Source organism: Desulfurobacterium atlanticum (assembly GCF_900188395.1).
Classification (GTDB): domain Bacteria; phylum Aquificota; class Aquificia; order Desulfurobacteriales; family Desulfurobacteriaceae; genus Desulfurobacterium_A; species Desulfurobacterium_A atlanticum.
Genome location: NZ_FZOB01000001.1, coordinates 113,872 through 227,944 on the forward strand (window position 1 = coordinate 113,872; position 114,073 = coordinate 227,944).

Below are 114,073 nucleotides of genomic sequence, written 5' to 3' on the forward strand. Positions count from 1 at the left end.
GAGCAGAGTTTAAGCACCTTTAGCGCCCATGTAAAAAATATTTCCGAAATACTTCTTGAAGCTGATAGAAACACTCTTGTTCTGCTTGATGAGCTTGGAGCAGGGACTGACCCTGTTGAAGGGGCGAGTCTTGGTGTTGCAATTCTTGACTATCTTAAAGAGAAACAGGTGTTTTCGGTTGTTACGACCCACTTTACACCTATTAAGCTTTATGCGTATAAAGACCCTTTTTACGATGTTGCTTCTGTCCTTTTTGATGAGAAGAGCCTGAAACCTCTTTATCGGCTTGCCTACGGAGTTATAGGAAAAAGTTATGCTTTTGTTATAGCAAGGCGTTACGGAATGCCCGATAAGGTGATAGAAAAAGCTGAAAAGCTTATTTCCTCTGATGATAAGCTTGCTTCAGATATAATTTCAGCCCTTGAATCTGAGTATGTTGCCCTTCAGGATGAAAGGAAGAATTTATTAAAGTTGAAAGAAGAACTTGAGAGAGAAAAGAAAGCACTTGAAGGAGAGAAGAAAATACTTAAGGAAAAAGGGGTTAAGGAACTTCAGGAATACATAACCCATTTTAAAGAAAAAAGTGAAAAGCTTCTTTCAGAGATAAATGATGAGAAGTTAAGACGCAGGGTTAAAGAGCTTTTAAAGGAAGCAAAAGGTAAAGTTGAGAAACTTGAAGAAGAAAGCAGTAAGGATGTTAAAAATAAAATAGAGCCCGGTATGGTTGTAAAACTTAAGGGAAGCGGAAGAAAAGGAACTGTTATTGAGGTTGACTTAAACAGGAAGATTGTAAAAATTGCTGTAGGTTCTCTTAAAATGGATGTTAAATTTGCTCAAATAGAGTCGGTTGAGAAACCGCCTGAGAAGGTTGAGCCAAAAATAAAAGTTAACGCCAGAATGCCTGAGAGATTTTTCCCGGAACTTAAAATTCTTGGCATGAGAGGGGATGAAGCCCTTGATGCTGTTGAGAAGTTTCTTGATGATGCCCGTATTGCAGGATTTTCCCGTGTAAAAATAGTGCACGGACACGGAACGGGAATTCTTAAAAGGCTTATAAGAACGTATCTTAAAGATTCTCCCTACGTTAAATCTTTCCGTCCCGGTAAGATAGAGGAAGGGGGGGACGGAGTTACGGTGGTTGAGCTTAAGTAGTGTTTTACAGTGTCACGCTTTTAATCCATTCAAGATACTCCTTACTTCCGCTGTTTACAGGAATTGAGATAATTTCAGGCACTTCGTATGAATGGTTTTCTTTGATAGCTTTTTCCACTTTTTCAAAGAGACTCTCTTTTGTTTTTATAAAAAGTAGATGTTCTTCGCTTTTCTCTACCTTCCCCTGCCATCTATATACGCTTTTTATTGAAGGTATAATTTGAACACATGCTGCTAACTTTTCCGATACAAGTGTTTCAGCAATTTTTTCAGCTTCTTTTTCCGTTTCTGTGGTTGTTATTACCGTTATAAATTTTTCCACTTTTCTCCTCCTTTAATTCAAATATAAATTCACAGTATTTTTTCCCGTGGTAGATAGTGTTTTCTCCGTTTCCTCTGTGAAATTTAAACTCTGGAAACGCTTTCTGGAAAAATAGATTATCAACCCTGCAGAACATCTGTGTAAGATGGGGAAAATTTATTTCTTTGAAAAATTGGTAGATAATGCATTCTTTTATTCTGAAATGGCAGATGGTTTCTGTGCATTTTACGTCCTCCACTGTGTTGAATCTAGAGATACCTTCTTTTTCCATTTTTTCTCTGAATTTTAAAAGTCTTTTCATCGGGGTTAAATGTTTCTCTTTTGGAAGAAACTTTTCCATTTCCTTTATGCTGGTTGCCATCACTACTTTTTCTGTAATTTCCTCTCCTTTTTCTTTTCCATACTTTTGAGAGAGTTCAATGTAAATAGCGGGAATAAACGCAAGCCGTTTTATCAATTGGGCAGCTTCTCCCTTTCTCCTGGACCATGATGATTTTTTGTATATTTTACCGGAAAGGATGGTAGCAGAAATCAGAAGTTTGGGCCAGTGCCATCCTGTTTCCTTGTGTAAAACCTTTATTGTGATGAGAATTTCTCCCGGTTCCATTTGCAATACCTCAATGTTCAGAGAAATTGTAATATAATAATTGCTAAAGAGGTTAAAATGGTAGCTGAAATAAAAAGTTATACCGTTTTAGGGGTTGATGCTGTTGAAGTTACTGTTCAGGTTGATGCAGGCAGAGGACTTCCTTCAGTTGCCATTGTTGGTCTTCCTGATTCTGCAGTAAAGGAGAGCAGGGAGAGAGTAAGGTCTGCACTTATAAATTCCGGTTTCCCTTTTCCAGCCAGAAAGGTTGTTATAAATCTTGCTCCTGCTGACCTTAAAAAAGAGGGGACAATATACGACCTTCCCATTTCCATAGGGATTCTGTTTTCTCAAAACATCGTTTCTGGTAGAAAACTTAAAGATTATCTTATAGCCGGTGAGCTTGGTTTAAACGGTGAAGTTCGCAGGGTGAAAGGAGCTCTTGCCTGCGCTATTCTTGCAAGAGAGAAGGGATATAAAGGGGTTATTCTTCCAGTTAACAATGCAGAAGAAGCTTCGCTTATAAGTGGTATTGAAATTGTTCCGGTTAAAACTCTTACCGAAACGGTTGCGTTTTTAAATGGAGATTTAACTATAGAGCCGTTTAAAAGAGAGGGGGATTTTAGAGAGTCAAAGTTTGATATTGATATGGCTGATGTTTCTGGACAGTTTCACGCAAAAAGGGCTGTTGAGATAGCTGCGGCAGGTGGGCATAATCTTCTTTTCTTTGGTCCTCCCGGGTCTGGCAAGACGATGATAGCAAGGAGAATTCCAACGATACTTCCTCTGATGACAGAACAGGAGATTATTGAGACAACGAAAGTTTACAGTGCAGCAGGCTTGCTTTCTGAGGGTGTTATTGATAAAAGGCCATTCAGGTCACCACATCACCTTGTTTCTGATGTTGCAATGGTTGGTGGCGGTAGCAGTCTTAAACCTGGAGAAGTAAGTCTTGCTCATAATGGTGTTTTGTTTCTTGATGAGTTTCCGGAGTTTAAAAGGTCTGTTATAGAAGCTTTGAGACAGCCTCTTGAAGATGGGATGGTAACGGTTTCCCGTATTTCAGGAACCGTTTCTTTTCCTGCAAGGTTTATGTTTGTTGCGGCTATGAATCCATGTCCCTGCGGATTTTACGGGTTTGAAGATGATGTTCACCAGTGTAGCTGTTCTCCTGTTCAGGTAAAAAGGTATCTTTCAAAAGTTTCCGGCCCAATTCTTGATAGAATAGATATTCACGTTTCCCTTCCGGCTGTTAAACCTGATGAACTTTCAAAGATGGAATGTGGAGAGACTTCAGCATCTATCAGGGAAAGGATTGAAAAGGCTCATGCTGTTCAGAGGGAGCGGTTTAAAGGATTAAAAATCTCTTTCAATTCCCATATGGGAAGCACTGAGATTCGTAAGTTCTGTTCTCTTTCTTCTGATGCTAAAGCTATTCTTGAAAAAGCTGTTTCAACGTTCAGGCTTTCTGCAAGAGGGTATAACAGAATACTGAAATTAGCAAGAACCATTGCAGACCTTGAGGGAGAAGAGATTATTAAATCCCATCATGTGGCTGAAGCTGTGAGTTTTAGAGAGGTTATAAAAATCAATTGATTTAGATAGAATATGGTTGTATATTGTTAGTGCCTGGATTACAAAATTTTTGCCAATGCAATTTAAAATCCCACTCTTCTATTTGTGATTTCGTTTTTCTTTGAAACATTTTTATCTTTTAAATGGTCTGTGTATTTGATTCTTGAAAGGAAATCACATATCCTGGCAACTTCAACTTCCTTTTCCTTTTCATATAAAAGTTTGGCAGCAGAAAGTTCAGGATACTTTTTTCTCAATTTAAAGAAGAACTCTTTTGGTAGTGGTTTGATTTCCAGAATATCAAACAATCTGCTTGGTCTTGTAAGAGCAGAATCTATCTCCTTAAAGTGAATATTGGTGCTTATTATGATTTTTGGTTTTCTTGGAATGAAACCATCGGTGGCAGAAAGAATAGTTGAAATTATGTTGGAGATTTCATCGTCTTCACCGCGTTTAAATGAAGGGCAGTCAAAGCCATCCGTTTCGTTTTTTCAAAAGCTTATACCATTTTATTATGGTAGAGTGTCTAAGGAAAATTAATCCATCATGTTTTTCATGGCATTTCAATTTGCTTGAAATCTTTTAGCTTTCAAAGGTGTTGAGATTCTTCGGTTGCAAAGCAACCTCAGAATGACAGAGAAAGTCATCCTGAGGGCAAAGCCCGAAGGATCTCTTAAAGTTTATAGCCACTTTTCAAGCATCCTTCCCTTCCTGTCTGTTAAAAAAACGAAAAGCATATCCCTCGCATTTTTCAGGGCATTTCAACATTTGTAGAAACTAAAAGATTTGTACTAATTGAGTTCCGTCGTAATCCCTCGCATTTTTCAGGGCATTTCAACTATTGAAGACATAGAAAGTGTAGTAAGAAGATTTCCAGGTCGTAATCCCTCGCATTTTTCAGGGCATTTCAACTATTCTTCAAATCTTCCTGAGCCTTTAAAGGAAGAAGTGGAAATTGTCGTAATCCCTCGCATTTTTCAGGGCATTTCAACAGCAATATATCAATATTAAATGTCTACAACTCTTTTGATGTCGTAATCCCTCGCATTTTTCAGGGCATTTCAACAGTTACCTTTAACATCCACCTTTCCATTAAGAATAAAAAGTCGTAATCCCTCGCATTTTTCAGGGCATTTCAACTTGGCCTCAGAAGTAGATGAGGCCGAATAAAAAAATATAAAGTCGTAATCCCTCGCATTTTTCAGGGCATTTCAACAAGAAAAGAGGGGAAGTAGAACATGCGGGGATAAGGTTACCTGTGTCGTAATCCCTCGCATTTTTCAGGGCATTTCAACGCAAAAAAACAAACAGATAACAAACCAAGTCGTAATGTCGTAATCCCTCGCATTTTTCAGGGCATTTCAACTCGTAAGAATCAAATGGAATATTGTCTATCATATTTTTAAGTCGTAATCCCTCGCATTTTTCAGGGCATTTCAACATGGAGCAAGACTGAACTTGTGGTGGATTGGTATGTTACTTAGAGTCGTAATCCCTCGCATTTTTCAGGGCATTTCAACTGTGATGAAAATTAGAGAAACCAATAAGTACATTCTGATTGAAGTCGTAATCCCTCGCATTTTTCAGGGCATTTCAACAGTGGCAAAATCCAGACATTGAAACTCAATAGTTTCAAAACTTAAAATTTTGATAAATATCTAATATGCATTGCAATACAAAACCTCTGACCCTGTAAAAATTTGCCTTATTCACTTTACAAAGAGCAGTTATCTTTAAGAATTATACCAAAAATTTAAAAGAAAAAGTCGTATATGAGAGAATTTTGGAAGTTTCCAAATCTTGAGATGGCTTTAGAGCTTCTTTCATCAAGAGGATACAGGTAAAACCTGTCTGTTTCTTTTCTTAAGTATTTACTTACATCCATAATTAACTGCATTTTTTCAGATGATGAAAGTTCAATTTCAAACACGCTTAATTGGGTTCTAATTCCGTATTTAAATAACAGTTTCATTATTCTGTTTCTTCTCTTCGCTGAAAGTTTCCTTTCAAGTTTGCTTCCGTCTCTAACGCATATATCGTAAACAGCAAGATATTTATAAATTCTGGTTCTTTTCATAGTATGTAACTCTCATTTTGTTTTTCTTTTATTCCCAGTTTGACTATGTCGTTTATCACATAATTTGAAACGGGAAAGATATAAACTTTGTCTGTGGAACTATCTATCAGCGATTCTATTTTCTCTTTCAGAGTTTCAAGTTCTTTTTCTGTCAGGTCAACCTCAAAACAGCTGAATTGAACTCTTCTGCCATAGTTTTTGAGAAGTTTCATAAGTTTGTTTCGTATCTTATCATCGCTTATATCGTAGGTTATAACGTAGAACATCTTTTAAGTTCCTGTTTAATAGTTTTTATGAATTCTCCAATTTTTGAAAAGTATGTATCTTCTTTGTTGTGAATAACAATATCTGTAAAATACTTGAGGTAGATTTTCAGAGCATCTCCTTTAAGGTAAACTTTCCCCGATTCTTTTAGAAAATCGTTTTCATCAAAAAAACCATCGTTAAGCGTGTTAAAGACAAGAAGGGACAGCTCTGGCCTTACAAGTTCTAAAAGGTCGGAGCAAAGTGCAGCGTGTTTTCCTCTTTTGACGTGAAAGAAGCCGTAATAAGGGTCAAGTCCAGCAGATATAACAACAGGGTGTAAAACAGAATAGAAAAGTGTGTAGGTTAGACTTAAAAGGGCGTTTACCGGGTCTTTGGGTGGATAGTATTCTCTCTTTTCAAAGTAGAAAGGGCTTTCGTTAAAAGAAGCAAGTTTTGAGAAGAGGAAGCGAGAGATTGTTCCATCAACTCCAAGAAGAGAGTCTGTATTCTCTGCACTTTTGAGAGAAGCAGAAACAGAGTCTTTCCACTCAAGGACTGGAGAAAAGCTCATTCCAGATTCTTTATATAAACCGGCAAGAACTTTCACAACACTTTCAAGTTTCTGGTTTAAAAGTTTTTTTGTTAGATTGATGCAGAGTTCTGGGTTTTTGAAGAACAGATATTGATAACCTCTATAACGGTTATCACTTCCAATAAACTCCGGGTAAACAACGCTTATAAGCCTTCCAAATTTGTTAAGAATAAAAAGGTATCTACCTCTTGTTGATAGAAATTTAATTGCTGAAACGGTTATATTAACGTTACCCATCAAAAATACATGACTTATTGCTCCTATCGGGATTCTGTGTTTTTTTCCATCAGTTTCTACTATAAGTTCATTTCCATCTTTTGAAACTTTTGTTCCATTTGTTGTTATGAAGAGAAATCCTTTCATCGTTTCCCTTTAAATCTGGTTTCCTATTATCTCTTCAATGGTTAAAACGGTTATGTCAAGGAGATTGGCTCTTCTTTTTAAGAAGGTAAAGGAGCTGGAATTTCGGTGTATGTTTCTGTATCGTTTTCCTTCTGGAGTTTTAAAGTAGTCCTTCCATTCAGGCAGGTTTGGGTTGTAGGGTTGTCTGGGAGCATTGGGAAACTTCTCAAGCTCAGGTGGTTTGTCGTATATAGATGGGGAAGCCACACACAGATAACCTTTGCCAAAATCCCCTCCAACTCTTTTTGTAAGTTCATGTAATTCGTAAATATGCTTGAAAGTCAGGTTGTTGATTTTTCCTGTTTTGCAGGAGAAAAGATATAAACGATTGTTTTTTACAGCTATAACGTCAATTTCATTGGTTATAGAAGAGTTATACCATGAAAGTTTTACTCCGATATGTATATCAAAAAAGTCTTTTTCTGTGAGTTTCAGGAATAAAAACTCTTCAAACCATTTTCCACCTATGTAGTTTCTATCAATAACAGGAAATGTTTTTCCAGAACGTTTAATGATGTTGTGTTTTAGGGCAAGGGATATAAATTCATGAGGGGTATCTTTCGTAAAGTAGCCTGTTTCAAACGCTTTTTTCATAAATGTGGAAAGTTTTTTAAAATTTATTCCTATGTAGTTTGTCATTTTTTTTCTGTAAAAAATTGTGTTTATCTCTGAAATCTCTTCTTCTATTTTGAAGCCATACATTGCCGAGTGTAGTTCCACATCAACAATATCCGGTTTTACTTTTAGAACCGTTTTTCCTTCAAAATTTATTATCTTTCCATCGGGGGTGTAGTAAAGGAGAGCGTCTTTACCAAAACGGTCAAACAGGATAAAAGAGGTATATTTTGTTCCACAGTTTAAGAGAAGTTTTGTTGAGTTTATGTCTTCTACAGCTTTTAGTATGCTTTCCCGGGAATAAGGGTTTATGTATCTTACTTCTACATCTATGCCTTTGTATGTGAGAACATTTTTTATAAAAGATTCAAATTTTTTCATTTGTGAAGTTGATAAAAGGATTACTTTTTCAGGTAAAAGGGAAAGTGCTGATACTACAATCGGAAAAGTTTGAGTTGAAACTGGAGAGATTAAAAATTCTTTCATTACAGGTTCTCCGTATCCCCCATTTCTATTATTTTACCAAATTGAAAAGTTGCTTATCTAACTTTTGAAAGGAGATAGAAAATTAACGATATGATAATGCTTATTAAAATACTTGTTGTGATTGGAAAGTAGAACACAAAGTTATCTCTTTTTATGTAGATATCACCGGGCAATCTGCCCAGAGGGAATCCGCCAGGTAGTTTTGAAATGAGAATCAGCAAAAAGCCGAAGAAAGCTATCATAAGTCCAAAATACAGAAGCATTTTTCCTATCTCTTCCATAAACCCTCCTTACTGGTTCTGGGCTTTTTCAGAAGAGTTGTCAGGATATTCAACTCTGTTGTGATAGATACCTGATAAAACTTTCTTAAACACTTTTTCTATAAGTGCTATCTCTTTAAGACTTAAACCGCTCTGATTCAGCTGACCGTCTTCAACATCTTCCATTATCAGTTTATGAACAAGTTTATCTATATCAACATCTTTTTTATCTCTTACTGATTTAACTGCCGCTTCTATAGTGTCTGCAAGCATAACTATCCCTGCTTCCTTAAATTGCGGTTTCGGTCCCGGGTAGCGGAAAACTTTCTCATCAATCTCTTTTTTCTGTTCTTTAGCTTTTGCGTAAAAATACTTCATAAGCTTTGTTCCGTGGTGCTGTTTTATGATGTCTATTATGGGCTGCGGTAGGTTGTATTTTTTTCCCAGTTCCACTCCGTATTCAACATGGGATTTCAGGATTGCTGCACTTTTTTCAGGTGGTATGGTTTCGTGAATGTTTATTCCGTTCTGCTGATTTTCCACAAAAGCCTGAGGATTTTTAAGCTTTCCTATATCGTGGAAGAGGCCTCCTGCTTTGGCAAGGAGAGAGTTTGCTCCTATTGTTTCAGCCGCTGCTTCTGCAAGGGTGCTTACCATTACAGAGTGGCTGTAAGTTCCAGGAGCTTTTAGAACAAGTTTTCTTAAAAGTGGATGGTTTAAGTTGATAAGTTCCATGTAAACCATATCTGTTGTAAATTTGAAGATGGAGCCAAAAAGCGGGAGAAGTCCTATAACTATGACAGAAGCTATTAACGAACCAAGAATTGCAAGAATCGGATAGAAGATAAATTCTCTTTTAAATACAAGCCCGTTTGAGTATATAAGCAGAAGAATCTGGAAAACAGCTATTCCAAGGCCTGCAAGGAAACTGCTTTTGTAGATAACGTTTCTATCCTGATAACTTCTTGAGTCAAGACAGGAAAACACAGAGCCTGCAACAACAGGAATTATAAAAAAGTGCGGTTTTGACAAAATAAATGATGGAAGAATGGATACCGGGATTGAGTGGATAAAAGCAACTTTTTTGTTCAGGAAAAGAGAAACAAAAATCACAGAAGTTATTACGGGAATATATATCAATCCTTCCTTAACAGGTATGTTCATAGCTTCAGCCATAAGCTTTGCAAGAAATGTGAAAAATCTTATAAGGAAAACATCAAGAGTTATCACAACGTATGAAAACGTTATGTTTTTAACATCTTTGGCTGCGGTAGGGCTTACGATGAAATAGAGACGGTAAACTATGTAAAACATTATTAAAGATATGAGAAAAATGGAAATGTATCTGTTTGCCGTTTTGTTGCTGTCTTTTAGTTTTCTTATAGCGTTTATTTTCTGGACATCTTCTTCAGTAAGTCGGCTTCCTTTTTTTACTATCAGTTCTCCCTTCTTTATTTCATACAAAACAGGTTTTACCTGCTTTAAAATTCTCTCCCTTGCTTTGAAAGTAGCTTTTTCACTGTATTTAATGTTTGGAACGATAAGCGGTTCTATAAATGTGTATATCTCTTTACCCTTTTTCCTTCCGTAAAAGTTTCTCAGTTCTGCGGATATTCTTTTTTTAACTTTTGAAACGGTGTAAAAAGATGAGATATTTTTTTCTGTTGAGGTTGAAGTAAGCGGGTTTACAACTTTAACGGTTTTCCCTTTAAACTTTTCAAAAGTTTTATCATCAATTACGCCGACTGAGTAGTATCTTTCAAGAAGGTCTATTATAAATTCTGGTTTTACGCTGCTGCCGGTTTTATCTGTTGAGTTTTCTGCTTGGGATGTGTAAAACTTTTTAAGAACGGTTTCTTTGATTGAAGAAAACGCCTGAGGGTCAACTTTAAATACAGGTTTCAGCTGTTTTAAAGCGGTTTCAATCTTCTTTTCTGTAGCTTTTTTATCTTCAACAATAAGATTTGCCGGGGAGCGGATATCAACAGGAGATATCTCTTTAACTTTTAATTTTGGAATGCTGCCAAATCCTACGGGAAGCATGATAAAAGTGATAAAAGCTGAAAGCACCACCGCCAGTATAGGTAAACTGACTTTTTCTGTTAATTCTATTAGAAATTCTTTGATTCCCTTACTCTTCATTTTCCTCATAAGCCTTTATGATTTCCTGAACAAGTTTATGTCTTACAACATCATCTCTTTTAAATTCAATAATCTCTATGCCGTCTATTTCTCTTAAAATCTTTGTTGCTTCAACAAGCCCAGAATCTCTCTTTTTCGGAAGATCAATCTGAGTTATATCTCCTGTTATCACAACTTTTGAGTTAAATCCAAGACGTGTTAAAAACATTTTCATCTGTTCTCTTGTTGTGTTTTGAGCTTCATCAAGGATTATAAAAGCATCGTTTAAGGTTCTTCCCCGCATATAGGCAAGAGGGGCTATTTCAATAATGTTTCTTTCAATCAGAAGATTGACTTTGTCAGGTTCTATCATCTCAAAAAGGGCATCGTAAAGCGGTTTCAGATAAGGGTCTATCTTTTCCTGAAGAGTTCCCGGTAAAAAGCCGAGTTTTTCCCCGGCTTCAACGGCTGGTCTTGTAAGTATAAGTTTGTTCACCTGCCCTTTCTTGAAAGCTGCGACTGCTGCTGCAACTGCAAGGTAAGTTTTTCCGGTTCCAGCAGGCCCAATTCCGAAAACAATTGTGTTCTTTCTAATTGCGTTTATGTATTTTCTCTGAGTGGGTGTTTTTGCCGTTATCTTTTTTCCTCTGTATGTTGTAACTATCGTATCATCTTTAACAACAACAGAATCGGCATCTCTTTCAAGCTGGTTGATATACATCTGAACATCGCTTTTTGAAAGGGAGTAGCCGGAGTGAAAGAGATCTTCAATATCTTTAAAGAATTTCTGCAGTTTAACTTCTTTATCTTTAGTTCCTTTAACTATTATGTCCGTTCCTCGTGAGCCGATATCAACGTTTAGAATTTTCGCTATCTTTTTAAGGTTTTCTTCACCGTGTCCTACAAGGGTGTAAAACTCTTCCGGTGTTAATTCAAGAGATATCTTTATCAAGCCTTTCTGTACCTCCGTAATTTTCTTTTGAGTAATGAAGATAGGAAATATAATTCTATTTGCAATAATACCACTTTCAGGATAGTTTTTACTTTTCATTCTATTAATTTTAAACGGATTAAACGGAGGCAGAAATGGGTTTTAACTGTGGAATAGTGGGACTTCCAAATGTTGGAAAATCAACTCTTTTTAACGCACTGACAAACTCTGCGAAGGCAGCTGCTGCCAATTTTCCCTTTTGCACCATTGAACCGAACGTAGGAGTGGTTGAAGTTCCAGATGAAAGATTGCAGAAAATAGCCGAAATAGTAAATCCTAAAAGAATAGTTCCCACAACTATAGAGTTTGTGGATATTGCAGGCCTTGTAAAAGGGGCAAGTAAAGGAGAAGGGCTTGGTAATCAGTTTTTGGGGAATATAAGAAGTGTTGATGCGATAGCTCATGTTGTTAGATGTTTTGAAGATCCGAATGTTGTTCATGTTGACGGTGGTGTTAATCCAATTAGGGATATTGAAACCATAAATATGGAGCTGATTTTTAAAGACCTTGAAACTGTTGAGAAGAGGCTTCAAAAGGTCTCAAAGCAGGCTAAGTCGGGAGATAAGGCTGCAAGAAAAGAAGTTGAAATTTTGACGAAGCTTAAAGAGATACTTGAAAACGGAGAAAGAATTTATCCGCATATGGAAGAGTTTGGAGAGGATGAGATAAAACTTGTGAAAGAGCTTGGGCTTCTCACGGCAAAGCCGGTTCTTTACATAACAAACGTTGATGAGGAAGGTCTGCTTGAAGATAACGATTATGTTAAGCAGGTAAAAGAGTTTGCGGCAAAAGAGAAAGCTCCTGTTGTGAAGATATGTGCAAAAATTGAGTCTGAGCTTTCTGAGCTTGATGCTGAAGAAAAGGAGGAGTTTCTAAAGGAACTTGGCCTTAAAGAACCGGGGCTTAACAGTGTAATAAGAGAAGGATACAAACTTCTTGATCTTATAACCTACTTTACAGCTGGAGAGCAGGAAGTAAGGGCATGGACAATAAAAAAGGGAACAAAAGCTCCGCAAGCTGCAGGTAAGATTCACTCTGACATAGAGAGAGGTTTTATAAGGGCTGAAGTGGTGAGCTATGAAGACCTTATTAGAGAAGGTTCTATGCAGAAATGCAAGGAGAAGGGACTTGTAAGACTTGAAGGTAAGGATTATGTGGTTCAGGACGGTGATATTATCTACTTTAGATTTAATGTGTAGCGGAGTTTTGATTTGAAAGAGTTTGAACTTATAGAAAAGATTACAGCTATCTTCCCGCAGAAGGCAGATATAGGGATAGGGGATGATACGGCGGCTGTTAAAACGGATAACGGTTATTTGCTCTTTACCGTTGATACAATTACAGCCAATACTCACTACAGGAAAAGCTGGGAAAAAAAATTTAAAAAGCTTTACTTTTCTCTTGGGTGGAAGCTTTTAGCAATTTCTGTAAGTGATGTTGCTTCAATGGGAGGTGTTCCTGAATTTGCTCTTCTGTCTTTCTGTCTGGAAAAGAATTTTTCACAGGAGAAGGTTCTGGAGCTTTCAAAAGGTCTTTCAAAAGCTGCCAGCCGTTACGGAGTGAGTATAATCGGCGGAGATACTGTAAAGGGGGATTCGGAAGTGTTTTCCCTTACGTTGACAGGAAAAGCTTATGCTTTAATGACAAGAGATTGTGCTGTGCCTGGAGACCTTGTGGGTGTGATAGGCACCCCTGGTGATGCCGCTGGTGGACTTTATCTTATTGAAAACAGAAATCCTCCATTTTCAGAAGAGGAGGAAAGACTCCTGAAAAAATTTTTCTTTCCGGAACCTTCACCTGAAACTGGAAAACTCCTTGTTAAAATTGGAGTAAAATGCTGCATTGACAACAGTGATGGCCTTTTGTTTTCTCTTTACTTAATATCAGAAAAGAGCAAAGTGGCTTTGAATGTTGATAAAGACAAAATTCCCGTTTCCAGAGAGCTTAAAAGATTATTTGGTGAAAAAGCAGAAGTGCTTGCACTTACAGGTGGAGAGGATTACAACCTTATATTCACGTTTCCTGAAAATCTTAAAGAGAAAGTTGAAAAAATTCCGTCAGTGAGTATAATCGGCAGGGTGGAAAGCGGAGAAGGTGTTTATCTTAACGGTGAGAAAGTTGAACCGACAGGATTTGACCATTTTGGAGGAGCTTAATGACAATATTTGAAGCAATAATTCTTGGAATAATTGAAGGAATTACTGAGTTTCTTCCAATATCTTCAACAGGGCACATGATAATAGCTTCCACCTTTATGGGGCTTGAGCAGAATCAGTTTCAGCAGACTTTTGAGGTGGTGATACAGCTTGGAGCGATTCTTGCAGTTGTTCTTATCTATTTTGAGAAACTAAAAACAGATTTTGAGCTCTGGAAAAAGTTGATAGTTGCATTTATACCAACAGGCATTCTGGGTCTTCTGTTTCATAAAATCATAGAAGAGAAACTGTTTAATCCTGTTGTTGTAAGTATCTCTCTCATTGTATGGGGTATCATTTTTATCGTTATAGAGAAAATGTATAAAGAGAAGGAGCACTCTATCCATAAGCCGGAGGATATCAGTTATATAAAATCTATATTTATGGGGCTTTTTCAATCCCTTGCAATGGTTCCGGGAACTTCCCGTTCAGGAGCCACCATAACAGGCGGTTTAATCCTTGGGATGGACAGGGTGACAGCTACGGAATTTTCCTTTCTTCTTGCAATTCCTACGATGGGAGCGGCTACAGGGCTTCAGCTTGTGAAAAACTATCATACTCTGAATTTTGAAAATTTAACCGTTCTTATTGTTGGATTTATCACGGCGTTTATCTTTGCGTATATCTCTGTAAAGTGGCTTTTAAGGTTTGTTAAAACTCACACCTTTGTGCCTTTTGGAATTTACAGAATAATTTTAGGCTGCATTGTGCTTGCTTTACTTGCGCTGAAGTGATTATGGTAAAATTTTCCCTCTAAATTTTTAATCCTATTCAGGAGGGACGATGAGGCGATTTTTAATCGGCTTTATGGTATTTATGGCAGCTTTCTTTTCATTCTCATCTGCCAAGGCTGAGTTTAGATTTGGGCTTTTGCTTGTCGGTCCTTACAACGACCACGGATGGAGTCAGGCTCACTATGAAGCTGGAAAAGAGCTTGAGAGAGAGCTTAAAGGCGTAAAGATGATTTACATTGATAAGGTTAATCCTGCTGACAGACCGGGAATTACAATTCCTGAACTTGTTGATGACCTTGCGGATAAGGGAGTTAAGCTGATAATAGCAAACTCTGATGATATGAAAGATGGAATTAGGGAAGCTGCTCTTGAGCATCCTGAAATCTACTTTATCCATATCTCCGGAGATGATGCTCTTACTGGGAAAGCTCCTAAAAACCTTTCAAATCTCATGGGTAAGATGATTTACGGCAAAATGATGGCGGGATTTGTTGCTGGAATGACAACAAAAACCGGAAAAATAGGGTATCTCGGTCCACTTATTAACGATGAAACAAGAAGACTTGCAGTTGCTGCGTATCTTGGTGCAAGGTATGCGTGGGTTAATGTTCTCCATAAAGACCCTAAAAAGTTGAAGTTTAAAGTAAACTGGATAGGGTTCTGGTTTAACATTCCTGGTGTTACTGCTGACCCTACACAGGTAAGTAAAAACTTCTTTAATGAAGGATACGATGTTGTGATTTCCGGAATTGATACAACAGAAGCTCTTGTTGTAGCCGGTCAGATGAGAAAGAAGGGAAAAGAGGTATGGGCGATTCCTTATGATTACAAAGGTGCCTGCAAAATAGCTCCAGATGCGTGTCTTGGAGTCCCCTATTTTAACTGGAAACCGGGATACAAGCATTTTATAGAGATGGCAAAAAGTGGCAAATGGAAGCAGGAGTGGCTCTGGCTTGGCCCTGACTGGAAAGACATAAACAATCCTGAAACAAGTTCTGTTGGTTTTGTTACAGGCCCTGCTTTAAAACCTTCAGTGAAGAAGAAACTAGATAAGTTTATTAAAGGTCTTGCTGATGGAAAAATCCAGCTTTTCAAAGGTCCTTTATACTATCAGGATGGAACTGTTTTTCTTAAGCCTGGTGAAGTGGCAACGGATAAACAGATTTGGTATATGAAAAAACTTCTCAAAGGTATGGAAGGGCAGAGCGCTGCAAAATAAAGGATAAAAATGGAAATAAGATTTGAGAACGTTCATAAATACTTTGGTAAGGTTCACGCAAATAAAGGGATAACTTTCACTGTAAAAGCTGGAACGATTCACGGATTGATAGGAGAAAACGGAGCCGGCAAGAGCACATTGATGAAGATTCTTGCCGGCTTTATTTCTAAAAGCTCAGGGAAAATATATCTTGACGGTAAAGAGGTAAACTTCTCTTCCCCAGCAGAAGCTACCGGGTTTGGTATAGGAATGCTTTATCAGGAACCCTGCGATTTTCCTACCATGACAGTTATTGAAAACTTTATGGTAGGAGTTTCAAAAGAGTGGAAAGTTGATGAGGGAAAGTATAGAAAAATTCTTAAAGAGAAAAGTGAAAAACTTGGATTTTCCATAGACCCTGATAAGCCGGTAGGGCTTTTAACAGTTGGAGAAAGACAGCAGCTTGAGATCATCAGGCTTTTAACTCTCGGTGTAAAGACTTTGATTCTTGACGAACCCACTACAGGAATATCAAAAAAGCAGAAAGAGACCCTGTTTAACGCTTTAAGGCAACTTGCAAAAGAAGGGAAATCTATAATCCTTATTTCTCATAAGCTTCAAGATGTGGAAGTGATATGTGATAGAGTTACCGTTTTAAGAGAGGGTAAAGTTGCAGGTGAAATGGAAAGACCCTTTAACAGGGAAAAACTTCTTGAAATGATGTTTGGTAAAAAGCCACCAGAGATTAAAGATGAAACGGTAGTTCCTGGAGAAACAATATTAAAATTTGAGAATGTTTACGCCCACGGAGGCAGAGCTGGATTAAAAAATTTAAATCTTGAAATAAAAGAGAAGGAAATTATAGGTCTTGCCGGTCTTGAAGGGAGCGGTCAGGAGGTTTTTTTAAGGGTAGCTGCAGGTCTTATACGACCTTATAAGGGAAAAGTAAGGAAAAATAGGAAAATTTTCAGAAATAAATTAAGTGAGAAAGTTTTTCTTCCAGCTTCAAGGCTTGAAGAGGGGCTTTTCCCATCACTAACCCTTCTTGAGCATTACGCCCTTGGATTTTTTAAAAACTACTTTATAATCCCGTGGGCAAAAGCGAGAGAGAAAGGAAAGAAACTTATAGAAAAATTTAAAATTAAAGGAAGTCTTGAGGATAAAGCTGCTTCTTTATCAGGCGGAAATCAGCAGAGGCTTCTTATTTCCCTTATAAAAAAAGACACAAAACTTTTATTACTTGAACAGCCGACAAGAGGGCTTGATACTGAATCATCAGTATGGATGTGGGAACATTTTAAAGAGTTTGCAAAAAAAGGTTCTGCAATAGTTTTCACATCTCCCGAGCTTGATGAGATTTTCTCTGTGGCAACGAAAATAGTGGTTTTCTTTAACGGCAGGGTTGTTCTTTCAAAGCCTAAAGAGGAAACTTCTCAGGAAGAAGTTGCGGCGGCAATTGCAGGAAATGTTGAAGGAGCTGAAGTTGAACACTAAAATCGTTACTTCTGATGGGATAAAGCTTTATAGAAAGTTGAAAAGAAAGGAGCGGATAAAGGAACTCTTAAAGCCTATTGTAAGAATAGGTGTTGTGATTCTGTCCGTTTTTCTGATTACAACTTTGCTCCTTCTTGCTATTGGAGTTAATCCTTTTGAGGTTTACACCCTACTTTTAAAGGGGGCACTTGGCTCAAAATATAGAATTGCAAGGGTTTTAAATGTATGGATTCCTTTAACCCTGTGTGCATGCGGTCTTTTATATACCTTTTCACTTGGTTTGTGGAATATAGGCATTGAAGGGCAGATAATGCTCGGTGCTGTGGGAGCAACTGCAGCTTTTAAGTGGCTCTATCCTCAATTTCCAGCAAAATATGTTCTTATGGCTGGGTTTTTAGCCGCTGTTCTTTTTGCAGGAATTTGGGCGCTGCTTGCCGGTATTTTAAAGACGAAAGGTGGTGTTAACGAGATTTTTGCAGGTCTTGGATTGAACTTTGTGGCTCAGGGTCTTATACTCTGGCTTATTTTTGGACCGTGGAAAAGGCCGGGTATTGCTTCTATGAGTGGAACAGAACCTTTCAGTAGAGAGCTCTGGCTCAGTGTAATAAGAGGGTTTAAAGTTGCTCCGGCTGGCTTAATTATGGCAGTGGTATTCTTTCTTTTTACTGTTTTCGTTTTTAAATATACAAGGCTCGGACTGTTTTTTAAAGCTATAGGGGATAATCCGACTGCTGGAACACTTTTTGGAATATCTGTTAACCGTTACAGTTTACTTGCAATGTTTTTTGCCGGTTCTGCTGCCGGTATGGCAGGTTTTTTTCAAACGGCAGGAGTTTACCACAGACTTATTCCTGCCATATCAAGTAATTACGGTTATCTTGCTCTGCTTGTTGTTATGCTTGCAAACTTTAAGTATTGGCCGGTTCCGTTTATTGCTTTCTTTTTTGCGTGTCTTAACGTAGGCAGTATTCAGCTTCCTATGGTTTTGAAGATAGATTCCTCTTTAAGTGGTATTATTCAGGGTTTGTCTGTTCTTGTGTTCCTTATAGTTTATAACTTCCAGAAATTAGGAGAAAGGAAAAAGTAATGGCTGTGGATTATTCAACCGTTATGGCAACAATTGTAAGTGGAGCGGCTCCTTTAATATTTGCATCTCTTGGAGAGACAGTTACAGAAAGAGGAGGAGTTATTAACCTTTCTCTTGACGGGACGATACTGCTTTCGGCAATGACAGGATTTGCTGTTGCCTTTAAAACCGGAAATGTATTTTACGGTTTTTTAGCTGCTGGAATTGTTGGTGCAGTTGTTGCAGGAGTGGTTGCCGGGTCAACTCTGTTTTTAAGGGTATCTCAGGTTGCCGTGGGTTTTGTTCTTGCCCTTATGTGTAAGGATCTTGCATACTTTCTTGGAAATCCTTTCAGCAGGATTCAGGGTCCCCAGCTTTCTTATATGCCGATTCCTTTGCTTGAAAAGATTCCTGTAATAGGAAAAATATTTTTTCAGCAGAACGTGATGGTTTACTTAAGTTATATTCTGATTTTTCTTGTCTGGTTTTTCCTTTATAAAACCAGATTTGGCTTAATGTTAAGATGTAGCGGTGAAAACCCTGAAGCTGCCTTCACAAGGGGAATACCGGCAGAGAAATTAAAGTTTATATTTACTCTGGTAGGCGGTTTTTTGGTGGGGCTTGCTGGAGCTCTTTATTCTTTGAGTGTTAAACCGGGATGGGGAAGACCGCAGGGCGCTGAAGGAATAGGCTGGATTGCCCTTGCTATTGTTATTTTCGGCGGTTGGGAACCTTTCAAGGTTGCTCTTGGATGTTATCTTTTCAGTTTCCTTCAAATTGCAGGCATACTTCTTCAGGACAGATTTCCGTCTGTTCCGGCGCAGGTTTTTCAGGTGGCTCCTTTTCCGCTGATGATTTTTATGCTTCTGGTAATAAACTTTTTCAATAAAAAAGAGGTTCAAGAAAAGGCTCAGACAAATAGATTTTTGAGGATTCTTTCAAAGATATTTAAAGCCACTCCTCCAGCATCTCTTGGAAAAGTGTTTTACAGAAGCTGATTTTTAGTTAGTGGCTTTTTTAGTTGTTGCTTTTTTGTCACTCTGAGGGAGCGCAGCGACCGAAGAGTCTAAAAGGATGAGATTCTTCGGGCTTTGCCCTCAGAATGACATTTTCCCGTCACTCTGAGGCTACGTAGTAGCCGAAGAGTCTCAAATGAGAACCTTCGGGCTTTGCCCTCAGGACGGTGGATTCTTCGCTGGTGCTTAGAATGACTTCTCTCTCCTGTCACTCTGAGGGAGCGTAGCGACTGAAGAGTCTGAAAGGATGAGATTCTTCGGGCTTCGCCCTCAGAATGGCATTTTCCCGTCACTCTGAGGCTACGTAGTAGCCGAAGAGTCTCAAATGAGAACCTTCGGGCTTTGCCCTCAGGACGGTGGATTCTTCGCTGGTGCTTAGAATGACTTCTCTCTCCTGTCACTCTGAGGGAGCGTAGCGACTGAAGAGTCTAAAAGGATGAGATTCTTCGGGCTTTGCCCTCAGAATGACATTTTCCCGTCACTCTGAGGGAGCGCAGCGACCGAAGAGTCTAAAGTCCTGGCAAAAAAATAGACCCTTCGCCTTGCTCAGGGTGACGGGAAAAAACTCAGGATGAGGGGGAGTGAAAAGTGTTCAGGATGACAAAAAGAAAGTGTTCAGGGTTACATAAAAGCTTGAAGTTCATTTGAGTTATTTTTAATATTTTAGTAGTAGAAACCTAATTAAACAGGTGATAAGTGTGAAAGAAGAGATTTTGATGAAGCTCAAGGGTTTAAAAAAGAAACTCAGGGAAGTTTATGGAATAGAAGAGATAGCAGTTTTTGGTTCTGTAGCAAGGGGTGAATGCACTGAAAATAGTGATGTTGATATAGTTATTCTAAAAATGAAGAAAAAAATGGTTTTAAAATTGCTGGTGCCAGAAATTTCCTGAAAAGTGAACTAAACAGAAACGTTGATCTGGGACTTTACGATTCGCTTAATCCTTTTATAAAGGAAATTGTTAAAAAGGAAATGATCAGTGTCTAAAAGAAAATTTCCGGAAATTTTCTTATTTGATGCTTAAAAAGTCACTGTGAAATTCAAAAGTCCAGAGTCTTTATTGCGCAATTTCGTATGTTGGAATAGTGTTATAAGGGAATTTGAAATTTTAGGAGAGGCAGCAAAACATCTTATCAGTTCAGGATTGATAAATGAAGATTATAGAGTTGTTTTTGACTTCAGAAATCTGTTGATTCATCATTGTTTTGGGATAGATGCAGAAGTGGTCTGGAATGTTGTGAAAAACGACCTTCCGGAATTTAAAAAAGTAATCATAGATGCAATAAATAGAATTAAGCCATCATTGAAGATGCAACTGATAGATTCTTATACAAGGATGAACAGCCATTTAAATTTTATTCTAAAAGAGTTAGAGAAATTTAAAGTGTAATATGCTTTTTTTCTTCTCTCATTTTGGGGCTGCGCCCTCAGAATAACATTTTTCCTGTCACTCTGAGGGAACGAAGTGACCGAAGAGTCTCAGATGAGATCCTTCAGGCTTCACCTTCAGGATGACAGGAAATACGTTTAGGGTGTCAGCTCAAAACAACAGGAAAAATTGAAAAAGGATCATTTTGATATAAATTTCAAGTAAAAGTAGATGGAAAAATAGCAAATGGCAATAGACAGATTGCAATTTTACTTAAAAGAAGCTCAAAACCATGTAGAAAGGTTAAATGATGTCCTTGAAAGATTAAAACCTTTATATCCTCTTAACACAAACAAATTTAATGTTTTGACATCTTCCCAGAAAGATATGCTTGATACTCTTGCTTTTAGATTTTCAAAGTTACAGGATCTTCTTGGTTCCAGAATATTTAGAGAATTTTTAAATCATACAGGATATATAACGGAAGGGAAAACATTCCTGGAGCTTCTAAGAGAAATAGAAAAGGAAGGTATAATTGATATTGATACATGGAGTCAATTCAGGAAAATCAGAAATCTGATTGCACATGATTATCCAGATGAACTATCAGAAAAAATTGAAGCCATAAATTTTTTAATAGAAAATGCGCCAGTATTAATAAAGGTGGTGGAGAAAATTGAAGATAAGGCTTACAGATGAAGAAATTCACACAATAAAAAAATTAGCACAGGATATTTTTGGTGAGTGTAAAATCTATATCTTTGGAAGCAGGTTAAAAGACAAAAAGGGGGGAGATATAGATATATATGTTGTTCCAGAAGAAAAAACGAACTTGTTTAAAAAAAAGTTGAAATTTTCATCCAAGCTTGAAAATTTACTGGGAAAGCCCGTTGATGTTGTTGTAAGCAGGGATATAAATAGGAAAATTGAAAGAGAAGCTTTAAGAGGAGTAAGATTATAGCAACTTGGCAAGATTTTTATCTGGCAACAGGAAAGAAGAGATTCTTCGCTGGCGCTCAGAATGACTTCCCTCTCCTGTCACTCTGAGGGAGCGCAGCGACCGAAGAGTCTCATATCCTGGTAAAGGATGAGATCCTTCACTTCGCTCAGGATGACATTTTCCCGTCACTCTGAGGGAACGAAGTAGCCGAAGAGTCTCAAATGAGATCCTTCGGGCTGCGCCCTCAGGGCGGTGGATTCTTCGCTGGCGCTCAGAATGACTTCCCTCTCCTGTCACTCTGAGGGAGCGCAGCGACCGAAGAGTCTCATATCCTGGTAAAGGATGAGATCCTTCACTTCGCTCAGGATGACATTTTCCCGTCACTCTGAGGGAACGAAGTAGCCGAAGAGTCTCAAATGAGATCCTTCGGGCTGCGCCCTCAGGGCGGTGGATTCTTCGCTGGCGCTCAGAATGACTTCCCTCTCCTGTCACTCTGAGGGAGCGCAGCGACCGAAGAGTCTCAAATTTCATGGCAAAATCCTCCACAGAGCATAAATTACTTTTCCATGGATATGATGATACCCCTTGGTGGTGGCAATGAGATAGGTGCAAGTGCCTATCTCTATTTTATAGGCGGAAGAAAGATACTTATTGACTATGGGATAAGGTTTAATAATAAAGAGTCTTTTCCTGATCTTGAATTTTTAAAGTCTTTAGCTCCTGAAATTGATGCGATAATTATCACTCATGCACACATAGACCACTGTGGTGCGTTTCATATAGCATCTTCCCTTTATCCGGACACACCTGTTATAACAACTTTTGAAACAGCAGAACTTTTATCTTTAATGGTTGAAGATGCAATTAAGGTCAGATATATAGGAAGGGAAGAGGAAAGCTTTACAGAGTATAAGCTGTTTGATGAAGCTTTTTTAAGAATAGAAAGAAAGGATTTCTTTGAGCCGTTTACTTTTGGGGATATTGAGATAACACTTTTCCCTGCAGGACATATTCTTGGTGCTGCATCTGTTCTTTTTAAATGGGATGGAAAATCTCTCTACCACACGGGAGATATATCCTTAAAAGATCAATTCACTGTAAAGGGAGCGGTGTTGCCTGATGAAAAGGTGAATTTTCTCGTTATGGAAAGCACCTACTACTACACAGACAGAGACGGCGGAGATGAAACCTCTCTTGTTGAAGGTGTAAAGGAAATAGTGGAAAGAAAAGGGAAAATTCTCATTCCTGTTTTTGCCCTTGGAAGGGCTCAGGAGATTATATCTATCTTAAAAGAAGGTATGATGAAAGGGGAGATTCCGCCGATAAATGTTTATGTTGATGGCCTTGCGAGAGAGGTTTGTAACATTTATGAACATAACATAGATAAAGAGTTTTTTAACTTCTACATCCAGCCTGCTCCTTTTTACGAAGGGCTTTCTTACGAGGAGGCTTGTGAGGAGAATTTAAGGGAAGCGGACTGTATAATTGCAACATCCGGGATGCTTATGGAAAATACTCCCTCCTACATTTACGGGAAATTGATAGGTAAGAGAGCTAATAACGGGATAATATTCAGCGGTTATCTTTCTGAGGAAAGTTTTGGATACAGACTGCTTAAAGAGAAGAAAAAGCTGAAGAATTTTAAGTGCCAGATACTTAAACATCACCTTTCAGCTCACGGTAGCGGGAAAGATTTAAGAATGATAGAAAGTGTGCTTTCTCCTGATAAAGTTATTCTTGTACACGGTTATCCGTCAAAGGAAAAGAGAATCCGTCATGCAGCCAACAGGGAGGTTGTTTATCTTTGAAAATCTACCTTGGTTATCCTGAGTCTTATATCGGAAGAGAGCATTTTAATATAAAAGATCTTTTTCTGAACGAAGTAAGAGTTGATTATAAAACTGTTCCTGTAGAGGTGAAAAAGAAACTTCTTGGAGTTTTAAGTTTTTTGAAAGAATCGGATTACATATTTATGGATGAGATAAAGTATGATGCATCGGACATCCTTGAGTTTGCCCTTTTTAAGTTTAAAAATGAAAGTGTAGATACCGTTATTCTACCTGGATACACTTACGGAAAATCAACTTTTATAGTAAGGGAGCTTTTAAAAACTGTATTTGGCAGAAATGCAAACATATACCACGATTTTAATTTTTTCCCAAAAGATACAGTTGTTGTTAACATAGGATACCGGGAAACATCAATCTCTGTGTGCGGAGACCTTTTAACGGTTATCAATATTGGGGAGTATGATTTTGTTGATAATTTTGGAAATTATCTTTTTAATAGACTTCTTGCGGAGAAGAAAATCTCAAATGTGGAGCTTAGAAAGAGCGGAAAAAGGGGAGTTTATCTTGATAAGTTGAGAGGAAATGGTGCAAGAATTCTTTTTGGTAGAACTGATAAAGTTGATTTTCAGGAGGAAAGTTATAAGAGGACAATCTCTCAAAGTGAACTTGATCTTGCCCTTTCACCCCTTACAGGGAGAGTAAACTTTGGAGATATCGTCACAGAGATAACAGATATTTCATCTGCTGTTGTCAGTGCACTTTACCTTTTTGAGGAGAAAGAGAAGGTAAAACCTCAGATAAGGAAAGTTGTATTGATCGGCAGGATAGCTCATCTTTATAAGCCTGTTTTTGAGAGAATATTTGGAATTTCTCCTGAAATCATTAATCCTTCTGATCTTTTGGAAAGAGAACCTGTTTTCTCTAAAAATAGAGTGTCTTTTGAGAGATTTATAAAGGGATACAAAGGATACGACTATTTTGAAGTTAAAGAAGAGAGGGAAATTTGTGAAGATAAAGAGTTCAGAGAGTTTATTGTTGATTTAAGGAAAGCTTTTAAAGATAGAAGTTTAAAAGGACTTTACCTTATTGAACTGTTGTCGGAGAAGGAGCTTGGCGGGGAGGATAGATTTAAATTTGTAAATGAACTTGTTAATATTTCAAGACTTTTAACTTTTAAGAATAGGAAAGATCTTCTCTATATGGATTACATTATAGCGGCGCTTTCAAAAGTGGAAATTCCAGAAGCTCTTTTTTTAAAGGTGGAGAATTTCATTAAAAAGATAGCTTTCCGCTGGAATATCCCTTTAAAGACAAGGATGAACATAGTTTATTTCTGTTATAGATACCGTGAGAAGCTGAAAAGTAAAGATTGGTTCAAAGTTCTCCTGCCTTTAACTGTCACATGGATAAGAGATAAAAAACTTTCAGAAGGGGAAAGACTGTTTATAAGGAACATCCTTTCATCCTGACTGCCTGGTTTGTCATTCCCTGTCATCCTGCGTATTCCTCTTTTCGTCATTCTGAGGGCGTAGCCCGAAGGATCTCCAAAAACGTCATCCTGAGCGCTTTTCCATTTCGTCATCCTGAGCGCCAGCGAAGGTTCTCATCTTCCAGACTCTTCGGTCACTACGCTCCCTCAGAGTGACGAAGAAGTGAACATTCTGAGTATTCCCCTTCCGTCATTCTGAGCGATAGCGAAGAATCTCACTATCTAAAATACTCTCATAGAGATCCTTCCACTCTGGATTAAAGCGATTTATCAAATCAACCTTAAACTGCCTTTTCTTTCCCTTTAAATACTTTTCTCTTTTAATTGCTTCCTCAATTGAGTCAAATACTTCATAATAAACCAATTTAGTGCAGTTATACTTACTGGTAAATCCATCAATAAGCTTATTTCTGTGCTGATAGATTCTTCTTACCAAATCACTTGTAACACCGATATATAAAACTTTGTTGTTTTTATTCGTCACAATATACACAAACCCTTGTTTGCTCATAACTCCATATATTTTTCTGCCGTTTGTGGATTTCTCCTTTCGTCATTCTTACCACTTCTATTTTTATCATCCTGAGCCCTTTTCCCTTCCTGTCATCCTGAGGGTGCAACCCGAAGGATCTCATTCTCTGAGACTCTTCGGCTACTTTGTAGCCTCAGAGTGACAGGAAACGTCATCCTGAGCGAAGCGAAGGATCTCATCCCTTGAGACTCTTCGGTCACCACGCTCCCTCAGAGTGACAAGAAAAGTGTCATCCTGAGCATTCCCCTTTCCTGTCATCCTGAGCGAAGCGAAGAATCCACCGTCCTGAGGGTCCAGCCCGAAGGATCTCATCCTTTGAGACTTTTCTGAGACTTTTCGGTCACCACGCTCCCTCAGAGTGACAAGAAAAGTGTCATCCTGAGCATTCCCCTTTCCTGTCATCCTGAGCGAAGCGAAGAATCCACCGTCCTGATCCAGCCCGAAGGATCTCATCCTTTGAGACTTTTCTGAGACTTTTCGGTCACCACGCTCCCTCAGAGTGACAAGAAAAGTGTCATCCTGAGCATTCCCCTTTCCTGTCATCCTGAGCGTTAGCGAAGGATCTCATTCTCTGAGACTCTTCGGTCGCTGTGCTTCCTCAGAGTGACGAGAAAAGTGTCATCTTTAGGGTGAAATCCCAAGAATTTATCATCAATAAGCCCCTTTTCCCGTGAGCATAACCCAAATTGTTTTTAAAATAATTTTTATATCCTTCCAGAATGAGAGATTTTCCACATACTTTAAGTCAAATTTAATTCTATCTTCAAAAGTTGCTTCATTTCTTCCTTCTACCTGCCAGAGACCTGTTACACCAGGTTTTACAGATAAAAGCTTTTTCCTAACATCTTCAGGGATTTTATAGTCGTCAAATTCTTTGTATATATAGGGTCTTGGCCCTACAACACTCATATCGCCTTTCAAAACATTTAAAAACTGGGGGAGCTCATCAAGACTATACTTTCTCAAAAATCTACCAATAGGAGTAACTCTTGGGTCATAACTTTTAAGTTTTCTATAAAGTTCCCATTCTTTTTTAGCTTCCGGATTTTTTTCAAGATATTCTTCAAGAATCTTTTCGTTATTTGGATACATTGTTCTAAATTTATAAACAAAAAATTCTTTGCCATTTAACCCGGGTCGCTTTTGTTTAAAAAAAACACTTCCCCCATCAGTTAACTTTATTGCTGCTGCTATTGGAATCATTATTGGAAGTGTTACCAATATGGCAAACAAAGAAAAAACAACATCAAAAGGTCTCTTCCACCACGGAATTTTAAACTCTTTTTTCAACCCAACCTCTTACTTTTTTTAATTATAAATTCTTCCTATTCTTCTGTTATCCTGAGCATCTTCCCTGTCATTCTGAGGGCGCAGCCCTAAGAATCCCATTTGAGACTCTTCGGTCGCTATACTCCCTCAGAGTGACAGAGGAAGAGTCATTATGAATTTTATTTCTTTGTCATCCTGAGCAAAGCGAAGGATCTATTTTTTCACCAAGACGTGAGACTCTTCGGTCGCTGTGCTCCCTCAGAGTGACGGGAAAAGCGTCATTCTGAGTGCCTCCATTTCGTCATCCTGAGCGCAGCGAAGAATCTATCCCTTGAGACTCTTCGGTCGCTGTGCTTCCTCAGAGCGACGGTAGAGGAAAGTCATCCTGAACATTTCCCTTTCCGTCATCCTGAGGGCCCAGCCCGAAGAATCTATTCTACCGAAATTCTTATAATTTCACTCCCTTTAGAGCTTCCCTTTCAATTTTTCTATCTGTATTTCTGTTTACCACAACATCAACAGGTTTTCCCAGTAAATTTTCAAGTTTAGATGAGAGCTTTAACTTTTTTTTGAAGAGATTTGATTTTTCCTCTGGAACAATATATATATCTATATCTCCTCCTTTTTTTTCTTTTAATCTGCTTCCAAAAATATATACTTCACAATCTCCAAAAATATCCTGTGCTAATCTTTTTATAGCAAGTATTTCTTCATCTGTAAGCCTTACTTTCAATTTTTTTTACCACCTTTATGAGTGTTGGTGCGTTTTCTATTAAGAAATTTATGGCTTCAATTTTCTCCAGTATTTCATCTGGATAATCATGTGCAAGTAAATTTCTTATTTTCCTGAATTGACTCCATGTATCAATATCAATTATACCTTCTTTTTCTATTTCTCTCAGGAGTTCCAGAAATGTTTTACCTTCTGTTATGTATCCTGTATGATTTAAAAACTCTCTAAATATTCTGGAGCCAAGAAGATCCTGTAACTTTGAAAATCTAAAAGCAAGAGCGTCAAGTATATCCTTCTGAGAAGATGTTAAATTGCTAAATTTCTCTATGTTAAGTGGATACAAAGGTCTCAATCTTTCAAGAACATTATTTAACCTTTCCACGTGGCTTTGAGCTTCTTTTAAATAAGATTGCAGTCTGTCTATCGCCATCTGCTGCTTTTCCATTTAATTTTATTTGAAATTTATACCAGGAAGGTTGTTTTTCAAATTCTCCTGTCATCCTTGGTGCCAGTAAAGAATTTCATTCATAATCCTTTAGAGACTCTTCGGTCACTACGTTCCCTCAGAGTGACAGGAAAAACGTCATCCTGAGCATTTCCCTTTCCGTCATTCTGAGCGAAGCGAAGAATCCACCGTCCTGAGGGCGCAGCCCGAAGGATCTCATTCCTTGAGACTCTTCGGCTACTTTGTAGCCTCAGAGTGACGGGAAAGTGTCATCCTGAGTGCTCCATTTCGTCATCCTGAGCGGAGCGAAGGATCTATCCCTTGAGACTCTTCGGTCACTACGTTCCCTCAGAGTGACGAATAACAACTCATCCTGTGCATCCCTCTTTTCGTCATCCTGAGGGTGCAGCCCGAGGGATCTCATTCTTTGAGACTCTTCGGTCGCTGTGCTCCCTCAGAGTGACGAGAAAAGCGTCATCCTGAGCATTTCCCTTTCCGTCATTCTGAGCGAAGCGAAGGATCTCATCCCTTGAGACTCTTCGGTCGCTGTGCTCCCTCAGAGTGACGAGAAAAGCGTCATCCTGAGCCCCCCCTTCCGTCATTCTGAGCGAAGCGAAGAATCTCATTCCCTACAATACCTATCATCAAACCTGACTATATCATCTTCTTCAACATATTCTCCGACCTGAACTTCTATCAACTCAAGAGGTATCTTCCCCGGATTTATAAGCCTGTGCTTTCTTGTTTTCGGAACAAAAATACTTTCATTCTCATGCACAAAAATTTCCTTTAAATTTCCATTATCATCTTCAAGGATAACCTTAGCTGTTCCTTTTACCACTACCCAGTGTTCACTCCTGTGGTAGTGAAGCTGCAAACTTAAAGCCTCCCCCGGCTTTACAGTAATCCTTTTTATTCTGTATCTATCCCCCTTTTCAAGCTCAGTGAAACTTCCCCATGGACGATAAACTGTTGTATGAAATTCTGTTAAATGCTTAAACTTCTCACTTTCTTTTAACTTTCTTACAACTTCTCTAACCTTTTGACCTTCCCCTTTCTTTGCGATTAACAAAACATCATCTGTTTCAATAATCATTAAGTCTTCAATTCCAATAGTAGAAACAACTCTTTTATTACCCAAAATCAAAGAATCTTTTGTATTAATATCGATAACATTACCAACCTTTACATTTCTATTTTCATCCTTTTCCATCACTTCATAAAAAGCATCCCATGAGCCTACATCTGACCAAGTTATGTCAAGTGGCAAAACAACACCCTTTTCTGTTTTTTCCATTACAGCGTAATCTATAGAAGTATCCGGCATAGATTCAAAGTTCTCCAAAACTTCTTCAAATGTACTATTTTCTACTTTTTCATAAATTTCAGGTGCATTTTTCTTAAATTCTTCAAAAATCGTTTTTATAGTAAAAGCAAACATTCCACTATTCCAGTAGTAATTTCCTTTTGCTAAATACTCTTTAGCAGTTTCTAAATCGGGCTTTTCGTGGAATTGCCTCACTTTGTAAATGGTAGGGTTAGTTGAGGGTGAGTTGTGGTTAGTTTCGGTTAGTGATAGAGCACTATCGGCTTCAATATAGCCGTAGCCTGTTTCTGGTTTTGTAGGTCTAATACCAAAAGTTACGATATATCCTTCTTTTGCTATTTTTTCAGCCTTCTTCATGTATTCAGCAAACTTTTCAACAGGTGAAATAATATGGTCAGAAGGAGATACAAATAAAACTTCATCTTCAGATACTTTAAGCTTTTCAAGTGCAAACTTTGCTGCAAGCGCTATTGCTGGAGCCGTGTTTCTTCCCAACGGTTCAAGAATTAGATTAAAAGACTCAACGCTTGAATCGTTAAATACTTCTGAGAGCTGGTTTTTAATGTGGAATTGGTAATCTTTATTAGTTATTATGATTAAATCTTCCGGATTAACAGCAAGTAAACTTCTTTCAACAGTTTTTTGAAATAAGGATTTTTCATCACCGATTTTTAAGAATTGCTTGGGATATTTTTTTCTTGATATTGGAAAAAGCCGTGTACCACTTCCGCCAGCAAGAATTATTGTTTTCATTAACTTTCCTCCAATTTTAACCAAAAAATTCTTCTATTTTCTTATCTACAAATTCCTTGAATTCTTTTTTAAACCTTTCTTTACTGAATTTTTCAGCGTTTTTTTGAATTTTTATTCATAGATTATTCGTTATTAACATCCTATATCAAAAATTAAATATCTCTTAAAAATTTTCTTACTGCATCAAGAACAGTATCTACAGAAATTGATTCCATACATTTATTTTTATTACAACCATATTCAAATCCTAAGTTTAAACACGGAGAACACTTCAATGGGCTTTGAATAGCAACAGAGTTTTCATTTAGTGGCCCCCACCTTTTAGAAGATGTAGGGCCATGTAAAGCCACAAGATTACAGTTTAGAGCAGAAGCTAAATGCATAATGCCGGTATTTACGCTAATTACCAAAAAACTTTTCCTTAGTAAAAGAATTACATCTTTTAGAGATAATTCACCAGCGACAACGTTTACAAAATCTTTTCTTTTACACAAATTATAAATGTGTAAAGCACGATTTCTATCTACTTTTGCCCCAGTTAAAGTAATGAGATATCCTTTACTCGTCAAGTAATCTATAAGTTGTATCCAGTAAGTTTCAGGCCACTCCTTTAGATAACTTCTTGAACCTCCTGGAAACATATGAATAACAATTAGTTTTTTATCTTTCTTAACATTAGTATCTACTTTAATTTGCGGGAAATTGCTATCTTCTATATTTATTTGTTTAAGAATATTTTTATAATTAAATAATTCATGAATCTTATCACTATGCTCTACGGCAGTATCATAAATGTAATGTCTATATTGATTCTTAGTTTTAAATCCTACTTTAAACTTAGCATTAGCAAAATAAGAAAATAAAGCATTCAACCTTGGCCATGGACCAAAATCAAGCCAAGCATCAAACTCATATTGTTTTATTATAGAAATTGCATTGAATGGATTCTTTATAGGTAGCTTTATAACGTTCACATTAAAGAATGCTTCAGCTATTATCTTTGCTATTTCGTAATTACTTGAACCTGTAAATAAAGTTATTTTAGCTTGAGGCATACTTTCATTTATACCTCTTATAATAGCACTAAGTAAAACAGTATCACCTATAGCAGCTGTTTTTAATAAAGCTATCTTTTCAATTAATTGAGGTCTTTTTCTCTTTCTGTTAAAAAATCCTAATGTGAATATTACTGGAATACCAAAATATCTATCTAAAAATTTTAAAAGTTTACTGCCCCTCTCATTGTTATATTTTTTACCCATTTAAAGATAACCTCCACTCCTTTTCAAAGTTTGAACATAGTCCTTAACTCCTATTTCTAATTCTGTGAAGGACTTCTCATATCCTGTTTTCTTTAAATTTGTTAAATCTGCCTCTGTGAAAGTTTGATATTTTCCCTTTAATTGCTCAGAAAAAGGAATAAACTCAATTTTTACATCCTTATCATATAATCGTTGCATTATCTTTGCTATATCTAAAAAACTTCTTGCTTTACCTGTACCACAATTAAATATTCCTTTTTTATCTGGATTCTCAAAGAAAAACATATTAACATTAACAACATCTTTTACATATATGAAATCCCTCTTGAAGTTCTCGCTACCTTCAAATAATTTCACCTTTCCTTCTTTTAATATTTGATTATGAAAATGAAATACCACAGAAGCCATTTTTTCTTTATGATTTTCCTGAGGACCATAAACGTTAAAATATCTAAGTCCTACAATTTGAACCTCTACATTGTTAATAATCCGCCTCACATAATGATCAAATAGAAACTTTGAAAAGGCATAAATATTCAGAGGATATTCGCATCCTTTTACTTCTCTAAAACCATTTTTTCCAGTCCCATAAACAGATGCAGATGATGCATAAATAAACCTTATCTTATTATCCATAGCAAAATGCAACAACTTTTTACTATAAGCATAATTATTTTCCATCATATATCTACCATCATACTCCATTGTATTTGAACATGCTCCCTGATGAAATATAACTTCTATGTTTAAACCTTGGAATTTAGAAAGATTCTCTATAAAGTCTCGTTTATCTATAAAATCCAAAAATTCTAACCTATTTAGATTTCTATGCTTCTCTGAATTTTCTAAGTTATCAACGATTAATATTTCGTCAATTCCCTTCTCGTTTAGCTCCTTAACTATATTACTTCCAATGAAACCAGCTCCTCCAGTAACTATTATCACTAGTTCCTCCTATCTATTTCTCATTTTTTCTATTAGAAATGTTGTAGAATAGCCTTCAATAAAAGGTAAAGTTATAGTTTTCTTCGCAAACTCTCTTCCAACAATCTCTTCTAATTTGTAATCTCCTCCCTTAACTAATACATGAGGTTTTATTTCCTTAATAAGGTTATAAGGCGTATCTTCATCAAAAATAACTACATAATCAACGAACTCTAAACTTGCAAGAAGTTCTGCTCTGTCTTCCTGCCTATTTATAGGTCTATCTTTACCTTTTATTCTCTTTACAGAATCATCACTATTTAAACCTACAATAAGAACATCTCCCAATTCCTTAGCTTTTTTCAGATACTCAATATGTCCTCTATGTAAAATATCAAAACACCCATTTGTAAAAACAATTTTTTTTCCTTTTTCTCTCAACATAGCTATCTCTACTATCAGGTCTTGAAGATGTCTAAGCTTTCTATTCCTATAAACTTTTAAAGCGTTCTTTAACTCATCCAAAGTAATAGGTGCCGTACCTATTTTCCTTACTACTATTCCAGCTGCTGTATTTGCTATCTTGATAGCATCTGAAATATTAATCCCTGCAGATATAGCCGTTGCCAACGTTGCAACTACAGTATCTCCAGCCCCTGAAACATCATAAACCTCTTTTGCTTCGGATCTAATGTGATGCACCTCGTTTTCTGCAATTAAAGACATTCCTTTTTCTGAACGGGTTACCAATAAATACTTTAGGTTATACTTTTCTCTAACTTCTTGTCCATAAGTTTCTATCTCTTTATCATCATTTCTTATTTCTATTTTCAGTAAATCAGAAAGCTCTTTTAGGTTAGGTGTGATAATTGTTGCTCCTTTATATTTGCTCCAATCGTTACCTTTAGGATCAACTATTACAGGGAGATTTTTTTCTCGAGCTTGGTTTATAACAAATTGGGATAACTCAAAGTTAACCATTCCTTTACCATAGTCGGAGATAACCAGACAATCAACTTTATTAATTAGAGTCAAAATATATTCTTTTACCCTTTCTATCTCTTCCTGTTCTAAATGTTTTATCTCCTCAAAGTCTATTCTAACTATTTGCTGATGTTCACCAACAACTCTTATCTTAGTAATTGTAGGTAAATCTCTTTCTAAAAGATGATATTTAACTTGTTTTTCGTCTAAGAGCTGCTTGATAACGCTTTTATTAGAATCTTCTCCTACAGCTCCAATCATGTAAGCTTTAGCTTTTAAGTTGATAATGTTGTTAACTACATTACCTGCACCACCCAGAGTATATTCTTCACGATTAACTTTAACTACAGGAACCGGAGCTTCAGGAGAAATTCTATTTACATTTCCAAAATAGTATTTATCTAACATCAAATCACCAAGGACAAGGACTGAAGCATTAGAAAAGTCCAACTTATCAAACATCTGAAAACTCCCTATCTACAATTTCACATACTATGTGTCCGATTAATATATGACATTCCTGAATTCTCGGAGTATTATTTGAAGGAACTACTATGGCTAAGTCAACTAAATCTTTCAACTTTCCTCCGTTTTTTCCAAGCAAACCTACTGTATAACATCCAATTTCTTTAGCTTTTAAAATACCTCTTATCACATTCTCGCTATTACCAGAGGTTGATATACCTATTACTAAGTCTCCTTTATTAGCCAGAGCTTCTATCTGTCTTGCAAAAATTTCATTAAAGGAATAATCATTTCCTACCGCTGTTAGAATAGATGTATCTGTCGTTAAAGCTATTGCTGGTAGCCCTTTTCTTTCTTTTTTAAATCTTCCTACAAGTTCAGCTGCTATATGCTGACAATCTGCTGCACTTCCTCCGTTGCCCATAAGTAAGACTTTATTGTGTTTTTTTAAAATATCACTTAGTTTCTTTCCTAAATTTTCTATTTCGTTCAGAAGATTTCGCAATTTAGTTACGGTTTCTAAATGTTCCTTAAAAGCTTTTTCCGTTATTATCATTCACTACCTCCACTAGCTTATTAAATGCCTCATCTACACTGTCATACTCCCCTAAAAATCAAGACCAAAAATTCAGAAAATTTGTTAAGTTCCCTATGCAACTTCTTCATCTCCTTCTTTTTCCATTCAGTCTCTGCATTTCCCTTCAGATTGTTATAGCTTGCAAATATTTGCTTTATCCCAAGTTCTGAACAGAATTTCATAAAGCTTTTACTCGTAGGTTGACTTCCATAATCACTGACAAGTTTTATCCCTTTGCCCATGGCTCCTTCAGGATAACCGTTGAAGAGTGCTTCTTGAAGAGCAGTTATCCATTGACTGCTTTTATTTCTTAGGGAAATTTCATATCCAAGTATCTCTTTTGTGTACCAGTCAATCACTATTATCAGGGTCGCCCATCCAGGCCTATCTATCCCAAACTTTGTGCCATCTATCCCAAGTATTTTCCTTGGCTTTATAACCTTCGGCTTTTTCTTTGGAGTTTTCAGTCGATTTCCTCTTCTTTCATTAGCCATAAATCCTCTTTCGATTTATCTGATAATTTCGTGCATATTTTTACATCCATTTTCTCTAACTTGGGATATTGTAGTTACATCTTCTGATAAATCAAACTGTTCTATTGCTAATGGAAAAAACACAAGATAATTCCTATATTTAGGTAGTTTTTGAATAAATGAAATTCTAATATCCGCTTTTTCAAAGATAGAACTTTTGAAATTCTCTTCATTTTTTACAAGAGTATAAATAGGAGAAGGATATAGTTTATAAATAACTTCTAATACTTTCTCTGCTCCTGCTAAAGTTGTAAGCCAATCATGAACAAGCGCTATTTTCAATTTTGAACAACCTCTTCTATTATTTTTGCAAGCTTTTCTGCTGATTTTTCCCAGCTAAATAATTTTACTCTTTCCAATCCTTTCTTTATTAATTCTTTTTGAAGCAGTTCATATTTTAAAACAGTTTCTATACCTTTTGCAATATCATTCACATCATAAGGATTTACATAATAAGCAGCATCACCGCAAACTTCAGGTAAACTTGCAACATTTGAAACTACAACAGGAGTTCCGCAAGCCATAGCTTCAAGTGGCGGAAGACCAAAGCCTTCGTAGAGAGAAGGATAAACGAATAATTTTGCTCTCTGATAGAGATTAACTAATTCTTCATCTGGAACATAGCCTGTAAACTCTATATTTGGAGTTTCCTTTATCAGTTGTTCAATTTCTTGGTTAGAAAAAACTTTATTTTTGCTTCCAACTATTAAAAGTTTATGTTCTTTTAACTTCAGTTTCTTAAAAGCTAAAATAAGATTTTTGAAATTTTTCCGTGGGTCTAAAGAAGATACTGCAAGGATAAAATTTTCTTTTTTTATAGAAGGATTAAAGGAAAACTTGTTCGAAATTCCGTTATAAATTACTTCTACTTTTTGTGATGGTATATTAAGCAAATTAATAATTTCTGTTTTTGAAAAATTGCTAACAGTTAGAATTATCTTTGCTTTTTTAGCTATTTTTGGAATTAAAGTTCTATAAAATAGGTAAAACTTTCTTGAAAACCATTCAGGATGTTTTAAAAAAGCTAAGTCATGGATAGTGATAATTTGATTTTTGTATATTAAAGGAGCAGCATTAACTAAATTTATTAAAAGAGAATTACCAACTTTTTTTAGATACACAGGCAGATCTACTTGCTCCCATAAATGCCCAGTATTTACTCCTATAGTTTTAACATTCAATTCATTTGCAATTTTAGTATGAAGAATATTTCTTGGAGAGACAAACACTACATTTAGCATTAGTTTTTTAAGTTGAAGTGAAATTTCTATCGCAAATCTTTGAGTTCCTGTAATTTTCTGAGTTAGGAAGCGAGAGTTAATTAAAATATTCATAACTCTCCTTTACCCTTACAAAAGATAATAGAATTTAAAGAAAAGAGAAAAACATTGATTAATAAAAACACATAAAAAGACCAAAAACCAGCAGTAATAAAGAATTTTGAAACAAAACTATATATAACTGTTTTACTATAACCCTTTATTGTATCTCCATAAAGCATAACGGATTTCTTTATTTGTAAATCTACGTACCTTAAAAAATAACCAGCTATTAATCCTAAAAATATTACTCCTAAAATACCAAAGTTAAAATATGCTTCACCAAACATACCAGGTCTTAAACCTGCATGTTCTGAAGGAGAAAAACCCACTATTTTATTTGTTACTACAGAAATAGCCCATTGGGATCTAAAATCTGAGATAAATCTTGGTATAAATGAAATTAATCCCGCAAGATAAGTTTTTCCTAAAAAGTATTCTCCATTCCAATACGATAATATCCAAGCGAAATCTCTTGTGTCTGAAAAATTATTACCATAAAAGATTTTAATAAAACCTTTTAATAAAACATTTGAAATATTATATTGACCATGCCTTAAGGAGTCTATATAAAGTGCTAAAAAAAGAGTAAGCAAACCTACTAACGATATTTTGAAGAAATTTTCTTTACCATTTTTATCAAAAATATAAAATAGATATAAAGTAACTAATGAACCCAAAATAGCTCCTCTTGTTCCTAAAAATATCCCGCCTGCTATTAAAATATAAACTAAAAGTTTAAATTTTACTTTTTTATATTTTAAGAAAAATAAAAAAGAGTACAATAAAGAAATGGGATATAATGAAATAGTAACATTATATAACGGTCTTAAAACATCATTTTTAAGGAAAAAGCCTCGCGGATTAAACAAATATCCAAACTTAACCTGTATTAAAAAAACAAAAAAGAGCATAATAATAGTTATGCTTGATAAAATAGTTACAGCAACTTCTCTTCTTAGGTTTGAATAAACCACCTTTTCAATGGGTAATATAAAAATATATAATATACTGAAAATAGTTTTAAGCTTTAAAGTATCATAGATATACCTACCAATCCATAAGCTAACATAACCAGTTACAGTAATTAAAAATGCTTTGTCAATATATTTCTCTAATTTATAATAATCATTTCCTGTCGATATAATATTCATAAAAGAAGCATTAAAAGGATACATCAGCAAAACTGGAATAAAAAATAATAAAAATAATGTAAAATACCAGTAATCTATAACCCAACCTGTTTTCTTTTTAGTATAATGCCACGATAGTATAAAGTGTAAAATTAAAATAATATCTAAAGTTAATAAAGGTAAAGAAAATCTTAACAAACCACTTACAAGTTCAATTTTATGGCCTATCTCAAACATCTGCTTAAATAAACAAAATCTTCAAAATTTTTGGAATAATTTTTATTTGTCCTCTCCTTACTCTATTCCAAATCACAACCACAAACCCCAAGTAAACACTCCACAAATACTTTGGATAAAACTTCTTTGTAAAAACAATTCTATTCCTGAGTCCATAATAATCGGCAATTTCACTCTTCTTATTTCCTTTTGAACTTGAACCAATGCTTCCTCCTTCTTTATGATAAACTTTACTTTTCCAGCAATATCCTAGTTGATAGCCTTTTTTCTTTCCTCTTAAAGTCCAATCCATTTCTTCAAAATATAAAAAATAATCCTCACACATTACCCCAACTTCTTCTATAAACTCTTTACTAACTAACATAGATGCCCCAATGATGTAGTCTATTTTATCAATAACCTCCTCATTATCATACTGTCCTTTATCTTCTTCAAAAATTCCCAAATGCTTAGCTACTGCGAACCATTTATTATAGATTCCACCAATACCTTGGATAATTTCAGGTCTATCATAATAAAGGAGTTTAGAACCTAAAATACCAACTTTTTTTCCTTCCTTTTTGTATTTCTCAAATTTTTGAACCATTTTAGATAATGCATCTTTTTCTATAACAGTGTCGTTATTTAGAAACCATATATATTCAAAATCGTTTTTGGTTAAAGCATATCTAATCCCTACATTATTTCCACCTGCAAAACCTAAATTTTTCCCTGCTTGAATAAAAACTAATGGATATTTTGTTGTAATTCCTTCAGGCATCTTTCTATTTAAATTTGCCTCTAATTTTGAATTGCCGCCTTTCTCAGCTTCTTCGCGAGTATAGTAAACATAAGTAATTGGCTTTTTAATAGGCGGAAAAGATAAATGTCTTAAAGGATGATCCGGTTTTACCCAAACATTTAATTTGCCTTCAGCCCACTTCTTTATGTATTCCATTGAGTTGTTTGGAGAATTATTATCTATAACAATAACCTGATAATTTGGATAATCGTTTATTAATACACTTTCCAAACACTCAATCGTATCCGCCCAACCGTTATAGTTGAGAATGATGATATAAACTTTTGGAAATTTACTCATATTTCCAACCCTGTTTTTAAAATATCTTTACGAATATCCTTAAGATTGGTTCCCGAAGAAATTGTAATTAAATCAACCTTTCTTTCAATGCCTTTTAATTCAAGCTTTGCCAGAAAGCTAAGTTTTTCGTCTACAGAAATTTGTCTGGAACTTTTAATCAAAATATCTATATCACCTCCCCGTTTATTAGGAACGCTTCGGCTTCCAAAAATGTAAATTTTAACTTCCTCTCCAAAAACTTCATACGCTGTCTCTTTTATCTTCTTTATTTCTTCTTCCGAGAGTCTAATTTTCTTCCAGTTACTATTCATTCTACCTCGTTAAGCACATATCAGTCTTTCCTTATGTGCGAATTTCTTTCTTTTCAACAATTAAATTTTTTCCGTAAAAATTTAATGAGTTCCTCTCTTTTGACCTTCTCACCTTTTTTATAACTTTGAATTGCATCATAAACTTTCTTAAGATTGGAATCATTACATTTTATATAACAAATTTTAAAAAACTTATACATCAAATAAGCTATTTCGTATCCTTCCTTTCTATTAATATACAAACTATCTATTCCCGTTGGAGGTTCATCTCCAGGAGCTCTTGTCCAGCTTAATTCTGGGTGATTATCTTTTAACCAGTCTATGATTTGATTTTTATCACATATTTTTAATCCTCCTTATACAAAAGTTTTTTAGGTTTTTCATTGTCAAAATGCCCTTTTAGTCCATCTAAATATGCATTAGTAAAAAATTTAATTCTTTTAAACTTATTATCATCAAATAAAATTATACCAATAATTTTCCGCAAATAGTTTTTTACTAATCCATAGTAAAAATGAATTTTACTTGTCCCATATTTTTTTCCTAACCATGTTAAATTTCTAACACTATAGTAAGATAACCACAACTTTTCATAAGGAACTCTCAAGGACTTCTTCCAAAGAAATCTTTTATAAATACCTTTTTTAGCAGCTTCTTTATGAATTATTATACTTTTAGGAATTAAAAGAATTTCTCCAACATTACGTAATCTTATGCAATATTCCACATCATCGTAATGGATAAAAAATTCCTTTTTAGGATAACCAATTTTTTTTATAGCTTCTCTATTAACTAAAATTCCAACAAAAGAAGCATGATCTATTTTTAAATATCTCCTTCCTAAAGTAGCTTCATCAAAAGGTTTAACAATACCATTAAAAATATTCTTAAAGTTAAAATATCCTCTGTGAGGATGTATAACCTTTCCATTTATATTTACCTTTAAAGAGGCTAAGGCACTGACGCAGTAGTGTTTTCGAACTTTTAACAACTTTTCCAATGCATCCTTTTTTGGTTCTGCATCATCATCCATTAACCATAACCAATCATATCCTTCTTTATACGCCCTCTTTACACCTTCATAAAAACCACCTGCTCCTCCTGTATTTTCGTGCATACGAACATAGTGGATTTTTATAGGTTTATCATCTACTAAATTTTTTACTTCAAATTCTTTTTCCCACGGCTCAGTTAGATTTTCTGGAGGTAATTCTTTAATATAGCTTTTTTCTTTTAAGAGTTCAGGAGTTCCATCAGTTGAAGCATTATCTATTATGTAAATTCCCTCTAATGGTCTCGTTTGCTTTCTTAAAGCTTCTAAGCATTCAATAAGCAAGTCTTTTCTATTATAAGTTACAACTACTGCACAAACTGTTTCCTTATTATTCTCTATCATCTTATATTTTCCTCAAAAACTTCTAATGCTCTTTTAACCACATCATCCATATCATAGTAACGATATTCCGCTAATCTTCCGACCAAAATAAGATTCTCAAACTTTTCAGCTAGTTCTTTGTATTTAAAATACAATTCACGATTTTCCTCTGTAAATACAGGATAATAAGGTATATCTTTCTCAGGATTATAATCCTTAGGATACTCCCTTAGTATAACCGTCTTATTAACTTTTATAGGATGAATATGTTTAAATTCCGTTATTCTTGTAAAGTCATAATCGTTAGGATAATTAACTGTTGCTACTTCCTGGAAGTATTCTGTTTCTAAAGTCTCAAACTTTAAATCAAGAGAACGATACGGAAGTTTACCAAACTTGTATTCAAAAAGTTCGTCTATCATTCCTGTAAATATTACTTTCCCTTTAAATTCCTGCTCAAAAAAGAATATTTTTTTAGTTCCTAAATCTATTTTTATAACTTCTCTAAAATCTGTATTTAACATTAACTTTATATTCGGATGGAAAAGCATTCGCTCGAAGATTTTAGTATAACCTTCTACTGGAACGGCTTGATATTTATCGTTGAAGTATCTATTATCTCTACCTATAAAAATTGGAACCCTTGCAGTAACCTCAGGATCAATTTCTTCAGGTCTTTTATTCCACTGTTTAGCTGTATAGTTTTTAAAAACTTTCTCATATATAAAATCTGCTAAAAATTTTAAATCTTTATCATCTTCTTTTTTAAGCTCTAATATTGGAACTTTAGAACAGTAGGAATATTTAGAAAGAAGTTTATTTATTAGCCTTTCTGCCAAAATGTGAGGAAATAACATTTCAATAGAGTTAAAGTTAAAGGGTATAGGAACCTTCTTTCCCTCTATGAAGGCTAAAACTTTATGATGATAAAGTTGCCAATCTGTGAAGTTGGAAAGGTATTCAAAAACATCCTTATAGTTTGTATGGAACAAATGAGGACCATATCTATGAACAATTATTCCTTCCTTAGTTTTATAGTCATAACAATTTCCACCAATATGACTTCGTTTCTCTATGATCAAAACTTTTTTATTTAAAATATTTGCTATTCTCTCGGCTATTACTGATCCTGCGAAGCCTGAACCAACTACTATGTAATCAAACAACTTTTCCCTCCAAAACTTTTATCCCTTTTTTTTGCAAATACGAAAACATAGAAACTGTAACAAATATTTCAGATATTAACACAGCAAAAGAGATACCAATATGTTGATAAAGAGGAACTAAAACAAAAGCTAAAAAAATATTAATAATGCTTGCAGTTATCAAAATCTTTGAAAAAGCTTTTTTATAATTAAAAGTTAACATCGTTTGAATACCAAATATATTACTTAAAGCTATTATAAATGGAAGAAAAGCTAAAATTCTCAAAACTACAATAGATGCTTCATATTTGTTTCCTAATAGGATCTTAACAATTAAATCTGCGAAGAAAAATAGAATTAATGATAAAAGAAAGCTTATTCCTCCAATTATAAAAGTTACTTTTTGTATAAATTTAAGACCTTTTTCTTCCGATTCCTTGACAAGTTTACTAATATACGGATAAATTGTTTGAGAAAGTGGAGCTAATAATCCTTGAACTGCTTTTACTATTTTTTCAGCGGCTGAATAGTATCCAACAACTGTGTTGTTTGTAAATAAACCCAGGATGAAAGTGTTAGAAATTGTATATAAACTTATTGCAACGGTAGAAATGAATATATACCATCCTTCTTTTAATTGATATTTTATTGTTATAAATTTTGGCACCTTAAAGGAAAGATTAAAATTTCTAAAAATAATCCATAAAGCCAAAATACCAGCTATACAAAATCCTAAAGAGTTTAGTAATGGCACGTAAAAATAATCCGAAACTTTATGAACAAAAATGAAAATAGCAACTGTAAAGATCAACTTAGCTGTAATATTCAAAAAAGTTATATACTTCATTCTTTCCATTCCCTGGAAAAACCATATAGGAAATAAAACCTGTCCAACTACCATTCCAAAAGTTAGGTAATAAACCAACCAATCTTTCCTAAACTTTTCAAAAGAAAAAACAATAATTGTCATAATTATGAAAGACAAAATAAGCAAAGCAAATTTTATAATCATTACAGAGCTAAAAATTTCTGCAATCTTCTCTTTATTCTCCCGATGTATAGAAATTTCCCTCGTAGCTGATAAGTTAAAGCCGTAATCTGTGAGAATATTGAAATATTGAATAAATGCTTGTGCAAACGCTATAAGGCCAAATTTTTCAGGTCCTAAAACTCTTACAAGATAAGGCAAAGTAATCAGAGGGAGAATATAGTTTGCTCCTTGTAAAAAGGATAGAGAGATGAAATTTTCTAAAAGTCTTTTTTTCTCAGGTGTATTTACAGAAAATTTTAATTTAGATATCATCATGGATAGTCCTTGTTTAATCTCTCTTATAGATATCTCTTGTATATAGTTTTTCTTTTATATCTTCAAGATCTTTGTCCACTCTATTGGGGATGATTATATCACTTTTATCCTTTAAATTTCTAAGATCTTTTGTGAATTCAACACCGTCTATTTCATTTCCTTTTGCTAAAGGTTCATAAATTAGAATTTTAGTAAATGGTTTAACCATTTCTATTATGTCAAAAATTGCACTGCTCCTAAAATTATCACTTCCTGCTTTCATAGTTAAACGGTAAATTCCAGCTGTTTTGGGTTTCTTTTCTAATATTTTTTTTTTTGCAATATGCTCTTTTCTTAGAGAGTTGGATTTAACAATGGCTGACATTAGTTCTTCGGGGATATTATCTTTTTTATAATTTGCTACTAACTGTTTTGTATCTTTTGGTAAGCAATATCCGCCATATCCGAAACTTGGATTGTTATAGTGATTTCCTATTCTTGGGTCAAGACAAACCCCTTCTATTATATCTTTGGTATTAAGTCCTTTGCTTTCGGTGAATGTATCAAGCTCGTTAAAAAAGCTACTCGCATGGCAAGGTATGTGTTGGCAAAGAGTTTTATCGCTTCAGCTTCTGTGTTGCCTGTATAAAGAATTGGGATTGTTTCTTTGAATGCTCCGTCTTTTAGAAGATTTGCAAAAATTTCAGCTTTTGTAGATTTTTCTCCAACTATAATTCTGCTTGGGTATAGGCTGTCGTATAAAGCTTTTCCTTCTCTTAAAAATTCGGGAACAAAGAATATGTTTTTATAGTTGAATTTCTCTTTTATACTTTCAGTATATCCTATAGGTATAGTTGAACGGATAACTATGGTAGCTTTGGGATTTATTTCAATCACGTCTTCTATTACAGCTTCAACTGTTTTTGTATTGAAGTAGTTGGTTGTTGGATCATAATCGGTAGGAGTGGCTATAACTACATACTCTGCGTTTTTGTAGGCTTCTTCCTTGTTAGTAGTAGCTTTAAGATTTAATTCTTTTGTTTGGAAAAAGTTTGTGATTTCTTTATCTTCTATGGGAGAAATTCTTTTATTTATCATTTCCACTTTTTCAGGGATTATATCAAGGGCTATTACTTGATTGTGCTGAGCTAATAGTACGGCATTACTTAAGCCAACATATCCCGTTCCTGCTATTGCTATTTTCATTAAACCTCCCAATGGAGTAAAGTTTTCCTTGTTTTGAAAGTTAGTGAAGGAGTTTTAATTTAAGGTTTTGAAAAGGACTTATTAAAATCTTTTTTAATTGTTTATCAATCAAGTATTTAATTCTAATTTTTCAATTAATTTCTTATGCTACCGCTGCGAATCTTCAAAAAGTATTATAACAGATTTTTCTTAACAGTAAATTATTTTTCGTAATGTTCTCTGGTTTTATTGTTGGATTTTGTAGGGAAATGGTTTTTATTTGGAAAGGGGAGATTCTTCGCTTTGCTCAGAATGACTTTGGTTTCAGGAGATCCTTCGGGCTACGCCCTCAGGATGACGTTTCCTTGTCACTCTGAGGGAATGTAGTGACCGAAGAGTCTAGTGTGAAGGAGAGACTTTTGCTGGTGCTCAGAATGGCTTTGGTTTTAGGAGATTCTTCGGGCTACGCCCTCAGGATGACGAAAAAGGGGGAGTGCTCAGGATGACGAAAAAAGAGGGTCAGGATGGCGTTTTTGAGGATTTTTTGGGCTGTGTCATTAGATGATAGAGAGATGTTTTAATAAAATGTTAAATTCACTCACAGTAGTTTGATTTCTGAACGTAACGGTTTATCTTGTTTGCTATTTCAAGTAATTTTTCGCTTTTTTCTATTACCTCTTCCAGTCTATTTCTCAGGCGTTCTTCAAGATACTCATGAGCAAGTTCATTTCTTAGGTCTTTCATTTCTATAAGGATGTTATAATCTTCCACGAATCCCCTTTTTTCGGCTCTTATTACGACATCAAGTTTTCTATTGATTTCTTCAAGTTCCAGATAGTCCAGGCTTCTCAATACTCTATTAATAAGTATGTCAACAGCTCTGGAATACCTATTCATTAATGCTTCTATTATTTCAAGTTGTTCTTCTGAAAGATTCTCAAAGTTTCTAACATTTTTAACTCTCTGAATAGATCTTTTCAGCCAATATATACTCTTATTGAGAAGCTTCAAGTTTTGGCAAAGTATTTCTTTCCGCTCTTCAATGTTCACAGTTTGACTCCGTATTTATAAGCGAGTTTAGTAAAAATATCTTTAGAAGGGTCATGGGTAATGATTAAATCTATTTTTCTATCACCCAATTCTTTGAAAAGGTTGACTTTTATTTTTCTTCTATCTTTGTAACCGATTTTTGAAGAGATAACAAGAATATCTATATCGCCGCCTTTTTTATTCAAGTCTGTTCTGCTACCAAATAGGATAATTTCGGCGGAAGGGTCTGAAGATAAAATAGCCTCTTTTATTTTCGTAATTTCTTTTTCTGTTAACCTGACTTTTCTTTCCTTTGTTAACATTATGATTTAGTTCCTTAATCAAGTTTTGATGAGTGGTTGTGTTATTAAATATATTCTTTGAATGGGAATTGTTCATGCGGAAAAGGGATTCTTTGGACTGTGTCCTCAGGATGACGTTTCCTTGTCACTCTGAGGGAACGTAGTGACCGAAGAGTCTAGTGTGAAGGAGAGACTTTTGCTGGTGCTCAGAATGGCTTTGGTTTCAGGAGATCCTTCGGGCTACGCCCTCAGGATGACGAAAAAGGGGGAGTGCTCAGGATGGCGGAAAAGGGAGTGGTCTGGATGACTTGTTACCCGTCACTCTGAGGTGCTATGCACCGAAGAGTCTCTAAAGAATGAGATCCTTCGCTTCGCTCAGGATGACGGAATGGAGGGCGCTCAGAAGGACAGAAGAGGAAGTTCTGTAAATAGTGTTTCTTTTAGAAACTTTTTGGTGATTTCTTAAAAAATAAATTATAACTTTTCTCTCAGGTTTAAAGAAGAAAGGTAATCTACATATACGTCTTTTATTCTATTAAAGATTTTCTTGCTTTCTTCTTCGTTGTATATGTGAGAACTTAAATTTCTATCTTCTAACATGTCAAGTATTATTTCATCATCACTTATCAAATTTGCTTTGAAAGCTTCTTTTATGCAATGCCTTGGAGAATGGCATTCAATACCATGATATGAAAGAATTGCTTTTAGCGTTTTCCATAGAAGTTCAACTGTAAACTCAAAGCGCTGGATGACTCCATCTCTATCAAGATCGTCTTTTGCCACTTTAACAGCTTCCTGTAATCTTCCTAAAGCTTTTTCGAATCTATTTATTTTCTGAATAACATCACTTTTTTTCATATAGAACTTTCCCTTCTTTCAGAATTTTATTTTTAAATGATTTATTCACATCGGGTAAGAATACAATGTCCACAGAGTAAAGGCCACTTATATTATCCAATTTTTCTTTCAGTTTTCGCTTTTCTCTGAAAGAAAGTCTTAAATCCACTGCTATGTCAATATCTGAGTTTATTCTAAAATCCCCTCTTGCTCGTGAGCCAAATAGAATGATTTTTTCTGGACCGTATGGAATGAGGGTGGTAATTATATCGTTTATTATTCGCTGGACTTTATTTTCTGTTTGTTTGCTTTTGGGAGTGATATTGGTCATTTAAGTTTCCGAATAGATTTAGTTTAATTGTTTGATTATAACATTTTTGGAGATTCTTCGGGCTTCGCCCTCAGAATGACTTTGGTTTTAGGAGATCCTTCGCTGCGCTCAGGATGACGAAATTGGGTGTTCAGGATGACGTTTTTTTGTCACTCTGAGGGAACGTAGCGACCGAAGAGTTTCAGAGAATGAGATCCTTCGGGCTTCGCCCTCAGGATGACGGAAGGTGAGGGTAAGGATGATTTTTTGGGGATTATTCGGGCTTTGCTTAGAATAACAGAGGTTTAAAAGGTGTTTTCTTTGATTACTTTTAGGACTTTTTTTGCAAGGTTGAGGTGTAGTGGTAATTTTTTAAATATTTCTTCAGCGATGGTTTCTTTATAGGTGTGTACGGTTGCGTTTCTATCTTCCAGCATAAACAGGAGTTTTTTTGTATCTTCTTCAGAAATAAATCCTGTTGAAAAAAGTTCTCTGATACAGTTTCTTGGGCTTCTGCATATAATGCCTTCCTTTTCAAGAAATAGTTTTATAGCTTTCCACATTATTTCAAAAGTAAATTCAAAGCGTTGAATAGCAGAGTCTCTGAAGAATGGGTAGTCCTCTGTGTTTATGGAACTTTCTGTTTTTGAGATTGCTTCTTCAAGGCGTGTAACGGATTTTTCAAAGTCTTCAATTACTTTGTTAAGTCTATCCATACTTTTCCTTCTTTTAGTATTTCTTCTTTCAAACTATCAGGTGCTTTGCTAAAGTTAATAATATCAACTTTCTGAGGGAGTAGTGAATTTTCAAGTAGTTCTTTTAGTATAACTATTTCTTCTGAAATATCTTCTTTACTTATGATAGCTATGTCAATATCTGAATGTTTTGTATTGGAATTTCTTGCCCTTGAACCAAAAAGAATGATTTTTACCTTTTTGTTCTTTTCTTTGAAAAAAAGTTCTAAAAAATCTTTTAGGTTAGTTATGTTTGTGGGATATTTCATTTTTCCTGTTTGATGGTTTTATGTAGTTCAAAAAAAAAGCAATCTGTTTTTTCAGACTACCGTCATGAGTTGAACAAGTGTATCATAACATAATTTATGCTTCTTTTGTGGGGCTTCAAGCAGGTTGTTGTTGATTTTTAGAGTAATAATTGAAGTGAGATTCTTCGCTGGCGCTCAGAATGACTTCCTGTTCTGTCACTCTGAGGGAACGTAGCGATCGAAGAGTCTGAAAGGATGAGATCCTTCGCTTCGCTCAGGATGACAAGGAAAATGTTCAGAATGACAGGGAATCGCTCAGGATGATGTTTTTTTTGTCGCTCTGAGGTTATGTATTAGCCGAAGAGTCTCAAGTATTGGAAAGAAGAGATCCTTCGGGCTTCGCTCTGAGGATGACTTTCTTTCTGCGTAGTAGATGAAAGTCCTGAAAGGATGGGATTTTTCGCTGGCGCTCTGAATGACAGGAAAATGCTCAGGATGACAGAGAAAATCGTTCATGATGGCAGAAAAAGTGTGCTCGGAAGGACAGGGAAGTAGTTTTTAGGATGATAGAGAAGAGTATTTAAGAATAGAAATTTTACTTGTAAATCTTTTTCCAATAGTTTTTAAGCTGTTCAAGTTTATTTTCTACCCACGGCATATTATCAAGATACCAATTTACAGTTTTTTCTATTCCCTGTTCAAAATTTACCTTTGCTTTCCAGCCAAGTTCAGACTCTATTTTATCTGTATTAAGAGAGTATCTAAAATCGTGTCCTGGCCTGTCCTTCACAAAAGTTATAAGGGATTCTGGTTTGTTTAAAATTTGAAGAATTGATTTAACCACTTCTATATTTTTTCTTTCTTCTCCGCTTCCAACGTTATATATTTCGCCCGGCTTCCCTTTCTCAACAATTTTAAACACTGCGTCTGCACAGTCTGAAACAAAAAGCCATTCTCTTACATTTTCTCCGGTTCCATACACTGGTATCGGTTCATTGTTTAAAGCTTTTAGAATTACAACAGGAATAAGTTTTTCAGGATACTGCCACGGTCCGTAGTTATTTGAAGGTCTCACTGTTATAACCGGTAAACCGTAAGTTCTGAAGTAAGCTCTTCCGAGCATATCAGCAGAAGCTTTACTTGCTGAATAGGGGGAATTTGGATTTAACGGAGTGGTCTCAAAAAACTGTCCTTCTTCTCCAAGTTCGCCGTAAACTTCATCTGTAGCTATGTTTATGAAAAGTTTTATATCACTGTTTTTTGCAATATCAAGCAGGGTTTGTGTTCCTTTAACGTTTGTTTCGATAAATGGAGATGCATCAAGAATACTCCTGTCAACATGACTTTCTGCTGCCCAGTGAACAACGATATCTGGTTTCTCTTTTTGAAAAATATCTTCCAGAAATTCTCGGTTATTTATATCACATTTATAAAATTTTATCTGAGATTTCACACAGTTTAATCTTTCCATATCTCCGGCATAGGTAAGCTTGTCAACAACTATTGTTTCTATTCCTTTTTCTATGGCCTGTCTTACAAATTCGCTTCCTATGAAGCCAGCGCCTCCAGTAACCAATAGTTTCATTGGAAGTATTCCTCCTTGTGATTTCATTATTTAGATTATAGGGAGTCTTTTAAATTTTTTAAGAATGGTGCATTTTTATCTTTTTTAGATAGGATAGGTTCTGTGCTGTTTTCAAGAGGCCACTTGATGTTTATTTCAGGGTCATCCCATCTAATTGCAGCATCGTGCTCTGGTGAATATTCTGAGCCTGATACTTTGTAGATTATTTCAGCTTCTTCGCTTAAAGTGAGAAATCCGTGAGCAAACCCTTTTGGAATCCACAGCATAAGCTTGTTTTCTTCTGATAATTCAATACCTACCCACTTACCAAAAGTTGGGCTGTTTTTTCTTATATCCACAGCAACATCAAATATTTTCCCCTTTATACATCTAACAAGTTTTCCCTGCTCTTTTGGTGCTCTTTGAAAGTGCAATCCTCTCAGGACATTTTTTACCGATTTTGAATGGTTATCCTGGACAAAATCTGTATCTATTCCTGCTTTTTCAAAATCCGATTTTTTGTATGTTTCAAGAAAAAATCCCCTTTCGTCGCCAAACACTTTTGGTTTTACTATTATTACATCCGGAATTTCTGTTTTAATGAACTCAAAAGGCATTTTCACCTCTCCTGTTTAGCGATTTCCATTAGATACTTTCCATAATCTGTTTTTCTTAGTGGCTGAGCAATTTTTAATAGCTGATCTTTGCTAATCCAGCCGTTATTAAAAGCGATCTCTTCTATACAACCTATCATCAGTCCTGTCTTTTTTTCTATGGTTGCTACAAACTCGCCGGCTTCAAGGAAACTGTCATGGGTTCCTGCATCAAACCACGCAAAACCTCTTCCAAGAAGCTTTACTTTAAGTCTGCCTTTCTTCAGGTATTCCTCATTTACTGAAGTGATTTCAAGCTCTCCTCTATCTGAGGGTTTTACCTGTTTGGCTATTTTTACTGCTTCATTATCGTAAAAGTACATTCCGACAACAGCATAGTTTGATTTTGGATTTTCAGGTTTCTCCTCAATTGATTTTACATTTCCATTTTCATCAAACTCAACTATTCCGAATCTTTCAGGATCTTTTACATAATAACCAAAAACATAAGCTCCACCGTTACTCTCTATTTCGTTTTTTGCATCTTTCATGATTTTTACAAGATCATGACCAAAGAAAACATTATCTCCAAGCATATAACAAACATTATCATCACCTATAAACTCATCAGCAAGGATAAGACCTTCTGCAAGGCCGTTTGGCTTTTCCTGAATTTTGTAAGATATATTAATTCCAAGATGGCTACCGTTACCAAATAGCTTTTCAAAACTTTCAAGATCCTGAGGATTAACGATGAAAAGGACATCCTTTATTCCAAGAAGCATAACAAGGGATAATGGATAGTAAATCATCGGTTTGTTGTAGATGGGCAGGAAGTGTTTGTTAACAGTGATTGTAACTGGATAAAGTCTTGTGCCGCTGCCGCCTGCAAGAATTACTGCTTTCATTTCTGTTTTGCCTCCTTTACTTTATACACAACCATTGTCGGGAAGTTGTCGTAGGTAAGTTCGAAGAATTTTGGATCAAATTTTCTCAAAATATACATCTGGTTAAACATTGAGTAATATGGCTGGTCGTCCATGATAAAGCCAAGGAAATTTCCGTTTGATGTTGTAACAGTTTCAAAGTGAAGGTTGCTTTCAACGTTGTATATCTTTTCTTTAAGTTTATTTTTTGTCCTTACAGCTATAGAATTTAAAGGTATTAATCTGTTTGCTTTCAATATACCCTTTTCTGTATCAACGGAAATTCCGCCGCTGCAGTTTATTCTTCTGCTTGCGATTTCACAGACTCCCACAGGAATAATTCTTTTTTTAATTCCCCTTTTAAGCTTAAAATCCCACGTTCCGAAGTAGTTTATCCATGTGAACTTCCCTATTTCATCCTCTGTAAATATCCAGTAAACAGGATGTGTAATTGGTTTGTTGTATTTTCCATTAAAGAAATTTTCCCTTATTTTTTCGGGGGTTAATCCATCCTCTTTTATCCACTTATCCAGAAACGTTATACCCACAGAGGAGATTCCGACTATTGTGTTGTAAGCTTTTTCAGGAGAGTTGTTTGAAAATGTTGTTGCAACAAAGTATGTTTTTGGAGAGAACTGAGACTGTCCGTCGTGGTAAACTGCTCTTCTTCCAAGATACTGAATGGCTGTTCCGTAATCCCACCATGTCCATATCCATGCGTTTTCTGGTGTAATCTTTTTTAGTTTAATGAAGTCTCTCTCAAGGGCGGGAGTTATTTTGGGTGTTGCAACAAATTTGAAAGCCTGAGATTGGGATATAAATACTATTAAAGAGATGATAACTGCAGAGAAAATGGTTCCAGTTTCTTTAAATGTTTTCATTTCTTTGTTCTGTAATTTTCCGTAGTATTCCATTCCTATGTCAAAAAGGTATCCGATTCCAGCTCCCACAAATGGTGCAAGATACATTGCGAAACGGTTACCGCTTTTAAATACCATTAAGCCAAGAAGGAATATTGGGATTAAAAAGAGAAGTTTTTTTCCTTTTCGTGCAAAAAGAACAAATATCAGGATAAAACCTATCCAGAAAAGAATGATATTTCCTGTTGTTGTTGCAGCTATAAGCTTGAGGGATGCTCTTTGTGCTTCACTTATGGACTGGAATATATTGGGAAATCCTGTTTGTGTCGCAGGATTGGTAAAGTTTATTACGTATGCTGAAAATCTTCCCCAGAAAACTTTCAATCCATGAAATAATATAAGCGGATTTGAAAACAGTGCAACAACGCCTATAAGTTTCAGGTTTTCTTTATCAAATTTTCTGTAATTTATGAAAACCCCTGCTACAAAAACTATAAACATTATTAGAACAAGGTCTGGATGGGCATACCACCAGTTGAACATCCACATAAAAATGCCAGAAAGTGCAGCAAAAATGTACTTTTTCTTTATCTCTTTCTCAGAGATGGTTTTATAAAATAGGTAAGCTACCATAAACGGGAAAAATAAATTTAAAGAATCTGTATCAAATCTTACTATCGTTGTTCTTGCAAGGTACATCAATGCAGTAACGCCAAATATTGCTCCTGAAAATCCCGCAACAGGTGCTCCGATCTCTGAGAAGTATAAAATTAATGGAATTACAAAAAGTACTGCTAAAACCGGAGTTAGCCAGAGTGCTACGTTTTCTATATAAGTATGGCCAAATTTAGCGAAAACCGCTCCGAGGAAACTTTCCATGGGTATGGGGGATGGATACGTTACTCTTCCTGCTTTAAGCTTCTCCCTTTCCTCTTTTGTAAGTTTTTCTCTTATGTAGTTATCAGGAACAAATCTTAAAGGATCCATTTCTCCGGCTTTATACTTGCCTTCCATGTAGTCAAGTCCCCACCTTGCAAAGTAAAAAGCGTCGTAGCTTGTAAATAAAGGTCTATCGTTATAGTAAAATCTGTTTTTGTTCTTGTTCCAGATAGAGAGGTCATCAAATCTTATGAAAAGTCCCATTACTATCGGAATGAGGATTAAAAAAACTGTTCTTAGAAGTTTTACGCCTGTTAGCTTATTCATTATAACCTCGCTTTATTCTAAAGGTTGGATTTTATATTTATGCTACCGCCGTAATGAGTTTTGCAGTCATTTATTATAGCAGTTCAAGTGTTTTTTTTCTTTGTCATAACTTGAGAAAGTTAAAAAAGTTACAATCAGCCACAGTATTAAAAAGATTCTTCGGGCTACGCCCTCAGAATGACAAGTAGAAAGAAAGTCGTTATAAAATCAATTTGCACACGAAGGAATTTCAGTATCTTTTAGAGCTATATTAAAAACTCTAAAGCAGCTTGTCCAGAGTTTTAATAAAAACTTCTGTTTCCTCTTTTAGTTTGAGTAAAGATGAAGTGTTGCATATCAGAAAATCTGTGTGTTTGAGTTTTTCTTTGTAAGGTAGTTGAAATCTTTCCCTTTTTAAAACCTCTTTTATCCCGAATCTTTTTGCCGCTCTTAAAATTCTCTGTCCTTTGTAGGCAAAAACGGTTATAACTGCATCAACATTTTTATGCCATCCTGCTTCTACAAGAAGTGCAGCTTCAATAAAAACCGGCAGTTTGTTATCTTTAATGTTGCGGATAGATTCTCCTATCAAAGGATGGATGATTGAGTTAAGGAGCTTTAGTTTGTGATGATCGGAAAACACTATACCGGCAAGTTTCCTCTTATCTATTTCGCCAATTTTGTCAAGAATTTCTTTTCCAAAAGCTTCAACTACAGGTTCATACCCTGCTTCTCCTTTTTGCAGGAGTTTTTTGCCTATTTCATCAGCGTTGATGATTTTGAAACCGTAAAATTTTAAAAATTTTGAAAATGTTGTTTTTCCTGCACCGATATTTCCTGTTATTCCAAGAATCATTCCGTTTCCCTTTTCTTCATAAAGCTGTCAAATACAGGAAGAATCATTGCAACAACAGGAACTCCTATAACTATTCCTAAAAATCCGCCGTAGGTGGCTCCAAAAAATATTGCAAAAAATATAAGTAAAGGTTTTATACCGGTTGTTCTACTCATCACCATTGGATATATCACATTTTCTATGGCAGCTTCAGATAGAAAGATAACGATAACGCCGACTATATGGAAAAGGTCTCCATTATCAAATATTGCAAGAAGAAGAGAAGGAATAAGACCTGTGTAAAAGCCAACATACGGAATCATGTTCATTACGCCGGCAGCGAAAGCTATAAGAAAGCTGTATCTTATTCCTATTGCTGTTAGGGTTACAGCGAAAAACAGTCCGACAAAAAGCGCCATTAAAAGCTGTCCTCTTATGTATCCTGCAAGGGATTCATTCACCTTTTCAAGTAGATTTTCTGTTTCTTTACGGTGTTTTTTAGGAGCAAGTTTCAGATAAAGATCTTTTATCCCTTTCCAGTCAACAAAGAAGTAGTAGGTAAGAATTGGAATAATTACAAGGTTTATAATAATTGATGCGATAGAGAAAACTCCTGAAAATATTTTTTGGGCAAATGTTGCAAACGATAGGGAACTGTCAATACTTATATTTTGGTAAATCGTTGATAAGATTGTTTTAATGCTTTCTGGATTGAATTTCCCTGCAAAAAGTTTTTTTCCTAAAAACTTTGAAAGGTAAAAATCTATACGATTTAGCAATGTTGGAAGGTAGTCTATGAAGCTTTCCACCTGTTTTATGAGAACCGGCAAGATTACAAGGATTGTTCCGGCAATTATTAAAACAAGGAAAAATACTATTAAAAGTGCTGATACTCTTGTTTTTTTAACCACTTTTAGTGTAAATAGGAATAGTGGATATGTAATGTATGCGCTTGCTGCTGCTGCAAAGAATGGAAACATTACAGAATTCATAACAAATAGAGAAATTACAAGTAAAGATACTGATGAAAAAATGAAAATTTCGGGGAAGTATCTATCTATGAATGAGCTGTTATCCATTTTCTATCTCCCTGTACCCTTTTAAGATGTAGCTTATTCCGGAGATTGCTGTCATTCCCCCTGTAAAAGGATACAGAAATTTAAGAAAAAGTTCCAGATAGAAACTGTGAAAATTAAGATATAAGAGAGTAAAAAATATTGTGGAAAACTGGGAAAAAGATGTTAGTTTCCCAAGAAGTATCGGTTTTATTTTTTCAATTTTTCCAAGGACTGTCAAAAGCCATCCGCCGACTATAATTATTGTATCTCTTGAAAGAACTAAAATTGTAAGCCATGCTGGAATGATTTTATGGGTAAAACTTAAAACCACAAAACCTGAGTCTATAAGGGCTTTGTCTGCCAAAGGGTCTATGATTGTTCCAACCATTGTTATCTGTTTGAGTTTTCTTGCCAGGAATCCGTCAACAGCATCGCTTACAGCTGCTACAAGAAATACAATAAGTGCAATTTTAAAATTCTTATAGTGGAGAGCGGTTATAAATACCGGAACAAGAACAGCTCTTATTATGGTGATGACATTTGGTATATTAACCATTACCACTTTCTCCTTAAGGGGTAGTTATGAACTTTTCAAAACTGGCGATGGATGATTATATACTATCTTTTTTGAAAGAGGACCTTGGTTATACAGGTGATATCTCTTCATCGGGTTTAAATGGAAAGATAATTACTGTTTATGTAGAAGCAAAGGAAGAGTTTATCCTTGCCGGCGCTCCGTTTTTTGAGAGAGTTTTTAAGCTACTTGATGAAGCTATTTCTTTTAGGTGGTTTAAAAAAGATGGAGATGAAATAGCAAAAGGTGATGTCTTATGTGAGATAGAGGGAGATGAGCGGGTTTTATTTTCAGGGGAAAGAACAGGGCTTAACCTTCTTCAGCACCTTTCCGGTATAGCTACAAATACAAGAAAATTTGTGAAGGTTCTTGAAGGCACAAAGATAAAGTTGCTTGATACAAGAAAAACCACACCGGGGCTTAGATATTTTGAAAAGTATGCGACCAGAGTGGGAGGTGCGTTTAATCACCGTATGGGGCTTTATGATGCTGTGATGATTAAGGACAATCACATAAAAGCTTATGGTGGGATAGTAAACGCGGTGAAGATTTTAAAAGAGAAAATTCCTGTAACCACTATGGTGGAAGTTGAAGTTGAAAACTGGCAGCAGCTTGAGGATGTTTTGAAAGTTATTGAATATGTTAATATTGTTATGCTTGATAACTGGGATTTAAAAGAGATAGATAAAGCTGTTAAAATTTTAAGGAGTGCTTCTTTTGATGTGAAAATAGAAATTTCAGGGGGAATAACGCTGGAAACATTAAAATTATTGAGAAATAAAGACATAGATTTTATTTCAACCAGTAAGTTGATAACCGCAGCAAGATGGGTTGATATAGGAATGGAGGTGAAATGACACTTACACCGCTTAATGTTCTTGATGCTATGATAATTCTGATTCTTGGCTGGAATTTTATAAGAGGATTTAAAAAAGGAGCTGTGGAGGAGATTTTTTCCCTTATAGGTGTAATTGTTAGTCTGTTTGTGGCTGTTAAATTTTCCCATGCTGTTGCTTCAAAATTGATAAAAAATCCGGAAGCTCCTGTTATTATCTTCACCGGTTTTGTTATCTATGGGGTTCTTTTTATTGTATTTAAGTATATAGGATTTCTTCTAAATGAATTTTTCAATAGGGGCTTTTTGGGTCTGGTTAATAACATTTTAGGATTTATCCTTGGTATATTGAGGGGAGTGGTGCTCTCATCTATTTTCGTTCTGTTTATTGGAGCTACAATGCCAGATAGCGGTTTGATAAGAAATAGTTATCTTGGCGGATTTTTAGTTCCCGTTGTTGATATGATCGTATCTCACCTGCCGGAGAAAGCAAAGGAGAAAGTTATTAAAAACTGGAAAATATCAAGAGAATTTCTGGTTAAAAATAGACAGAGCTGGAAAGTTAAGGGGGAGAAAATATCTCCCCGTAAAAGTTAAATTCCAACAGAAGCCATGTACTTGATTAAATCTCCAAGTCTTGCAGAATAACCAAATTCGTTGTCGTACCAGGAGATTATTTTTACAAGGTTTCCGCCTATAACATCTGTTGATTTTGCATCAACTATTGATGATAGTCTGTTTCCTATGTAATCAACAGAAACAAGCTCCTCTTCTGTGTAACCTAAAACTCCTTTCAATTCTCCTTCAGCTGCTTCTTTAAGAGCTTTATTAACCTCTTCAACCGTTACTTCTTTTCCAACAACGCAAACAAAGTCTATGAGTGAAACATCGGGAGTCGGCACTCTTATTGAGATACCGTTAAATTTCCCTTTAAGCTCTGGAATTACAAGTCCTACAGCTTTTGCCGCCCCTGTTGTCGTTGGAACCATTGATACTGCAGCTGCCCTTGCTCTTCTTAAGTCCTTGTGTGGAGCATCAAGAAGTCTCTGGTCTGCTGTGTAGGAATGAACGGTTGTAAGGAATCCTTTTTCTATGCCGAATTTTTCAAGAAGCACCTTTGCAACAGGTGCAAGGCAGTTTGTTGTACAGGAAGCGTTGGATACTATGAAATGCTTTTCCGGGTCGTAATTTTTATGGTTAACTCCAAAAACAAATGTGGCGTCGGGCTCTTTTGCTGGAGCGGAAATCACAACCCTTTTTGCTCCGGCCTCAATGTGTTTTCCTGCACCTTCTCTATCTCTAAATCTTCCTGTGGCTTCAAGAACAATGTCTATGTTTAGCTCTTTCCATGGAAGATTTGCAGGGTCTTTTTCGGCATAAACGGTTATCTCTTTTCCGTTTATTATCAGTTTATCCCCGTTAACTTCAACAGTTCCTGGAAACTTTCCGTGAACCGAGTCATACTTTAAAAGATGTCCGAGTGTTTTGGCATCTGTAAGGTCGTTAATTGCAACTATTTCTATATCCTTGTCTCCAAGAATTGCTCTGTGAAAGCATCTTCCGATTCTTCCGTATCCATTTATTGCTACCCTTACACCCATAATCTTTTCCTCCGAAAAAGGTTTATTTCTAACAGTTAAATGATAAACTTTATTTTCAAGGTTTACAATTGATTTAGGGAGCAGAAGTAGTATGGTTATATCTTCGGTTATTTCTATTTTTCTTCTTGGAGTTTCAGGTTATCTGTACTATAAAGTAAGAGAAGCAGAGAGGGTGAAAACTTCCTTGAAAAATCTTTTATCCCTTCATACCGACCTTTCCTGGAGTGAGATTTTAAGGGTTATTGATAAAGAGTTGAAGGAAAGGCAGTATAAAGACAACATTCATCTTCTTTCTCAGGCCTTGAACCTTCTAAATGAAGGACTGGTTATTATGACTCCTGCAGGAAAGGTTATCTATACCAACAGGTTTGCGAGAGAACTTCTTGATATAGATAAAGAGAGCTATAAAGGCAAATATTTTTATCAGGCGATAAGTGATCTTGATGTGATATCGTTTATAAATGAGAACTTCCATAAAGATTACAATGTCTGGGAAAGTAAGAAGATAAAAAACCGTTATGTTCAACTCGTTTTTGCTTCCGATATTAATGAAAAGGTTTTGCTTTTAAGGGATTTAACACAGATTAAAAAGTATGAGAATTTAAAGAAAGACTTTATAGCCAACGTTTCCCACGAACTCAAGACACCTGTTGCGACTTTGAAGGTTTTAATGGAAACTCTTGAGGATGAATGTGATGAAAATGAAACTGCAAAAGAGTTTATAAAGAAAGCTCAGGATAGAATAAAGTATATGGAACAGTTAATTCAGGATCTTATAACTCTTACTATGCTTGAAACGAGTAAGGGAATCCTTTTTGAGAACAAAAGCATAAATCTTTCCAACCTTTTATCCAGAATAGTTGAAGAGACTTCTGTTATAGCGAAACGTAAAAATGTAACTGTCGTCCTTGACGTTCCTGAAAAACTTGAGGTGAAAGGTGATGAGAGGCTTTTCTACTTTATTTTTAAAAATCTTATAGATAATGCTATTAAGTATAACCATGAAGGTGGTAAGGTTGAGATAAAATATTCAACCCTTCCAAAGGAACAGGTGATTTCGGTGTGCGATACAGGTCCCGGAATTCCTAAGTCCCATCTTCCGTTTATCTTTGAGAGATTTTATAGAGTTGATAAATCTCGGTCAAGAAAACTTGGCGGGACAGGACTTGGTCTTTCAATAGTGAAGCTTGCTGTTGAAAAACTAAACGGAAAAGTTGATGTTGAAAGTGAAGTTGGAAAAGGAACCTGTTTCAAAGTTTACCTTCCATACACTTAATCTGTGTTATCATTTCTGTCAGCAGTTTTTATTTTTGGTTCAGGAGGTATGGTTGAAAAAGTTTATATTTATTGTTCTGCTTCTGCTGTCAACCTGTGGAGTTTCATTTTCCCAGACAAACAGTACAGAAATAACACTTGCTCCAGTGATAAAGGAGATAAAGATAGAGGGGAATACCTATCTTCCGAAAGAGACGATACTTTATAAGATTTCTGTTAAGCCCGGTCAACATTTGAATCCGGAAAAGGTAGCAGAAGATATAAGGAGTATCTATTATCTTGGATTTTATAAAACAATTAAAGTTGTTGCTGAAGAAACTCCCGAAGGACTTGTTTTAAAATACATTCTTTATGAAAAGCCAAAAGTTGAAGCAGTTGAATTTAAAGGTAATGAGGAGATATCCACAAAAACCATTAAGGAAAAAATAGGGTTTGATGAAGGTAACTTTACCGGTAAGGTTCTTGATTATGGGAAGCTTGAAGACCTGAGGTCAAAGATAGAGAAACTTTATAAGAGCAAGGGTTACTTGAATGTTAAGGTTAAGTTTGAAGTTGAGAAGATTGCTCCCAAGAAGGTGAATGTTGTTTACCAGATAGAAGAAGGTAAAAAGGCTTATGTGTGTAGAGTAGTTGTAAAAGGAAATAAAGCTTTAAAAGAGGATGAGATTAAAGATATGATTCTTACTAAAGAACCTTCAATCTGGCGGTTGAGATTCCATCCAGAACTTGTTGAGGAGAATCTTGAAAAGGATGTTAGAAGAATAGAGAAGCTTTATAAAAGCAAAGGATACATTGAGATAGAGGTTGGTAAGCCTCAGGTAAAACAGCTTAAAAACTGCTATGAGGTGGTTTATACGATCAAGCATGAAGGACCTCAGTATAAGATCGGAACTGTTAATGTCTCAGGCAACAGGATAATAACCAGGAAGAAACTTCTTTCTCTTGTGCCGGATTTAACAACCGGAAAACCTTATAACCCCGAACTTTTAACAGCTTTTGTTGTAAAGGCTTCAAGAGAATACGGAAAATACGGGTTTATATTCGTAAATATTCAGTCCGATACAAAGATAGACAGAAAAAAACACACTGTTGATATAACTTTCCTGATCCATGAGGGGAATAGGGCAAAAATAAGACGCATAAACATAAAAGGTAATTTTGATAGCAGGGATAGAACTGTTAGAAGAGAACTTGATATCTATGAAACGGGAATTTTTAAGACCGATTCTCTTGAACGTTCAATAAGAAGGCTTTACAACACAGGATACTACGATGAGGTTAATGTGAAGCCGAAAATAGTTGGGAAAGATCTTCTTGATGTTGATATAGACCTTAAAGAGCGTCTTACTGGAATGTTTTCTATAGGTCTTGGTTACAGCTCTGTTACCAACTTAACGGCGATGATTTCTTTAAGGAAAGGAAATCTTTTCGGTACTGGAGATACTATTTCGGTTTCCGGACAGTTTGGTTCAAAGGTTGCTTATTATGATGTGGCTTACAGTCATAAATGGTGGCTTGACAGACCTCAGACTTTAAGTTTTAGAGTTTTTAACCATAAAAACGAATATACAACCTATACAAGTCTTAAAAAAGGGTTCTCTATTAATCTTTCAAGAAGGCTTGGGAAAGACTGGAATGTTGGAGTCGGGTACACTATTTCAAGAACCACAATAAGCGATATAGATCCCAACGCTACCTCTATCATTACTGAGGAAGAGGGAACATCCACTGTTGCCTATATCTCTTCAAGGGCGATTCTTGACTTGAGGGATAACAGGTTCCTTCCCCACAGAGGTTTTATGTTTGCAATAGCTGACAAGATTGCAGGTAAAGCTTTTGGTGGCGATGATAATTTCTACACGGTTGTTGTTGATATTTCAAAGCATATCTATCTTGATGACTTTTCAGAAAAGCACAAGATTCCTGTTGTTCTCTCCGGGCACTTGAAAATTGGATATGCCGGAACTTACGGAGATACTGAAAATGTTCCAATAGATTACAGGTTTTACGTGGGTGGAGATACAACTGTTAGAGGCTTTAGATGGGGAGAAGCCGGTCCGGTAGATGAAAACGGTGATCCGATAGGTGCAAATAGGGAGCTTGTTGCTAACTTTGAAGTGGGGTATGATATTTCAAGAAATTTAAGATTTATAGGTTTCTTTGATATAGGTGCTGGTTGGTGGAATGAGATCGATCTTTCCACTTTAAGAAAGGCTGCAGGTTTTGGTATGAGAGTTTTAACCCCTGTTGGTCCTATAAGGCTTGATATAGGATATAAACTTGATAAGAAGCCTGGTGAAACAGCGTCAGAGTGGCACTTCGGTCTTGGAACTTACTTTTAACTAAAACTGGAGGATAACAGAGATGAGAAAGTTTTTAGCTGCGGCAACGTGTGCGGTAGTTTTCTCTTTAGGTTTTGTAAATACGGTGAGAGCTGAAAATTTTGCAGTGTATTACATAGATATGCAGAAGATAATTAATGAGTCTCCTCAAGGGAAAAAAGCCAAGCAGGAGCTTGAATCCAAGATAAAAGCTGCAGAGTCAAAGCTTAAAAAACTTGCTGATGAGATAAACGCTTTGAAAAAAGAACTTTCCTCTCCTCTTTTCAATGACAGTACAAAGAAAAAGAAAGAGAATGAACTTCAGATGAAGATAATGGAGTTCAGACAGCTCAAGCAGGAAAGTGAGCAGATGGTTGCAGAGCTTCAAAAGAAGCTTACTGCAAAGATAGTGGAAGATGTTTTTAAAGTTGTTGCAAAGTATAGAAAGGAGCATCATCTTCCCATGGTTGTTGAAAGAAATGAGGGAGGAATTATAGCCGCAGATCCCAAGTATGATATTACAGATAAAATTCTTAAAGTGTTTAGTAAGCAGGGTAAGTAGTTATGAGAGTAAAAGAGATAGCGGAGATTTTAGGTTGCAAGGTTAAAGGGGATGGTGATTTAGAAATAATAGGGGTAAATGAGATTCAGAATGCAAAAAAGGGAGATTTAACATTTCTTTCAAATCCAAAGTATGAAAAATTTTTAAAAACAACAAAGGCATCTGCCGTTATAACAGGGAAGGAGTATGATCTTCCTTTAACCCAGCTTATATGTGATGAGCCCTATGTCGCTTTTGCAAAAGCATTATCGCTTTTTTATAAAGAAAATTTTCCTGAAGATTACATTTCTCCTGAGACAACTGTTGGTAAAGGAACCGAGATTGGAAAGAGCGTTTATATCGGGGATAACGTTGTTGTAGGTGAAAATTGCCGAATCGGAGACAGGGTTAAGATTTTTCCGGGGACGTTTATTGGTGATGGTACGGTTATAGGTGATGATACGGTTATCTTTTCCAATGTTTCCATTTACCGGCAGACAGTGATAGGGAAAAGGGTAAGAATCCACAGTGGAGCTGTCATAGGGTCTGATGGATTTGGTTACGCTTTTAGCAAAAAAGAGATGAGGATATATAAGGTTCCTCAGATAGGTAGAGTTGTGATAGAGGATGATGTTGAGATTGGAGCTAATACAACTATAGATAGGGGTACTATAGGAGAAACTGTTATAGGCAGCGGGACAAAGATTGATAATCTTGTTCAGATAGGCCATAACGTTAAAGTAGGTAAGAACTGTTTTATCGTTTCTCAGGTTGGCATTTCCGGGTCAACTGTGATAGGTGATAATGTTACCCTTGCTGGCCAGGTTGGTGTGGCGGGACATATAAAAATAGGAAGCAATATTACAGTTGGAGCAAAGGCTGGAGTTACCAAGTCTATAGAAAAGGCCGGTGTTTATGCCGGTTTTCCAATAAAGGACTATAGAGTCTGGCGTAAGACAGAAGCTTTAATAAACCGCCTGCCAGAAATTTATGAAAAGATAAAAAAGCTACTTTCTAAAGGGGAGTAGATGAAAATAGCTCATCTGTCCGATTCCCATCTTGGCTATTCTCAGTATAACCTTACCGAGAGAAGAGCAGATTTTTTTTCCGCCTTCAGGCAGGCTGTAGAGAGAATGGTTGAAGAACAGGTTGATATTGTTGTTCATTCAGGTGATCTTTTTGAGTCATCTCAGCCGGATATTAACTCTCTATCTGTGGTTATAAACTGTTTGAAACTTCTAAAAGACAGGGGGATACCTTTTATCGCAATAATGGGAAATCACGACAGAGTATTAAGAAAGGGGAAAATGCCACCGCATAAGATTCTTGAGGAACTTGGTCTTTTAACTTTTATAGGTGGCGGTAAGCCTTTTGGTTCAGTGGTTGTAAAAGATGTTTTTGTGGCTGGTGTTCATTTTATGCCAAGGCTTTATATGGAGCAGATTTTAAATGAGAAATTGCTGGAGAGGTTTTCTGAGCAGGCTACTTCATTTTCAGGCTCTGTGTTTCTCTTTCATCAGGGTGTTGATATCTATCTTCCTTTTGAAAACGCTTTTGAGTTAAGTTTATCTGACCTGCCCCCCGGATTTTCCTATTATGCAGGGGGACATATTCACATATTTGCAAAGGAGAGAGTTTTTGAAGGTCTTTTCAGTTATGCAGGAGCTACCGAGTTTAGAAGTGTGAAGGAAGCTGTTCTTGACAATAGAGGATTTAATATTTTTAACCTATCTGACGGTTCTTTAACTCGTATAAAGCTTGAAAATCTAAGAGAGTTTATGATTTTTGATATTTCTGAAGGTGAAGAGGATGCGGTTTTAAAAGAGATTTATGATAAGGTGGTTGAGAGAGACCAGCCTCCTGTTGTAACTATTCGTTACTCCTATGTGGATAAGCCGTTTTCCTTTGACAGGGAGATGTTTAAGAAGATACAGGAGAAAGCCCTTATTGTAAGGGTTATTCAAAAAGAGGTAGCTGAAAGGAAGGAGTTGGGAGGAGTTACTGAAACCGTTTCTCTTGAAAAGGTGGTTGATGACTATTTTAAGGGACAGAAAAAGGTTGTTAGGGAACTTGCAAAAGAGCTTGCCTCCTCTCCTTCGGAGCAGATTCGCGACATTCTTTCAAACTTTATAAAGGAGAATACGGGATTGGAGATAGACTTTTAGGTTTCTTAAAAGATGCTCTTCTTGATATTCTTTCTCCTGAATACTGCTGTGTGTGCGGTAGATATCTTTTTGTAAATCATAAGAAAGTTGCCTGTAATTTGTGCTGGCGGCTTTACTTTAAGCCGTTTCTGGATAAAAAGTGTGAAGTTTGCGGTTATCCGTTAAGGCTTTCTCCCGGTTGTGAACCTCTGTGTGGTGAATGTTTCAGAGGAAGGAGTTTTAACTTTGATGCCGTTGATTATTTTACCCTTTATGATGGAATAGTTGAGATTGCTATCAAAAAGTTGAAGTTTGAGTTTCGCAGGGATATTGCTGAAGTTTTGGGAGATGGGATAAAGTTACATCTGTGTAAATTTCTGAAGAAGAAAAAGGTTGATTTTGTTGTTCCTGTTCCTCTTCATCCTGATGAGCTTAAAGTAAGGGGCTTTAATCAGTGTGAGCTTATCCTTCGGGGAGCAAAAATACCGTTTGTTTCTGGTGTTGTGAGGCTTTATCCCGGAAAAAGACAGTCAACTCTCGGGAAAAAAGAGAGGAGAGAGAATGTCAGAGGACTTTTTGGTCTGGAAAAGGGGATTGATTTCAGAGGAAAAACTGTTTGTATATTTGATGATATATTTACAACAGGAAGTACCGCTGATGAGATTGCAAGGCTTTTAAAAGATTCTGGAGCAAAGAGGGTTGTGGTTTATACGCTGGCACGGGCTACAACTTTAAAATAGATTTAGATGTGTAAACCTTTTATGGAGGGGGCAGGATGAAAAAAATTTTCTTTCCGATTCTACTGATTCTCTTTAGTTCCGCTTTTGCATTTTCGTCCTATACAGGGTTTAAGAAACTTAAAAAAGGGGATTGGAGTAGCTATATTCTTGTCTCAGATGACGGCAGAGAAAATAGGGTGAATTATGTTTACGGAGGAGAGAGGAAAGTAGATGGTAAAGCTGTCAGAATTATGGAGCTTTCGGGAAATATGGATGGGAAAAAGATAGTGATTCAACTATGGTTTGATAAATACGGAAAGCCTGTAAAGTATATTACCCGTATGAGCAACGGTCAGCTTGTGTGTATGACACAGCCGGCCATTCCAGAGGAGTATTACAAACAGTTTACTCCAAAAGATAAAACTCCTGAAGAGTTTAAACCTGAAAAGCCGGATATTCGTTACGGAACTTACAAATTGTCCGACGGGAGAAAAATTCCTGTTGCTATTTTTAAAACTGAAAGCGGGGAAACCTATGTAAGCGGTAAAGTTCCTTTTGGTATTGTAAAACAGATTAGTAAAGGTAAAGTTGTTCTTTATCTTACCGATTTTGGGGTTGGTAAAAAACTTGAAATTCCATTTGATAAGGCGAAAATGTGTAGGCCGTTTACGATGCCCTCTTTTCCTGGTGTAATAACACCACCAATTTCAATACCTTAAACAGGAGGATATGTGTGGCAAGGGTTTTTAGGAATTTTGAAGAGCTTGAAAGTTTTGTGAAGCAGGAGAGGGGAAAAGGCAGGAAAATTGTGTTTACCAACGGATGTTTTGATATCGTTCATGCAGGACATGTGGATTATCTTGAGAAAGCTAAAGCTTTTGGTGATGTTTTGATTGTCGGTATTAACAGTGACAGTTCTATAAAACGGATTAAAGGTGAAAAAAGACCTGTTGTTCCTCAGGATTATAGGGTGAGAGTTCTTCTTGGTTTGAGGGCGGTTGATGGGGTTGTTGTTTTTGATGACGATACACCTTTAGAGGTTATAAAGCTGATAAAACCTGATGTTCTTGTTAAAGGAGCCGATTGGCCGGTGGAAAAGATTGTAGGGAGAGAATACGCCGGAAAAGTTGAGAGGGTGAAGTTTATTTACGATATTTCAACTTCAAAGATAGTTAATAAAATAGTTGAAATTTATTGTGGAAAGAAGGTTGAAGATTAACTGAAAATGATTATATTTATCAACAAACCTGGAAGGGGAGGTTGCTTATGGCGGAGTTAACAGATAAGGAGAAAGTGGTTCTTGAAGCTATGAAAGGTGCTGGTAAACCTGTTCGTCCCGGTGATGTGGCAAAGGCTACAGGACTTGATAGTAAAGAGGTGTCAAAAATTATTAAATCTTTGAGAGAGAAGGGACTTGTTCATTCTCCTAAACGTTGTTACTATGCTCCTACGGAAGGTTAATAGATAACCTCAAGGGGAAGGGTTGTATTTAATATGTGAATACATCCTTCCCTCCTGCTTTTTATAAGTGATGGAGGGTCTTTTAGCTGAGGATCTCTGTACGGTGTTGTTGTGGTGATTTCTATGAATTTTTTAATTAATTTTTCTTGTGTAGCTTCTCCTTTTATCCCAATTGTACTTTTGCTTTTCCTTCCGATGGCTACTCCTTCCTTAACTCCGAAACCTGCCATGTGAAGTGCTTTTCTTATGTGTCCTGCACATGAGTAGGTTGCTAAAATGCCCCCTTTTCTTACCATTTTTGCAATAAGTTTGAAAAAATCGTAGCTCCATAACTCTGGATTCACTTTAGGAGAGAAAGGGTCGTGAAATACAGCATCAAAAGTTTCTCCGTAGTGTCTGTATATGGACTTTAAGATTTCTCTTCCTTCCCCAATGAAAAGTTTTATTTTTATACTGCTGTCTGTATAGTTGAGGGTTAAAAAAATGTTCTCATATTTTCTGTTTCTTAAAAGTTCTTTAAATGTAGGTTTTAGATAGTTTAACTCCTGCCAGTTTGTGGAGATGCTTTTTTTGATTACATTAAGATCCTTTTCAAAGGATAGGATGGATATCTTTCCACGACAGGTTTTTACCCGGTGGATGGCAAGAAGAGAGTTAAAACCAAGACCGAAACACACATCAAAAACTTTAACTTCCCTTTTCTTTGCTATTTCAACGATTTTTGTTGTTTTTATAAATTTTTCCTCTGCTTCTCTAAAGGCTCCTGCGCTTATGGAGTGAAAGGGCTCTCCGAACTCTTCTGAGAAGAAAGTTGGAGAGCCGTCCTGCGTTAGAATCTCTTTTATCATTTTGCAGCAGCAACTTTCTTTTTCGTTCTCTTCTTTTTCGGCTTATGTAAAGCGGTTTCAAATACCTTTTCAACTCTATCCACAAAAAGAAGGTTTAGAGCTTTTTTTGCTTCTTCCGGAAGTTCTTCCATAACTTCTGCCTTATTTTTAGCAGGAACGATAACCGTTTTTACTCCGTATCTTAATGCCGCAAGAATTTTTTCCTTCAATCCGCCGACAGGAAGAACTTTCCCACCAAGGGTTATCTCTCCGGTCATTGCAACATCTTTCTTAACTTTTCGCTCGGTTAAAGCTGACAGCATTGCAGTTGCTATTGTAATTCCTGCTGAAGGTCCATCTTTTGGAATTGCTCCTGCAGGTACATGAACATGAATATCTATTTTAGAAAAGTCTTTTTCTATTTTATACGTATCAGCATGGGCTCTTATGAAACCGAGAGCAGCCTGAGCTGATTCTTTCATTACATCTCCCAGCCTTCCTGTGAGAATAAGCTTTCCCGTTCCCGGTGTGACTATTGCTTCAACAAACAGTACATCACCACCGGCAGCAGTCCATGCAAGTCCTGTTGCAACTCCAACTTCATCCTCTCCAAGTTCCATTTCCGGTATGAATTTTGGAGCTCCTAAAATCTCTTCAACCCGTTTCTTGGTTATCACATATTTCTTCTCTTTACCTTCACTTATCCACAAAGCGACTTTTCTGCAAACTGCGGCTATCTTTCTATCAAGTTCCCTTACTCCTGCTTCTTTCGTATAGTGTCTTATTATGTGTATTAAAGCGTCATCTCTAAACTGGATATCTTTTGATGTGAGAGCGTGGTTCTTTATCTGTTTTGGCACTATGTATTTTTTAGCTATGTTCAGCTTTTCATCTTCAGTGTATCCTGGAATGTTTAAAACTTCAAGCCTGTCAAAGAGGGGTTCTGGTATTGTATATGGTGTATTTGCTGTTGCTATGAAAAGAACTTCTGAAAGGTCAAAAGGCTGGTTGATGTAGTTGTCAACAAATTCTTTATTTTGTTCCGGGTCAAGAACTTCAAGAAGTGCTGCCGCAGGGTCTCCTCTAAAGTCGGAAGCCATTTTATCAATTTCATCAAGCAGTATGACAGGATTTTTTGTTCCTGCTTTTCTTATAGCCTGAATTATCTTTCCAGGCATTGCTCCCACGTAGGTTCTTCTGTGTCCCCTTATTTCAGCTTCATCCCTTACACCGCCAAGAGATATTCTTACAAATTTTCTTCCCATTGCTCTTGCGATAGAACGGGCTAATGATGTTTTACCAACTCCCGGCGGTCCTACAAAGCAAATTGTTGGTTGTTTTATTGTTTGGGATTTTTTCTGTCTCTTCTTCATAAGGGATTTAACGGCTAAAAATTCAAGTATTCTGTTTTTAACTTTTTCAAGGTCGTAGTGATCCTCATCAAGAATCTTTTTAGCTCTCTCTATGTCAAGTTTGTCTCTTGAGCGTTTTGACCAGGGAAGCTCTATCATCCACTCTATATAGGTTCTTAAAACAGCGGCTTCGGCAGATTCAGGATGCATCTTCTCAAGGCGGGAAATCTCTTTTAAAACTGCCTCTTCAATTTCTTTGGGCATTTTTGCTTTTTTAACTTTCTCTTTATACTCTTCTATTTCTCTGCTTTTTTCCTCTTCTTCTCCAAGTTCCCTTCTTATGGCTTTTAACTGCTGTCTTAGAAAATACTCCCTCTGTTCTTTTTCCATTGATTCCCGGGCTTTTGTTCTTATAAGCTCCTGCAGTTCCAGAACTCTTATCTCGTGGTCAAGTTTTTTACTTATCTTCTTAAGTCTTTCTATAGGGTCAAGAGTGGATAAAAGGTCTATCGCTTCTTCTGTTGTTAGTTCAATCTGAGCGGCGATAAGGTCTGCAAGTCTTCCCGGGTCTTCAATGCTTCTTAAAATGGCAACCATATCAGGGGGAATCTGCTTGCCAAGGGCAACAATTCTTTCAATCTGGTCCTTAACAAGTTTTATAAGTGCTTCATCTTCTATCTTTTCTGTAATGGTTTCTTTTTCTTCTATGTGCTCTATTTCAGCTTCAAAGTGGTCGTCTATCTTTTCAAGTTTTTTAAGTTTTGCCCTTCCAAGTCCCTGAACAAGGATTTTAACTCTGCCGTCACTCATTTTCATTGCTTTAAGGATAACCGCAACAGTTCCTGTATCGTAAAGATCTTCCCTTTCAGGTTCCTCTGTGTCTTTATCTTTTTGTGTTACAAGGAAAATCAGTTTATGTTCTTTCAGTGCTTCTTCAACAGCTTTTAGTGAGAAAGGTCTTCCAACAAAGAGAGGGGCTATCATCATCGGAAAAACAACAACGTCTCTAAGAGGTAATACCGGAAGCCTATCTGGGAGCTTCGGTTCAGCTATTGGAGATAATCCTTCTACCATCTACTCACCTCTCTCTTTCAATTTTTCCTTCATATAATTTAATATATCCTTTTTAAGTTCGTTTCTCATCAATGCAAAATCTATTGTTGCTTTAAGAAAGCCGAGTTTTGAACCTGTGTCGTATCTCTTCCCTTCCATAATTTTCGCATATACAGCTTCCCTTCTTGAAAGTCTTACTATTGCATCTGTTAACTGTATCTCATTTCCCTTTCCGGGAGGTGTTTTCTTTAGCATATCAAAAATTGTGGGCGTCAGAATATATCTTCCTGTAATCGCTATGTTTGAAGGTGCTTCTGCTATTGACGGTTTTTCAACCAGGGTGTCAATTTTCACAACATCATCTTCAACATTATGTCCTGCGATAATTCCGTAGCTTGAAACCTCCTCAGGTAAAACTTCCTGAACACCAAGAACAGAACACCTGTATTTATCGTAGGTTTCCATAAGCTGTTTTATTGCAGGCTTTTCTGAAACCATAATGTCATCTCCAAGTAACACCGCAAACGGTTCCTTCCCTACGGCTGGTTCTGCTGTCAGTATAGCATGACCAAGTCCAAGTGGTTCTTTCTGTCTTACATAGATAATTTCCGCAAGGTTTGTTATTTCCCTTACCATTTTAAGAAGTTCCACTTTCCCTTTTTTTTCAAGAACGGTTTCAAGTTCAAAGTTTGAATCGAAGTGGTCTTCTATGGCTCTTTTATGTTTACCTGTTACAAACACTATCTGTTTTATTCCTGCCTTTACGGCTTCTTCAACGATATACTGGATAACAGGTTTATCAACAAGGGGAAGCATCTCTTTCGGTTGTGCTTTTGTTGCGGGCAGAAATCTTGTTCCAAGTCCTGCCACAGGTATAACAGCTTTGCGAATTTCCATCACTTTACCTCCCATTCAAACCGTCTGGCAAATATGCATTTAAGATATCTTGACTCTGGAATCTGCAGAACAAATGGATGGTCTTTTGCCTGATATGTTGTGTATAAAACCCTTAAAGGTGTTCTTGTGTCAAGTGCTGCTGAAAGGAGAATCTCCTCAAGTATTGGAGGAGTTATGTGGTGGGAGCATGAACAAACCACAATTTTTCCTCCCGGCTTCAACATTTTAAGCCCTCTTAAAAACAGCTCTTTATATCCCTTTTTCGCCTGCTCCACTACTGTTTTACTTTTTGCAAAAGCTGGAGGGTCTATCACTATGGAATCAAACTTTTCTCCTGCCTGCTGCATATTTTTAAGCACTTTAAAACAGTCTCCTTTTATAAATTCAAATTTATCTAAGACGCCATTTATCCTTGCATTTTCTTCTGCAAGAGAGAGAGCAAGTTCTGAACTGTCAACAGCAACAACTTTTTCAGCTTTTCCTATTACTGCTGCGTGAAGTCCAAATCCACCAAGATGACAGAAGGCATCAAGCACTTTGTCTCCTTCATCAACAAACTCTTTTGCAAAAAGAAGTTTGTTCTCTCTCTGGTCAAGAAAGTATCCGGTTTTTTGACCGCCTATTATCTGGACGACGATTTTTATGCCGTTTTCAAGAATTTCCACCTTTTCAGGTATATCACCGTAAAGTGTTTGCTCCACTAAAGGAAGCCCTTCAAGTTCTCTTGTAGGAACTGTTGATTTTTCGTAAATTCCAGCCGGCTTTACTACCTCCACAAGTGCTTTAACTATAAGGGGTTTTAAAATTTCCATTCCGAGGGTTGTAAACTGGGCAACTATGTAGCCGTTATAGTAATCGGCTATAAGTCCCGGTAAGTAGTCCGCTTCTGAATGGATTAATCTAAAGCCTGTTGTCGCTGAGGTTGATTGAAGCAGTTTTTTTCTGTAATTAAAAGCTTCCTCAATTCTTTTTACAAAAAAGTTAAGGTCTATCTCTTCCTCTTTACGAAATGTTAGTATTCTTATGGCTATGTAGGATTCTGGATTTATATACCCTTTTGCAAGAAATGCACCTTTATAGTCCCTTATTATGCATAATTCTCCCGGCTTTGGCTTTCTTGAAAAGGATAAAATTTCTTTTTTATATATCCAGGGATGAAAAGCCTTTACTCTTCTCTCTCTTCCCGGCTTTATTGACACCTGTAACATTTAAAAACCTCGCTGGCAGTAAAGTTGATTTTATTACAAATCTTTTAAATGCTTCTTTATAACAAACATTTCCAGAAATTATATCAGTTGCTATTTTAAGAAGGGCCTCGCTTTTTTCCATTCCTTTAAAAAATGGTTTTTTAAATGCAAAGAAAAGATGTCTTAAAAAGTTGCTCCATCTAAAATCTGACAAAAAGTTTTTGTTGAGAAACTTTTCATAGTCTGTAAGTGGTGTTTTTGAATTTAGAAGAAGTTCTGCTGCTTTTATGCCGCTTAAAGCGGCAAAATATATTCCTTCTCCTGTGAAAGGATCAACAAGGTTTGCTGCATCTCCTGCAAGAAGAATTCTTTCTTTTCCCGGAAACAGTTTTCCGTTAAATACAGGAACAAAAGCTCCCCCTTTGCTTATCTCCTTCCTGTTTAATTTAAATTTTAAATTGTATTTTCTGTTAAGCTCATAAGGATTTCTCAATTTATACTTTGAAAAGATACCAAAACCGGTGGTGTAGTAATCTCCTTTTGGGAATATCCAGTAATATCCATGTTTTAAGTTCGTAAAATCAACAACTACTGAGTTTCCGGTGTTCCCTTCAATGTCTATTTCGTAAGTTATTCCTTTCTTGATTTTAAAGCCGCAAAATCTTGAAACTAAACTGTTTACTCCGTCGCTTCCAATAATACTGTAAACTCTATACTTATCTCTATCTGTTTTTATGATGTAAAGATTTTTTTCTTTTTCTATGGATAAAACCTTCTCACCTGTGTGAATATTGGGTGATTTTAGCGATGAAAAAATTGTGTAATCAAGGACTTTTCTGTCTGTGAGGAAAATGAACGGAACTTTTTTTGATGTTTCAAGTATGGAATTTTCGTTTACGAAATAGACTCTGTTGCTTTTAACTTTTACACATTTTTCAACATCTGGGAAAAGGGAGGTTAAAAGGTTTAGAGATTTTTCTGTTAAGCCACCTCCACACAGCTTCTTTCTTGGAAAGTTAAATGTTTCAAAAACGATAAAATTACATCCACTGTTTTCAAGCTTCTTAGCAGCACAGCACCCGGCAATCCCAAGACCGATGACTGCTACATCATAAATCTTTTCTATCTCCCCTCCCTCCTTATTTTAAAAACCTCTGTAGTCTGCAATTAGTTTTGCAAATTCCCTGAAAAGGTATCTTGAATCGTGGGGTCCCGGAGAGCTTTCAGGGTGGTATTGGACGGTGAATATAGGTTTCGTTTTGTGTTTTAAACCTTCCACTGTTTTATCGTTAAGACTTATATGTGTTATTTCAAGTTCGTCGGGTATTGTTTCTTCAGATACGGCAAAGCCGTGATTCTGGGCAGTTATTTCAACCTTTCCAGTTTTTTTGTTTAGGACCGGCTGGTTTGCCCCTCTGTGACCGAATTTTAACTTGTAAGTTTTTCCTCCGAGGGCAAGGGCTGTAAGCTGGTGTCCAAGACATATACCGAATATTGGTTTGTTAAATGTCGCTATCAAATATTTTATCGTTTCTATAGCATAATCAACGGCTGCAGGGTCTCCTGGCCCGCAGGATAGAAATACTCCGTCAGGATTGTATTTTAAAATCTCTTCCGGTGGTGTCTTTGCCGGTAGAACAACCGGTTTAATTCCAGCATCAACAAGATTTCTCAGTATATTTTTTCTTATTCCAAAATCAAGAACAGCAACGCTGTATTTGAAATCGCTCCTTTCCAGATATCCTTTGCCGAGAACCCATGTTCCTTTATTCCACTCATAAGGTTCTTTACAGGATACCTTGTCAACGAGGTTTAATCCTTCCATTTTTGGACCGGACAGCGCTTTTTCTACAAGGGATTCGGGATTTAAATCAACAGTTGAAATTACACCCCTCATTGTTCCCGCATCTCTTAATTTTTTCACAAGAGCCCTTGTGTCTATTTCTGAAATTCCGACCACTCCATGTTTTGATAGATACTCTTCAAAGGAGAATTCTGCTCTCCAGTTTGAGTAGATTTCAGAAATCTCTTTTACAATAAATCCTTCTGCTTGAGGCCTTTCAGATTCAACATCTTCACTATTTGCTCCTACGTTTCCAATCAGCGGACAGGTCATTGTTACGATTTGTCCTTTAAAAGAAGGGTCTGTAACTATTTCCTGATAGCCTGTCATACTCGTTGTAAATACAACTTCTCCAAACACTTCACCTTCTGCACCAAATGAAACACCTTCAAATACTGTGCCATCTTCAAGAGCAAGGAGTGCCTTTTTTCTATTTAGCATAACTCTCTCCATCAATTATGGATTATAATTGTAACTGTTAGTTTACCAAATATTTGGAGGTGGTATGAGAAATTTACTTAAAGGAATTCTGGTTTTGTTATTTATCGTTTTTGCAGGATGTAATCTCTCAGAAAACAAACCTCTTATCGTTTCATCCATTCCTGTCTGGAAGCACGTTGCAGAGTATATAGGTGGAAGAGATTTTAGATATTACTCGGTTTTAAAAGGTGGAGAGTCACCTCACGGTTATGAGATAAAGCCTTCTGATGTGTTAAAGCTTAAAGAAGCAAAGCTTGTGATAATTCACGGGCTCGGTCTGGATGATTGGATTTTAAAAGGGATTGAGGATAAGGGGAAAGTTTTTAATATTGGAGAATTGATGGCAAGGAAGTATCCTGAGATTAAGAAGCCCGGTTACCATATATGGACAAATCCTGTGATGATGGAAGAGGTTTATTTTGAAGTTGCAAGAAAACTGTCTGAATTCTATCCTTCAAAGGAAAAGTATTACGAAAAGAGGGCTGATGATTATGCAGCTATGATACAGCAGCTTCTCCAAAGAACAGATAACTGTTTGAAAGGTGTAAAGATTAAAAAAGTTATTGCATATCATCCTGTATGGGAACCTCTCTTTGAAACGATAGGGGTTGAATGTATCGGTTATATTACAGATAATCCTGAAAAAGAGCCCGGTCCTGAGAGGATAAGGAAACTGATAGACAGGGCAAAAGCCGAAGGTATTAAGCTTGTGATAACGGAGAAGGGAGAAGGAGAGATTCTTGCTAAAAAGGTTGCTTCTGAGATAGGTGCGAATGTTCTTGTTCTAAATCCTTTGCCCGATGATGATTATGTTGTAGCTTTAAGCAGGTGGTGTAATAAGATATGTAAAGCTTTAAAGGAGGCTTATGGGAAATGATTTTGATGATAGATAATTACGATTCTTTTACCTATAATGTTGTTCAGTATTTTGGCTCGCTTGGTACTGATATTAAAGTGGTGAGGAATGACAAGATAACAGTTGAGGAGATAGAGTCTTTAAATCCTGAAGCAATAGTTATATCTCCGGGGCCCTGCACTCCTCGGGAGGCAGGAGTTTCGGTTGATGTTATAAGAAAATTTGCAGGTAAGCTTCCCATTCTTGGAATATGTCTTGGCCATCAGTCTATCGGTTTTGCGTTTGGAGCTAAAATAGTAAGAGCGAAAAAACTTATGCACGGTAAAGCGTCTTTAATTAGACACGATGAAGAATTTCTATTTGAAGGAATGAAAAATCCTTTTTCTGCGATAAGATATCACTCTCTTGTTATTGATAAAGATACTTTGCCAGATGATTTTGTGATAACTGCTGAAAGTGAAGATGACAGAGAGATAATGGGAATAAGGCATAAATCGTTTCCACTGTTTGGTGTTCAGTTTCACCCTGAATCTATTCTGACAGAAGATGGGATAAAGATAATAGATAATTTTCTGAAGCAGGTAAAATGAAACTTTACGCTCACATAAAAAAATATCCTGAAGATTTTGTTGTTGAGGAGATTCCTGATATAGAGGTAAAATCTTCAGGAAAGTTTGATGTTTATAAGCTGGAAAAACGGAATGTTTCAACCCTTGAATCGGTAAGGTTGATTTCTCGTTTTTTAAAGATTCCTCTTAAAAGTATAGGTTTTGCCGGGTTAAAAGATAAGTATGCTGTTACAACTCAGTTTATCACTGTTCCTTCAGGTTCTCTTGAAGATAGATTTGGATTTGTTCATGAGAATGGCTGGAGAAGGACAGAAAGCTTTAATAAAGGAAAAACCTGCTTTTTTCTTGAAAAAGTGGGAAAGACAGATGAGCCGCTTTCGCTTGGGAAAATAAAAGGAAATCGCTTTACCGTTAAGATACGGAATTTTGAAAAAAATATGCGGGAGCGGTTCTACAGGAATTTGCAGATTGTAAAACTTTTTGGGTTTGCCAACTATTTTGGGGAGCAGCGGTTCGGGAGTGTAAAAAGTAGAGATGATTTTGTTTTAAAGTATCTTTTAAAAGGTGATTTTGAAACAGCTTTGAAAGTTTATTTTTTAGGCAAGGAGAAAATCTCTTTTATCACAAGCTGGCGGGATATTTACAAAACCTTGAAGCCAGCTCTTGAAGAGTATGAGAAGGATATGATTAAGGGGCTTTTGAGAGGTTTATCGGCGGAAAAAGCTTTCAGGATACTTCCAAAGAATGTTCGGCTTATGTTTAACTTTGCTTTTCAAAGTTTTTTATGGAACGAGATTTTAGCCCTTTACATTAAAGAGAGATACCCTTATGTGCAGATTCCTTTTGTAAACAACTGGAAGCTTAATTTCTATCTTGAAGTTGATGATTTGAATTATCTTAAAAATCTTGAAATTCCTTATACCGGAAAAGTTTACAATGTAAAAGATAGGCTGTTAAAAAGGATAATGGAAAAGGTATTCAGGCTAAGGGGTGTAGAGAAGGAGTTTTTTGATAGGGAAGTTGCAGGTATGAAAGTTTTAACTGACGGGATTAGAAAAGCCGTTGTGTTCCCTGAAGATTTTAGAATTGTTTCAAAAACAAAAAAAGATGTTGTTTTACAGTTTAAACTGCCCCCAGGGTCTTACGCCACTATTCTTTTAAGAAAGCTTCTTTCTGTATAGGGAGGATGTTGTGAGTGTCTCCATAGGATATCTTGAAATTAAACTTTACATTCCTTACAGCCACTCTTTAAAAGAGAAAAGAATGGTGGTTAAAAGGTTGAAAGAGAGGCTTAAAAATAAATTTAATGTGGCCGTTTCAGAAATTGCAGAACATGATATGTGGCAGACGGGGGTGCTTGGAATTGTCACAATAGCCACCGATTCAAGGAAAGCTGATGAAACCCTTGAAAAGGTGGTTGGATTTATTGAGAGGATATCTCCGGGAATTATTGAAAGCTATCATAAAGAGTTGCTTTGAGATTTTTTCTCTTTTAGTTTTTTTATAGTTGATAAAAATTCAAGTTCCTGCTCTTCAAGGGCTGTTTCTATCTCTTTTATCGCTTTTTCATACATAGGAATATAATACTTCTCTACAGCATTAACTCTTATAACTGTTTTTTTCAGTTCTTCGGCCATTTTCCACGCCTTTATCTCCATCTCTGCAAGTTCCATAACCTTTTTTACAGAATCTATAAAAGCTGTCCTTGCAAGGTCAACGAATATGGATTCAGACACTATATCTACGGGGAATTTTTCAAGGTCAAGCTGATAGGATATGGAGGGTACAGGAATTCCTATGAAACTTTTCTCTTTCGCTTCTATTTTTCCTTTTAGTGCAGTGGTGTCAACGTACTCTTTTACCGATTCTCTTCCCTCTTCCATATACGCTTTTTTAAGCATTGCATACGCCTTTTGAACATAAATGTTTAACTCTTCCCTTGCTTTTTCTACCCTGTCAAGATGTTTCAGGATTTCTTTTATCAGGACATTTCTTTTATGTTGAAGAATATCTTTTCCTTCTTCCATTACGTTCAGATCTTTTTTCAGTTCAAGAAGCTGCGTTTTACTCTTTGTGAATTTCATCTTATGTACGCCTCTATCTCCTCTTTTTTCAGTCGTGTAAGTTCAGAATCAGGCAGGATAGCAAGAAGCTTCCAGCCTATTTTCATAGTTTCTTCAAGAGACCTATCTTCGCTTTCTTCCTGGGTTAAGAATTTACTCTCAAAAGCTCTACCAAACTCAAGATACTTTCTGTCTATATCACTTAATTCAGATTCTCCAATAATTGCTGCAAGCATTTCAACCCGTTTTGAACGGGCATAGGCTGAATATATCTGGTTTGCCCAGCGTCTCTGAAGTTTACTTATACCCTGATTCATGAGTCTTGAGAGAGAAGGAAGAATGTTTATGGGGGGATAGATACCTTTTTTAAACAGTCCTCTATCAAGAACGATCTGCCCTTCTGTAATGTAACCTGTAAGGTCTGGAATTGGGTGGGTTATGTCATCATCTGGCATTGTGAGAACCGGTATCTGTGTGAGGGAACCTTTTTTTCCTTTTATTAGTCCTGCCCTTTCGTAGATTGTTGCAAGGTCGCTGTACATATATCCGGGATAACCTTTTCTTCCCGGAATTTCATCCCTTCTGGAGGACATTTCCCTTAAAGCGTCACAGTAGTTTGTCATATCGTATAAAACTGCCACAACATCATACTCTTTCTCAAAGGCAAGATATTCTGCAAGTGTAAGAGCAGCTCTTGGAACAAGAACGTGATTTACACACGATTCACTTGCAAGACTCATAAATACAGCAGTTTTCTGGAAATTACCACCGGCCTTTATACTTTCTATTAGATTTGTTGCAATTTCGTATTTTATACCTATAATGCCGAGGATTATTGCTGTTTTAGGATTGTCTCCTGGAATTTTTATCTGTTTTACAAGCTGTGCCACAAGTTTATCTGTCGGGACACCGGAAACTGCAAATACAGGCAGTTTTTGCCCTCTGACAAGGGTGTTTAGACCGTCAATTGCAGAAATTCCCGTATGGACAAAGCTATTCGGGAAATTTCTCCATGCGGGATTTATGGCTTCTCCGTTTATGTCAGCTTCTTTTTTTGAGATTATTCCTCCGAGATTATCCATCGGTTCACCGAAGGCGTTAAATATTCTACCAAGCATTCTCTCTGATACAGGAATTGTAAACGGCTTCCCTGTAAATCTCACTCTTATGCTGTTTACCTCTATACCTTCAGTCTGTCCCAGAATTTCTATAAGAGTTACCTTTTCGGTAAGTTCTACAATCCTTCCGGGAACTCTCCTATTCTTCCACCTTACTAAAACCTTCTCTCCAAAACGTGTTCCGTCCACAGTTTCAAACGCAAGAAGAGAACCTTTTATTCCAAGTGCACCTTCATACTCTATTATCATTTTTCCCACTCACTGTATGATTTTAAAAGGTTTTTATAGGTTTCTTCTATCTTCTCAATAATGTTTTCTGGTATCTTTTCAACAAATCTAAGCCTTAAAATCTCTTCAACTACTTTCTGTTCTTTAAGTATTTTTATAGGGATTCCTTTCTCTTTAAGGCACGCTTCCCACCACTGGTAGAGTGTTTTAAGGATTTCTGCTATCTTTATTTGCCTTTCAGGCGGGCAGTAGGCGTCTATCGGGTCAAAAGCGTTTTGCTGGAGGAAAACCTCTTTGATAAAGTGGGAGATTTCAACTATCAGTTTCTGTTCTTCAGGTAAAGCCTCAGAACCAAGGAGTTTTACTATTCTCTGGAGCTTGTCATCCTCTTGAAGGAGTTTCATCATCCAGCTTCTTAGCTCATACCAGTTTCTGTATATCTCCTCCCACCATTTTCTGACAGTTCCACCGTAAGCACTGTAGCTCTGGGTATAGTTTATAGCGGGATAAAACCTTGCATTTGCAAGTTCTTTATCAAGTGCCCAGAACACACTTGTGAATCTTCTTGTGTGTCTTGTAACAGGTTCTGAAAAGTCTCCGCCGGGGGGTGATACTGCTCCGATTATTGTAAGAGAACCGACACTTCCTGAAAGTGTTTCAACAAATCCTGCCCTTTCATAAACACCGGCAATTCTTGAAGAAAGGTAGGCGGGAAATCCTTCCTCTATCGGGAGTTCTCCCATTCTGGTTGAAAGTTCTCTCATCGCTTCAGCCCATCTTGATGTTGAATCAGCCATGAGAGCTACATGATAGCCCATGTCTCTAAAATATTCTGCTATTGTTATTCCAAGATAAATTGAAGCTTCCCTTGCAGAAACGGGCATATTTGATGTGTTTGCTATAAGGATTGTTCTTTCTATAAGTTTCTTTCCTGTTCTTGGGTCTTCAAGTTCGGGAAACTCTTCAAGAACTTCTGTCATTTCGTTTCCACGTTCACCGCACCCTATATAAACTATAATATCAGCATCGCACCACTTTGCGAGAGTTTGCTGTAAAATCGTTTTTCCTGTTCCAAACCCGCCGGGAATTGAAGCGGTTCCTCCCTTTGCAATCGGAAAGAGAAAATCTATTATCCTCTGCCCTGTTATAAGGGGAATATCCGGGTTCAGTCTTTTTCTGAATTTTCTCGGAAATCTTACAGGCCATTCCTGAACCATAGTAAGAGTTTGTCCAGAGTCAAGAGTTAAAAGTTCCTCTTCAACAGTGTATTCTCCTCCTTCCTCTATCGCATCAATAGTTCCTTTGATTCCCAAAGGAGCGGTGAGAAAATGTTTAATATTCCCTTCAGTTACGTATCCGAAAATTTCACCTTCGTTAATCTTTTCTCCCTTTCTTTTAAGGGGAACAAAGTGCCACCTTTTATCTTTTGATACAGGGAAAACCGATTTTCCTCTTTCTATTCTTTCTCCCAGCTTTTCAAGAGGTCTTTCTATTCCATCATAGATTGAACCAAGAAGTCCTGGTGCAAGCACCGCTTTTAACATTTCACCACTCAGTTTAACCGGTTCTTTAAGTTTCAGCCCATCTGTCGTTTCATATACCTGAATTGTTATGGTGTTTTCCTGTATTGCAACAACTTCTCCGATAAGTTTATCTTCTCCGACAAATGCAACTTCAAGGAGTTTTGGAGATTCTCCTTCAAGTTCAGCTTTCACAATTGGTCCGGATATGTAAGTTATCTTTGCCATTTAAACCTCTAAAATAGAAGCTATCTCTTTATCTATTTCTCCTTTGAACTCTTCAAGGATAGATTCAAGGGAAAACTCAATAACCATCCGTTCTTTTTTAAAAATAACCCCGTTTATGGATGGATCGGTTTCTATCTCAAACTGTTCCCCGACCATTTCTTTAACCCTGTTTTTAAATTCCGGTGATGTGATGATTTTCCCTGTTGTGTAGTTGTTCTTTATCCAGGTAAGAAAGCATCCGAGCATCATCGGAAACCGTTCCTGTAATTTTTCTTTAAGTGTGTTTAAAAGCTCTTCTCTTATAGCTATCTCTCTGTTTTCTATTTTTTTCCTTACTTCGGCGTCTATCTCTGCTATTTTGTTAAACTTAAAAGCTTCAATATCTATCAAAGCAGCCTGCCGTTTTTCTTCAAAAATTCTCTTTCCCTCTTTCTCTGCTTCAATCAACTTTTCCTGGGCATACAATCTGGCAGACTTTACCCTTTGTTCTGCTATCTCTTTTGCCCTTTCAAGAACCTTCTTTTCAAACTTACTGTAATCTGATTCCGAGTACACTTGCCAAAAACTCCTTTAAACTTTGTTTTGATGTAACTCCTTCAAATGAAGGCACAAAAACAACCGCCGGAAGAGCTTTTTTACCCAGCTTCTCTTTTAAGCTTTTGTTAAAAAAGTCAACAAATTTCTCTGAAACAACAATAACTGCCACAGAAGGTTCCTTTAAAAGTTTCAGCATCTCCTGCTGAAACTCTCTTTCTGTTTCAACTACTACCGTTTCAACACCTGCAAGTCCAAAACCGGTACATTCATCGTCCGTGCCGACAAACACCATTCTCATTACACTTTTCCGAGAATTAGAATTGCAATGATGAGACCGTAAATTGCTATACCTTCTGCCAGCCCAAGGAACACTATCGCTTTACCTGAAATCTCTGGCCTTTCACCAATGGCGCCCATAGCCGCAGAACCAACAAGTCCGACGGCTGCTCCGGCAGCTATAGTTGAAAAAGCAACAGATGCTGCTGCTGAGATATATGCCCACATTGCGTCACCTGCAAAAACTGTTAAAGGAAATAGGACAAGTAAAACGGTTCTTAATGCTGTTTTTCTCATTTCTCTTCCTCCAGTTTAAAAGGCTTGAAAGGTTTTCCGCCACCTTTGAAGAACTTTCCGAAAAATTCATAATATTCAAGTCTCATAGTTTGAATGGAAACAACAAGGGCTTCAAGAACAATAACTATGATATTTCCAACTATCATTACCAGCCAGTAACCTATCCCGTGCCCGCTTTCTCCAGAAATAGCTTTTCCTATTGCAAAAATTGCAAGCATAAGGGCTGCATGGGCAAGGGCAAAAGCGCCAAGCCTTACAAATGAAACGGTTCCTGTTATACTTTCAAGAAGAGCCATGAATGCGTCAAGAAAAGAGCCAAATATCTGCTTCTTTCTGTATATCTCATAACCTATTGCTATAGCAAGCAAAATTCCAACTATCGCAAGTTCTACTTTTACATCTCCTTTATATACTACAGCTTTTATGCCTATACCTATTAAAAACCAGTAGATCAGAAACCACAAAATTCCTCCTTCTCCGGCTATCATTTCGCCGTACTCTTTCTCTCTGAATTTAGTGAAAATATTTATAAGGAATCCAAGAGAGAGTACAAATACGCCAACACCGAGACTGAACATAATAAGCTTATCTATCTCTTCCATCGGGTTGAAAAGTAGAGGGTGGATAAGGTGTTCATTCCCGAAAATTGAACCGTAAAGAAATCCGAAGATTGTTGAACTGATACCGCAAAAGATAAGAACTTTTCCGTAGCTTTTAAGAATTTCTGTCTTCTTTGAAAGGATGTATCCTGCAATGGCAAGAACAATGCCGTGTCCTACGTCTCCAAACATAACGCCAAATAGTAGAACAAAGATAAGAGCAAAAAATGGAGTAGGATTCAGTTCTTTGTAGGACGGGTATGCAAATCCTGTTACAAGCTCTTCAAACGGCTTTAACAATTTAGGTGTTTTTAAAAGTACCGGAGCGTCCTCTGTTTCACTGAAAACAACTTTTGAATGCTTTAAATTATTGACAAGTTTCTCCTTTTCGCTTTCTGGAATCCATCCTTCAACAACGTATCCTTCCGCAGTTCTTTTCACAAGATTTTCGGTCTCAAGGATTTTCTTCATGATATTTAGCTTTATCAGTATTTCAAGGACTTTTTTACCGTACTGATCTATGGCTTCTTTTTTCTGTTTTTTAAATATCTCTTTCTCTTTTAAAACCTTTTCTTTCGTTTCAGAGAGAAAATCCTGAAGATTTAATGTTCTTCCTTCAGTTTTTTCTATAGATTTTTCTATTACATCTTCAATGTCGTCGGTGTAAAAAACAGCAACGGCGACAGAACCTTCACTTAGCTGATTGTGAACAGTAAATCCCTTATAGCTTTTTACTGTTAAAAGCAAAGATTCAACAGTCTCAGCAGGTATTAAAACAATTTTAAGTTTTATAAATTTCAGTTTTTTTATAACTTTCTCAAGGTCTATCTCCTCTTTTAGCGTGGATTTAACCTCGTCGGCTGTAAGAACATCTTTCACTTTTTGGGCTATTTTTTTTCCTTCACTTGAAAGTTTGTCCACAATTTTTGATATGTTATTTAAAATAGTTTCGGCTTTATCTATCTCTTTTGGAATTTCTGTAAGAGTTATTTCTCCGGCTTTAACTTTTTCTTCTCTTATTCCCAGAGCATCAAGTGTTGTTTTTGCGAGAGAAATCAGGGATTCCACCCGGTTAAGTTCAGATTCAAATATCTTTGTCTTTTTTGAATCATCAATATGAAGAACCCCTAATTTTCCCAGAGTTTCTATCTCTTCATCAAGATACTTTTCAGGTATCGTTACTGTAACCTTAAACATTTTCTCTGGAAAAAGCATTACACACCTACCAGCATACGTTTTATTTCCTGTTCAGGAAGCCCGAGTCTTATTCCTTCAATACAGGCTTTAAGGTTTTTTATTTCAATTTCTTTAAGTCTTAAAAGTGCAAAGGGAACCGAAAGTTTAAACGGATATCCCAACCATACCTTTTTCAAAACGCTTATATGGTAGTTATAAAGTTGGTTTCTCATATCGGTAAAATCAGTTATGGGTTTTCTGAATATCTCCGGAACTATCAAGGAAATTTCAGAAAGTTTATCCGTTTTTAAAATTTTTTCAGCTTTCTCTTGTGATAGAAAGTTTCCAAAAGGAATAATGAATGAGCGGATTTCGTCTGTTTTGAAGTTGTATATAAACTTTAATCTTACAACTGTTAAAATATTTATAAGGTCAAAGTAACTTCCTGCAATTGTTTTAAGGTCTCTTCTGTCTATCCTGTCAAGCTTCAGTATAGCCTGTTTTAGTTGCTTTATGTATTGTGTATCAAGTTTTTTGAAAAGCTCTTTTGCGTTCTTTCTGTTTTGAAGTTTCTTTTTCTTTTCTTTTAAAAGTTTCCTTTCTATGAAAAAGAGTGAAAAGACTGCCTGTTCATTTTTGGATAGTTTTTCTGTAACTTTCTCGTAAAGGTATGTAAAGTAAAGATCAAGCCCTTTCTCTATTGAGTCCTGAAGCACGGAACGGACAAATTTCCCGTAAGGAGTGTCTTTTATGACGATTATGATATCTCCAACTGTTGTCGCACTGATAAGCTTTTCAAAAACTGAAAAATCAAGGAGTGTTGATTTTATGGTGCGGCACATTGCATTTACGTAGCTAAATCTTACCGGTTTAGCTATCCACAAATCCGCCCCCTCAAATTGTTAAATACTTTCTCTATAAATTTTTCTCTATTTTCTTTTGAGAGTTTTTCAAATTCTGAAAGAATTTTTTGAAGTTCAGCTTTTCTCTTTTTTCTGTATTCTTCAATCTCCTTTTTTGCCTGTTCAAAGAGCATTTCTCTTTCTTTTTCCACTTTCTCTATGTAGGAAGAGATTATCTGGTTGTATTCAACATTTGCTTTTTCTGTTATTTCAGCAGCTGAATTTTCCGCAGATATAACGATAGAGTGTGCCCTTTCATCAAGAGAGATGATGCGACCTGTAAGATCCCCCATTTATCCCTCTAAAGCGATTTTAACTGCATCTACAATAAATTTTATTCTATTATGATTTTTTTGTAAAGATATAAATCTATTTTTTTCTATCTCTTTTTCTCTTAACTCTTCAAGCTTTACATTTCTTATCTCACCGGAAAGGCCAACTTCTCCAAATACAGCAATCTCTTTTCTAACCGGCTTTCCGGTGTAGCTTGAGGCTATTGCAATAGCTACCGGAAGGTCTATTCCCGGTTCGTCAATCTTTACTCCGCCAACAACATTCACAAACACATCAAAGTTTCTTAAAGGATAACCAAGTTCTTTTTCAATAATGGCTATTATGATGGAAAGCCTGTTTATGTCTATTCCTTTTGCCCTCCTCTGCGGTGTACCAAAAGCTGCTCGTGTTACAAGAGCTTGAACTTCAAGGAGTATTGGTCTTGAGCCTTCTATTCCGCAGTAGATTACAGAGCCGGATTTTCCTTCAGGTCTTTGAGATAGGAAAAATTTGGACGGATTTTCCACCTGAATAAGTCCTTTCTCTTCCATTTTGAAGACGGCAATTTCTCCTGTTGCCCCGAAGCGATTTTTAAGACTTTTAAGAATGCGGAAGTTGTATCCCCTGTCTCCTTCAAACTGATAGACGGCATCAACAATATGTTCTAAAACTTTTGGCCCTGCTATGTTTCCTTCTTTGTTAACATGTCCGACTATAAAAGTGGTTATTCCTTTTGACTTTGAAATATTGGTAATTAATGCCGTTCCCTCTCTTACCTGGGAAACAGAGCCTGCAGCTGATTCAATAGAGGGAATGAAAGTTGTCTGGATTGAATCAACGATGAGGAAAGAGGGTTTTAATTTTGCTATGTGTTCTTTTATCTTTTCAAGATTTCCTTCTGCATAGATGAAAATATTGCTGCTCTTTATTCCAAGCCGTTTTGCCCTTAAAGATACCTGTTCTGGTGATTCTTCTGCAGTTACATAAAGAACTTTTCCGTAAGTGGATAGCTTTTCTGATAGCTGTAGAAGAAAAGTGGATTTTCCGATACCCGGTTCTCCTGAAAAAAGAGAGACAGAACCTTTTACAACACCTCCCCCAGCCACTTTGTCAAATTCAGTGATTCCTGTTTTAAATCTTTCTTTTTTTATCTCTTCAATTTCGTTAAGCAGTATCGGTTTTTCCTGAGATGAACTAACCCATGAAATTGATGGGGGAGTTTTCGGAGAAATTTTTGTTTCCTCTTTTTCTTCAACAAAAGTGTTCCACTTGCCGCATTCAGGACATTTTCCTGCCCATTTAGGACTTTTGTATCCGCAGTTTTGACATACATAAACTGTTTTAACTTTTCCCATTTCTACTCAAAGATAACCGTTTTGTTGTCATATACAAGTATTTTATTCTCAAGGTGAAGTCTTACAGCTTTTGCAAGGACTACCTTTTCAAGGTCTCTCCCTTTCTTTATCATTCCTTCAATAGTGTCTCTATGGGTTACCCTTACAACATCCTGTTCTATGATAGGTCCCTGATCTAAGTCTTCTGTGACATAGTGGCTTGTTGCTCCTATTATTTTGACTCCCCTTTCGTAGGCTCTGTGGTAAGGTCTTGCTCCTACAAATGCTGGAAGGAACGAATGGTGTATGTTTATTATTCTGTTTGGATAAGCTTTTACAAATTTAGGGGTTAAAATCTGCATATAGCGGGCAAGAACGATGAGGTCAATATCATTTTCCTTTAAAAGTTTTAACTCTTCCTCTTCAACCTTCTCTTTTGTTTCTTTTGTTTTTGGAAAGTGGTAAAAGTCTATACCGTACATTTTTACAACATTCTCAAGGTCTTTGTGGTTGCTTATAACAAGTTTCAGGTTTCCTTTCATTTCGTTTGCTTTAAAACGGTAAAGAAGGTCGTAAAGGCAGTGGTCATATTTTGAAACAAATATGGCTACACTTGGAATATCTGTATTAAATTTTAGTTCCCATTTCATTGAGAATTTATCGGCAATAAAAGAGAAAGCTGTCGCTATCTTTTCTTTCGGGATTTTAAAGCCGTCAAGAGACCACTCTATTCTCATAAAGAATATTTCCTTCTGAAAATCTATGTGCTGGTCTGCGTGGATTATATTCCCATCGTTTCTTGCGATAAATCCGGTTATTTCAGATAATATTCCTTTCCTGTCGGGGCAGGAGATCAGCAGTGTGGCAGTTTCTTTCATGAAGCCTCCTGATTATTCCACAGTAACGCTTTTTGCAAGATTTCTTGGCTGGTCGACATCATATCCGAGAAAATCTGCTATGTAATAGGCAAACAGCTGGAGAGGAACGACAGTTAGAAACGGAGTCAGAAGTTCATCTGTTTCAGGGATTTCAATGATTCTATCTGTTAATCTTCTTATCTCTCCACATCCAGCGTTTGTTACTGCAATAACCCTTCCTTTTCTTGCCTTTACCTCTTCTATGTTTGATACCATTTTTTCGTAAACTCTGTCTTTTGGTGCTATCACGATGACCGGCATCTTTTCATCTATTAATGCTATGGGGCCATGTTTCATTTCACCTGCCGGGTATCCTTCGGCGTGTATGTAGGATATTTCTTTAAGCTTTAATGCCCCTTCAAGTGCTATAGGATAGTTAACGAATCTTCCGAGAAACAGTGCGTCCTTTGCCATGTAAAATTCAAGTGCAAGTTGCCTTATCCTCTTTTCCTTTTTTTCTGTTTCAAGAAAATCTTCCATTTTTGATGGGATTTTTATAAGTTCATCTATATATTTTTGCTCCTCTTCTTTGGTTACTGTTCCTTTTATAACTCCGATTTCAAGTGCAGTTAGAAAGAGTGCTGTAAGCTGCGTTGTAAAAGCTTTTGTTGAAGCAACACTTATTTCAGGACCTGCGTAAGTATAAATTGTGTAATCTGCTTCCCTTGTAAGTGTTGAGCCGATAACGTTGCATATTGCTATAACTTTTGCCCCTTTTAACTTTGCAAGTCTTACAGCTGCAAGGGTGTCTGCTGTTTCTCCAGATTGAGATATTGCGACAACAACCGTATTTGAGTCTATCAGCGGGTCTCTGTATCTAAATTCTGATGCGTAATCAACTGAAACGGGAATTTTTGATAAGGTTTCTATGAAAAATTTACCTATAAGCCCTGCGTGGTAGGATGTTCCACATGCCACAATCTGGATTTTATTAAAATCAAAAGGAAGCTCTGCTTCTCCCTTTATTAGAGATAGTTTCCCTGAAATTGTGTCTGAAATACCTTTTGGTTGTTCATATATCTCTTTAAGCATAAAATGCTTATACCCTGCCTTTTCCGCCTGAGCGATAGACCATGGAATCGTTTTTATGTTTTTGTTAAGGATTTCTCCACTTTTATCGTAAACGGTTACCCTATCTCTTTCTATAACTGCAAACTCATCGTCATCAAGGAAAATCACTTTATTTGTATACTGTAAAAATGCAGGAACATCAGAAGCAAGGAAGTTTTCATCTTCTCCAATTCCTATCACGAGAGGACTATCTTTTCTGGCGCACACTATTTTTTCAGGTTCTCCTTCATAAATAACAGCAATAGCATAGGAGCCTTTTAACTTCTGGGAGGTATTAAATACCGCTTTTAAAAGGTCTTTCCCTTGTGCAATCTCCTCTTCAATCAGATGGGCTATTACCTCTGTGTCGGTGTCCGATTTAAAAACATGTCCTTTTTCTTTTAGGATATTTTTAAGCTCAACAAAGTTCTCAATAATACCGTTGTGAACAACAGCTATTTTTCCTGTACAGTCTGTGTGAGGATGTGCATTTTTATCTGTTGGCTCTCCGTGGGTTGCCCATCTTGTATGTCCTATTGCCACAGATGGTAGGGATAGATCTCTGTTTACTTCTATTTCAAGATTTCTTAGTTTTCCACTTCTTTTAAATATCTTTAATTTTCCACTATCTATAAATGCGATACCTGCAGAGTCGTATCCTCTGTATTCAAGTCTTGAAAGTCCATTTATTACAACGGATTTTGCGTTATCTTTTCCGATATATCCAACAATTCCACACATAGTTGCCTCATTGTTTAATATTTATTCACTCTTTCTTTTAAGGTAAAAATATACCATAATAACTTTGTCAAAACACTAATTTTTGCAGGAGGAAGGTAAATGAATCTAAACGTAACTCCACTTGATTTTCAGCCAGCTAATGAGCTTGGTGTTGAGATTGTTGAGAGGAAAGGCATAGGCCACCCTGATACTATATGTGATGCTCTTGCTGAGAAACTTTCGGCAGAGCTTTGCAAGTTTTATAAAGAGAAGTTTGGTTTCGTTCTTCATCACAATGTTGATAAGGGTTTACTCCTTGGTGGAAGTGCAAGTCCAAAGTTTGGCGGTGGGGAAATTACAGCTCCTATAGAAATTTATCTTGTTGGTAGGGCTATAAAAGAGTATAAAGGGATTAAGGTTCCTGTTGAGGAGTTTGCTATTGAAGGGACGAAAGAGTGGTTAAAGGAAAATATCCATGCTCTTGACCCTGAAAAAGATGTGAAAATTCACTGCCTTGTAAGGCCTGGTTCTGTTGATCTTGTTGATATCTATATGAGACAGCTTGAAACTGGTGTTCCCCTTGCAAACGATACCTCTTTTGGTGTTGGTTTTGCGCCGTTTGATGAAGTGGAAAATATCGCCTTTAATGTTGAAAAGGTATTGAACAGTAAAGAGATGAAGAAGAAATATCCTGAAATCGGTGAAGATATAAAAGTTATGTGTGTAAGAAAGAGAGATGTTATAGATGTAACGATAGCCTGTGCTTTTGTTGATAGATTTGTTAAAGATATTAACGATTACATTGAGAAAAGGGAAAATGTGAGAAAAATAGCTGAAGAGGTTGCCAGAAAGTATACAAACAGAGAAGTTCTGATTCATGTTAACACAGGTGATGATGATAAGAGGGAAAACGTTTATATCACTGTTGCAGGAACATCAGCAGAGGCCGGAGATGATGGTGAAGTTGGAAGAGGAAACAGAGTAAATGGACTTATTACTCCGTATAGACCGATGAGTCTTGAAGCTGCTGCTGGCAAAAATCCGATAACACATGTTGGTAAACTTTACAATATTACAGCCATGGAGATTTGTGAAGCTGTTGTTAAGGAGATTCCGGAAGTTAAAGAAGCTTACTGCTACATTGTAAGCCAGATAGGTAAGCCGATAAGTGAGCCTCTTGCTCTTGATGTGAAAATAAGGACAGAGGATGGCAAAGTTGAAGCTTATAAAGATAAGATAGAACCGATAGCCAGAGAGCACCTTTCAAATATTGGGAATATCTGGAAAAGACTTGTTGATGGAGAGATAGTTGTTTATTGATGAGTTTGGTTGAAATTTCATTTAAAGCCCGGGAATTTTCCCGGGTTTTTTTGTTTTGATTTTTTGTTTTATAATCGTATTAAGTTTTTAAATACATGGAGGCGGTTTAGTGTTATCTCATCTTCTTGAAGCCGGAATTGTTCTTTTTGTTTCAGGTTTCTTTATAGGATTCCTTTCCGGGCTTCTTGGAAAAGGCGGAGGATTGTTACTTATCCCGACTTTCTGGTTTATTTTTCCTTTTATAGGGATTCCCGAAAAGATAGTTCCCAAGGCTGCTGTAGCCACATCGTTAGCATGTATGACAGTTACTTCTTCAACATCTGCATGGCAGCACATTAAAAAGGGTTATTTAAAGAAAGATATCTTTTTTAATCTGCTTATAGGTGCTGTTCCTGGAGTTTTTATAGGAAGTGCTATTACTGCAAGACTTCTCTCTCCAGAGATGACAAAACTGCTTTTTGCTATTTTCCTTATCTTTATGTCGTTAAAGATGTTGAAAAAACCGGAAAAGGGAGAAAAAACAGAGAAAATTAATAAAAGGAAAGTTTTGTTAACAGGTTTTGCTTCCGGTTTTATAGCGGGTTTACTTGGAATAGGTGGTGGTTCGCTGGTAACTCCTATGCTTTATTCCTTTGCAGATGTTCCTATAAAAGTTGCTATGGCAACATCAACAGGAATAGTATTTTTCAACTCATTCTTTTCTGTTTTAAACTACATTTATTACGGTTTAAATAAAGTTAATTTTCCTTACTTTTTTGGGTATGTTTATATCCCTGTTCTAATATTTATGGTTCCTTCTCTTTATATCGGCACAAGAATTGGTGTAAGATTGATGCACAGGGTTAATTCAGAAAAGTTAAGAAAGTGGTTTGCTGTTTTTTTAATTTTTGTTGCCTTTGAAGTTATACTTAAACTTGTTGGTGGATTTTTAAAGTAATTAGAGTGAATTTTTGTGTTATAATTTGAGTAAAATTAGGATAATTTAACGATTAATCCGGTGTAATGTTTAAGGGGAAATTGAATGGCATCTATAGTTGAGTATTTGAAAGAGCTTGTTGATAGAGGTGGATCAGACCTTCATATATCTCCTGGTAGTCCTCCGAGAATAAGAGTAAGCGGGGATCTTACACCTATAGAGGGGGCGGAAGTTTTAACTCCAAGTGACACTAAAAGGTTGATATATAATGTTTTAACCGATATGCAGAAAAAGAGACTTGAGGAAGATCTTGAGCTTGACTTCTCTTTTGGAATAGAGAATCTTGCAAGGTTCAGGGGAAACGCTTTCTATCAGAGAACAACACTTGCAGGAGTTTTCAGGCTTATTCCTTATGAAATACCGCCTTTTGAAAAGCTTGGACTTCCAGAAGTCGTAAAAAGCTTTGCCAGCCTTGACCAGGGACTTGTTCTTGTAACTGGTCCTACCGGTTCAGGTAAATCTACAACTCTGGCAGCTCTTATCAATATAATAAATGAAACCTATCCTTACCATATAATCACCATAGAAGATCCGGTTGAGTTTGTATATGAACATAAAAAATCTCTTGTTAATCAAAGGGAACTTGGAAGTGATACCAAGTCATTTGCCAATGCTCTTCGTTCTGCGTTAAGGGAAGACCCTGATGTTATTCTTGTTGGTGAGATGAGGGATATGGAAACCATAGCTGCAGCTTTAACAGCTGCTGAGACAGGTCACCTTGTTTTCGGAACACTTCACACCAACTCTGCGATAGAAACCATTAACCGTATAGTTGATGTTTTCCCTGCTGATAAGCAGTCTCAAATCAGAACTCAGCTTTCATTTTCACTTCAAGGCATTGTTGCCCAGAAACTTTTAAAAAGAAAAGATGGTAAAGGAAGAGTTGCAGCAGCAGAAGTTTTTATACCAACACCTGCAATTAGAAATCTGATAAGAGAAAATAAATTGCATCAGATATACTCTTTAATGCAGACAGGTCAGGCGGAAACAGGTATGGTTACAATGAATCAAAGTCTTGCAAGGCTTTACCTTGCCGGTGTGATAGATATTGAAACGGCAAAGAGTGTTTCACCTGAACCGAAAGAGCTTGAAACGTTAATAAAAACTTATGGTCGGTGATTTGGGGAGATTAGCTTATGCCAACGTTTGTTTATAAAGGAAAAACGATTTTAGGTAAGGTTAAAAAGGGGAAGGTTACTGCAGATAACATAGATGTTGCAAAAAATCTCATAAGAGCGAAAGGTGTTGTGGTTATTGAAAGTATTAAAGAGGAATCTTCCTCCGGCTTAAATATGGAGATAAATTTATCTTTTCTTGATAAAGTTAAGTTAAAAGATATTGTTATTTTTACCCGTCAGCTTTACTCAATGATAAATGCAGGTATTCCTCTTGTAAGTGCTTTGAGGGCTCTTGAGCAGCAGGTATCAAACAGGAAATTGAAAGAGGTGATTAAAGACATAGCAAAACAGGTTGAGGAGGGAGGAAGATTTTCCGCTGCCCTTGCAAAGCACAAAGATGTTTTCAGTGATCTTTATGTCAGTATGATAAAAGCGGCAGAGGAAGCTGGTACTCTTGATTCTACTCTTAAAAGACTTGCAGAATACCTTGAAAAAATCGAGCATTTAAGGGCAAAAGTAAAAAGTGCAATGTTTTACCCAACATTTGTTCTTATTATTGCCGGAATTATTGTTTCAGGTATTTTGATTTTTGTTATACCAACATTTCAAAATATATATGCCGACCTTGGTGGGCAGCTTCCTGCCCTTACCCAGATGGTTATAAAGCTCAGTGATTTTTTAAGGGATTATATAGGTTGGATGATAGGTGGAATTGTCGTTTTTATCTTTGTGTTTAAGCGTCTTCTGAAAATTCCGAAGTTTAAGTATTATTTTGATATGGTAATGCTTAAGGTTCCTGTCTTTGGAGAACTTATTCTGAAAAGCTCAATAGCAAATTTTGCAAGGACACTTTCTTCTATGATTTCAAGTGGTATAAATATTTTAAAAGCTCTTGAGATTGCAGCAGAAACATCAAATAACAAGATAATTCAGGAAGAGATACTTAAGGTTAAAAATCAGGTGGAAAGAGGTATAAGCCTTGCCGTTGCTCTTTCAAGGAGTAAGATATTCCCTCCGATGCTTATAAATATGGTTGCAATTGGAGAGGATGCAGGTAATCTTGATGAGATGCTTGCTAAAGTTGCGGAGTTTTATGAGGAAGAAGTGGATACAATGGTTGATGGTCTTACCTCTCTTATAGAACCGATGATGATGGTTTTGATAGGTGGGGTTATAGGTTTTATTATTATTGCTATGTATCTACCGATATTCAAGATGGGAGATCTTGTTAAGTAACTCTTTCTCTTAATATAGTTAGCTCTGGTATGGTTATTTTGTTCTTAAATTCAATTTGAACTTTAAAGTTCGGATGTGCTTCTTCTATCTTTGATTCATCCTTGCTTATAGTGACTATTTCAGTTTTTTTTGAAAAACCTTCCTTAAAGAAAAGTTCAACTTTTGCTCCTGTTTTTATTTTGTTTCGTATCTGCCATATTCCGTCTTTGTAAATTCCAAGAAACCTGTAATTTCTTATGTAGGAGCTTGTTTCAAAATGTTGCAATTCTTTCTCTTCTGTTAAAAATCCTGTAGTGTAGGGTCTGTGGCTTACTTTTTCAAGCTCTTTTACAAATTCTCCTATTTTCTCTTTAAATTTTTCTCTTTTTCCTTCTTTTATCAGGTTTATTGCCTGCCTGTAAATGGCCGTTGTTACAGCCACGTAATAGGAGCTTTTTACCCTTCCTTCAATTTTTACAGAATCAACACCTGCATCATATAGCTTATCAAGAAGTGGAAGAGCACACAGGTCTTTGGAGTTAAAGATGTAAGTTCCGTGGCTATCCTCTTCTATCTGGTAAAGTTCTCCTTCTCTTTTCTCTTCCATTACATAATATTTCCACCTGCAGCTCTGGGAGCATGCACCTTTGTTGGAATCTCTATGGGAGAGATAATTTGATAGAAGGCATCTTCCTGAATACGCCATACAGAGAGCTCCATGAACAAACACTTCAATTTCCATTTCAGGAAGCTTTTCCTTTATCTCTCTTATCTCTTCAATAGATAGTTCTCTTGCAAGGACGATTCTTGAAGCTCCTAAAGATTTATAAACTTTTACAGCTTCATAATTTGTTACATTTGCCTGCGTGCTTATGTGAATTGGAATGTTTGAATTTTCAGCAGCAATTGATAAACCGCCGATATCAGATACGATAAATGCGTCAGGTTTAAGGGGAGTTATCTCTTTTATAGCTGTTTTAAATTCTTCCAGGTCCTTGTTTTTTAAAAATGCGTTAAGTGTTACATAAACTTTCACTCCTTTTTTGCGGGCGTAGTTTATTCCCTCTTCAAGCTCCTCTATAGTGAAATTTCCTGCTCTTTCTCGTAAACTTAACTTTTTTACTCCAAGATAAACTGCATCAGCTCCATAATCTACTGCAACTCTCAGCTTCTCAAGTGTTCCGGCTGGCGATAAAAGTTCCATCTCTACTCCTGATGTTTGTGTTGCAGTATTAAACATAGACATTTGTTGCCATTATTCAATAAACCTCTTAACTTTTTATAAAAGCTTTTTCTTGCAGGAGTTTATATGTATTCAGTCGGTATAGATATAGGTTCAACAACAATTAAGTGTGTGGTTATAGATGAGAACGGAAAAATTCTGTTCAAAAGTTATGAGAGGCATGAAGCAAAACAGGGAGAAAAACTTTTAAATCTTCTTTTTGAAATAGAGAAACGGTTTGGTAAGAAGTTTTCTCTTTTTATGACAGGAAGCGGTGCTACTATTTTTTCAAACATTCTGGATGTGAAATTCATTCAGGAAGTTAACGCTGTTAGTATAGCAGTTGAGCATTATGAAGCTGATACCAGAACCGTTATTGAGCTTGGCGGTCAGGATGCCAAAATGATTTTCTGGCAGGAGGTAAAAGGAAAAAAAAGAAAGATTACAACTATGAACGATAAGTGTGCTGGCGGAACCGGTGCAACGATAGATAGAATTGTTTCAAAGTTAAAAATACCTGTAAAAAAGGCTGTTGATGTTAAATATGACCCTTCAAAGGTTTATCCCGTTGCTGCAAAGTGCGGTGTTTTTGCTGAAACGGATATAACAGGATTGCAGAAGTGTGGAGTTGAGCCGGATTCTTTACTTATTTCCCTTTTTGATGCCATTGTGTTACAGAATTTAACCGTCCTAACAAGGGGATACACAGTTGCTCCAAAGGTTTTGCTTCTTGGTGGTCCAAATACATTTTTTAAAGGACTGCAGGAAGCATGGAGATACCATATAGAAAATCTCTGGAAAGAAAAATCTATACCCTATTCTGAAAAAAGTGTTGTTATTCCTGAAAATTCCCAGATTTTTGCAGCCCTTGGAGCGGCAATTTACGGATTAAAAGAACCATGTATTTATAATGGAACAGAGTCTCTTTTGTCTTTTCTTTCAAAGGGTGAGGATGAACTGAAGAGAAAGACAGGAGTTGTAGGACTTTTAAAGAATAAAGAGGAACTTGAAGAGTTTAAAAAGGAAGTTTTTCGGTTTAGTTCTCGCTCGGTTGAATATACTTCTTTTTCATCTGAAAAAATAGATGTTTTTATAGGGATAGACGGTGGTTCCACGTCAACAAAAGTTGTCCTGATAGATAAAGAAAAAAGGGTTGTGGAAAAGGCTTATACCCTCTCTTCTGGAAATCCTATAACAGATGTTAAGAGACTTTTTAAAGAGATAAGGGAAAGGTTAAAAAAGAAGGGAATTGAAGTTTCTGTTAGGGGTGTGGGTGTTACTGGATATGCCAAAGAGATGATTAAAGAGATTGTAAGTGCTGATGTGGCTGTGGTTGAGACGGTAGCACATACCATTTCTGCTCTTTCCTTCTTTAATGATATAGATGTGATTGTTGATGTAGGTGGTCAGGATATAAAGGTGATTTTTATGTCAAACAACACTGTAAAAGATTTTAAATTAAATACTCAGTGTTCAGCAGGTAACGGATATTTTCTTCAGACAACTGCTGAAAGGTTTGGATTTTCGGTTGAAGAGTATGCAGATGTGGCTTTCAGGGCAAAGTATGTTCCTGATTTTAATTTTGGATGTGCTGTTTTCCTTGAGCAGGATATTGTTGATTTCCAGCGTCTTGGCTGGGAGCCGCACGAGATAATGGCAGGACTTGCAAAGGTTTTACCCAAAAATATCTGGCTTTATGTGGTTCAGGAGCCGAACTTAAGAAAATTCGGAAAGAGATTCCTTTTACAGGGAGGAACCCAGAGAAACCTTGCAGCTGTAAAAGCCCAGTATGATTTTATAAAAGAGCGGGTTCCTGATGCTGAGATTTTTGTTCATCCTTTGACAGGGGAAGCCGGAGCTTTCGGGGCTGCTGTAGAAGCCATGAAGACAGAAAAAACGGTATTTCCCGGCTTTGATGTTGTAGAAAATATGGAGATAGATGTTAAAAGTGATGAATCTACCCGTTGCACGTTCTGTTCTAATAGATGTGTAAGAACGTTTATTTACTTTAAAAATAAGCTTTACATCATAGCACCCTGCGAAAAGGGAAGTGTTGAGACGATTGATGAACTGAAAGAGAAAATCAATGAGTTGAAGGAGATAAAGAACAAGTATCCCAATATGCAGGAAATTTCGGCACAGCTTTGTTTTAAAGAACCAACGGTAGATTTGATTTCAAATAAGTTAAGCGGAATAACCGTTGGAATGCCAAGGGTTTTAAACTTCTACTCTATTGCTCCCTTCTTTTACGGTTACTTTAAATCTCTCGGGGCAAAAGTAATTTTCTCTCCGTATACTACCGAAGAGATGATTAAAAAGGACCTTGTAGGCGGAGCCATAGACCCCTGTTTTCCGAGTAAAATAGCTCTTGCCCATGTTGTTAATCTTATAAGAAAAAAGCCAGATATTATATTTTTCCCGAAAATCTTAACCCTTCAAAAAATGATACCAGATTCTGAAGATTCAAAGGCGTGTCCTACTGTCTCTGGAACTCCTATGGTTGTTAAAGCTGCATTGACAAAAGAGAGGAATGTTTTTGCCGAAAAAGGTATAAAGTTTGTTTCTCCGATTATCCATTTTCACGATCTGGATTACCTTGAGTTTGAAATGTTTGAAACATTTAGAGAGTTTGGAATATCAAAAGAGGAGAACAGTAAAGCTGTAAGGGGAGGGTTGTTGGCACTTAATAAATATTACAACACTTTAAAAAGTATGGGGAAAGAGATTTTGGACAGAGCTGAGCAGGAAGGTAAGATTGTAATTCTTGCCCTTGGAAGGCCTTACCACAATGACCCGGGAATAAATCACGGGATTACAGGAGAACTTCAAAAGAAAGGTTATCCCATTATTTCAGTTGATTCACTTCCTGAAAACAGAAATATCTCTTTATCTTCTGTTTATAAGAAATCTTATAGTGAGAATACCAACAGAAAACTCTGGGCTGCACTTTATGCAGCATCCTGTCCAAACATGGCGGTTCTTGACTTTTCAAGTTTCAGGTGTGGTCCAGATGCCCCAACATACAGATTGATTGAAAAGATTATGGAGGAAAGTGGAACTCCGTATTTTACCTTCCATGAAATCGATGAGAATAAACCTTCAGGTGCCATAAAGATAAGGGTTGAGACGATAGATTACTTTCTCAGGCAGTATGAAAAGAATCTGCTTAACTCTTCTCGCCGGTAACAATTTTTTTCAATACAACTATGGTTATAAAGCCGTTAACAATTGCAAAGGGAAGACTTTTTAGGAGAATGCTGTAAACGGTTAATGTAAAGGAAGCAAACAGGTTAAACCATAAAAATAATCTGAATCTCTTTAAGTAAAGGAAAAGATAGGCTAAAAGCAGTAGAAAACATCCAAGCCAGCCGATAAGTTCAACCATTTCACCTCTCATATTAAAGGAAGCAGGAATTTTACAACTATAAAAAGCCATACAGGTGAGATAAGCGTTGAAAAAAATATAATTGACGCACTTATGTCAGGGTCCTGTTTAAATCTATCGCAAAGGACGAAATTTAAAATTGCTGATGGCAGCGTTGATTGGACAAAGATTGTTTTTTTAAGTAGTTCAGGGCAGGAAAATGTTTTAACTGTTAAAAATGAAATAAAGGTTCCTCCTATAAGCCTTAGTAAAGCACCTGAAATGCCTGTATGCAGATTTTCCATCTTTATGCTGGAAAGTTTTATGCCTATTGTTATAAGCATTAGCGGCATAGTTGAATCTCCCATTAGTTTTAACATCTTTTCCATACCGTCTGGTAAAGGTATGTTTTTAAAAAAGAAGGAAAAAATTACTGCATAAATGAGCGGGATTTTTAAAGTTTCAACTATTCCATCTTTTAAGCTGTCAGGATTGAGAGCTACAACTGCTATTGTAAAATGTATTATTGTTACAAGCACCATGTATGTAACCGCATATCCGAGAGCGTTTTCTCCAAAAAGAACATAAATAAGCGGAAGTCCAAGATATCCGATATTCATTATTGAGGACGAAAGTTCAAAAGCAGGGATACGCCTTTTATAGAAAATTTTTGCAAACAGGAAAGCTATGAACCAGATACTACCTATAGTTACTGTTCCATTGATAGCTATATATGTAAAACTTTCTACTGTTATGTGAAGTTTCCTGAAAGAAGAAAAGACAAGAGCAGGAGCGAGGAAGTAGAGAACAATAAAAGTTATTCCTTCTGTATCAAGTCTTTTTTTGGCTTTTCCCGCAATAAACCCGAGAGCTATTAGTATGTATATAGGGAAAATAACATTCAGTATTATTGTTTCCATGAAATTCCTTTTTTATAAAACAAAATGTTCTCCAAGGTAAACTTTCTTGACTTTCTCTGAAGATATTATCTCTTCAGGTGTTCCTTCTGCAAGCACTTTTCCATGGCTTATAATGTAAGCTCTATCTATAATTCTCAGAGTTTCTCTTACATTATGGTCTGTTATTAAAATACCGATGTCTCTTTTTTTCAACTCTTTTATAAGATTTTGAATATCTGCAACAGCTATGGGATCGACTCCTGCAAATGGTTCATCAAGAAGAAGAAATTTCGGCTTTATTGTTAAAGCTCTTGCTATTTCAAGCCTTCTTCTTTCTCCTCCTGAAAGGGTATCTGCCCGATTTTTTCTTAAATGTTTTATTCCAAACTCTTCAAGCAGTGTTTCTGTTGTTTTCTCTATCTCTCTTTTTGGGTAGTTGTGCATCTCCATTACGGCAATAAGATTCTCTTCAACAGTAAGCTTTCTGAAAATTGAAGCTTCCTGTGGAAGGTATGATAAACCTTTCCTTGCACGGATGTATGTTGGATCGTTTGTTATCTCTTCCTCTCCGATGAAAACTTTTCCATCTTCAGGTTTTACAAGTCCGATTATGCAATAAAAAGTGGTTGTTTTTCCTGCACCGTTTGGCCCAAGCAAGCCTACAACCTCTCCTTCTTTTACTTTAAGAGAAACATTTTCAACAACTGTTCTACTTCCGTAAACTTTTTTAAGGTTAACTGCTGAAAGCACATTCAGGTCAGAAGTGTTCATTTTTCTGTTTCCTCTGGATAGATTATGGTTTTGACCTTCTGTTTTATCCCTTCAACTGTTACATTTCCGTTTCTAAATGCTACGATTCTATCTCCTATGATCACATTTTTTCCCTGTTTTAACTGGGCGTTTCCTTTCAGTATCACTTTTTCCTGTCCAGGAAAGTATTCAAGTTCATCGCATTTACCACTTCCCTGCTTCCATCTAAATGTAACATTACCAACCATTACCGCTTTTTCAACAACCTTTCCGGTTTTATCAAAGTAAAGGTATAGTTTGTCTCCTTTTATTGTCAGGTCGCCTTTCTCAACAATAACGTTCCCGATGTATGTGGCTATCTGTTTATTTTTGTCGTAGGTAAGCTGTCTTGCTTCAACAATAAGCGGGAAATTTTCATTTTTAGCTGTTTTTCCGTAAACATTAAGTGTCAATGAAACGGCAGTGATAAAAAGTATTATCAGTTTTTTCATCTTTTCTCTCCTTCTTTAAATGCTTCTCCAATTACTGTTGAAACCCCTTGCTTAATTATAACTTTTCCGTTTCTTAAATTTATAAGGCACTGATTGCCTTTTATAGTGTAGCCGTTTTTAAAATCTATAATACATGGAGTTATTGATTTGAAAATTTCTGTTTTTCCGTTGAAAATGCCTTCTGTGGTTTTAGCTATAAAGTCTCTACTTTCAAGTTTTATGTTTTTTAAAATTGTTATATTTTCTTTTTGATTGTATGTTGCTTTTTTTGCGTATATTGTAGAGTTGCTTGAGAATATTTTAAAAATGGGATCTTCAAGAATTACCACATCTTTTCCTTTAAAAGAAGCTTTTGGAGATTTTAATGTCCATTTTTCTCCTTTTTTTGATAGTTCTGTAAATGTAAATTTCTCAACAGTTTGTTCCTTATATCTTTTAAGCTCTTTTTTAGGGTAAGGTTCACTTTTAAGAGTGAAGTAAAGTAAGGGCAGTAAGCCTATAAGCAGAAGCAAAAGGGCTAATTTAAAGAGTTTTTCTCTCACTCTATCTCACCTATTATTCTCTCTATAAATTCTCTTACTGCTCCTTTGCCACCGGGATATACGCTTACAAAGTCAACTTCTTTTTTTACTTTCCTTACAGCGTCTATTGGTGCTCCTGAAAATCCAACTTTTTTAAGAAGAGGGAGGTCTGGAATGTCATCGCCCATATAGGCAACCTGATAGTAGGTTATTCCTAACTTTTCTACCAGTTCATCGCACACTTTTACTTTGTCTTCTACATTTTGAAACACATAATTTATTCCCAATTCGCCGCATCTTTTTTCAACCATTGAGGAGATACGTCCTGTTATTACAGCAAAAGTTATGCTTTTTTGTATGGCGTATTTTATTGCAAATCCGTCTTTTACGTTGAATCTTTTATACTCTCTGCCTTCACTATCGTAATATATAGAACCATCGGTCATTACACCATCAACATCAAGAACTATAAGCTTAATATCCATTAAAACCTCCTGCCTAAAATATCGTGAAGGTGAATTATTCCTTTAAGATTTCCTTTCTGGTCCACTACTGGTAGAACTGTTATTTTATACTTTTCCATCTTTTCTATCGCTTTTTCTGCAAACTCCTCCTCTTCAATAGTTTTTGGCGATATGGTCATAGCATCTCTTACAGGAGCTTTAATGTTTCCGTCCTTTTCAAAAAATCTTCTTAAATCGCCATCTGTCAATATACCTACAAGTTTTCCGTTTTCCACTACAAGTGTTGCTCCCACTTTTTTGGAGGATATCTCATATATGGCATCTTTTATTGATGTTTCAGGAGATACTACAGGAACATCTTCTCCCTTTCTCATAAGTTCTTTTACCTTTGAAAGTCTTATGCCCAGTTTGCCGCCAGGGTGGTATCTGGCAAAATCTTCACTTTTAAAGCCTTTTTCAACCATTAAAGCTGCTGCAATTGCATCTCCAAGCGCAAGGGTGGCTGTTGTTGTTGTCATTGGAGCAAGACCGAGTGGACATGCTTCCCTTTCAATTCCAAGATAAAGAGAAATATCAGCAAGCTTTGCAAGTGATGATGTTGGGTCATTTGTTATTGCTATTATAGGAATTCCAAAACTTTTGATTACTGGAATGATATTTAAAACCTCTTTAGTTTCTCCGCTATTTGAAATGGCTATTACCGTATCATCACCTTTTAGCATTCCAAGGTCTCCGTGAATTGCATCTGCTGGATGAAGAAAGAATGCTGGTGTCCCTGTGCTTGAGAGTGTTGCTGCTATTTTTTTACATATAAGTCCAGATTTACCCATACCTGTTAATACAACTCTCCCCCTGGTAGTTAAAAGTAAGTTTACTGCTTTTGAAAAGTTCTCACCTATTTTCTCTTTAAGGGATATTATTGCTTTTCCTTCTTCTTCAAGCACCTTTTTCGCTGTTTCAACTATTCTTCTTTTTCTATTTTCCACTTAATACTCCTTGAATTTAAGGTATAATTTAAAAGTAGTTCTTTGTTTAGCTTTGTCAGTCTGCTTATCTTCAATCTGCAGCCTAATTTTACAATAGAAATTTTATGATGGGGTCACGAAAATTATGGATATAAAACCGTTACTTCAGCAAAAGTTGACAGTTGAGCTTAAGTTAACTCCGGCTCTTATGCACAGTATGGAGTTATTACAACTTCCTATTATTGAACTTGAAAACGCTTTAAAAGATGAAATAGAAACAAATCCTGTTATTGAAATTGAAGAACAGGAAGAAGATTCAGTGGTCAGTGTAGATAAAGAAGGTTCAGAAAGTGTATGGGATTTTGTTGTTGATGGGGGAAATCTTGTTTTTATTGATGATTCAGAAACTTTTGATCCTCTTTCAATAAAGCCCTCTCCTGTTTCTTTAAGGGATAGACTGCTTAAGCAGGCTTCTCTTGAGTTTGATGGTAAAGATTTTGAGATTGCGAAGTTTATTATAGATAACCTTGATACGACCGGTTTTTTAAAAATTCCTTTTTCAGAAATTGCTTCAGAATTTGGTGTTTCTACTGAACAGGTTGAGAGTGTCAGGAAAAAAATATTGCGATTTGATCCTGTCGGTTGTGCTGCAAAAGATATTATTGAGTGTTTTAAAGTTCAGGCGGAAGAGATTGGTGCTCCTGAAAAATTTGTAAAAGCTATTGAGTATATTGATGAATTAAGGAAAGGAAGCTCCTTTTTTGTGAAAAAAACCGGATTTTCAGAAAAAGAGCTTGAGGAGTTTCTTTCTCTTTTAAGACATTTAGACCCTCAGCCTGGAAGTGATACTGAGACTGTAAGGATAGTGCCAGACCTTTTTGTTGGATTAAGGGATGGTAAGCCAGAAGTAAAGGTTTTAAAAACAAAAATGTTTAATTTCAGGTTAAACACCGCTTATCTTAAAACGGCAGATACTAAAGAACTTAAAAAATATCTTATGGAGAAATATCAGAGGGCTTTAAACCTAAAGAAAGCCATAGACCAGAGAAATCAAACATTAAAATCTATTGGAGAGGTAGTTTTTTCTCACCAGATAGAGTTTCTTAAAAAAGGGGAGAAATACATTAAACCCCTTGGATATAAAGATGTGGCTGAAAAACTTTCTATTCATGAATCAACAGTCAGCAGAGCTGTTAAAGATAAGTTTGTTGAGACACCTTTCGGTGTCTATCCTTTTAAGGTCTTCTTTAAAAGAGCTGTTTCAGGGACAAGTTCTGACAGAATAAAAGAGTTAATAAAAGAGATAATAGAGAGTGAGGATAAAAGGAAGCCATTTAGTGACCTGAAGATTTCTCAGATTTTGAAAGAAAAAGGTGTGAAAGTTGCAAGAAGGACTGTGGCTAAATACAGGGAAGAGATGGGAATACCCGGAGCTTTTGAAAGGAGAGAGAGATGAAATACCTTTTACCCAGGTTGAGGAATGAATATTCAGATAGATGGCAAAAAGTGCTTGATATTGTTGAAAGTGAACCTCTGCCAAATCCTAAAAGAGCATTGATTTTTATTGATAAACTTAAAACAAAACTTGAGCATAAATTTCCCGATTTTTTTCTTGATGAAGCTTTTTTAGTGGATTTAATTTACCTGTTTTCCTATTCTCAATTTTTAGGTGATTTTTTTGTTAAATATCCAGAAGAGATAGAAAAATTAGCTTCCATTTACAGGAAAAAGTTATGCAGAAAGGATTTTCTGTTGTCTTTTCCTGAAAGTATGGATGAAACAAACTTTAAAAAACTTATCAGATTTCATCATCGTCTTCATATGGCAAGGATTGTTCTAAGAGATATAAGGAAGCTGGATTCTCTGCTCTATCTTACAAGGGATGTTACCCTTCTTCATGATGCTATTTTAGATGCTTCTTTAAGGTTTGCAACAGGTGTAATGGAAAAGAGGTATGGAAAACCTGAAGGTAGTGGTTTTTGTATCGTTGATATGGGAAAGGCTGCCGGGTTTGAACTTAACTACTCTTCCGATCTTGATGTTATATATGTTTACTATTCAAGATACGGAAGAACCACTGGCGGGAGCTATGGAAGTCTTGATAACCACGATTATTTTTCTCTTTTTTCAGAATACATAACAAAGCTTATTACAGAAAACACGAAAGAAGGTAAATGTTTTGAGCTTGATTTAAGATTGCGACCTAACGGGACAATGGGGCCTATATGTAACGATATAGAGGCACTGGAAGAATACTATACGGCGGTGGCAAGGCCGTGGGAGAGATTTGCTCTTTTAAAATCAAGACCGTCTGCGGGAGATTTAAAAACAACAGGAATTGAATTTGTAAAGCTTATCACTCCTTTTGTTTATCGTAAATATATAGATTTTACTCTTATAGAGGAGGTTTTGAGATTAAAAGAACTTATAAAAGCCAAGGTTTCCAAAAAGCTTTCAAAGATTGATGTTAAACTCGGTGAAGGCGGAATTAGAGAAATTGAGTTTATTGTTCAAGCGTTTCAGATAATTTTTGGAGGAAAAAATCCCCATATAAGGTCCCGTAACACTCTTATAGCCCTTGAAAAATTACGTCACTGGGGATTCCTTACAGAATCAGAGTATAGGGTGCTGAAAGAGAGTTATCTGTTTTTAAGACGTACCGAACACATGATTCAGATAACAAATTTTCGTCAGACTCAAACTTTTCATCCAGACAGTGAAGAAGCGGAAGAACTTGCAAAGAAACTTGGCTTTGAGACAAAAGAAAAGTTTTTAAGTTATTTAAAAGAAATTATGTCAGCAGTTCATCAAATGTTTGAAAGGTTTTTCCCTACAGAAAAGAAAAAAACACTTTCTTCTCTTACAGTTGAAGATTTGAAAAAGAAAGAATTTTTTGAGCCTGAAGAGATAAAAAGATTTATTGATTATCTTTTTAACGGAAAACTTTTATCTGCAGAAGCACAAAATCGTCTTGATATTATGGGAGAAACATTTATAGACCTTATATTTGAGATGCCAGACTCAAGGGAGTGTATGAAAAATCTCATAACTTTTCTTGAAAAGGAAGAAGGGAAAATCTATTTTCTGTCCTATCTGAAAGAGATAAATACTTTGAAAGTTATTTTGATGCTTCTGTCTATGAAAGAATTTTTCATAAAGAGATTTTTAAAAAATCCTGAAATACTGGAGTATATCTTTGACCCAGAGGGTATAGAACGTGAACGGAGCATAGAAATTATAAGTAAAACTTTTGATTTAATTAAAAATGATAACCTTGCCAAGGATTTGGAAGAGGTCAGAGCGGTTTTAAGATATCTTCTTGGTAGAAGTGATGTTAAAACTTTAAACAGAGAGCTTACAAATGTTGCAGATGTTGTTATAAATAGAGTTTATAAGGATTTAAAGCCTCCTTTTCTTGTTGCTTCTCTTGGAAAGCACGGTAGCAGAGAGATGAATATAGGTTCTGACATAGACATACTTTTTATTTTTTGTGATGAGAAGGATAAAGAGAGCTATATGAATCTTATAGTAGATTTTATAGAAAAACTTAAATGTTTTGATTACGAAGTTGACACAAGGCTCAGACCTTTTGGAGAAAAGGGAGAGCTTGGTTTTACAGTAAATTATATGGAGAGTTATTTTAAAGAATCTGCACGTGTATGGGAAAGGCTTGCTTACACAAGGTTTAGAGTGGTTGCAGGGAATGATGATTTTAAAAAGCTGGTTAACTTAAAAGTGAAAAAGTTTTTGTTTGAAGAAAATCTTGACGAAAAAACTTTAAGAGAGATTTTAAAGATGAGAGAAAGGCTTGAGAAAGAACTTTCCAAAAAATCTAAATTAAAATATAGTGTAGGTGGAATTGTTGATTCTGAATTTATAGCTTATACTTATCAACTTCTGAGGAAAAAGTGGATAGGAAACGTTTATGACGTTCTTCATGAGATTGCCAGGGAAAATGCCCGATTTTCAGAGCTTCCTGAACTTTTTATACATTTGAGAGAAGCTGAAGTGGAAAAACGGTTTTACGGGAAGTTTATCAGTTGTGAAAATAAACTTTCTGATATTATGGAGAAAAACAGAAAGCTTTATCTGGAGTTTTTTGAATGGATAAGACCCTTAGTGAATACAAACGGGAAATAGTTTCATATATTTCTCAAACGTTCCCGAATTTACAGTTTCGGGGAAGTGCAGATATTAAGTTGCTTGAAAGATGGTATTATCTTGGAATTCCTCACACATTTATTTTGAAATATGTTACGGAGATGGAAGATAATCCTCCAAAAAGTTTAAAGGAACTTCAAGAAGTAATAGAGAGAAGATTCAAGGCGGATAAGAAGAAAGAAAAAGAACATTTAAATATGCTTTTTAAAAGCTACTCTTCTCCGCAGGAAAGACTCAGGTATCTTTATGATATTTTGCAGGCTATTCTTATTTCAATATCAGTGGATAACGTTTTAATTCTTGAAAAACTAAAAGAACTTGAAAATTGTGATGTTGAGACTGTAGAAGTTGAACTTGAGAGATTTGAAGAACTTTTTTATAAGTTTTTGTTTGAACATTCCAGGGATAAAGATGAAATTTTGCTTGAAGCTGTTAAAGAACTTGAGCCTTACCGCTTTTACTGGGATGAAAAAATTTATAAAATGACTTTGAAAGCTTTGATAAAAAAATTATTGAAGGAAAGGTATGAAATTCCTGACTTCACAACCGTTATTAGCAGTTGATTATCCGGCTGGAAGAGAAGATATAGTAAAAAAAAGAATTGAAAAACTTGAAAGATATGGCATATCGCTGGAAAAGTTTATTGCCAAAGGTTACAGAGGGACAGTTTTTTCAGGAAAAATGTTTCCTCCCAGTTACTTTTCAACACCTATTAAAGTTGCTGTAAAGTTTGCAAGAAGTGATGTTGATAAAGTAAATTTTCTGCTCAAAGAAGCAGAAATTCTTGAGTATCTTTCCAATAATGATTTTGTTCCTGCTGTTTATTTTTATGATAAAGATTTTCTTGTTATGGAGTTTGTGGATGGAGAGCCTTTTGATAGTAAGACTTTTCTGCACAGGAAAGATTTTAAAGAGATTGTTTCCGTAATTTTAGAAAAATGTTACTTGATGGATGAACTTGGAGTAGAACACACAGAACTTAAAGGCAAGGATCACATAGTTGTTAATAGATTTTCAGTTAAATTTATAGACTTTGAGAGTGCAAAGTTTGCAAAATCTCCGAGGAATCTGTTTCAATTTTTAGGTGCCCACCTTTTTAATTTACCTGATGATGCTTTGGAAAGAAAGGGTATTAATGTTGAAAGAGTAAAGAAAGGTATGAAAACGTATAAGGAAAACAGAGAAAAAGGCTTGAAAGAGGTTTTAGAAGGTCTAAATCTTTAAAGAACTTTAAGATTTTTCCTATTTCATTTTCTTTATCATGTTAAAATTTCTTTTGTTTTAAATCTATAAATATCTTTACTTCATAGGAGGAGGTTTTGATGAAAGTTGCTGTTTTTGGTTTTGGTAACCAGAGTTATTACAGAGATGTTATAAATATGGAAAGCCTACTTGGAGGGGAGCCACCTTTTGGTGGTGCAAGAATGGCTATGGAGTTTGCGCAGGCTGGCTATGAAGTTGTTCTTTCTGACCCACATATATCAACTATTGATGCGTCTCTTATTGAAAAGGTTAAAGCAGCTGGAGTTGAATTGACTACCGATGATGCTGTTGCTGCAAAAGATGCAGAAGTGGCCATTTTATTTACTCCTTTCAGAAGTGGCATTTCAATGAAGATAGCAGAGAGGATAATTCCACATCTTGGGAAGGGTGCTGTAATCTGCACAACATGTACAATGCCGGTTCTTGTTTTTGAAGTGGCAGTTAAAAAGACGCTCTTTATGGAAGATAGAGAAGATATCGGCTTCTCAACAATGCATCCGGCCGCTGTTCCTGGGACCCCTAAGCATAAACATTATTTTATAGCAACAAATGAACTTCTTGAGGATCATATTGTTGAACCTGAGCAGATTGAGAAGTTGAAAAAACTTGCCCAGGATACAGGTAAAACACCCTATCTTATACCGGCTGAGCTTGTGTCAGCTATGGGGGATATGGGAGTTGTTGCTACATCTGCAGCTTTTGCAAGTGCCCTTGAGTACTATGCTGTTTCCAGGAAATATTTGAAAACCACAAAAGAGATGACAGAATTTCAGCTTGCTCAGGCGTTTCAGGTAATGGCAAGTATTATTGCAAAGTATGGCCTTGAAGGTCTTGTAAAATTTATAAATTCTGAAGCTTTGAAAGTTTCTTTAAGTTCTATGCTGTATGATGAGAAAATTCAAAAGGTGGCTTTCTCTTCTATGGAGGCTCTTGAAAATATTAGGGCTATATCTGAAGATTTACCGGAGAAAACAAAAATTTTTACTAAATATGAACCAACCTTTCTATCTGCTCCATCTCCAATGCTTATATCTTACATAGAAGAGCTTGCCGGTGAAGATGTTGCAAAGGGTATTATCAGAGAGGCTTTAAGGAAACTTTACGAAGGAAATAAATCGTAAGAGGGGGAAATTGATATGCCAAGTAAAAGAGAACTACTTGAAGAAGTATTGGCCAATTTAACTGATGCTCTTGGTGCTGATATTTTTGGGGCTCTTGTAGCCACTCCAGATGGTCAGGTTGTTGTATCAGCAATGCTAAAAGGTGGCCTTAGTGCTGAGAAGCTGGCAGCTATGGCTGCTGCAGTTGTTGGAACGTCTGAAAGATTGTCAAAAGTTGTTGAGGCAGGAGAGTTTAATGATGCTCTTATAAGGTGCTCCAGTCAAAACATTTTAACTAAAAGGGCTGGAAGAAGAGCTATTCTTGTTTGTGTTGTTAAATCGGATGCAAATGTTGGTCTTTTAAATATAGAAGTTGAAGACGCGATTGATAGAATAAAGTCAATTCTTGGAGTTTAACTTTTTATGGATTGATGCCGATTTTAAAGGTGGCTTTAAAGCCGCCTTTTCTTTTTGCTTTTAAATAAATGAGGCTGTTTGAAAAATGGCTATGAACTTTAAGAGATCCTTCGGGCTTTGCCCTCAGGATGACTTTCTTCGTCATTCTGAGGCTGCTTTGCAGCCGAAGAATCTCAATACCTTTTAGAAACAAATGAGAACTTTCAAACACTTTCTTTTAATAAATTGCTTTGTAAGGGCTGCTGGATTATAATTCAAGAAAGCAAAAAGGAGGCAGAAATGCTTGATGAACATGTGAAAGAAGCCCTTACTTTTGACGATGTTTTACTTGTTCCCAATTATTCAGAGGTTCTTCCTTCAGAAGTTGATGTTTCCACTCAGCTTACAAAGAAGATCAGACTGAATATCCCTATAATGAGTGCTGCTATGGATACTGTTACAGAGGCTGACCTTGCAATAGCTATTGCAAGGCAGGGTGGTATAGGTATTATTCATAAAAATATGACTATTGAAGAGCAAGCTGAAGAGGTTGATAGGGTAAAACGTTCTGAAAGTGGGATGATAGTTAAACCTGTAACCGTTTCACCTGAACAGACGATAGCTGATGCAGAAAACTTGATGAGAAAGTATAAGATTTCCGGCCTTCCTGTAACAGACGAATCTGGAAGGTTGCTTGGTATCATTACAAACAGGGATATTAGATTTGTGAAGGATTTCTCAATAAAGATTGCTGATGTTATGACGAAAGAGAATCTGAAAGTTGTTCCTGTTGGTACAACCTTGGACCAGGCCAAAGAGATTCTCCAGAAACATAAAATAGAGAAACTTCCCGTGGTTGACGATAAAGGATATTTAAAAGGGCTTATAACCATTAAAGATATTGAGAAAAAAGAAAAATATCCTCTTGCAAGTAAAGACAACCTTGGAAGGCTTATGGTAGGAGCTGCTGTAGGTGTTGGGCCAGATGCTATTGAAAGGGTTAAGGCACTTGTAGAAGCTGGCGTTGATGTTATTGTTGTTGATACAGCTCACGGCCACTCAAGGAAGGTTCTTGAAACTGTTGAAAGACTAAAAGTTGAATTTCCAGAACTTGATGTTATTGCCGGCAATGTTGCTACTGCTGAAGCTACAGAAGCATTGATAAAAGCGGGAGCTGATGCTGTTAAAGTAGGAATAGGTCCAGGTTCTATATGCACAACGAGAGTTGTTGCCGGAGTTGGTGTTCCACAGCTTACAGCTGTTGCTGAATGTGTAAAAGTTGCTGATAAGTATAATATCTCCATTATTGCTGATGGTGGTATTAAGTTTTCTGGAGATATTGCAAAGGCTATAGGAGCTGGGGCAAGAGTGATAATGATTGGCAGTCTTTTTGCAGGAACAAAAGAGAGTCCTGGAGAGTTAATTCTTTATCAGGGTAGAAGTTATAAGGTATACAGAGGAATGGGTTCTCTTGGAGCGATGAAGAAAGGAAGTAAAGATAGATATTTCCAGTCTGAAGTTGAAGAGAAAAAGCTTGTTCCTGAAGGTATAGAGGGAATGGTTCCATATAGAGGTCCTCTTGCAGATACTATACATCAGCTTATAGGTGGATTAAAAGCTGGTATGGGTTACTGTGGTGCAGCTAATATTGAGGAGATGAGAAAGAAAGCAAGATTTGTAAAAATCACCTCTGCAGGCTTAAAAGAGTCTCACGTTCACGATGTTATCATTACTAAAGAAGCTCCAAACTACTGGATAGAGCGATAACTGTTTTGTCAGGAGGCATACGCCTCCTGATTTAAAGATCTTTCAAAATCCCCTCCAGAATTTTTCAAAAATTAACACTTTCTCTTCTTGTAGATAATATATTATTAGCATACCCATAATCTATTTTTACTATTCAAGGATTAGCAATGAAAGTAGTTTCCAGAATAGATGGAAGAGTCAGGATAAAGTTTGACAATATATATGAGCAGAGAAGCTTTGTTGAAAATATTTCAAAAATTCCAGGTGTGATAAATATAGAAACAGGAAAAGCTTTAAGTGCACTTGTTATTTATAAATCTGGTTCTCCTGCTGATTTTGTTCTACGGAATTTAAGAGAAACAGAAGAAGTGGTAAGGGCCGGGAGAGAAGAGATTTATCACTATGGAAATGCTGTTTTAACCCATCCTGCGGCTAAAGCTTTATGGACAGTTATGTGGCTTGGGTTTAGACGAGGAATTGTCACTTTTGCAGCGTGCAGTTTGATTCTTAACAGATATATAAAAGCTGCATTTGAAAAATAAAGAGAGGAGGAGAAGTTATGAAAATTTTGGGAGTTGGTGCTGCGGTTGGAGAGTGCATTTCTAAAAACTACTTTTTAGCAGGTCTTGGAACCGTTGCAGGAGTGGTTATTCTCGGAAGACTTCTAAAAGAAGCAAAGCCTTTGCTTGTTGGTGTAACAAAGGAAGCTATCGCTTTTCAGCAGTGGCTTAGTTCAAATATTGCTGAAGGGCAGGAAACGTGGGAGGATATTCTTGCCGAGGCAAGACATCAATATAAGCTTGAGATAGAAAAAAAACTTGAAATTATTCAAAAACAGCAGGAAGTTCTTGAAAAGCTTAAAGCAAGTCTTTAATAAAAACAAACATCAGGAGGTGTGAAAATGAGCATTTTAAATACAGCAGGGAAAGTTGTTTGTTCTGGACCATTTTCTTTCTTTTTAGGTGTAAGTGCAGGCTTAATCGGGCTTTATATGGTGAGCAGAATTGAGGAGCAGAGAAATCTTGAAAAGATGCAAAAGGAGATAGAAGCTGCAGTTAAAGCACTTGAAGCTCAAAAGAAGGCGGCTGAAGCTACTTCAACAAAATAAACATTGAAAAGGTGAAACTATGAGTCTCCCATATAAGATAGTTAGTTTCATGGAAGGCAGGGTTCAGGTTAAGAGTGATTTTTTTAAGTATATATGTGTGTCTGAAGCTGGAATAGAGAGCTATATAAAATCTCACTTTTCCGGTGTTATTTCTGTAAAAGTAAGCAAAAAAACGGGCAGGGTAACTGTTGAGTATGACCCTGCTTCCTTTGATGTTAAAGAGTTTTTCTCTTTTCTTGCTTCCATTACTTCTGAGACAGTTCTTGATATGCTTTCTCAGTGGGATAAAGAGAACGGAAATGAGCAAAAAGAGGAAGAAACAGGTGAAGCAAAAAGAAGGTTTATTTTAAACTCACTTGCAATGGGTTTTGGAATTTCAAAGATTTTGCCTGTAAATGCTCTTTCAGCTCTTACACTTGCGCTTGCAATGCCAGTTTTTAAGAAAGCGTATAATTCATTAAAGCAAAAGAAAATAGATGTCTATTTCCTTGATTCTTCAGCAATAGCAATCCTTGCATTAAGAGGAACTCCCATTTCTTCTCTTCTCATGGTGTGGTTGCTTTCCCTTGGTGATTATATAGAAGAAATGACTCAAGGTTCTGCCCATAAGGCTATTCGTGAACTTCTTGATTATAAAAACGAGGAAGCCTGGCTTGTCAAAAACGGTAGTGTTGAGAGGGTTTCGGTAGAGCTTTTAGAAAAAGGGGATAAAGTAGTTGTTTACACTGGAGAGAAAATTACTGTTGATGGTGTTGTTTATGACGGTGAAGGACTTGTAAATCAGGCTTCATTAACGGGAGAATCCAATCCGGTTCTTAAGAAAAAAGGAGATAAAGTTTATGCTGGCACCTATCTTGAGGATGGAAAGCTTTATGTAATAGCTGAGAAGGTTGGAGATGAAACGGCTCTTGCAAAAATAGTTAAAATCATAGAGGAAAGTGCTGCTGAACAGTTGCAGCTTCAGGAGAAAGCAGAGGAGCTTGCCAATAAAGCTGTTATACCAACGCTTGCTCTTGCATCTTACGCTGCTTTAACCGGGAACCTTGAAAGGGCAACAGCCACTTTGATAGTTGATTATCATACAGGTATTCATGTTTCAACTCCTGTTGCGGTTATGTCTCACATGGCATATGCGGCAAAAAAAGGAATTCTCTTTAAAAGTGGTAGATACCTTGAGATAATGCACAAAGTTGATACGGTAGTTTTTGATAAAACAGGAACTCTAACAATAGGTCATCCTACAATTACAGAAGTTGTTCCATTAAAGGTTTCTGAAGAAGAAGTTATTCAAATAGCTGCCACTCTTGAGCAGAGATTGACCCATCCTGTTGCTAAAGCGGTTGTGGCTTATGCTAAGGAAAGGAACATTGAACTTTTAAAGAGAGAAGATTCTCAGTATTATATGGGACTTGGGGTAGAAGCTAAGATTAATGGTGTTACATATTACATAGGAAGTTCAAAATTTATGGAACATAAGGGAATAAAAATTCCCCAACGTATAATGAAGTTTAGAGAGGAGATGCACAAAAAAGGAGAATCGGTCCTCTATCTGGTGAGAGGTAAAGTGATAATAGGTCTTATTGGATTTACCGATCCTCCAAGGAAGGAGTCAAAATTTATTGTTGAAACTCTACATAGCCTTGGTAGAGAAGTTATTCTTTGCACAGGGGATAACGAAGGGGCTGCAGCTTTGATAGCTCAGAAACTGGGTATTAAGAAGTATTATGCCAGGGCTTTTCCTGATGAGAAAGCAAGAATAATTAAAGAGTTGAAAAAGCAGGGCAAAGTTGTAGCGTTTCTTGGGGATGGAGTTAACGATTCTCCTGCTCTTTCGGTTGCTGATGTTGGCATTTCAATCCGTAGCGGTGCTGATATAGCTATAGAAGTTGCAGATGTGGTTATTAATGAAAGTTTATGTAATCTCGTTGAGGCTTTTGAGATTTCTGACCTTGCGATGAGAAATATAGAGGAAAACTACAAAATAAATACCATAGCAAATACGCTTGGTCTTGTAGGTTCTTTCTTTGGTTTTATAAATCCTGTTGTTGCAACTCTTATAAATAATGGGACTACTATTCTCATAGGTTTAAATGCTTTAAAACCTATGTGGAAGAAAAAGTTCAGAGAGATAGAAAAGATAGAGCAGCAGTGTGAAATGTTTGCTTATTAAACCGTATAAAAGGGGGAAACTATGGTGAAGAAAAAAGATGTAACAGAGAAAGACATAGAAAAAACACTTGAAGAGGTAAAGAAAGAGCTTGAAGAGTTAAGAGAAAAGCTTGGCATGACCGATGATGGGAGTATAGTAAAACTTCCTGTTGAAGCGGCTAAAAAGATAACAGATAAGGCTGGCGAGATTGTAAAGTCTGCTACAGAGATAGCGGAAAAAGCTCTTAATGTGATAAAGGCATCTGCTACCGGTGCTGTTGAGGGGGCTAAAGCGGCACTTAAGGAAGATTCTGAAGAGTGCAGGAAGGAAGATAATTCTGAAGAAAATAACAAATGAAGATGAGAAAATGGGAAAGGTTATTCCTTTCCCTCTTTTGAGGTAAATTATGGGTTCAGGTAAAGTTTTTATAAGGACAAGAAGTGGAAGGTATCTTTTGCTTGAACATATTATAGGTTTTGATGTAGTATCTCAAAAAGTTGAGATAGATGGGAAAAGAGTTCTTGTGTTTGAAGTAATAGCATATCTTCCAGGCAATCTCCTTCCGGCTGTTCTTGGTATCTATTACAATGAGAAAGATGCCTATGAATGGCTTAATTATCTTGTGGGACAGATTTTGAAAACAGAAAAAGGGATTGTTTTTATTCCTACGGAGATTTAAAGATGTATTCTGAGGTTTATAAAATAGTTGAAAATCTAAATGAAAAGCATAAAAACGATTTTTCTTCTATAGAAAATCCTGTTCTTATAGAGGTTAAATTTCCAGATGGTGCAGTTAAAACTTTTGAAGTGGGAAAAAGGGGAATAGTTGAAGTTGATGGTGGACAGAAAATAGAGGATAAAATAGTTATATCATCCAGAGACCTTATAAGAGTGGAGAGGAACAGAAAGCTTATTCTTCCCTACTTAATGTCTGGAAAAATAAAATTAAGGGGGAATGTAAAGAGGCTTATGTCGGTTATTCAGGATATTCTTTAAAGTTTA

Annotated in this window: 117 protein-coding genes, 1 pseudogene and 1 CRISPR repeat array (1 of these 119 cut by a window edge); of the genes and pseudogenes, 49 read left to right on the top strand and 69 right to left on the bottom strand. The window is 36.3% G+C overall.

Translation table 11 applies throughout. The annotated features are described in order from the left end of the window. On the top strand, positions 1 to 1,152 hold the 3' portion of the coding sequence (locus CHB58_RS00585) for an endonuclease MutS2 (protein ID WP_089322154.1). Its footprint begins 1,131 nt before the window's first position; 1,152 of the gene's 2,283 nt are visible here — the last part of the coding sequence; the start codon falls outside the window, past its left edge; its stop codon occupies positions 1,150 to 1,152. Positions 1,153 to 1,156: 4 nt separating this feature from the next. Here the strand turns inward: CHB58_RS00585 and cutA are convergent, their stop codons facing one another. Both cutA and CHB58_RS00595 read right to left on the bottom strand, forming a co-directional pair. Then, entirely contained in the window at positions 1,157 to 1,474 is a 318-nt protein-coding gene (gene cutA / locus CHB58_RS00590) for a divalent-cation tolerance protein CutA (protein ID WP_089322155.1), read from the bottom strand. After that, positions 1,422 to 2,081, bottom strand: coding sequence for an L-2-amino-thiazoline-4-carboxylic acid hydrolase (locus CHB58_RS00595; protein WP_089322156.1), 660 nt, complete (start codon positions 2,079 to 2,081; stop codon positions 1,422 to 1,424). Before CHB58_RS00595 ends, cutA begins: the two co-directional genes overlap by 53 nt. Before the next feature lie 57 nt (positions 2,082 to 2,138). Here CHB58_RS00595 and CHB58_RS00600 point away from each other — a divergent pair, with 57 nt between their 5' ends. Continuing rightward, positions 2,139 to 3,656, top strand: a complete 1,518-nt coding sequence (locus CHB58_RS00600; protein ID WP_089322157.1) for a YifB family Mg chelatase-like AAA ATPase — start codon at positions 2,139 to 2,141, stop codon at positions 3,654 to 3,656. A gap of 62 nt (positions 3,657 to 3,718) precedes the next feature. Here CHB58_RS00600 and CHB58_RS00605 read toward each other — a convergent pair whose 3' ends face one another. From CHB58_RS00605 to CHB58_RS00640, 8 genes are all read right to left on the bottom strand, one after another. Next, on the bottom strand, positions 3,719 to 3,943 hold the full coding sequence (locus CHB58_RS00605) for a hypothetical protein (protein ID WP_089322158.1): 225 nt from the start codon (positions 3,941 to 3,943) through the stop codon (positions 3,719 to 3,721). 423 nt (positions 3,944 to 4,366) lie between these two features. Next, positions 4,367 to 5,233: direct repeats of the CRISPR family, unit length 35 nt; unit sequence GTCGTAATCCCTCGCATTTTTCAGGGCATTTCAAC. Positions 5,234 to 5,388: 155 nt separating this feature from the next. After that, positions 5,389 to 5,712 carry a CRISPR-associated endonuclease Cas2 gene (gene cas2 / locus CHB58_RS00610; RefSeq protein WP_089322159.1) on the bottom strand — a complete coding sequence of 108 codons (324 nt, stop codon included), beginning with the start codon at positions 5,710 to 5,712 and terminating at the stop codon, positions 5,389 to 5,391. Next, positions 5,709 to 5,978 carry a CRISPR-associated endonuclease Cas2 gene (cas2, locus tag CHB58_RS00615; protein ID WP_089322160.1) on the bottom strand — a complete coding sequence of 90 codons (270 nt, stop codon included), beginning with the start codon at positions 5,976 to 5,978 and terminating at the stop codon, positions 5,709 to 5,711. Before cas2 (CHB58_RS00615) ends, cas2 (CHB58_RS00610) begins: the two co-directional genes overlap by 4 nt. After that, on the bottom strand, positions 5,963 to 6,913 hold the full coding sequence (gene cas1 / locus CHB58_RS00620; RefSeq protein ID WP_089322161.1) for a CRISPR-associated endonuclease Cas1: 951 nt from the start codon (positions 6,911 to 6,913) through the stop codon (positions 5,963 to 5,965). Before cas1 ends, cas2 (CHB58_RS00615) begins: the two co-directional genes overlap by 16 nt. Positions 6,914 to 6,922: 9 nt before the next feature. Beyond that, positions 6,923 to 8,053, bottom strand: coding sequence for a Card1-like endonuclease domain-containing protein (locus CHB58_RS00625; RefSeq protein WP_089322162.1), 1,131 nt, complete (start codon positions 8,051 to 8,053; stop codon positions 6,923 to 6,925). Between the two features lie 53 nt (positions 8,054 to 8,106). Next, a complete protein-coding gene (locus tag CHB58_RS00630) occupies positions 8,107 to 8,334 on the bottom strand; it encodes a DUF2905 domain-containing protein (protein ID WP_089322163.1) in 228 nt (75 codons plus the stop codon). 9 nt (positions 8,335 to 8,343) lie between these two features. Continuing rightward, positions 8,344 to 10,455, bottom strand: a complete 2,112-nt coding sequence (locus CHB58_RS00635) for an HD family phosphohydrolase (protein ID WP_089322164.1) — start codon at positions 10,453 to 10,455, stop codon at positions 8,344 to 8,346. Beyond that, positions 10,445 to 11,386 (bottom strand): PhoH family protein, encoded by a 942-nt coding sequence (locus CHB58_RS00640; protein WP_219350047.1) that lies wholly within the window; start codon positions 11,384 to 11,386, stop codon positions 10,445 to 10,447. Before CHB58_RS00640 ends, CHB58_RS00635 begins: the two co-directional genes overlap by 11 nt. A gap of 134 nt (positions 11,387 to 11,520) precedes the next feature. On the opposite strand from CHB58_RS00640, the gene ychF reads away from it, so the two are divergent. From ychF to CHB58_RS00705, 13 genes are all read left to right on the top strand, one after another. Then, complete coding sequence (gene ychF / locus CHB58_RS00645; protein ID WP_089322166.1) at positions 11,521 to 12,624, top strand: redox-regulated ATPase YchF; 1,104 nt, start codon at positions 11,521 to 11,523, stop codon at positions 12,622 to 12,624. 12 nt (positions 12,625 to 12,636) lie between these two features. After that, positions 12,637 to 13,581, top strand: coding sequence for a thiamine-phosphate kinase (thiL, locus tag CHB58_RS00650; RefSeq protein WP_089322167.1), 945 nt, complete (start codon positions 12,637 to 12,639; stop codon positions 13,579 to 13,581). After that, on the top strand, positions 13,581 to 14,354 hold the full coding sequence (locus CHB58_RS00655) for an undecaprenyl-diphosphate phosphatase (protein WP_089322168.1): 774 nt from the start codon (positions 13,581 to 13,583) through the stop codon (positions 14,352 to 14,354). Before thiL ends, CHB58_RS00655 begins: the two co-directional genes overlap by 1 nt. A gap of 49 nt (positions 14,355 to 14,403) precedes the next feature. Beyond that, a complete protein-coding gene (locus tag CHB58_RS00660) occupies positions 14,404 to 15,573 on the top strand; it encodes a BMP family lipoprotein (RefSeq protein ID WP_089322169.1) in 1,170 nt (389 codons plus the stop codon). A 9-nt stretch (positions 15,574 to 15,582) separates the two neighbouring features. Further along, complete coding sequence (locus tag CHB58_RS00665) at positions 15,583 to 17,046, top strand: ABC transporter ATP-binding protein (RefSeq protein ID WP_089322170.1); 1,464 nt, start codon at positions 15,583 to 15,585, stop codon at positions 17,044 to 17,046. Beyond that, complete coding sequence (locus CHB58_RS00670) at positions 17,036 to 18,133, top strand: ABC transporter permease (protein ID WP_219350049.1); 1,098 nt, start codon at positions 17,036 to 17,038, stop codon at positions 18,131 to 18,133. The genes CHB58_RS00665 and CHB58_RS00670 overlap by 11 nt, the downstream gene beginning before the upstream one ends. After that, the gene (locus CHB58_RS00675; RefSeq protein WP_089322172.1) at positions 18,133 to 19,110 is read left to right on the top strand and encodes an ABC transporter permease; all 978 of its coding nucleotides are present in this window, start codon (positions 18,133 to 18,135) and stop codon (positions 19,108 to 19,110) included. Before CHB58_RS00670 ends, CHB58_RS00675 begins: the two co-directional genes overlap by 1 nt. Positions 19,111 to 19,826: 716 nt before the next feature. Continuing rightward, positions 19,827 to 20,018, top strand: coding sequence for a nucleotidyltransferase family protein (locus CHB58_RS09085; RefSeq protein WP_219350050.1), 192 nt, complete (start codon positions 19,827 to 19,829; stop codon positions 20,016 to 20,018). A gap of 168 nt (positions 20,019 to 20,186) precedes the next feature. Further along, entirely contained in the window at positions 20,187 to 20,516 is a 330-nt protein-coding gene (locus CHB58_RS00685) for a HepT-like ribonuclease domain-containing protein (protein WP_219350051.1), read from the top strand. Positions 20,517 to 20,741: 225 nt separating this feature from the next. Then, the gene (locus CHB58_RS00690) at positions 20,742 to 21,194 is read left to right on the top strand and encodes a hypothetical protein (protein WP_089322174.1); all 453 of its coding nucleotides are present in this window, start codon (positions 20,742 to 20,744) and stop codon (positions 21,192 to 21,194) included. Beyond that, on the top strand, positions 21,172 to 21,456 hold the full coding sequence (locus CHB58_RS00695; protein ID WP_219350052.1) for a nucleotidyltransferase family protein: 285 nt from the start codon (positions 21,172 to 21,174) through the stop codon (positions 21,454 to 21,456). The genes CHB58_RS00690 and CHB58_RS00695 overlap by 23 nt, the downstream gene beginning before the upstream one ends. A gap of 545 nt (positions 21,457 to 22,001) precedes the next feature. Continuing rightward, positions 22,002 to 23,243, top strand: a complete 1,242-nt coding sequence (locus CHB58_RS00700; protein WP_089322175.1) for an MBL fold metallo-hydrolase — start codon at positions 22,002 to 22,004, stop codon at positions 23,241 to 23,243. Then, on the top strand, positions 23,240 to 24,694 hold the full coding sequence (locus tag CHB58_RS00705; protein ID WP_089322176.1) for a hypothetical protein: 1,455 nt from the start codon (positions 23,240 to 23,242) through the stop codon (positions 24,692 to 24,694). Before CHB58_RS00700 ends, CHB58_RS00705 begins: the two co-directional genes overlap by 4 nt. A 210-nt stretch (positions 24,695 to 24,904) precedes the next feature. Here CHB58_RS00705 and CHB58_RS00710 read toward each other — a convergent pair whose 3' ends face one another. The 32 genes and pseudogenes from CHB58_RS00710 to CHB58_RS00880 form a co-directional block, all read right to left on the bottom strand. After that, positions 24,905 to 25,225, bottom strand: a complete 321-nt coding sequence (locus tag CHB58_RS00710) for a GIY-YIG nuclease family protein (RefSeq protein ID WP_089322177.1) — start codon at positions 25,223 to 25,225, stop codon at positions 24,905 to 24,907. A 672-nt stretch (positions 25,226 to 25,897) separates the two neighbouring features. After that, complete coding sequence (locus CHB58_RS00720) at positions 25,898 to 26,536, bottom strand: sugar transferase (protein ID WP_245807297.1); 639 nt, start codon at positions 26,534 to 26,536, stop codon at positions 25,898 to 25,900. A gap of 427 nt (positions 26,537 to 26,963) precedes the next feature. Further along, a complete protein-coding gene (locus tag CHB58_RS00725) occupies positions 26,964 to 27,248 on the bottom strand; it encodes a nucleotidyltransferase domain-containing protein (RefSeq protein ID WP_089322179.1) in 285 nt (94 codons plus the stop codon). Next, positions 27,226 to 27,693 (bottom strand): hypothetical protein, encoded by a 468-nt coding sequence (locus CHB58_RS00730; protein ID WP_143340982.1) that lies wholly within the window; start codon positions 27,691 to 27,693, stop codon positions 27,226 to 27,228. Before CHB58_RS00730 ends, CHB58_RS00725 begins: the two co-directional genes overlap by 23 nt. Positions 27,694 to 28,315: 622 nt before the next feature. Continuing rightward, positions 28,316 to 29,773: a mannose-1-phosphate guanylyltransferase/mannose-6-phosphate isomerase gene (locus CHB58_RS00740; protein ID WP_089322182.1), complete on the bottom strand. Its 1,458-nt coding sequence runs from the start codon at positions 29,771 to 29,773 to the stop codon at positions 28,316 to 28,318. 152 nt (positions 29,774 to 29,925) lie between these two features. Continuing rightward, positions 29,926 to 31,035, bottom strand: coding sequence for a glycosyltransferase family 9 protein (locus CHB58_RS00745; RefSeq protein WP_089322183.1), 1,110 nt, complete (start codon positions 31,033 to 31,035; stop codon positions 29,926 to 29,928). Next, a complete protein-coding gene (gene rfaD, locus CHB58_RS00750; protein WP_089322184.1) occupies positions 31,036 to 31,980 on the bottom strand; it encodes an ADP-glyceromanno-heptose 6-epimerase in 945 nt (314 codons plus the stop codon). It abuts the gene before it with no gap. Positions 31,981 to 31,989: 9 nt separating this feature from the next. Then, on the bottom strand, positions 31,990 to 33,405 hold the full coding sequence (gene hldE, locus CHB58_RS00755) for a bifunctional D-glycero-beta-D-manno-heptose-7-phosphate kinase/D-glycero-beta-D-manno-heptose 1-phosphate adenylyltransferase HldE (protein WP_089322185.1): 1,416 nt from the start codon (positions 33,403 to 33,405) through the stop codon (positions 31,990 to 31,992). Next, positions 33,398 to 33,964, bottom strand: coding sequence for a D-sedoheptulose 7-phosphate isomerase (gene gmhA, locus CHB58_RS00760; RefSeq protein ID WP_089322186.1), 567 nt, complete (start codon positions 33,962 to 33,964; stop codon positions 33,398 to 33,400). Before gmhA ends, hldE begins: the two co-directional genes overlap by 8 nt. 41 nt (positions 33,965 to 34,005) lie before the next feature. Further along, positions 34,006 to 34,479, bottom strand: a complete 474-nt coding sequence (locus CHB58_RS00765) for a DDE-type integrase/transposase/recombinase (RefSeq protein WP_089322187.1) — start codon at positions 34,477 to 34,479, stop codon at positions 34,006 to 34,008. Positions 34,480 to 34,494: 15 nt separating this feature from the next. After that, positions 34,495 to 34,800 (bottom strand): glycosyltransferase family protein, encoded by a 306-nt coding sequence (locus CHB58_RS00770; protein ID WP_180706383.1) that lies wholly within the window; start codon positions 34,798 to 34,800, stop codon positions 34,495 to 34,497. Then, entirely contained in the window at positions 34,797 to 35,852 is a 1,056-nt protein-coding gene (locus CHB58_RS00775; RefSeq protein WP_089322188.1) for a glycosyltransferase family 4 protein, read from the bottom strand. The genes CHB58_RS00770 and CHB58_RS00775 overlap by 4 nt, the downstream gene beginning before the upstream one ends. Next, the gene (locus CHB58_RS00780; RefSeq protein WP_089322189.1) at positions 35,849 to 37,207 is read right to left on the bottom strand and encodes an O-antigen polymerase; all 1,359 of its coding nucleotides are present in this window, start codon (positions 37,205 to 37,207) and stop codon (positions 35,849 to 35,851) included. Before CHB58_RS00780 ends, CHB58_RS00775 begins: the two co-directional genes overlap by 4 nt. A gap of 4 nt (positions 37,208 to 37,211) precedes the next feature. Beyond that, the gene (locus CHB58_RS00785) at positions 37,212 to 38,219 is read right to left on the bottom strand and encodes a glycosyltransferase (protein WP_245807298.1); all 1,008 of its coding nucleotides are present in this window, start codon (positions 38,217 to 38,219) and stop codon (positions 37,212 to 37,214) included. Between the two features lie 65 nt (positions 38,220 to 38,284). Beyond that, positions 38,285 to 38,599, bottom strand: a complete 315-nt coding sequence (locus CHB58_RS00790; protein WP_089322191.1) for a nucleotidyltransferase domain-containing protein — start codon at positions 38,597 to 38,599, stop codon at positions 38,285 to 38,287. 346 nt (positions 38,600 to 38,945) lie between these two features. After that, the gene (locus CHB58_RS00800) at positions 38,946 to 39,995 is read right to left on the bottom strand and encodes a glycosyltransferase family 2 protein (protein ID WP_089322193.1); all 1,050 of its coding nucleotides are present in this window, start codon (positions 39,993 to 39,995) and stop codon (positions 38,946 to 38,948) included. Continuing rightward, a complete protein-coding gene (glf, locus tag CHB58_RS00805; RefSeq protein WP_089322194.1) occupies positions 39,992 to 41,140 on the bottom strand; it encodes a UDP-galactopyranose mutase in 1,149 nt (382 codons plus the stop codon). Before glf ends, CHB58_RS00800 begins: the two co-directional genes overlap by 4 nt. After that, positions 41,133 to 42,422: a flippase gene (locus CHB58_RS00810; RefSeq protein ID WP_089322195.1), complete on the bottom strand. Its 1,290-nt coding sequence runs from the start codon at positions 42,420 to 42,422 to the stop codon at positions 41,133 to 41,135. The genes glf and CHB58_RS00810 overlap by 8 nt, the downstream gene beginning before the upstream one ends. A 16-nt stretch (positions 42,423 to 42,438) precedes the next feature. Continuing rightward, a pseudogene (locus CHB58_RS09210) lies at positions 42,439 to 43,610 on the bottom strand (nucleotide sugar dehydrogenase). A 573-nt stretch (positions 43,611 to 44,183) separates the two neighbouring features. Next, entirely contained in the window at positions 44,184 to 44,639 is a 456-nt protein-coding gene (locus tag CHB58_RS00820; protein WP_089322196.1) for a hypothetical protein, read from the bottom strand. Beyond that, on the bottom strand, positions 44,636 to 44,941 hold the full coding sequence (locus CHB58_RS00825; RefSeq protein WP_089322197.1) for a nucleotidyltransferase domain-containing protein: 306 nt from the start codon (positions 44,939 to 44,941) through the stop codon (positions 44,636 to 44,638). Before CHB58_RS00825 ends, CHB58_RS00820 begins: the two co-directional genes overlap by 4 nt. A 453-nt stretch (positions 44,942 to 45,394) precedes the next feature. Further along, entirely contained in the window at positions 45,395 to 45,778 is a 384-nt protein-coding gene (locus CHB58_RS00830; protein WP_089322198.1) for a nucleotidyltransferase substrate binding protein, read from the bottom strand. Then, on the bottom strand, positions 45,765 to 46,088 hold the full coding sequence (gene mntA, locus CHB58_RS00835; RefSeq protein WP_089322199.1) for a type VII toxin-antitoxin system MntA family adenylyltransferase antitoxin: 324 nt from the start codon (positions 46,086 to 46,088) through the stop codon (positions 45,765 to 45,767). Before mntA (CHB58_RS00835) ends, CHB58_RS00830 begins: the two co-directional genes overlap by 14 nt. A 284-nt stretch (positions 46,089 to 46,372) precedes the next feature. Next, entirely contained in the window at positions 46,373 to 46,783 is a 411-nt protein-coding gene (locus CHB58_RS00840) for an HI0074 family nucleotidyltransferase substrate-binding subunit (protein WP_089322200.1), read from the bottom strand. Then, on the bottom strand, positions 46,762 to 47,070 hold the full coding sequence (gene mntA / locus CHB58_RS00845) for a type VII toxin-antitoxin system MntA family adenylyltransferase antitoxin (RefSeq protein WP_089322201.1): 309 nt from the start codon (positions 47,068 to 47,070) through the stop codon (positions 46,762 to 46,764). The genes CHB58_RS00840 and mntA (CHB58_RS00845) overlap by 22 nt, the downstream gene beginning before the upstream one ends. Before the next feature lie 574 nt (positions 47,071 to 47,644). Further along, complete coding sequence (gene rfbB / locus CHB58_RS00850) at positions 47,645 to 48,634, bottom strand: dTDP-glucose 4,6-dehydratase (RefSeq protein WP_089322202.1); 990 nt, start codon at positions 48,632 to 48,634, stop codon at positions 47,645 to 47,647. 35 nt (positions 48,635 to 48,669) lie between these two features. Next, positions 48,670 to 49,230, bottom strand: coding sequence for a dTDP-4-dehydrorhamnose 3,5-epimerase (gene rfbC / locus CHB58_RS00855; protein WP_089322203.1), 561 nt, complete (start codon positions 49,228 to 49,230; stop codon positions 48,670 to 48,672). A gap of 2 nt (positions 49,231 to 49,232) precedes the next feature. Then, positions 49,233 to 50,114 carry a glucose-1-phosphate thymidylyltransferase RfbA gene (gene rfbA / locus CHB58_RS00860; RefSeq protein WP_089322204.1) on the bottom strand — a complete coding sequence of 294 codons (882 nt, stop codon included), beginning with the start codon at positions 50,112 to 50,114 and terminating at the stop codon, positions 49,233 to 49,235. Further along, the gene (locus CHB58_RS00865; RefSeq protein WP_089322205.1) at positions 50,111 to 52,198 is read right to left on the bottom strand and encodes an STT3 domain-containing protein; all 2,088 of its coding nucleotides are present in this window, start codon (positions 52,196 to 52,198) and stop codon (positions 50,111 to 50,113) included. Before CHB58_RS00865 ends, rfbA begins: the two co-directional genes overlap by 4 nt. A 259-nt stretch (positions 52,199 to 52,457) precedes the next feature. Beyond that, on the bottom strand, positions 52,458 to 53,033 hold the full coding sequence (gene coaE, locus CHB58_RS00870) for a dephospho-CoA kinase (protein ID WP_089322206.1): 576 nt from the start codon (positions 53,031 to 53,033) through the stop codon (positions 52,458 to 52,460). Then, positions 53,030 to 54,091, bottom strand: coding sequence for an AI-2E family transporter (locus CHB58_RS00875; protein ID WP_089322207.1), 1,062 nt, complete (start codon positions 54,089 to 54,091; stop codon positions 53,030 to 53,032). Before CHB58_RS00875 ends, coaE begins: the two co-directional genes overlap by 4 nt. Next, positions 54,084 to 54,626 (bottom strand): CDP-alcohol phosphatidyltransferase family protein, encoded by a 543-nt coding sequence (locus tag CHB58_RS00880; protein ID WP_089322208.1) that lies wholly within the window; start codon positions 54,624 to 54,626, stop codon positions 54,084 to 54,086. Before CHB58_RS00880 ends, CHB58_RS00875 begins: the two co-directional genes overlap by 8 nt. A 26-nt stretch (positions 54,627 to 54,652) precedes the next feature. Between CHB58_RS00880 and nadC the strand changes: the two genes are divergently transcribed. Next, a complete protein-coding gene (nadC, locus tag CHB58_RS00885; protein ID WP_089322209.1) occupies positions 54,653 to 55,501 on the top strand; it encodes a carboxylating nicotinate-nucleotide diphosphorylase in 849 nt (282 codons plus the stop codon). Next, positions 55,498 to 56,076, top strand: a complete 579-nt coding sequence (locus tag CHB58_RS00890) for a CvpA family protein (RefSeq protein ID WP_089322210.1) — start codon at positions 55,498 to 55,500, stop codon at positions 56,074 to 56,076. Before nadC ends, CHB58_RS00890 begins: the two co-directional genes overlap by 4 nt. Here CHB58_RS00890 and gap read toward each other — a convergent pair. Continuing rightward, complete coding sequence (gene gap / locus CHB58_RS00895; protein ID WP_089322211.1) at positions 56,073 to 57,080, bottom strand: type I glyceraldehyde-3-phosphate dehydrogenase; 1,008 nt, start codon at positions 57,078 to 57,080, stop codon at positions 56,073 to 56,075. The genes CHB58_RS00890 and gap overlap by 4 nt on opposite strands. Positions 57,081 to 57,171: 91 nt before the next feature. Here gap and CHB58_RS00900 point away from each other — a divergent pair, with 91 nt between their 5' ends. From CHB58_RS00900 to CHB58_RS00940, 9 genes are read left to right on the top strand one after another with little or no spacing between them, the layout of a single operon-like run. Then, positions 57,172 to 58,356, top strand: coding sequence for a sensor histidine kinase (locus CHB58_RS00900; RefSeq protein ID WP_089322212.1), 1,185 nt, complete (start codon positions 57,172 to 57,174; stop codon positions 58,354 to 58,356). Between the two features lie 52 nt (positions 58,357 to 58,408). Further along, positions 58,409 to 60,697, top strand: coding sequence for an outer membrane protein assembly factor BamA (gene bamA, locus CHB58_RS00905; RefSeq protein WP_180706384.1), 2,289 nt, complete (start codon positions 58,409 to 58,411; stop codon positions 60,695 to 60,697). A 22-nt stretch (positions 60,698 to 60,719) separates the two neighbouring features. Then, complete coding sequence (locus tag CHB58_RS00910) at positions 60,720 to 61,238, top strand: OmpH/Skp family outer membrane protein (RefSeq protein WP_089322214.1); 519 nt, start codon at positions 60,720 to 60,722, stop codon at positions 61,236 to 61,238. Between the two features lie 2 nt (positions 61,239 to 61,240). Further along, positions 61,241 to 62,245 carry a UDP-3-O-(3-hydroxymyristoyl)glucosamine N-acyltransferase gene (gene lpxD / locus CHB58_RS00915; RefSeq protein WP_089322215.1) on the top strand — a complete coding sequence of 335 codons (1,005 nt, stop codon included), beginning with the start codon at positions 61,241 to 61,243 and terminating at the stop codon, positions 62,243 to 62,245. Next, a complete protein-coding gene (locus tag CHB58_RS00920; protein ID WP_089322216.1) occupies positions 62,246 to 63,382 on the top strand; it encodes a metallophosphoesterase family protein in 1,137 nt (378 codons plus the stop codon). Positions 63,383 to 63,432: 50 nt separating this feature from the next. Next, positions 63,433 to 64,101 carry a ComF family protein gene (locus CHB58_RS00925; RefSeq protein ID WP_245807302.1) on the top strand — a complete coding sequence of 223 codons (669 nt, stop codon included), beginning with the start codon at positions 63,433 to 63,435 and terminating at the stop codon, positions 64,099 to 64,101. Positions 64,102 to 64,136: 35 nt separating this feature from the next. Then, entirely contained in the window at positions 64,137 to 64,799 is a 663-nt protein-coding gene (locus CHB58_RS00930; protein WP_089322218.1) for a hypothetical protein, read from the top strand. Positions 64,800 to 64,813: 14 nt separating this feature from the next. Next, complete coding sequence (gene rfaE2 / locus CHB58_RS00935; protein ID WP_089322219.1) at positions 64,814 to 65,299, top strand: D-glycero-beta-D-manno-heptose 1-phosphate adenylyltransferase; 486 nt, start codon at positions 64,814 to 64,816, stop codon at positions 65,297 to 65,299. A 47-nt stretch (positions 65,300 to 65,346) separates the two neighbouring features. After that, positions 65,347 to 65,541: a helix-turn-helix transcriptional regulator gene (locus CHB58_RS00940; RefSeq protein ID WP_089322220.1), complete on the top strand. Its 195-nt coding sequence runs from the start codon at positions 65,347 to 65,349 to the stop codon at positions 65,539 to 65,541. Here CHB58_RS00940 and CHB58_RS00945 read toward each other — a convergent pair. From CHB58_RS00945 to carA, 6 genes are read right to left on the bottom strand one after another with little or no spacing between them, the layout of a single operon-like run. Beyond that, the gene (locus CHB58_RS00945; RefSeq protein WP_245807303.1) at positions 65,538 to 66,389 is read right to left on the bottom strand and encodes a tRNA (5-methylaminomethyl-2-thiouridine)(34)-methyltransferase MnmD; all 852 of its coding nucleotides are present in this window, start codon (positions 66,387 to 66,389) and stop codon (positions 65,538 to 65,540) included. The two genes, CHB58_RS00940 and CHB58_RS00945, sit on opposite strands and share 4 nt — an antisense overlap. Further along, positions 66,386 to 68,794: an endopeptidase La gene (gene lon / locus CHB58_RS00950; protein WP_089322221.1), complete on the bottom strand. Its 2,409-nt coding sequence runs from the start codon at positions 68,792 to 68,794 to the stop codon at positions 66,386 to 66,388. Before lon ends, CHB58_RS00945 begins: the two co-directional genes overlap by 4 nt. After that, a complete protein-coding gene (galU, locus tag CHB58_RS00955) occupies positions 68,795 to 69,670 on the bottom strand; it encodes a UTP--glucose-1-phosphate uridylyltransferase GalU (RefSeq protein WP_089322222.1) in 876 nt (291 codons plus the stop codon). Beyond that, entirely contained in the window at positions 69,670 to 70,878 is a 1,209-nt protein-coding gene (locus CHB58_RS00960) for a class I SAM-dependent rRNA methyltransferase (protein ID WP_089322223.1), read from the bottom strand. Before CHB58_RS00960 ends, galU begins: the two co-directional genes overlap by 1 nt. After that, positions 70,811 to 71,983, bottom strand: coding sequence for a geranylgeranyl reductase family protein (locus CHB58_RS00965; protein ID WP_089322224.1), 1,173 nt, complete (start codon positions 71,981 to 71,983; stop codon positions 70,811 to 70,813). The genes CHB58_RS00960 and CHB58_RS00965 overlap by 68 nt, the downstream gene beginning before the upstream one ends. Before the next feature lie 18 nt (positions 71,984 to 72,001). Beyond that, positions 72,002 to 73,141, bottom strand: a complete 1,140-nt coding sequence (gene carA, locus CHB58_RS00970) for a glutamine-hydrolyzing carbamoyl-phosphate synthase small subunit (protein ID WP_089322225.1) — start codon at positions 73,139 to 73,141, stop codon at positions 72,002 to 72,004. 64 nt (positions 73,142 to 73,205) lie between these two features. On the opposite strand from carA, the gene CHB58_RS00975 reads away from it, so the two are divergent. The 4 genes from CHB58_RS00975 to CHB58_RS00990 are packed head-to-tail and all read left to right on the top strand — an operon-like array spanning position 73,206 to position 76,084. Continuing rightward, on the top strand, positions 73,206 to 74,057 hold the full coding sequence (locus CHB58_RS00975; protein ID WP_089322226.1) for a metal ABC transporter substrate-binding protein: 852 nt from the start codon (positions 73,206 to 73,208) through the stop codon (positions 74,055 to 74,057). Continuing rightward, complete coding sequence (locus CHB58_RS00980; protein ID WP_089322227.1) at positions 74,054 to 74,626, top strand: anthranilate synthase component II; 573 nt, start codon at positions 74,054 to 74,056, stop codon at positions 74,624 to 74,626. The genes CHB58_RS00975 and CHB58_RS00980 overlap by 4 nt, the downstream gene beginning before the upstream one ends. Further along, positions 74,623 to 75,786 carry a tRNA pseudouridine(13) synthase TruD gene (gene truD / locus CHB58_RS00985; protein ID WP_089322228.1) on the top strand — a complete coding sequence of 388 codons (1,164 nt, stop codon included), beginning with the start codon at positions 74,623 to 74,625 and terminating at the stop codon, positions 75,784 to 75,786. The genes CHB58_RS00980 and truD overlap by 4 nt, the downstream gene beginning before the upstream one ends. 10 nt (positions 75,787 to 75,796) lie before the next feature. Continuing rightward, positions 75,797 to 76,084, top strand: a complete 288-nt coding sequence (locus CHB58_RS00990) for a DUF503 domain-containing protein (protein WP_089322229.1) — start codon at positions 75,797 to 75,799, stop codon at positions 76,082 to 76,084. Here the strand turns inward: CHB58_RS00990 and CHB58_RS00995 are convergent. The 12 genes from CHB58_RS00995 to glmS are packed head-to-tail and all read right to left on the bottom strand — an operon-like array spanning position 76,066 to position 87,864. Continuing rightward, positions 76,066 to 76,689, bottom strand: a complete 624-nt coding sequence (locus CHB58_RS00995) for a V-type ATP synthase subunit D (protein WP_089322230.1) — start codon at positions 76,687 to 76,689, stop codon at positions 76,066 to 76,068. The two genes, CHB58_RS00990 and CHB58_RS00995, sit on opposite strands and share 19 nt — an antisense overlap. Next, positions 76,686 to 78,035 carry a V-type ATP synthase subunit B gene (locus tag CHB58_RS01000; protein WP_089322231.1) on the bottom strand — a complete coding sequence of 450 codons (1,350 nt, stop codon included), beginning with the start codon at positions 78,033 to 78,035 and terminating at the stop codon, positions 76,686 to 76,688. Before CHB58_RS01000 ends, CHB58_RS00995 begins: the two co-directional genes overlap by 4 nt. Continuing rightward, positions 78,032 to 79,762 carry a V-type ATP synthase subunit A gene (locus tag CHB58_RS01005; protein ID WP_089322232.1) on the bottom strand — a complete coding sequence of 577 codons (1,731 nt, stop codon included), beginning with the start codon at positions 79,760 to 79,762 and terminating at the stop codon, positions 78,032 to 78,034. The genes CHB58_RS01000 and CHB58_RS01005 overlap by 4 nt, the downstream gene beginning before the upstream one ends. Beyond that, on the bottom strand, positions 79,763 to 80,317 hold the full coding sequence (locus CHB58_RS01010) for a hypothetical protein (protein ID WP_089322233.1): 555 nt from the start codon (positions 80,315 to 80,317) through the stop codon (positions 79,763 to 79,765). Beyond that, positions 80,292 to 80,597, bottom strand: coding sequence for a V-type ATP synthase subunit F (locus CHB58_RS01015; protein ID WP_089322234.1), 306 nt, complete (start codon positions 80,595 to 80,597; stop codon positions 80,292 to 80,294). The genes CHB58_RS01010 and CHB58_RS01015 overlap by 26 nt, the downstream gene beginning before the upstream one ends. Further along, complete coding sequence (locus tag CHB58_RS01020) at positions 80,597 to 80,872, bottom strand: ATP synthase subunit C (protein ID WP_089322235.1); 276 nt, start codon at positions 80,870 to 80,872, stop codon at positions 80,597 to 80,599. The genes CHB58_RS01015 and CHB58_RS01020 overlap by 1 nt, the downstream gene beginning before the upstream one ends. After that, positions 80,869 to 82,686: a V-type ATP synthase subunit I gene (locus CHB58_RS01025; protein WP_089322236.1), complete on the bottom strand. Its 1,818-nt coding sequence runs from the start codon at positions 82,684 to 82,686 to the stop codon at positions 80,869 to 80,871. Before CHB58_RS01025 ends, CHB58_RS01020 begins: the two co-directional genes overlap by 4 nt. Then, entirely contained in the window at positions 82,686 to 83,531 is an 846-nt protein-coding gene (locus CHB58_RS01030) for a V0D/AC39 family V-type ATPase subunit (protein WP_089322237.1), read from the bottom strand. Before CHB58_RS01030 ends, CHB58_RS01025 begins: the two co-directional genes overlap by 1 nt. Continuing rightward, positions 83,522 to 83,842 carry a F0F1 ATP synthase subunit B family protein gene (locus CHB58_RS01035; RefSeq protein ID WP_089322238.1) on the bottom strand — a complete coding sequence of 107 codons (321 nt, stop codon included), beginning with the start codon at positions 83,840 to 83,842 and terminating at the stop codon, positions 83,522 to 83,524. Before CHB58_RS01035 ends, CHB58_RS01030 begins: the two co-directional genes overlap by 10 nt. After that, positions 83,843 to 85,177, bottom strand: a complete 1,335-nt coding sequence (radA, locus tag CHB58_RS01040; RefSeq protein WP_089322239.1) for a DNA repair protein RadA — start codon at positions 85,175 to 85,177, stop codon at positions 83,843 to 83,845. Between the two features lie 2 nt (positions 85,178 to 85,179). Beyond that, positions 85,180 to 86,034 carry a formyltetrahydrofolate deformylase gene (purU, locus tag CHB58_RS01045; RefSeq protein ID WP_089322240.1) on the bottom strand — a complete coding sequence of 285 codons (855 nt, stop codon included), beginning with the start codon at positions 86,032 to 86,034 and terminating at the stop codon, positions 85,180 to 85,182. 12 nt (positions 86,035 to 86,046) lie between these two features. Beyond that, complete coding sequence (glmS, locus tag CHB58_RS01050; RefSeq protein ID WP_089322241.1) at positions 86,047 to 87,864, bottom strand: glutamine--fructose-6-phosphate transaminase (isomerizing); 1,818 nt, start codon at positions 87,862 to 87,864, stop codon at positions 86,047 to 86,049. Positions 87,865 to 87,963: 99 nt separating this feature from the next. On the opposite strand from glmS, the gene CHB58_RS01055 reads away from it, so the two are divergent. From CHB58_RS01055 to CHB58_RS01070, 4 genes are all read left to right on the top strand, one after another. After that, positions 87,964 to 89,163 (top strand): methionine adenosyltransferase, encoded by a 1,200-nt coding sequence (locus tag CHB58_RS01055; protein WP_089322242.1) that lies wholly within the window; start codon positions 87,964 to 87,966, stop codon positions 89,161 to 89,163. Between the two features lie 109 nt (positions 89,164 to 89,272). Further along, positions 89,273 to 90,100, top strand: a complete 828-nt coding sequence (locus CHB58_RS01060) for a sulfite exporter TauE/SafE family protein (RefSeq protein WP_180706385.1) — start codon at positions 89,273 to 89,275, stop codon at positions 90,098 to 90,100. Between the two features lie 84 nt (positions 90,101 to 90,184). Next, entirely contained in the window at positions 90,185 to 91,258 is a 1,074-nt protein-coding gene (locus CHB58_RS01065; RefSeq protein WP_089322244.1) for a type IV pilus twitching motility protein PilT, read from the top strand. Between the two features lie 17 nt (positions 91,259 to 91,275). Then, positions 91,276 to 92,493, top strand: a complete 1,218-nt coding sequence (locus CHB58_RS01070; RefSeq protein ID WP_089322245.1) for a type II secretion system F family protein — start codon at positions 91,276 to 91,278, stop codon at positions 92,491 to 92,493. On the opposite strand, the gene CHB58_RS01075 is transcribed toward CHB58_RS01070, so the two are convergent. After that, complete coding sequence (locus tag CHB58_RS01075; RefSeq protein WP_245807304.1) at positions 92,486 to 93,676, bottom strand: peptidase U32 family protein; 1,191 nt, start codon at positions 93,674 to 93,676, stop codon at positions 92,486 to 92,488. The two genes, CHB58_RS01070 and CHB58_RS01075, sit on opposite strands and share 8 nt — an antisense overlap. A 105-nt stretch (positions 93,677 to 93,781) precedes the next feature. Between CHB58_RS01075 and CHB58_RS01080 the strand changes: the two genes are divergently transcribed. Then, positions 93,782 to 96,880: a BadF/BadG/BcrA/BcrD ATPase family protein gene (locus CHB58_RS01080; RefSeq protein WP_089322246.1), complete on the top strand. Its 3,099-nt coding sequence runs from the start codon at positions 93,782 to 93,784 to the stop codon at positions 96,878 to 96,880. On the opposite strand, the gene CHB58_RS01085 is transcribed toward CHB58_RS01080, so the two are convergent. From CHB58_RS01085 to CHB58_RS01115, 7 genes are read right to left on the bottom strand one after another with little or no spacing between them, the layout of a single operon-like run. After that, complete coding sequence (locus CHB58_RS01085) at positions 96,861 to 97,079, bottom strand: CBU_0592 family membrane protein (protein ID WP_089322247.1); 219 nt, start codon at positions 97,077 to 97,079, stop codon at positions 96,861 to 96,863. The two genes, CHB58_RS01080 and CHB58_RS01085, sit on opposite strands and share 20 nt — an antisense overlap. Positions 97,080 to 97,087: 8 nt before the next feature. After that, a complete protein-coding gene (locus CHB58_RS01090) occupies positions 97,088 to 97,978 on the bottom strand; it encodes an AEC family transporter (RefSeq protein WP_089322248.1) in 891 nt (296 codons plus the stop codon). A gap of 12 nt (positions 97,979 to 97,990) precedes the next feature. Next, the gene (gene lptB, locus CHB58_RS01095) at positions 97,991 to 98,728 is read right to left on the bottom strand and encodes an LPS export ABC transporter ATP-binding protein (protein WP_089322249.1); all 738 of its coding nucleotides are present in this window, start codon (positions 98,726 to 98,728) and stop codon (positions 97,991 to 97,993) included. Then, positions 98,725 to 99,198, bottom strand: a complete 474-nt coding sequence (gene lptA, locus CHB58_RS01100) for a lipopolysaccharide transport periplasmic protein LptA (protein ID WP_089322250.1) — start codon at positions 99,196 to 99,198, stop codon at positions 98,725 to 98,727. The genes lptB and lptA overlap by 4 nt, the downstream gene beginning before the upstream one ends. Further along, positions 99,195 to 99,740: an LPS export ABC transporter periplasmic protein LptC gene (gene lptC, locus CHB58_RS01105; RefSeq protein ID WP_089322251.1), complete on the bottom strand. Its 546-nt coding sequence runs from the start codon at positions 99,738 to 99,740 to the stop codon at positions 99,195 to 99,197. The genes lptA and lptC overlap by 4 nt, the downstream gene beginning before the upstream one ends. Continuing rightward, positions 99,737 to 100,204 carry a KdsC family phosphatase gene (locus CHB58_RS01110; RefSeq protein ID WP_089322252.1) on the bottom strand — a complete coding sequence of 156 codons (468 nt, stop codon included), beginning with the start codon at positions 100,202 to 100,204 and terminating at the stop codon, positions 99,737 to 99,739. Before CHB58_RS01110 ends, lptC begins: the two co-directional genes overlap by 4 nt. After that, positions 100,204 to 101,169 (bottom strand): KpsF/GutQ family sugar-phosphate isomerase, encoded by a 966-nt coding sequence (locus CHB58_RS01115; RefSeq protein ID WP_245807305.1) that lies wholly within the window; start codon positions 101,167 to 101,169, stop codon positions 100,204 to 100,206. The genes CHB58_RS01110 and CHB58_RS01115 overlap by 1 nt, the downstream gene beginning before the upstream one ends. 124 nt (positions 101,170 to 101,293) lie before the next feature. On the opposite strand from CHB58_RS01115, the gene rpoN reads away from it, so the two are divergent. From rpoN to CHB58_RS01185, 14 genes are all read left to right on the top strand, one after another. Continuing rightward, positions 101,294 to 102,604 carry an RNA polymerase factor sigma-54 gene (gene rpoN / locus CHB58_RS01120; protein WP_089322253.1) on the top strand — a complete coding sequence of 437 codons (1,311 nt, stop codon included), beginning with the start codon at positions 101,294 to 101,296 and terminating at the stop codon, positions 102,602 to 102,604. Beyond that, entirely contained in the window at positions 102,601 to 105,288 is a 2,688-nt protein-coding gene (locus tag CHB58_RS01125) for a [protein-PII] uridylyltransferase family protein (protein WP_089322254.1), read from the top strand. The genes rpoN and CHB58_RS01125 overlap by 4 nt, the downstream gene beginning before the upstream one ends. Continuing rightward, entirely contained in the window at positions 105,252 to 105,872 is a 621-nt protein-coding gene (locus CHB58_RS01130; protein ID WP_089322255.1) for a hypothetical protein, read from the top strand. Before CHB58_RS01125 ends, CHB58_RS01130 begins: the two co-directional genes overlap by 37 nt. Next, on the top strand, positions 105,835 to 106,533 hold the full coding sequence (locus CHB58_RS01135; RefSeq protein WP_089322256.1) for a protein kinase: 699 nt from the start codon (positions 105,835 to 105,837) through the stop codon (positions 106,531 to 106,533). The genes CHB58_RS01130 and CHB58_RS01135 overlap by 38 nt, the downstream gene beginning before the upstream one ends. A 98-nt stretch (positions 106,534 to 106,631) precedes the next feature. Continuing rightward, positions 106,632 to 107,693, top strand: a complete 1,062-nt coding sequence (locus tag CHB58_RS01140) for a H(2)-dependent methylenetetrahydromethanopterin dehydrogenase-related protein (protein ID WP_089322257.1) — start codon at positions 106,632 to 106,634, stop codon at positions 107,691 to 107,693. Between the two features lie 15 nt (positions 107,694 to 107,708). Then, positions 107,709 to 108,089, top strand: a complete 381-nt coding sequence (locus tag CHB58_RS01145) for a roadblock/LC7 domain-containing protein (protein WP_089322258.1) — start codon at positions 107,709 to 107,711, stop codon at positions 108,087 to 108,089. A 279-nt stretch (positions 108,090 to 108,368) separates the two neighbouring features. Further along, positions 108,369 to 109,835 (top strand): IMP dehydrogenase, encoded by a 1,467-nt coding sequence (gene guaB / locus CHB58_RS01150; protein ID WP_089322259.1) that lies wholly within the window; start codon positions 108,369 to 108,371, stop codon positions 109,833 to 109,835. A gap of 146 nt (positions 109,836 to 109,981) precedes the next feature. After that, positions 109,982 to 110,356, top strand: a complete 375-nt coding sequence (locus CHB58_RS01155; RefSeq protein WP_089322260.1) for a hypothetical protein — start codon at positions 109,982 to 109,984, stop codon at positions 110,354 to 110,356. Between the two features lie 17 nt (positions 110,357 to 110,373). Then, entirely contained in the window at positions 110,374 to 110,688 is a 315-nt protein-coding gene (locus tag CHB58_RS01160; protein ID WP_089322261.1) for a hypothetical protein, read from the top strand. 27 nt (positions 110,689 to 110,715) lie between these two features. Beyond that, positions 110,716 to 110,922, top strand: a complete 207-nt coding sequence (locus CHB58_RS01165; RefSeq protein ID WP_089322262.1) for a hypothetical protein — start codon at positions 110,716 to 110,718, stop codon at positions 110,920 to 110,922. 19 nt (positions 110,923 to 110,941) lie between these two features. Beyond that, on the top strand, positions 110,942 to 113,092 hold the full coding sequence (locus CHB58_RS01170) for a heavy metal translocating P-type ATPase (RefSeq protein ID WP_089322263.1): 2,151 nt from the start codon (positions 110,942 to 110,944) through the stop codon (positions 113,090 to 113,092). Positions 113,093 to 113,113: 21 nt separating this feature from the next. Further along, the gene (locus CHB58_RS01175; RefSeq protein WP_089322264.1) at positions 113,114 to 113,428 is read left to right on the top strand and encodes a hypothetical protein; all 315 of its coding nucleotides are present in this window, start codon (positions 113,114 to 113,116) and stop codon (positions 113,426 to 113,428) included. A gap of 49 nt (positions 113,429 to 113,477) precedes the next feature. Then, on the top strand, positions 113,478 to 113,750 hold the full coding sequence (locus CHB58_RS01180; RefSeq protein WP_089322265.1) for a hypothetical protein: 273 nt from the start codon (positions 113,478 to 113,480) through the stop codon (positions 113,748 to 113,750). Positions 113,751 to 113,752: 2 nt separating this feature from the next. Beyond that, positions 113,753 to 114,067, top strand: coding sequence for a hypothetical protein (locus CHB58_RS01185; protein WP_089322266.1), 315 nt, complete (start codon positions 113,753 to 113,755; stop codon positions 114,065 to 114,067). Positions 114,068 to 114,073: the final 6 nt, after the last annotated feature.

What these genes read in the sequence shown, in the direction of transcription:
- CHB58_RS01085 (WP_089322247.1), bottom strand. Translation starts at nt 97,079, where the DNA reads ATGGTTGAACTTATCGGCTGGCTTGGATGTTTTCTACTGCTTTTAGCC.
- guaB (WP_089322259.1), top strand. Translation starts at nt 108,369, where the DNA reads ATGCTTGATGAACATGTGAAAGAAGCCCTTACTTTTGACGATGTTTTA.
- rfbA (WP_089322204.1), bottom strand. Translation starts at nt 50,114, where the DNA reads ATGAAAGCAGTAATTCTTGCAGGCGGCAGCGGCACAAGACTTTATCCA.
- lpxD (WP_089322215.1), top strand. Translation starts at nt 61,241, where the DNA reads ATGAGAGTAAAAGAGATAGCGGAGATTTTAGGTTGCAAGGTTAAAGGG.
- CHB58_RS01025 (WP_089322236.1), bottom strand. Translation starts at nt 82,686, where the DNA reads ATGCTTTTTCCAGAGAAAATGTTTAAGGTTACAGTAACGATACCTGAA.
- CHB58_RS00600 (WP_089322157.1), top strand. Translation starts at nt 2,139, where the DNA reads ATGGTAGCTGAAATAAAAAGTTATACCGTTTTAGGGGTTGATGCTGTT.
- CHB58_RS01090 (WP_089322248.1), bottom strand. Translation starts at nt 97,978, where the DNA reads ATGGAAACAATAATACTGAATGTTATTTTCCCTATATACATACTAATA.
- CHB58_RS00700 (WP_089322175.1), top strand. Translation starts at nt 22,002, where the DNA reads ATGGATATGATGATACCCCTTGGTGGTGGCAATGAGATAGGTGCAAGT.
- CHB58_RS00675 (WP_089322172.1), top strand. Translation starts at nt 18,133, where the DNA reads ATGGCTGTGGATTATTCAACCGTTATGGCAACAATTGTAAGTGGAGCG.
- CHB58_RS00995 (WP_089322230.1), bottom strand. Translation starts at nt 76,689, where the DNA reads ATGAAATTCACAAAGAGTAAAACGCAGCTTCTTGAACTGAAAAAAGAT.
- CHB58_RS01110 (WP_089322252.1), bottom strand. Translation starts at nt 100,204, where the DNA reads ATGGATATTAAGCTTATAGTTCTTGATGTTGATGGTGTAATGACCGAT.
- CHB58_RS00625 (WP_089322162.1), bottom strand. Translation starts at nt 8,053, where the DNA reads ATGAAAGAATTTTTAATCTCTCCAGTTTCAACTCAAACTTTTCCGATT.
- CHB58_RS00865 (WP_089322205.1), bottom strand. Translation starts at nt 52,198, where the DNA reads ATGAATAAGCTAACAGGCGTAAAACTTCTAAGAACAGTTTTTTTAATC.
- CHB58_RS01130 (WP_089322255.1), top strand. Translation starts at nt 105,252, where the DNA reads ATGGATAAGACCCTTAGTGAATACAAACGGGAAATAGTTTCATATATT.
- CHB58_RS00790 (WP_089322191.1), bottom strand. Translation starts at nt 38,599, where the DNA reads ATGAATAGTAACTGGAAGAAAATTAGACTCTCGGAAGAAGAAATAAAG.
- CHB58_RS00840 (WP_089322200.1), bottom strand. Translation starts at nt 46,783, where the DNA reads ATGGATAGACTTAACAAAGTAATTGAAGACTTTGAAAAATCCGTTACA.
- CHB58_RS01020 (WP_089322235.1), bottom strand. Translation starts at nt 80,872, where the DNA reads ATGAGAAAAACAGCATTAAGAACCGTTTTACTTGTCCTATTTCCTTTA.
- CHB58_RS01180 (WP_089322265.1), top strand. Translation starts at nt 113,478, where the DNA reads ATGGGTTCAGGTAAAGTTTTTATAAGGACAAGAAGTGGAAGGTATCTT.
- CHB58_RS00775 (WP_089322188.1), bottom strand. Translation starts at nt 35,852, where the DNA reads ATGAATATTTTAATTAACTCTCGCTTCCTAACTCAGAAAATTACAGGA.
- lptB (WP_089322249.1), bottom strand. Translation starts at nt 98,728, where the DNA reads ATGAACACTTCTGACCTGAATGTGCTTTCAGCAGTTAACCTTAAAAAA.
- CHB58_RS01140 (WP_089322257.1), top strand. Translation starts at nt 106,632, where the DNA reads ATGAAAGTTGCTGTTTTTGGTTTTGGTAACCAGAGTTATTACAGAGAT.
- CHB58_RS01135 (WP_089322256.1), top strand. Translation starts at nt 105,835, where the DNA reads ATGAAATTCCTGACTTCACAACCGTTATTAGCAGTTGATTATCCGGCT.
- CHB58_RS00900 (WP_089322212.1), top strand. Translation starts at nt 57,172, where the DNA reads ATGGTTATATCTTCGGTTATTTCTATTTTTCTTCTTGGAGTTTCAGGT.
- CHB58_RS01170 (WP_089322263.1), top strand. Translation starts at nt 110,942, where the DNA reads ATGAGTCTCCCATATAAGATAGTTAGTTTCATGGAAGGCAGGGTTCAG.
- CHB58_RS01000 (WP_089322231.1), bottom strand. Translation starts at nt 78,035, where the DNA reads ATGATAATAGAGTATGAAGGTGCACTTGGAATAAAAGGTTCTCTTCTT.
- CHB58_RS00630 (WP_089322163.1), bottom strand. Translation starts at nt 8,334, where the DNA reads ATGGAAGAGATAGGAAAAATGCTTCTGTATTTTGGACTTATGATAGCT.
- gmhA (WP_089322186.1), bottom strand. Translation starts at nt 33,964, where the DNA reads ATGATAATAACGGAAAAAGCTTTTAAGGAACATTTAGAAACCGTAACT.
- CHB58_RS00710 (WP_089322177.1), bottom strand. Translation starts at nt 25,225, where the DNA reads ATGAGCAAACAAGGGTTTGTGTATATTGTGACGAATAAAAACAACAAA.
- CHB58_RS00930 (WP_089322218.1), top strand. Translation starts at nt 64,137, where the DNA reads ATGAAAAAAATTTTCTTTCCGATTCTACTGATTCTCTTTAGTTCCGCT.
- CHB58_RS00980 (WP_089322227.1), top strand. Translation starts at nt 74,054, where the DNA reads ATGATTTTGATGATAGATAATTACGATTCTTTTACCTATAATGTTGTT.
- CHB58_RS00945 (WP_245807303.1), bottom strand. Translation starts at nt 66,389, where the DNA reads ATGATAAAAGAGATTCTAACGCAGGACGGCTCTCCAACTTTCTTCTCA.
- CHB58_RS01005 (WP_089322232.1), bottom strand. Translation starts at nt 79,762, where the DNA reads ATGGCAAAGATAACTTACATATCCGGACCAATTGTGAAAGCTGAACTT.
- CHB58_RS01070 (WP_089322245.1), top strand. Translation starts at nt 91,276, where the DNA reads ATGCCAACGTTTGTTTATAAAGGAAAAACGATTTTAGGTAAGGTTAAA.
- mntA (WP_089322201.1), bottom strand. Translation starts at nt 47,070, where the DNA reads ATGAAATATCCCACAAACATAACTAACCTAAAAGATTTTTTAGAACTT.
- CHB58_RS00975 (WP_089322226.1), top strand. Translation starts at nt 73,206, where the DNA reads ATGAGAAATTTACTTAAAGGAATTCTGGTTTTGTTATTTATCGTTTTT.
- CHB58_RS00745 (WP_089322183.1), bottom strand. Translation starts at nt 31,035, where the DNA reads ATGGGTAAAAAATATAACAATGAGAGGGGCAGTAAACTTTTAAAATTT.
- purU (WP_089322240.1), bottom strand. Translation starts at nt 86,034, where the DNA reads ATGAAAGAAACTGCCACACTGCTGATCTCCTGCCCCGACAGGAAAGGA.
- cas2 (WP_089322160.1), bottom strand. Translation starts at nt 5,978, where the DNA reads ATGTTCTACGTTATAACCTACGATATAAGCGATGATAAGATACGAAAC.
- CHB58_RS00890 (WP_089322210.1), top strand. Translation starts at nt 55,498, where the DNA reads ATGACACTTACACCGCTTAATGTTCTTGATGCTATGATAATTCTGATT.
- hldE (WP_089322185.1), bottom strand. Translation starts at nt 33,405, where the DNA reads ATGTTTGATAAGTTGGACTTTTCTAATGCTTCAGTCCTTGTCCTTGGT.
- CHB58_RS01080 (WP_089322246.1), top strand. Translation starts at nt 93,782, where the DNA reads ATGTATTCAGTCGGTATAGATATAGGTTCAACAACAATTAAGTGTGTG.
- carA (WP_089322225.1), bottom strand. Translation starts at nt 73,141, where the DNA reads ATGCTAAATAGAAAAAAGGCACTCCTTGCTCTTGAAGATGGCACAGTA.
- CHB58_RS01165 (WP_089322262.1), top strand. Translation starts at nt 110,716, where the DNA reads ATGAGCATTTTAAATACAGCAGGGAAAGTTGTTTGTTCTGGACCATTT.
- gap (WP_089322211.1), bottom strand. Translation starts at nt 57,080, where the DNA reads ATGGGTGTAAGGGTAGCAATAAATGGATACGGAAGAATCGGAAGATGC.
- CHB58_RS01125 (WP_089322254.1), top strand. Translation starts at nt 102,601, where the DNA reads ATGAAATACCTTTTACCCAGGTTGAGGAATGAATATTCAGATAGATGG.
- radA (WP_089322239.1), bottom strand. Translation starts at nt 85,177, where the DNA reads ATGGGAAAAGTTAAAACAGTTTATGTATGTCAAAACTGCGGATACAAA.
- truD (WP_089322228.1), top strand. Translation starts at nt 74,623, where the DNA reads ATGAAACTTTACGCTCACATAAAAAAATATCCTGAAGATTTTGTTGTT.
- CHB58_RS00595 (WP_089322156.1), bottom strand. Translation starts at nt 2,081, where the DNA reads ATGGAACCGGGAGAAATTCTCATCACAATAAAGGTTTTACACAAGGAA.
- CHB58_RS00830 (WP_089322198.1), bottom strand. Translation starts at nt 45,778, where the DNA reads ATGAAAAAAAGTGATGTTATTCAGAAAATAAATAGATTCGAAAAAGCT.
- coaE (WP_089322206.1), bottom strand. Translation starts at nt 53,033, where the DNA reads ATGATTCTTGGAATAACAGGAAATATCGGTGCAGGAAAAACAACATTT.
- CHB58_RS01160 (WP_089322261.1), top strand. Translation starts at nt 110,374, where the DNA reads ATGAAAATTTTGGGAGTTGGTGCTGCGGTTGGAGAGTGCATTTCTAAA.
- galU (WP_089322222.1), bottom strand. Translation starts at nt 69,670, where the DNA reads ATGGAAATTCGCAAAGCTGTTATACCTGTGGCAGGACTTGGAACAAGA.
- CHB58_RS00665 (WP_089322170.1), top strand. Translation starts at nt 15,583, where the DNA reads ATGGAAATAAGATTTGAGAACGTTCATAAATACTTTGGTAAGGTTCAC.
- CHB58_RS01015 (WP_089322234.1), bottom strand. Translation starts at nt 80,597, where the DNA reads ATGAGAATGGTGTTTGTCGGCACGGACGATGAATGTACCGGTTTTGGA.
- CHB58_RS01055 (WP_089322242.1), top strand. Translation starts at nt 87,964, where the DNA reads ATGAATCTAAACGTAACTCCACTTGATTTTCAGCCAGCTAATGAGCTT.
- CHB58_RS01145 (WP_089322258.1), top strand. Translation starts at nt 107,709, where the DNA reads ATGCCAAGTAAAAGAGAACTACTTGAAGAAGTATTGGCCAATTTAACT.
- CHB58_RS00730 (WP_143340982.1), bottom strand. Translation starts at nt 27,693, where the DNA reads ATGGAAAAGCAGCAGATGGCGATAGACAGACTGCAATCTTATTTAAAA.
- CHB58_RS00825 (WP_089322197.1), bottom strand. Translation starts at nt 44,941, where the DNA reads ATGTTAACAAAGGAAAGAAAAGTCAGGTTAACAGAAAAAGAAATTACG.
- CHB58_RS00660 (WP_089322169.1), top strand. Translation starts at nt 14,404, where the DNA reads ATGAGGCGATTTTTAATCGGCTTTATGGTATTTATGGCAGCTTTCTTT.
- CHB58_RS01185 (WP_089322266.1), top strand. Translation starts at nt 113,753, where the DNA reads ATGTATTCTGAGGTTTATAAAATAGTTGAAAATCTAAATGAAAAGCAT.
- CHB58_RS01155 (WP_089322260.1), top strand. Translation starts at nt 109,982, where the DNA reads ATGAAAGTAGTTTCCAGAATAGATGGAAGAGTCAGGATAAAGTTTGAC.
- CHB58_RS00690 (WP_089322174.1), top strand. Translation starts at nt 20,742, where the DNA reads ATGGCAATAGACAGATTGCAATTTTACTTAAAAGAAGCTCAAAACCAT.
- CHB58_RS00875 (WP_089322207.1), bottom strand. Translation starts at nt 54,091, where the DNA reads ATGGATAACAGCTCATTCATAGATAGATACTTCCCCGAAATTTTCATT.
- CHB58_RS00960 (WP_089322223.1), bottom strand. Translation starts at nt 70,878, where the DNA reads ATGTTACAGGTGTCAATAAAGCCGGGAAGAGAGAGAAGAGTAAAGGCT.
- CHB58_RS00780 (WP_089322189.1), bottom strand. Translation starts at nt 37,207, where the DNA reads ATGTTTGAGATAGGCCATAAAATTGAACTTGTAAGTGGTTTGTTAAGA.
- CHB58_RS01035 (WP_089322238.1), bottom strand. Translation starts at nt 83,842, where the DNA reads ATGGGGGATCTTACAGGTCGCATCATCTCTCTTGATGAAAGGGCACAC.
- CHB58_RS00880 (WP_089322208.1), bottom strand. Translation starts at nt 54,626, where the DNA reads ATGGTTAATATACCAAATGTCATCACCATAATAAGAGCTGTTCTTGTT.
- ychF (WP_089322166.1), top strand. Translation starts at nt 11,521, where the DNA reads ATGGGTTTTAACTGTGGAATAGTGGGACTTCCAAATGTTGGAAAATCA.
- rfbB (WP_089322202.1), bottom strand. Translation starts at nt 48,634, where the DNA reads ATGAAACTATTGGTTACTGGAGGCGCTGGCTTCATAGGAAGCGAATTT.
- CHB58_RS00940 (WP_089322220.1), top strand. Translation starts at nt 65,347, where the DNA reads ATGGCGGAGTTAACAGATAAGGAGAAAGTGGTTCTTGAAGCTATGAAA.
- nadC (WP_089322209.1), top strand. Translation starts at nt 54,653, where the DNA reads ATGAACTTTTCAAAACTGGCGATGGATGATTATATACTATCTTTTTTG.
- rpoN (WP_089322253.1), top strand. Translation starts at nt 101,294, where the DNA reads ATGGATATAAAACCGTTACTTCAGCAAAAGTTGACAGTTGAGCTTAAG.
- CHB58_RS00810 (WP_089322195.1), bottom strand. Translation starts at nt 42,422, where the DNA reads ATGATATCTAAATTAAAATTTTCTGTAAATACACCTGAGAAAAAAAGA.
- CHB58_RS01065 (WP_089322244.1), top strand. Translation starts at nt 90,185, where the DNA reads ATGGCATCTATAGTTGAGTATTTGAAAGAGCTTGTTGATAGAGGTGGA.
- CHB58_RS00765 (WP_089322187.1), bottom strand. Translation starts at nt 34,479, where the DNA reads ATGGCTAATGAAAGAAGAGGAAATCGACTGAAAACTCCAAAGAAAAAG.
- cas1 (WP_089322161.1), bottom strand. Translation starts at nt 6,913, where the DNA reads ATGAAAGGATTTCTCTTCATAACAACAAATGGAACAAAAGTTTCAAAA.
- CHB58_RS00800 (WP_089322193.1), bottom strand. Translation starts at nt 39,995, where the DNA reads ATGATAGAGAATAATAAGGAAACAGTTTGTGCAGTAGTTGTAACTTAT.
- CHB58_RS00740 (WP_089322182.1), bottom strand. Translation starts at nt 29,773, where the DNA reads ATGAAAACAATAATTCTTGCTGGCGGAAGTGGTACACGGCTTTTTCCA.
- CHB58_RS00635 (WP_089322164.1), bottom strand. Translation starts at nt 10,455, where the DNA reads ATGAAGAGTAAGGGAATCAAAGAATTTCTAATAGAATTAACAGAAAAA.
- glmS (WP_089322241.1), bottom strand. Translation starts at nt 87,864, where the DNA reads ATGTGTGGAATTGTTGGATATATCGGAAAAGATAACGCAAAATCCGTT.
- CHB58_RS00920 (WP_089322216.1), top strand. Translation starts at nt 62,246, where the DNA reads ATGAAAATAGCTCATCTGTCCGATTCCCATCTTGGCTATTCTCAGTAT.
- lptA (WP_089322250.1), bottom strand. Translation starts at nt 99,198, where the DNA reads ATGAAAAAACTGATAATACTTTTTATCACTGCCGTTTCATTGACACTT.
- CHB58_RS01075 (WP_245807304.1), bottom strand. Translation starts at nt 93,676, where the DNA reads ATGGAACTTTTATCGCCAGCCGGAACACTTGAGAAGCTGAGAGTTGCA.
- cas2 (WP_089322159.1), bottom strand. Translation starts at nt 5,712, where the DNA reads ATGAAAAGAACCAGAATTTATAAATATCTTGCTGTTTACGATATATGC.
- CHB58_RS01175 (WP_089322264.1), top strand. Translation starts at nt 113,114, where the DNA reads ATGGTGAAGAAAAAAGATGTAACAGAGAAAGACATAGAAAAAACACTT.
- CHB58_RS00655 (WP_089322168.1), top strand. Translation starts at nt 13,581, where the DNA reads ATGACAATATTTGAAGCAATAATTCTTGGAATAATTGAAGGAATTACT.
- lon (WP_089322221.1), bottom strand. Translation starts at nt 68,794, where the DNA reads ATGGTAGAAGGATTATCTCCAATAGCTGAACCGAAGCTCCCAGATAGG.
- mntA (WP_089322199.1), bottom strand. Translation starts at nt 46,088, where the DNA reads ATGACCAATATCACTCCCAAAAGCAAACAAACAGAAAATAAAGTCCAG.
- rfbC (WP_089322203.1), bottom strand. Translation starts at nt 49,230, where the DNA reads ATGCCTTTTGAGTTCATTAAAACAGAAATTCCGGATGTAATAATAGTA.
- CHB58_RS00910 (WP_089322214.1), top strand. Translation starts at nt 60,720, where the DNA reads ATGAGAAAGTTTTTAGCTGCGGCAACGTGTGCGGTAGTTTTCTCTTTA.